115 protein-coding genes and 1 riboswitch (2 of these 116 running past the window's edge) are annotated in these 112,478 nt (G+C 66.7%); of the genes, 41 read left to right on the forward strand and 74 right to left on the reverse strand.

The features are described 5' to 3' along the window. From G6N55_RS15645 to fadD5, 6 genes are all read right to left on the reverse strand, one after another. On the reverse strand, positions 1-709 hold the start of the coding sequence (locus G6N55_RS15645; RefSeq protein WP_085222433.1) for a virulence factor Mce family protein. It extends 881 nt beyond the left edge of the window; 709 of the gene's 1,590 nt are visible here — the first part of the coding sequence; its start codon is at positions 707-709; its stop codon lies off the left edge, out of view. After that, positions 706-1,746 carry a virulence factor Mce family protein gene (locus G6N55_RS15650; RefSeq protein WP_085222432.1) on the reverse strand — a complete coding sequence of 347 codons (1,041 nt, stop codon included), beginning with the start codon at positions 1,744-1,746 and terminating at the stop codon, positions 706-708. Before G6N55_RS15650 ends, G6N55_RS15645 begins: the two co-directional genes overlap by 4 nt. Further along, a complete protein-coding gene (locus tag G6N55_RS15655) occupies positions 1,743-3,044 on the reverse strand; it encodes an MCE family protein (RefSeq protein ID WP_085222431.1) in 1,302 nt (433 codons plus the stop codon). Before G6N55_RS15655 ends, G6N55_RS15650 begins: the two co-directional genes overlap by 4 nt. A gap of 5 nt (positions 3,045-3,049) precedes the next feature. Further along, the gene (locus tag G6N55_RS15660; RefSeq protein WP_085222430.1) at positions 3,050-3,919 is read right to left on the reverse strand and encodes an MlaE family ABC transporter permease; all 870 of its coding nucleotides are present in this window, start codon (positions 3,917-3,919) and stop codon (positions 3,050-3,052) included. A 1-nt stretch (position 3,920) separates the two neighbouring features. Beyond that, positions 3,921-4,739, reverse strand: coding sequence for an MlaE family ABC transporter permease (locus G6N55_RS15665; RefSeq protein WP_372513193.1), 819 nt, complete (start codon positions 4,737-4,739; stop codon positions 3,921-3,923). 209 nt (positions 4,740-4,948) lie between these two features. Then, a complete protein-coding gene (gene fadD5, locus G6N55_RS15670; RefSeq protein WP_085222429.1) occupies positions 4,949-6,607 on the reverse strand; it encodes a fatty-acid--CoA ligase FadD5 in 1,659 nt (552 codons plus the stop codon). A 159-nt stretch (positions 6,608-6,766) separates the two neighbouring features. Between fadD5 and G6N55_RS15675 the strand changes: the two genes are divergently transcribed. After that, entirely contained in the window at positions 6,767-7,462 is a 696-nt protein-coding gene (locus G6N55_RS15675) for a GntR family transcriptional regulator (protein WP_085222428.1), read from the forward strand. Positions 7,463-7,465: 3 nt separating this feature from the next. Here the strand turns inward: G6N55_RS15675 and G6N55_RS15680 are convergent, their stop codons facing one another. The 13 genes from G6N55_RS15680 to G6N55_RS15740 all read right to left on the reverse strand — a co-directional run bounded on the left by G6N55_RS15680 (position 7,466) and on the right by G6N55_RS15740 (position 18,545). After that, on the reverse strand, positions 7,466-7,906 hold the full coding sequence (locus tag G6N55_RS15680; protein ID WP_085222427.1) for an SRPBCC family protein: 441 nt from the start codon (positions 7,904-7,906) through the stop codon (positions 7,466-7,468). A 52-nt stretch (positions 7,907-7,958) separates the two neighbouring features. After that, the gene (locus G6N55_RS15685) at positions 7,959-8,417 is read right to left on the reverse strand and encodes an acyl-CoA thioesterase (protein WP_372517618.1); all 459 of its coding nucleotides are present in this window, start codon (positions 8,415-8,417) and stop codon (positions 7,959-7,961) included. A 42-nt stretch (positions 8,418-8,459) separates the two neighbouring features. Next, complete coding sequence (locus G6N55_RS15690; RefSeq protein WP_085222425.1) at positions 8,460-9,386, reverse strand: alpha/beta hydrolase; 927 nt, start codon at positions 9,384-9,386, stop codon at positions 8,460-8,462. Next, positions 9,383-10,906, reverse strand: coding sequence for a flavin-containing monooxygenase (locus tag G6N55_RS15695; RefSeq protein WP_085222424.1), 1,524 nt, complete (start codon positions 10,904-10,906; stop codon positions 9,383-9,385). Before G6N55_RS15695 ends, G6N55_RS15690 begins: the two co-directional genes overlap by 4 nt. Next, positions 10,888-11,610, reverse strand: a complete 723-nt coding sequence (locus tag G6N55_RS15700) for an SDR family NAD(P)-dependent oxidoreductase (protein ID WP_085222423.1) — start codon at positions 11,608-11,610, stop codon at positions 10,888-10,890. The genes G6N55_RS15695 and G6N55_RS15700 overlap by 19 nt, the downstream gene beginning before the upstream one ends. Continuing rightward, positions 11,607-12,014 (reverse strand): nuclear transport factor 2 family protein, encoded by a 408-nt coding sequence (locus tag G6N55_RS15705; protein ID WP_085222422.1) that lies wholly within the window; start codon positions 12,012-12,014, stop codon positions 11,607-11,609. The genes G6N55_RS15700 and G6N55_RS15705 overlap by 4 nt, the downstream gene beginning before the upstream one ends. Continuing rightward, positions 12,011-12,757 (reverse strand): HpcH/HpaI aldolase family protein, encoded by a 747-nt coding sequence (locus G6N55_RS15710; protein ID WP_085222421.1) that lies wholly within the window; start codon positions 12,755-12,757, stop codon positions 12,011-12,013. The genes G6N55_RS15705 and G6N55_RS15710 overlap by 4 nt, the downstream gene beginning before the upstream one ends. Next, positions 12,754-13,722, reverse strand: a complete 969-nt coding sequence (locus tag G6N55_RS15715) for a zinc-binding dehydrogenase (protein WP_085222420.1) — start codon at positions 13,720-13,722, stop codon at positions 12,754-12,756. The genes G6N55_RS15710 and G6N55_RS15715 overlap by 4 nt, the downstream gene beginning before the upstream one ends. A 1-nt stretch (position 13,723) precedes the next feature. Beyond that, positions 13,724-14,899: a cytochrome P450 gene (locus tag G6N55_RS15720; RefSeq protein ID WP_085222990.1), complete on the reverse strand. Its 1,176-nt coding sequence runs from the start codon at positions 14,897-14,899 to the stop codon at positions 13,724-13,726. Between the two features lie 47 nt (positions 14,900-14,946). Then, positions 14,947-15,651 carry an NIPSNAP family protein gene (locus G6N55_RS15725; RefSeq protein ID WP_085222419.1) on the reverse strand — a complete coding sequence of 235 codons (705 nt, stop codon included), beginning with the start codon at positions 15,649-15,651 and terminating at the stop codon, positions 14,947-14,949. Next, positions 15,651-16,232: a hypothetical protein gene (locus G6N55_RS15730; protein WP_085222418.1), complete on the reverse strand. Its 582-nt coding sequence runs from the start codon at positions 16,230-16,232 to the stop codon at positions 15,651-15,653. Before G6N55_RS15730 ends, G6N55_RS15725 begins: the two co-directional genes overlap by 1 nt. Positions 16,233-16,396: 164 nt before the next feature. Continuing rightward, complete coding sequence (locus tag G6N55_RS15735) at positions 16,397-17,566, reverse strand: CaiB/BaiF CoA transferase family protein (protein WP_085222417.1); 1,170 nt, start codon at positions 17,564-17,566, stop codon at positions 16,397-16,399. A 58-nt stretch (positions 17,567-17,624) separates the two neighbouring features. Beyond that, positions 17,625-18,545, reverse strand: a complete 921-nt coding sequence (locus G6N55_RS15740; protein WP_085222416.1) for an NmrA family NAD(P)-binding protein — start codon at positions 18,543-18,545, stop codon at positions 17,625-17,627. Positions 18,546-18,645: 100 nt separating this feature from the next. Between G6N55_RS15740 and G6N55_RS15745 the strand changes: the two genes are divergently transcribed. Then, positions 18,646-19,131, forward strand: a complete 486-nt coding sequence (locus tag G6N55_RS15745; RefSeq protein WP_085222415.1) for a winged helix-turn-helix transcriptional regulator — start codon at positions 18,646-18,648, stop codon at positions 19,129-19,131. Positions 19,132-19,141: 10 nt separating this feature from the next. Further along, positions 19,142-19,816 (forward strand): DUF427 domain-containing protein, encoded by a 675-nt coding sequence (locus G6N55_RS15750; protein ID WP_085222414.1) that lies wholly within the window; start codon positions 19,142-19,144, stop codon positions 19,814-19,816. On the opposite strand, the gene G6N55_RS15755 is transcribed toward G6N55_RS15750, so the two are convergent. Continuing rightward, positions 19,743-20,594, reverse strand: coding sequence for a hypothetical protein (locus G6N55_RS15755; protein ID WP_139826859.1), 852 nt, complete (start codon positions 20,592-20,594; stop codon positions 19,743-19,745). The two genes, G6N55_RS15750 and G6N55_RS15755, sit on opposite strands and share 74 nt — an antisense overlap. A gap of 57 nt (positions 20,595-20,651) precedes the next feature. On the opposite strand from G6N55_RS15755, the gene G6N55_RS15760 reads away from it, so the two are divergent. Next, positions 20,652-21,314, forward strand: coding sequence for a TetR/AcrR family transcriptional regulator (locus tag G6N55_RS15760; RefSeq protein ID WP_139826858.1), 663 nt, complete (start codon positions 20,652-20,654; stop codon positions 21,312-21,314). A gap of 38 nt (positions 21,315-21,352) precedes the next feature. On the opposite strand, the gene G6N55_RS15765 is transcribed toward G6N55_RS15760, so the two are convergent. Genes G6N55_RS15765 through G6N55_RS15775 form a run of 3 tightly spaced genes read right to left on the reverse strand, consistent with a single transcriptional unit; the run spans position 21,353 to position 24,340 of the window. Next, the gene (locus tag G6N55_RS15765; protein ID WP_085222411.1) at positions 21,353-22,528 is read right to left on the reverse strand and encodes an acyl-CoA dehydrogenase family protein; all 1,176 of its coding nucleotides are present in this window, start codon (positions 22,526-22,528) and stop codon (positions 21,353-21,355) included. After that, a complete protein-coding gene (locus G6N55_RS15770) occupies positions 22,528-23,442 on the reverse strand; it encodes an LLM class F420-dependent oxidoreductase (protein ID WP_085222410.1) in 915 nt (304 codons plus the stop codon). The genes G6N55_RS15765 and G6N55_RS15770 overlap by 1 nt, the downstream gene beginning before the upstream one ends. A gap of 16 nt (positions 23,443-23,458) precedes the next feature. Continuing rightward, complete coding sequence (locus G6N55_RS15775) at positions 23,459-24,340, reverse strand: acyl-CoA thioesterase (protein WP_179968073.1); 882 nt, start codon at positions 24,338-24,340, stop codon at positions 23,459-23,461. Positions 24,341-24,483: 143 nt separating this feature from the next. Between G6N55_RS15775 and G6N55_RS15780 the strand changes: the two genes are divergently transcribed. Genes G6N55_RS15780 through G6N55_RS15795 form a run of 4 tightly spaced genes read left to right on the forward strand, consistent with a single transcriptional unit; the run spans position 24,484 to position 27,284 of the window. Further along, on the forward strand, positions 24,484-24,960 hold the full coding sequence (locus tag G6N55_RS15780) for an SRPBCC family protein (RefSeq protein WP_085222409.1): 477 nt from the start codon (positions 24,484-24,486) through the stop codon (positions 24,958-24,960). A 55-nt stretch (positions 24,961-25,015) separates the two neighbouring features. After that, positions 25,016-25,834, forward strand: coding sequence for an SMP-30/gluconolactonase/LRE family protein (locus G6N55_RS15785; RefSeq protein WP_085222408.1), 819 nt, complete (start codon positions 25,016-25,018; stop codon positions 25,832-25,834). 20 nt (positions 25,835-25,854) lie between these two features. After that, on the forward strand, positions 25,855-26,676 hold the full coding sequence (locus tag G6N55_RS15790) for a thioesterase family protein (protein WP_085222407.1): 822 nt from the start codon (positions 25,855-25,857) through the stop codon (positions 26,674-26,676). 53 nt (positions 26,677-26,729) lie between these two features. Then, positions 26,730-27,284 carry a TetR/AcrR family transcriptional regulator gene (locus tag G6N55_RS15795; protein WP_085222406.1) on the forward strand — a complete coding sequence of 185 codons (555 nt, stop codon included), beginning with the start codon at positions 26,730-26,732 and terminating at the stop codon, positions 27,282-27,284. On the opposite strand, the gene G6N55_RS15800 is transcribed toward G6N55_RS15795, so the two are convergent. Then, positions 27,273-28,613 (reverse strand): FAD-binding oxidoreductase, encoded by a 1,341-nt coding sequence (locus tag G6N55_RS15800; RefSeq protein WP_085222405.1) that lies wholly within the window; start codon positions 28,611-28,613, stop codon positions 27,273-27,275. The genes G6N55_RS15795 and G6N55_RS15800 overlap by 12 nt on opposite strands. A gap of 83 nt (positions 28,614-28,696) precedes the next feature. Here G6N55_RS15800 and G6N55_RS15805 point away from each other — a divergent pair, with 83 nt between their 5' ends. Continuing rightward, entirely contained in the window at positions 28,697-29,350 is a 654-nt protein-coding gene (locus G6N55_RS15805; RefSeq protein ID WP_085222404.1) for a nitroreductase, read from the forward strand. On the opposite strand, the gene G6N55_RS15810 is transcribed toward G6N55_RS15805, so the two are convergent. Continuing rightward, on the reverse strand, positions 29,347-30,087 hold the full coding sequence (locus G6N55_RS15810; protein ID WP_085222403.1) for a glucose 1-dehydrogenase: 741 nt from the start codon (positions 30,085-30,087) through the stop codon (positions 29,347-29,349). The genes G6N55_RS15805 and G6N55_RS15810 overlap by 4 nt on opposite strands. Before the next feature lie 19 nt (positions 30,088-30,106). Further along, a complete protein-coding gene (locus tag G6N55_RS15815; RefSeq protein WP_085222402.1) occupies positions 30,107-31,207 on the reverse strand; it encodes an NAD(P)H-dependent amine dehydrogenase family protein in 1,101 nt (366 codons plus the stop codon). 241 nt (positions 31,208-31,448) lie between these two features. Here G6N55_RS15815 and G6N55_RS15820 point away from each other — a divergent pair, with 241 nt between their 5' ends. The 4 genes from G6N55_RS15820 to G6N55_RS15835 are packed head-to-tail and all read left to right on the forward strand — an operon-like array spanning position 31,449 to position 34,528. Beyond that, a complete protein-coding gene (locus G6N55_RS15820) occupies positions 31,449-32,342 on the forward strand; it encodes an alpha/beta hydrolase (RefSeq protein WP_085222988.1) in 894 nt (297 codons plus the stop codon). A gap of 45 nt (positions 32,343-32,387) precedes the next feature. Then, positions 32,388-32,678, forward strand: coding sequence for a YiaA/YiaB family inner membrane protein (locus G6N55_RS15825; protein ID WP_085222987.1), 291 nt, complete (start codon positions 32,388-32,390; stop codon positions 32,676-32,678). A 48-nt stretch (positions 32,679-32,726) separates the two neighbouring features. Beyond that, positions 32,727-33,869, forward strand: a complete 1,143-nt coding sequence (macS, locus tag G6N55_RS15830) for a MacS family sensor histidine kinase (RefSeq protein ID WP_169718497.1) — start codon at positions 32,727-32,729, stop codon at positions 33,867-33,869. Then, a complete protein-coding gene (locus G6N55_RS15835) occupies positions 33,866-34,528 on the forward strand; it encodes a response regulator (protein WP_085222400.1) in 663 nt (220 codons plus the stop codon). Before macS ends, G6N55_RS15835 begins: the two co-directional genes overlap by 4 nt. Here G6N55_RS15835 and G6N55_RS15840 read toward each other — a convergent pair. From G6N55_RS15840 to G6N55_RS15850, 3 genes are all read right to left on the reverse strand, one after another. After that, on the reverse strand, positions 34,492-34,992 hold the full coding sequence (locus tag G6N55_RS15840; protein WP_085222399.1) for a hypothetical protein: 501 nt from the start codon (positions 34,990-34,992) through the stop codon (positions 34,492-34,494). The two genes, G6N55_RS15835 and G6N55_RS15840, sit on opposite strands and share 37 nt — an antisense overlap. Further along, positions 34,989-36,281, reverse strand: coding sequence for an acyltransferase family protein (locus G6N55_RS15845; protein ID WP_085222398.1), 1,293 nt, complete (start codon positions 36,279-36,281; stop codon positions 34,989-34,991). The genes G6N55_RS15840 and G6N55_RS15845 overlap by 4 nt, the downstream gene beginning before the upstream one ends. Before the next feature lie 78 nt (positions 36,282-36,359). After that, positions 36,360-36,995 carry a TetR/AcrR family transcriptional regulator gene (locus tag G6N55_RS15850; protein WP_085222397.1) on the reverse strand — a complete coding sequence of 212 codons (636 nt, stop codon included), beginning with the start codon at positions 36,993-36,995 and terminating at the stop codon, positions 36,360-36,362. Positions 36,996-37,169: 174 nt separating this feature from the next. On the opposite strand from G6N55_RS15850, the gene G6N55_RS15855 reads away from it, so the two are divergent. Together G6N55_RS15855 and G6N55_RS15860 are read left to right on the forward strand one after the other, a co-directional pair. After that, positions 37,170-37,295 carry a hypothetical protein gene (locus G6N55_RS15855; protein WP_139826857.1) on the forward strand — a complete coding sequence of 42 codons (126 nt, stop codon included), beginning with the start codon at positions 37,170-37,172 and terminating at the stop codon, positions 37,293-37,295. Between the two features lie 207 nt (positions 37,296-37,502). After that, entirely contained in the window at positions 37,503-37,628 is a 126-nt protein-coding gene (locus G6N55_RS15860; RefSeq protein ID WP_139826856.1) for a hypothetical protein, read from the forward strand. Between the two features lie 17 nt (positions 37,629-37,645). Here the strand turns inward: G6N55_RS15860 and G6N55_RS15865 are convergent, their stop codons facing one another. Then, on the reverse strand, positions 37,646-38,875 hold the full coding sequence (locus tag G6N55_RS15865; protein WP_169718496.1) for a cytochrome P450: 1,230 nt from the start codon (positions 38,873-38,875) through the stop codon (positions 37,646-37,648). An 88-nt stretch (positions 38,876-38,963) separates the two neighbouring features. On the opposite strand from G6N55_RS15865, the gene G6N55_RS15870 reads away from it, so the two are divergent. Continuing rightward, positions 38,964-39,563 (forward strand): TetR/AcrR family transcriptional regulator, encoded by a 600-nt coding sequence (locus G6N55_RS15870; protein WP_085222396.1) that lies wholly within the window; start codon positions 38,964-38,966, stop codon positions 39,561-39,563. On the opposite strand, the gene G6N55_RS15875 is transcribed toward G6N55_RS15870, so the two are convergent. The 4 genes from G6N55_RS15875 to G6N55_RS15890 all read right to left on the reverse strand — a co-directional run bounded on the left by G6N55_RS15875 (position 39,560) and on the right by G6N55_RS15890 (position 42,943). Further along, complete coding sequence (locus G6N55_RS15875; RefSeq protein ID WP_085222395.1) at positions 39,560-40,984, reverse strand: NAD(P)(+) transhydrogenase (Re/Si-specific) subunit beta; 1,425 nt, start codon at positions 40,982-40,984, stop codon at positions 39,560-39,562. The genes G6N55_RS15870 and G6N55_RS15875 overlap by 4 nt on opposite strands. Next, positions 40,981-41,307, reverse strand: a complete 327-nt coding sequence (locus G6N55_RS15880) for an NAD(P) transhydrogenase subunit alpha (protein ID WP_085222394.1) — start codon at positions 41,305-41,307, stop codon at positions 40,981-40,983. The genes G6N55_RS15875 and G6N55_RS15880 overlap by 4 nt, the downstream gene beginning before the upstream one ends. Next, positions 41,308-42,399 carry a Re/Si-specific NAD(P)(+) transhydrogenase subunit alpha gene (locus G6N55_RS15885; protein ID WP_085222985.1) on the reverse strand — a complete coding sequence of 364 codons (1,092 nt, stop codon included), beginning with the start codon at positions 42,397-42,399 and terminating at the stop codon, positions 41,308-41,310. 73 nt (positions 42,400-42,472) lie between these two features. After that, entirely contained in the window at positions 42,473-42,943 is a 471-nt protein-coding gene (locus G6N55_RS15890) for a nuclear transport factor 2 family protein (RefSeq protein ID WP_085222393.1), read from the reverse strand. A 178-nt stretch (positions 42,944-43,121) separates the two neighbouring features. Here G6N55_RS15890 and G6N55_RS15895 point away from each other — a divergent pair, with 178 nt between their 5' ends. Together G6N55_RS15895 and G6N55_RS15900 are read left to right on the forward strand one after the other, a co-directional pair. Then, positions 43,122-44,342, forward strand: coding sequence for an acyl-CoA dehydrogenase family protein (locus G6N55_RS15895; protein ID WP_139826892.1), 1,221 nt, complete (start codon positions 43,122-43,124; stop codon positions 44,340-44,342). Continuing rightward, complete coding sequence (locus G6N55_RS15900) at positions 44,335-45,159, forward strand: tyrosine-protein phosphatase (protein WP_085222392.1); 825 nt, start codon at positions 44,335-44,337, stop codon at positions 45,157-45,159. The genes G6N55_RS15895 and G6N55_RS15900 overlap by 8 nt, the downstream gene beginning before the upstream one ends. A gap of 16 nt (positions 45,160-45,175) precedes the next feature. Here the strand turns inward: G6N55_RS15900 and G6N55_RS15905 are convergent, their stop codons facing one another. The 9 genes from G6N55_RS15905 to G6N55_RS15945 all read right to left on the reverse strand — a co-directional run bounded on the left by G6N55_RS15905 (position 45,176) and on the right by G6N55_RS15945 (position 54,874). Beyond that, entirely contained in the window at positions 45,176-46,063 is an 888-nt protein-coding gene (locus G6N55_RS15905; protein ID WP_085222391.1) for a cyclopropane mycolic acid synthase family methyltransferase, read from the reverse strand. Between the two features lie 147 nt (positions 46,064-46,210). Further along, the gene (locus tag G6N55_RS15910; protein WP_085222390.1) at positions 46,211-47,074 is read right to left on the reverse strand and encodes an SDR family oxidoreductase; all 864 of its coding nucleotides are present in this window, start codon (positions 47,072-47,074) and stop codon (positions 46,211-46,213) included. A gap of 53 nt (positions 47,075-47,127) precedes the next feature. Further along, positions 47,128-48,570: an aldehyde dehydrogenase family protein gene (locus G6N55_RS15915; protein WP_085222983.1), complete on the reverse strand. Its 1,443-nt coding sequence runs from the start codon at positions 48,568-48,570 to the stop codon at positions 47,128-47,130. 139 nt (positions 48,571-48,709) lie between these two features. After that, entirely contained in the window at positions 48,710-50,263 is a 1,554-nt protein-coding gene (locus G6N55_RS15920) for an LCP family protein (RefSeq protein ID WP_085222389.1), read from the reverse strand. 84 nt (positions 50,264-50,347) lie between these two features. Continuing rightward, complete coding sequence (locus G6N55_RS15925) at positions 50,348-51,271, reverse strand: SAM-dependent methyltransferase (RefSeq protein WP_085222388.1); 924 nt, start codon at positions 51,269-51,271, stop codon at positions 50,348-50,350. Next, positions 51,271-52,212 (reverse strand): class I SAM-dependent methyltransferase, encoded by a 942-nt coding sequence (locus tag G6N55_RS15930; RefSeq protein ID WP_085222387.1) that lies wholly within the window; start codon positions 52,210-52,212, stop codon positions 51,271-51,273. Before G6N55_RS15930 ends, G6N55_RS15925 begins: the two co-directional genes overlap by 1 nt. Positions 52,213-52,236: 24 nt before the next feature. After that, positions 52,237-53,190: a class I SAM-dependent methyltransferase gene (locus tag G6N55_RS15935; RefSeq protein ID WP_085222386.1), complete on the reverse strand. Its 954-nt coding sequence runs from the start codon at positions 53,188-53,190 to the stop codon at positions 52,237-52,239. A 71-nt stretch (positions 53,191-53,261) separates the two neighbouring features. Beyond that, the gene (locus G6N55_RS15940) at positions 53,262-53,891 is read right to left on the reverse strand and encodes a TetR/AcrR family transcriptional regulator (RefSeq protein WP_085222385.1); all 630 of its coding nucleotides are present in this window, start codon (positions 53,889-53,891) and stop codon (positions 53,262-53,264) included. 2 nt (positions 53,892-53,893) lie between these two features. Continuing rightward, complete coding sequence (locus tag G6N55_RS15945; RefSeq protein ID WP_085222384.1) at positions 53,894-54,874, reverse strand: pirin family protein; 981 nt, start codon at positions 54,872-54,874, stop codon at positions 53,894-53,896. 77 nt (positions 54,875-54,951) lie between these two features. Here G6N55_RS15945 and G6N55_RS15950 point away from each other — a divergent pair, with 77 nt between their 5' ends. Continuing rightward, on the forward strand, positions 54,952-56,397 hold the full coding sequence (locus G6N55_RS15950) for a chloride channel protein (RefSeq protein ID WP_085222383.1): 1,446 nt from the start codon (positions 54,952-54,954) through the stop codon (positions 56,395-56,397). A gap of 4 nt (positions 56,398-56,401) precedes the next feature. On the opposite strand, the gene G6N55_RS15955 is transcribed toward G6N55_RS15950, so the two are convergent. Together G6N55_RS15955 and G6N55_RS15960 are read right to left on the reverse strand one after the other, a co-directional pair. Further along, positions 56,402-56,929, reverse strand: coding sequence for a Dps family protein (locus tag G6N55_RS15955; RefSeq protein ID WP_232078761.1), 528 nt, complete (start codon positions 56,927-56,929; stop codon positions 56,402-56,404). Positions 56,930-57,024: 95 nt separating this feature from the next. Next, the gene (locus G6N55_RS15960) at positions 57,025-57,939 is read right to left on the reverse strand and encodes a DNA-3-methyladenine glycosylase family protein (RefSeq protein WP_179968074.1); all 915 of its coding nucleotides are present in this window, start codon (positions 57,937-57,939) and stop codon (positions 57,025-57,027) included. A gap of 58 nt (positions 57,940-57,997) precedes the next feature. Here G6N55_RS15960 and G6N55_RS15965 point away from each other — a divergent pair, with 58 nt between their 5' ends. After that, the gene (locus tag G6N55_RS15965; RefSeq protein ID WP_085222381.1) at positions 57,998-58,387 is read left to right on the forward strand and encodes a nuclear transport factor 2 family protein; all 390 of its coding nucleotides are present in this window, start codon (positions 57,998-58,000) and stop codon (positions 58,385-58,387) included. Between the two features lies 1 nt (position 58,388). On the opposite strand, the gene G6N55_RS15970 is transcribed toward G6N55_RS15965, so the two are convergent. The 3 genes from G6N55_RS15970 to G6N55_RS15980 form a co-directional block, all read right to left on the reverse strand. Then, a complete protein-coding gene (locus G6N55_RS15970; RefSeq protein WP_085222380.1) occupies positions 58,389-58,769 on the reverse strand; it encodes a DUF427 domain-containing protein in 381 nt (126 codons plus the stop codon). A 125-nt stretch (positions 58,770-58,894) separates the two neighbouring features. Continuing rightward, positions 58,895-59,923, reverse strand: coding sequence for an NAD-dependent epimerase/dehydratase family protein (locus G6N55_RS15975; protein ID WP_085222379.1), 1,029 nt, complete (start codon positions 59,921-59,923; stop codon positions 58,895-58,897). Further along, positions 59,920-60,426 carry a nuclear transport factor 2 family protein gene (locus G6N55_RS15980; protein ID WP_085222378.1) on the reverse strand — a complete coding sequence of 169 codons (507 nt, stop codon included), beginning with the start codon at positions 60,424-60,426 and terminating at the stop codon, positions 59,920-59,922. The genes G6N55_RS15975 and G6N55_RS15980 overlap by 4 nt, the downstream gene beginning before the upstream one ends. 128 nt (positions 60,427-60,554) lie before the next feature. On the opposite strand from G6N55_RS15980, the gene msrA reads away from it, so the two are divergent. Beyond that, entirely contained in the window at positions 60,555-61,070 is a 516-nt protein-coding gene (msrA, locus tag G6N55_RS15985) for a peptide-methionine (S)-S-oxide reductase MsrA (protein WP_085222377.1), read from the forward strand. 126 nt (positions 61,071-61,196) lie between these two features. On the opposite strand, the gene G6N55_RS15990 is transcribed toward msrA, so the two are convergent. Continuing rightward, the gene (locus tag G6N55_RS15990; RefSeq protein ID WP_085222376.1) at positions 61,197-62,522 is read right to left on the reverse strand and encodes a cytochrome P450; all 1,326 of its coding nucleotides are present in this window, start codon (positions 62,520-62,522) and stop codon (positions 61,197-61,199) included. A 127-nt stretch (positions 62,523-62,649) separates the two neighbouring features. Here G6N55_RS15990 and G6N55_RS15995 point away from each other — a divergent pair, with 127 nt between their 5' ends. Together G6N55_RS15995 and G6N55_RS16000 are read left to right on the forward strand one after the other, a co-directional pair. Beyond that, positions 62,650-63,255: a TetR/AcrR family transcriptional regulator gene (locus G6N55_RS15995; protein WP_085222375.1), complete on the forward strand. Its 606-nt coding sequence runs from the start codon at positions 62,650-62,652 to the stop codon at positions 63,253-63,255. A gap of 45 nt (positions 63,256-63,300) precedes the next feature. Beyond that, positions 63,301-63,513, forward strand: coding sequence for a TOBE domain-containing protein (locus tag G6N55_RS16000; protein WP_085222374.1), 213 nt, complete (start codon positions 63,301-63,303; stop codon positions 63,511-63,513). Between the two features lies 1 nt (position 63,514). On the opposite strand, the gene G6N55_RS16005 is transcribed toward G6N55_RS16000, so the two are convergent. Further along, positions 63,515-64,399 carry an alpha/beta fold hydrolase gene (locus tag G6N55_RS16005; RefSeq protein ID WP_085222373.1) on the reverse strand — a complete coding sequence of 295 codons (885 nt, stop codon included), beginning with the start codon at positions 64,397-64,399 and terminating at the stop codon, positions 63,515-63,517. 24 nt (positions 64,400-64,423) lie between these two features. Next, positions 64,424-65,659: a sulfotransferase family protein gene (locus G6N55_RS16010; protein ID WP_085222372.1), complete on the reverse strand. Its 1,236-nt coding sequence runs from the start codon at positions 65,657-65,659 to the stop codon at positions 64,424-64,426. A gap of 28 nt (positions 65,660-65,687) precedes the next feature. Between G6N55_RS16010 and G6N55_RS16015 the strand changes: the two genes are divergently transcribed. Both G6N55_RS16015 and G6N55_RS16020 read left to right on the forward strand, forming a co-directional pair. Next, positions 65,688-66,263 (forward strand): TetR/AcrR family transcriptional regulator, encoded by a 576-nt coding sequence (locus G6N55_RS16015; protein WP_085222371.1) that lies wholly within the window; start codon positions 65,688-65,690, stop codon positions 66,261-66,263. Further along, on the forward strand, positions 66,260-67,363 hold the full coding sequence (locus G6N55_RS16020) for a DUF1214 domain-containing protein (protein WP_085222370.1): 1,104 nt from the start codon (positions 66,260-66,262) through the stop codon (positions 67,361-67,363). The genes G6N55_RS16015 and G6N55_RS16020 overlap by 4 nt, the downstream gene beginning before the upstream one ends. Here G6N55_RS16020 and G6N55_RS16025 read toward each other — a convergent pair. Genes G6N55_RS16025 through G6N55_RS16040 form a run of 4 tightly spaced genes read right to left on the reverse strand, consistent with a single transcriptional unit; the run spans position 67,360 to position 71,209 of the window. Further along, positions 67,360-68,406 (reverse strand): LLM class flavin-dependent oxidoreductase, encoded by a 1,047-nt coding sequence (locus G6N55_RS16025; RefSeq protein WP_085222369.1) that lies wholly within the window; start codon positions 68,404-68,406, stop codon positions 67,360-67,362. The two genes, G6N55_RS16020 and G6N55_RS16025, sit on opposite strands and share 4 nt — an antisense overlap. Beyond that, positions 68,406-68,930, reverse strand: coding sequence for an SRPBCC family protein (locus G6N55_RS16030; RefSeq protein WP_197747360.1), 525 nt, complete (start codon positions 68,928-68,930; stop codon positions 68,406-68,408). Before G6N55_RS16030 ends, G6N55_RS16025 begins: the two co-directional genes overlap by 1 nt. Before the next feature lie 22 nt (positions 68,931-68,952). Next, positions 68,953-70,074 carry a fatty acid desaturase family protein gene (locus G6N55_RS16035; RefSeq protein WP_085222368.1) on the reverse strand — a complete coding sequence of 374 codons (1,122 nt, stop codon included), beginning with the start codon at positions 70,072-70,074 and terminating at the stop codon, positions 68,953-68,955. Positions 70,075-70,102: 28 nt separating this feature from the next. After that, positions 70,103-71,209, reverse strand: coding sequence for a ferredoxin reductase (locus G6N55_RS16040; protein ID WP_085222367.1), 1,107 nt, complete (start codon positions 71,207-71,209; stop codon positions 70,103-70,105). 69 nt (positions 71,210-71,278) lie between these two features. Here G6N55_RS16040 and G6N55_RS16045 point away from each other — a divergent pair, with 69 nt between their 5' ends. Next, positions 71,279-71,953 carry a TetR family transcriptional regulator gene (locus tag G6N55_RS16045; RefSeq protein ID WP_085222366.1) on the forward strand — a complete coding sequence of 225 codons (675 nt, stop codon included), beginning with the start codon at positions 71,279-71,281 and terminating at the stop codon, positions 71,951-71,953. On the opposite strand, the gene G6N55_RS16050 is transcribed toward G6N55_RS16045, so the two are convergent. Next, entirely contained in the window at positions 71,950-72,555 is a 606-nt protein-coding gene (locus tag G6N55_RS16050; protein WP_085222365.1) for a GNAT family N-acetyltransferase, read from the reverse strand. The two genes, G6N55_RS16045 and G6N55_RS16050, sit on opposite strands and share 4 nt — an antisense overlap. A gap of 69 nt (positions 72,556-72,624) precedes the next feature. On the opposite strand from G6N55_RS16050, the gene G6N55_RS16055 reads away from it, so the two are divergent. Next, the gene (locus G6N55_RS16055) at positions 72,625-73,713 is read left to right on the forward strand and encodes a F420-dependent hydroxymycolic acid dehydrogenase (RefSeq protein ID WP_085222364.1); all 1,089 of its coding nucleotides are present in this window, start codon (positions 72,625-72,627) and stop codon (positions 73,711-73,713) included. A gap of 60 nt (positions 73,714-73,773) precedes the next feature. Continuing rightward, positions 73,774-75,108 (forward strand): acyl-CoA dehydrogenase family protein, encoded by a 1,335-nt coding sequence (locus tag G6N55_RS16060; protein ID WP_085222363.1) that lies wholly within the window; start codon positions 73,774-73,776, stop codon positions 75,106-75,108. Positions 75,109-75,209: 101 nt separating this feature from the next. On the opposite strand, the gene G6N55_RS16065 is transcribed toward G6N55_RS16060, so the two are convergent. Continuing rightward, positions 75,210-75,665, reverse strand: a complete 456-nt coding sequence (locus tag G6N55_RS16065) for a MaoC family dehydratase (RefSeq protein ID WP_085222362.1) — start codon at positions 75,663-75,665, stop codon at positions 75,210-75,212. Between the two features lie 35 nt (positions 75,666-75,700). Here G6N55_RS16065 and G6N55_RS16070 point away from each other — a divergent pair, with 35 nt between their 5' ends. From G6N55_RS16070 to ag85C, 5 genes are all read left to right on the forward strand, one after another. Beyond that, positions 75,701-76,198, forward strand: coding sequence for a metallophosphoesterase family protein (locus G6N55_RS16070; protein WP_085222361.1), 498 nt, complete (start codon positions 75,701-75,703; stop codon positions 76,196-76,198). A gap of 58 nt (positions 76,199-76,256) precedes the next feature. Next, entirely contained in the window at positions 76,257-76,712 is a 456-nt protein-coding gene (locus G6N55_RS16075) for a MarR family winged helix-turn-helix transcriptional regulator (RefSeq protein ID WP_085222360.1), read from the forward strand. After that, a complete protein-coding gene (locus tag G6N55_RS16080) occupies positions 76,709-77,548 on the forward strand; it encodes an ATP-binding cassette domain-containing protein (RefSeq protein WP_139826855.1) in 840 nt (279 codons plus the stop codon). The genes G6N55_RS16075 and G6N55_RS16080 overlap by 4 nt, the downstream gene beginning before the upstream one ends. Further along, positions 77,538-78,365 (forward strand): ABC transporter permease, encoded by an 828-nt coding sequence (locus G6N55_RS16085; RefSeq protein ID WP_085222358.1) that lies wholly within the window; start codon positions 77,538-77,540, stop codon positions 78,363-78,365. The genes G6N55_RS16080 and G6N55_RS16085 overlap by 11 nt, the downstream gene beginning before the upstream one ends. 296 nt (positions 78,366-78,661) lie before the next feature. Continuing rightward, positions 78,662-79,657, forward strand: a complete 996-nt coding sequence (gene ag85C / locus G6N55_RS16090) for a diacylglycerol acyltransferase/mycolyltransferase Ag85C (RefSeq protein WP_085222357.1) — start codon at positions 78,662-78,664, stop codon at positions 79,655-79,657. A gap of 70 nt (positions 79,658-79,727) precedes the next feature. Here ag85C and G6N55_RS16095 read toward each other — a convergent pair whose 3' ends face one another. The 4 genes from G6N55_RS16095 to G6N55_RS16110 all read right to left on the reverse strand — a co-directional run bounded on the left by G6N55_RS16095 (position 79,728) and on the right by G6N55_RS16110 (position 84,759). Beyond that, positions 79,728-80,408, reverse strand: a complete 681-nt coding sequence (locus G6N55_RS16095) for a YoaK family protein (protein ID WP_085222356.1) — start codon at positions 80,406-80,408, stop codon at positions 79,728-79,730. A 39-nt stretch (positions 80,409-80,447) separates the two neighbouring features. Continuing rightward, positions 80,448-81,800, reverse strand: coding sequence for a maltokinase N-terminal cap-like domain-containing protein (locus G6N55_RS16100; protein ID WP_085222355.1), 1,353 nt, complete (start codon positions 81,798-81,800; stop codon positions 80,448-80,450). Then, entirely contained in the window at positions 81,797-83,581 is a 1,785-nt protein-coding gene (gene treS / locus G6N55_RS16105) for a maltose alpha-D-glucosyltransferase (protein ID WP_085222981.1), read from the reverse strand. The genes G6N55_RS16100 and treS overlap by 4 nt, the downstream gene beginning before the upstream one ends. A gap of 110 nt (positions 83,582-83,691) precedes the next feature. Beyond that, entirely contained in the window at positions 83,692-84,759 is a 1,068-nt protein-coding gene (locus G6N55_RS16110; protein WP_085222354.1) for a S1C family serine protease, read from the reverse strand. Positions 84,760-84,905: 146 nt separating this feature from the next. Here G6N55_RS16110 and G6N55_RS16115 point away from each other — a divergent pair, with 146 nt between their 5' ends. The 3 genes from G6N55_RS16115 to G6N55_RS16125 all read left to right on the forward strand — a co-directional run bounded on the left by G6N55_RS16115 (position 84,906) and on the right by G6N55_RS16125 (position 88,130). Further along, on the forward strand, positions 84,906-85,322 hold the full coding sequence (locus G6N55_RS16115; RefSeq protein ID WP_085222353.1) for a TIGR03668 family PPOX class F420-dependent oxidoreductase: 417 nt from the start codon (positions 84,906-84,908) through the stop codon (positions 85,320-85,322). A 131-nt stretch (positions 85,323-85,453) separates the two neighbouring features. Then, positions 85,454-87,613, forward strand: a complete 2,160-nt coding sequence (locus G6N55_RS16120) for an elongation factor G-like protein EF-G2 (RefSeq protein ID WP_085222352.1) — start codon at positions 85,454-85,456, stop codon at positions 87,611-87,613. Positions 87,614-87,656: 43 nt separating this feature from the next. After that, complete coding sequence (locus tag G6N55_RS16125) at positions 87,657-88,130, forward strand: DUF2231 domain-containing protein (protein ID WP_085222351.1); 474 nt, start codon at positions 87,657-87,659, stop codon at positions 88,128-88,130. A 25-nt stretch (positions 88,131-88,155) separates the two neighbouring features. On the opposite strand, the gene G6N55_RS16130 is transcribed toward G6N55_RS16125, so the two are convergent. Beyond that, positions 88,156-89,742, reverse strand: a complete 1,587-nt coding sequence (locus G6N55_RS16130; protein WP_085222350.1) for a FadD7 family fatty acid--CoA ligase — start codon at positions 89,740-89,742, stop codon at positions 88,156-88,158. A 229-nt stretch (positions 89,743-89,971) separates the two neighbouring features. Between G6N55_RS16130 and oxc the strand changes: the two genes are divergently transcribed. Continuing rightward, positions 89,972-91,726, forward strand: coding sequence for an oxalyl-CoA decarboxylase (gene oxc, locus G6N55_RS16135; RefSeq protein WP_139826854.1), 1,755 nt, complete (start codon positions 89,972-89,974; stop codon positions 91,724-91,726). Here oxc and G6N55_RS16140 read toward each other — a convergent pair. After that, on the reverse strand, positions 91,710-92,642 hold the full coding sequence (locus G6N55_RS16140) for a LysR family transcriptional regulator (RefSeq protein WP_085222348.1): 933 nt from the start codon (positions 92,640-92,642) through the stop codon (positions 91,710-91,712). The two genes, oxc and G6N55_RS16140, sit on opposite strands and share 17 nt — an antisense overlap. 138 nt (positions 92,643-92,780) lie before the next feature. Further along, positions 92,781-92,915 carry a hypothetical protein gene (locus tag G6N55_RS30155; protein WP_264001667.1) on the reverse strand — a complete coding sequence of 45 codons (135 nt, stop codon included), beginning with the start codon at positions 92,913-92,915 and terminating at the stop codon, positions 92,781-92,783. Between the two features lie 168 nt (positions 92,916-93,083). On the opposite strand from G6N55_RS30155, the gene G6N55_RS16150 reads away from it, so the two are divergent. Both G6N55_RS16150 and car read left to right on the forward strand, forming a co-directional pair. Next, the gene (locus G6N55_RS16150) at positions 93,084-93,839 is read left to right on the forward strand and encodes a L,D-transpeptidase (protein WP_085222347.1); all 756 of its coding nucleotides are present in this window, start codon (positions 93,084-93,086) and stop codon (positions 93,837-93,839) included. A 151-nt stretch (positions 93,840-93,990) separates the two neighbouring features. After that, positions 93,991-97,572, forward strand: a complete 3,582-nt coding sequence (gene car / locus G6N55_RS16155; protein ID WP_085222346.1) for a carboxylic acid reductase — start codon at positions 93,991-93,993, stop codon at positions 97,570-97,572. A gap of 9 nt (positions 97,573-97,581) precedes the next feature. On the opposite strand, the gene G6N55_RS16160 is transcribed toward car, so the two are convergent. Then, positions 97,582-98,172 (reverse strand): hypothetical protein, encoded by a 591-nt coding sequence (locus G6N55_RS16160; protein ID WP_085222345.1) that lies wholly within the window; start codon positions 98,170-98,172, stop codon positions 97,582-97,584. Between the two features lie 133 nt (positions 98,173-98,305). Between G6N55_RS16160 and G6N55_RS16165 the strand changes: the two genes are divergently transcribed. Next, positions 98,306-99,250, forward strand: a complete 945-nt coding sequence (locus tag G6N55_RS16165; RefSeq protein ID WP_085222344.1) for an NADP-dependent oxidoreductase — start codon at positions 98,306-98,308, stop codon at positions 99,248-99,250. Between the two features lie 3 nt (positions 99,251-99,253). Here the strand turns inward: G6N55_RS16165 and G6N55_RS16170 are convergent, their stop codons facing one another. Next, the gene (locus tag G6N55_RS16170) at positions 99,254-100,897 is read right to left on the reverse strand and encodes an NRAMP family divalent metal transporter (RefSeq protein WP_085222343.1); all 1,644 of its coding nucleotides are present in this window, start codon (positions 100,895-100,897) and stop codon (positions 99,254-99,256) included. A 110-nt stretch (positions 100,898-101,007) separates the two neighbouring features. After that, positions 101,008-101,223 carry a hypothetical protein gene (locus G6N55_RS16175; protein WP_139826853.1) on the reverse strand — a complete coding sequence of 72 codons (216 nt, stop codon included), beginning with the start codon at positions 101,221-101,223 and terminating at the stop codon, positions 101,008-101,010. Between the two features lie 275 nt (positions 101,224-101,498). Then, positions 101,499-101,672: riboswitch (M-box (ykoK) riboswitch) on the reverse strand. Positions 101,673-101,808: 136 nt separating this feature from the next. On the opposite strand from G6N55_RS16175, the gene G6N55_RS16180 reads away from it, so the two are divergent. Further along, a complete protein-coding gene (locus tag G6N55_RS16180; protein WP_085222341.1) occupies positions 101,809-102,468 on the forward strand; it encodes a class I SAM-dependent methyltransferase in 660 nt (219 codons plus the stop codon). A 3-nt stretch (positions 102,469-102,471) separates the two neighbouring features. Here G6N55_RS16180 and G6N55_RS16185 read toward each other — a convergent pair whose 3' ends face one another. The 7 genes from G6N55_RS16185 to G6N55_RS16215 all read right to left on the reverse strand — a co-directional run. After that, positions 102,472-104,469 (reverse strand): acyltransferase family protein, encoded by a 1,998-nt coding sequence (locus G6N55_RS16185; protein WP_085222340.1) that lies wholly within the window; start codon positions 104,467-104,469, stop codon positions 102,472-102,474. Positions 104,470-104,704: 235 nt separating this feature from the next. Continuing rightward, positions 104,705-106,132, reverse strand: a complete 1,428-nt coding sequence (locus G6N55_RS16190; protein WP_085222339.1) for an aldehyde dehydrogenase family protein — start codon at positions 106,130-106,132, stop codon at positions 104,705-104,707. 32 nt (positions 106,133-106,164) lie between these two features. Beyond that, positions 106,165-107,877, reverse strand: coding sequence for a thiamine pyrophosphate-binding protein (locus G6N55_RS16195; protein WP_085222338.1), 1,713 nt, complete (start codon positions 107,875-107,877; stop codon positions 106,165-106,167). A gap of 2 nt (positions 107,878-107,879) precedes the next feature. Next, positions 107,880-109,073 carry a CaiB/BaiF CoA transferase family protein gene (locus G6N55_RS16200; RefSeq protein WP_085222980.1) on the reverse strand — a complete coding sequence of 398 codons (1,194 nt, stop codon included), beginning with the start codon at positions 109,071-109,073 and terminating at the stop codon, positions 107,880-107,882. 13 nt (positions 109,074-109,086) lie between these two features. Next, positions 109,087-110,022, reverse strand: coding sequence for an SDR family NAD(P)-dependent oxidoreductase (locus tag G6N55_RS16205; protein WP_085222337.1), 936 nt, complete (start codon positions 110,020-110,022; stop codon positions 109,087-109,089). Next, entirely contained in the window at positions 110,019-111,884 is a 1,866-nt protein-coding gene (locus G6N55_RS16210; RefSeq protein ID WP_085222336.1) for a flavin-containing monooxygenase, read from the reverse strand. The genes G6N55_RS16205 and G6N55_RS16210 overlap by 4 nt, the downstream gene beginning before the upstream one ends. A gap of 5 nt (positions 111,885-111,889) precedes the next feature. Further along, a protein-coding gene (locus G6N55_RS16215; RefSeq protein ID WP_085222335.1) for an aromatic ring-hydroxylating oxygenase subunit alpha crosses the window boundary here: on the reverse strand, positions 111,890-112,478 show its 3' portion. 788 nt of this gene lie beyond the right edge of the window; only the last 589 of its 1,377 coding nucleotides appear in the window; its start codon lies beyond the right edge, outside the window; its stop codon occupies positions 111,890-111,892.

The following is a 112,478-nucleotide window of genomic DNA, read 5'->3' on the forward strand; positions in this document are numbered from 1 at the left end:
CGTTGATGGCCTGCCCGCGCTCGTTGAACGCGGCCAGCAGCGTCTTGGCGTTGACCAGCAGGCGGTCGACCTGTTCGCTGCGGTCGCCCAGCACACTGGCCACCTGGTTCGCCTGAGCAAGCAGATGCTTGACCTCGGCGTCGCGCTTGCCGACCGTGTCGGAGAACTTGGAAACGCCCTCGAGCGCGGCACTCAGGTGCGGGTAGGTCTGGTCGATGGTCTGCGACAGCACATGCAACGACTCTTTGACCTCGTCGATGTTCCAGCCTGACGCGGCCTTGGTGACGTCGAAGAACGCGTCGTAGATCTGATACGGCGTCGTGCTTTGACCGATCGGCAACGAGGCCCCGGGCTTGAGCTGCTGGGCGCCCCGCGCCTCGATCTCCATGACCTTCTTACCGAGGATGGTGTCGGTGCGGATCGCCAGCCGGCTCTCGGTGCCGATGGTGTTGGTGCCGATCGAGAACTTCATCGAGATGTGGTCGCCGTCGATCTTAAGGTCCTCGACCTTGCCGACGTCCATGCCGGCGATGCGCACTTTGTCGCCGACGTTGATCCCGCCGGAGTCGGTGAACTGTCCGTAGTAGGCCGGCCTGGCCATCAGGATCGGGACACTGGTGAAGCTTTGCCCGACGCCGATCACGAGCAGCGTGACCACGATGCCCATCAAGCCGATCCGAAGCCGGTTCGGAGGTTCCAGCGTTCTCATTGCGGCGTGCACCTACCCGTCGGCTGCTGGAAGAGCCGGACCGTGCGGACCGGGCCACCAGCCTGCAGACCATTGATCTTCAACGTGATGTCGCAGGCGTAGAAGTTCACGAAGTCGCCGTAGGACCCGATGGCGCGCCCGATCATGTTCAACGCGGTCGGCACCTTCTTGAGGTAGTCCTGCAGTTGGTCCTGCTGGTCGATCAGCGGCTGCTGGATCCCGTCGAGGTAGTTGATGGACTTGTGCAGCAGCGCGCGATCCTCGCCGAGCAGGTCGGCCACGGTGCCGGCGGCGTTGCTGATGTGCGCGGTCCCGCCGGCCAGCTGGTCGCCGTGGTCCTTGAGCCCGGTGATCAGCACCTCGAGGTTGTTGATGGTCTGGTCGAATTGCTGGCGGTGCCGGACCGTGGTGTCCAGGACGATGTTCAGGTTCTTGATCACCTCGCCGATCGCCTGGTCACGCTCGCCGATCTGGCTCGTCAGCTGGGCGGTGTTGTCGAGGATGTCGTTGATGGTGCCGCCCTGACCCTGGAAAACCGTGACCAGCGCGGTCGCGATGGTGTTGACCTTCTCCGGGTCCAGCGCCCGGAACAGCGGCTTGAAGCCACCGATCAGCGCGTCGAGGTCGAGTGCGGGCGCCGTGCGCGACAGCGGGATGAAACCACCCGGCGGCAGGATCTTGTCGGCGCCTTCGCCGTCGCCGCGCTTGAGCTCCAGGTACCGGTTGCCGATCAGGTCGAGGTAGCGGATCTGCGCCGTCGTCGACTGATAGAGCGGAACCGCACGGTCGACGTTGAACTTCACCCGCACGCGCTTGCCGCCGTCGACCAATCGCACCGAGTCGACCTTGCCGATCTCCACCCCGGAGGCGCGGACGAATTGGCCCTGGCGCAGCCCGCTGATGTTGCTGAACTCCGCCGTGTATCCGTTGGTGCGGTCAAACCGCATCTGACCGAAGACGACGACGATCATCACAGTGAACAGCAGCAGCACCAGTGAGAAGATGCTGAGTCGGACGAGCGTACCGGTGATTTTCATGGGTTGATCGTGTTATCCCCTACCTGACGGCCCCAGACGTACTCAATTGCGTAGGGCGAACCGGTGTCGAGGTGGTTGTACGGCGCAATGCTGTTGCCGGAGTCCATCACCAACTCGGGAGCGGGCCAGAGGTCATGGGTGATGTGCTGCCAGCAACCCGGCGCACCGCCGGGTCCACCGCGGGCGTTCACCCGCGGCAGGTTCTCGGGATAGATGTAGGGGTTCGGCGCTCCACCGACCACCCCGGCCAGGCCGCCGACCAGGCTGGCGATCGTGGCCACCGCCGAGACGGGGTTGGCCAGCAGCCCGAGACCGGACAGGGCCTCGGTGTGGGCGTTCAGCGAGTAGCCGTTGCCGGCCAGGAACGAAGCGGCCTTGGGCTCGATGTCGTGGTAGTTGCGCAGGGTGCAGAAAATCGCCGGGCTGTAGGTGTCGAGCAGCTGCGCCGACGGCAGCAGGTCGGCGGCGCCGCGCGCCAGGTACGGGCCGCCCTTCTCGAAGATCTCCGCGCCGGTGTTGCCGAACCCGGCTGCCGACAGCAGCGCCTGGTCCAGATCCTTCTGCTGCTGGTTGATTGTGCGCGAGGTGACGACCGCGTTGTTGAGGAAGTCGAACAGGTCCGGCGAGGCGTTGGCGTAGGTGTCGCCGAGGCCGGCCAGCTGCTGGATGTCGTGGCGAATCTGCGGCATCTGCGGGTTGACGTCGTCGAGGACGGTGTTGCCGTTGACGATCGACTGCCCGAACTTGTCACCCAGCCCGGCCAGCGATTGCGCGGCCGCGCTCAGCGTCAGGTTCAGCTTGACCGGATCCACCTTCTCCGAGATCGAGGTGATGGTCTGGAACAGCGTGTTGATCTCCGTCGTCACCGACCTCGCGTCGATCACCGACGACGCGCTGAGCCTTTGCGCCGACGGGCTTTGCGGTGTCGTCAGCGACACGTACTTGCCGCCGAACACGGTGGTGGCCTTGATGTCGGCGTTCACGTTGGCCGGGATCAGCGACAGGTATCGGGGATAGACGTCCAGGGTGAACTTGGCCGCCGGTTTCCCGTCGCGGACGACCTCGGAGATGGTGTCCACGCGGCCGATCTCGACCCCGTTGTAAGTGACCTTCGAGCCCGGGTCCATGACCAGCCCGGCCCGCGACGCCAGCATCGTCAACTTGGTCTTGGGGGTGAAGTCGCCGCGGAACTGCCCGTAGACCAAGACGAGAACGAGCGCGCCGATGACCATCATGCCGACACCCGCCAACTTGTAGGGCGGGGTCCGCGAGGCGTTCGTCTTTCCGGGCCGGGTCATGGCCGCTACACCGTTAACGCGAAGTTGGGGTTGACGCCGTACAGCGCCAACGCGGCGGACAACACGACAACCTGCACCGAGACCAGGGAGAAGCGCATCGAGCGACCGACGGCCTCGCCGACGCCAACCGGCCCGCCACCGGCGTTGTAGCCGTAGAAGCAGTGGGTGATCATCACGACCGCGGTGATGATGATGGCCTCCAGGAACGACCAGAACACGTCATCGGGGCGCAGGAACGTCCGGAAGTAGTGGTCGTAGGTGCCGTTGGATTGGCCATAGAGCACCGTCGTAGTGATCTGCGGCGACAGGAAGCACATGATCATCGCCATCGCGTAGATCGGGATGATCACGACCAGCCCGGCCATGAATCGCGTGGTGGCCAGGAACGAGATCGACTTGATGCCCATCACTTCCAGGGCGTCGATCTCTTCGCTGATCCGCATGGCGCCGAGTTCGGCGGTGGCGCCCGCACCGACGGTGGCGGCCATCGCGATGCCGGTGACGACAGGGGCGGCGATGCGCACGTTGATCAGTGCGGCGAAGAAGCCGGTGAACGCCTCGACCCCGATATTGCCCAGCGACGCGAAACCCTGGATGGCGACCAGCGAGCTACCGGAGAGCGTGACGAAACCGACGATGGCGACGGTGCCGCCGACGACGGCCATCGCCCCGGTGCCCATGCCGATTTGGGCGATCAGCCGCAGCGTTTCCTTGCGGTAGTTGCGCAGCGCGTGCGGCACGTGCGCGATGCAGACCATCCCGAACCAGGCCATCCGGCCGAGGTCGTCGAGCCCCCGGCCGGCGGCTCCGCCATAACGGTCCAGGCTTTCGGCTGCCCGCGGAAACCGGGCGCGCAGTACCGCGACGTTGGTCATGTCAGTGTCCCGTTCCGAATCGCACACCGATGGTGGTCAGAATGACGTTGACCGCGTAGAGGGCGACGACGCAGAGCACCACGGTTTCGTTGACGGCGGTGCCCAGGCCCTTGGAGCCGCCGCGCACGGTCAGCCCGCGGTAGCAGCCGACGAGGCCGGCGATCAGGCCGAAGACCGCGGCCTTGACGGTCGCGATGACGACCTCGGGCAGGCCGGTGATCGTGGTCAGGGTGGCCAGGTAGGCACCGCCCGAGACGTTCTGCAGGTAGACCCCGAACAGGTACCCGCCCACCAGGCCGACGGTGATGACCAGGCCGTTGAGCAGCGTGGCGACCAGGGTCGCGGCGATCACCCGGGGCACCACCAGGCGGTGGATCGGGTCGATACCGAGCACCTCCATCGCATCGATTTCCTCGCGGATGGTGCGCGCGCCCAGGTCGGCGCAGATTGCGGTCGATCCGGCACCGGCGACCACCAGCACCGTGGTCAACGGGCCGAGCTGGGTGACCGCACCGATCGCGGCGCCGGCGCCGGACAGGTCGGCGGCACCGAACTGGGCCAGCAGCACGTTGAGCGTGAAGATCAGCAACACGGTCAGCGGGATCGAGACGAAGACGGTCGGCAGGAACGCGACCCGCATGATGAACCAGCACTGCAGGATGAATTCGCGCCACTGGAAGGGCCGGCGGAACAACGCGCGGCCGGTCAGGACACACATCCGGAAGAACCCGCCGATCAGGGTCAGCGGCGTCTCGAGTTGGTCGCGCAGGTAGCCGACCAAATAGGGGCCCCGACCGCCGGTTGACGTCGAAGTCACCACTGCCCCCTCATGCCGGCGCCGCGCGCCCCACGGCGCAGCGAATCGTCTCGCACGCCCCCACCTTGCCCCGGACCCACATGTGTGATCACCGACTCCCTACTGGCAAGTAGTAACGGAGACCACAGGAATGTACCCGATGGCCAAGCAGGTGTGAACCGCATCCGCACAATTAACCCTTCGTCAACAACGGGCAAACGTTACAGTTTCTGTCAGCTTTCCTTTCTCGGCGTGAAATCGCTTGAAGTAGCCTGCTTTTGAACTGTGTCCGCGGACCCGTAGCGAACCCGTAGCTCAGTCTTGAGGACCTTGCCGGCCGGGTTGCGGGGCAGTGCATCGACGATCTCTAGTGCCTTGGGGTGCTTGTAGCGCGCCAGCCGCTCGGTCAGGAACTCGTCCAGGTCGTCGAGCCGCAAGCCATCGCCCGAGACGGCGGCGACCGCGATCGGTACCTCGCCCCATTTCTCGTGGGTACGGCCGATGACCGCGACCTCGACGATGCCGGGATGTCCGGCCAGGACGTTCTCCACTTCGGCGCAATAGATGTTCTCGCCGCCGGAGATGATCATGTCCTTCTTGCGGTCGACCACCCAGACGTAGCCCTCGTCGTCCATCCGGACGAGGTCGCCGCTATGGAACCAGCCGCCCGCGAACGCCTCCGCGGTGGCCTCCGGGTTGTTCCAGTAACCGCTCATCAATGTCGGTGCCCGATAGACGATTTCGCCGACCTCGCCGATCGGCACGTCGTTCATGTTCTCGTCGACCACACGCGCGGCGACCGTCGGGATCACCTTGCCGACCGATCCACGCTTACGGATGGCGTCCTCGCCGAGCAGCATGCAGGTGACCGGAGACATCTCGGTCTGGCCGAACGCGGCCAGAATCTGGGTGCCGGGGAAGGTCGCCGACATCTCCCGCAGCAGCGCGTCCGGAGCGGGGGCGGCTCCCCACGACATGATCCGCAGCCGCAGCTCGCGGGGGCGGGCTTGCTGCTCGGCGCAGACGGCCTGCCATTGGGCCGGAACCAGGAAGATGCCGGTGACCTTTTCGGCCGCCAGCACGTCGAGCAGCTGGCCCGGGTCGAACGCACCGAGGGGATAGATGACCGTGGGCAGGCCCATCAGCAGCCCGCCGAGCAGGTTGCCGACGCCGGCGATGTGGAACAGCGGGACACCGACGAAGCCGACGTCGTTGTTGATGTCGGCGCCGTTGGTGTAGAGCCCGGTCATCGTCTGCCCGGTCAGGTTGGTATGAGTGAGCACCGCGCCCTTGGGACGGCCGGTGGTGCCCGAGGTGTACATGATCAGGGCCGGCGAGTCGTTCGGGACGTCCACCCGCTCGACCGGATCCCCGGGCTCGTCGATCAGGTCTTCGTAGCCGAGCACGTTGCCGTCGCTCGAGCCGCCGGCCACGATGACCGTACGCAGCAGTGGCTGGATGTCGCGGACGCCGGTGGCGACCGGGGCGAGCACCGCTTCGGTGACCATGACCCGCGCCTCGCAGTCCTCGACCAGGAACCCGATCTCGGACGGGGTGAGCCGGAAGTTCAGCGGAACCGCGATACCGCCGAGCATGTTGGTGGCCAGCATCGCCTCGACGAACTCGGGACGGTTCAGCATCAGGATCATGACCCGGTCCCCCGCGCCGACCCCTCGACGGCGCAGGGCTCCCGCCAGCGCACTAACCCGTCGCTGCAGGTCAGACCACGTCAGCGTCCGGCCAGTGAATCGCAGTGCGACGGCCTGCGGCTGCATCAACGCGTGCCGTTCGAGCTGGTTGACCCAGTTCTGCCGGCGGGCCAAATACGGCTGCTCGTTCGGGTGTGACGGCTGCGATGCTTGTGCCTCGTGGCTAGCAAGTTGCGCGGTCAACTAATACCTTCCCTTCACTCGCGCACCGCTTGCGACAGGTTGATATTTGATAAAACATAGTGTTGTGTGGGTCACACTATGGCCTTACCGCCCTGATGACAAGACCCGATACGCCCTGAAAACGCCCTGAAAACGTCCCCGAAAGCCCTGGCTACCGACGTGAACGTACCCGTATCTACGCGACCCCACGGCAGGCGGCGGCAGCTGCGCCGGGCGCAGCTGTCGGACGAGGTAGCGGGCCACCTGCGAGCGGCGATCATGTCGGGGGCGTTGCGCCCGGGGACCTTCATACGCCTCGACGAGACCGCGGCCGAACTCGGGGTCAGTGTGACGCCGGTGCGCGAGGCCCTGCTGAAGCTGCGCGGTGAGGGGATGGTGCAACTGGAGCCGCACCGTGGCCACGTCGTGCTGCCGCTGACCCGCCAGGACATCGACGACATTTTCTGGCTGCAGGCCAGCATCGCCAAGGAACTGGCCGCGGCGGCCACCGATCACATCACCGAGGCCGAGATCGACGAGCTGGAGCGCATCAACAATTCGCTCGTGACGGCCGTCGGCAACAGCGACCCCGAGACCATCGCCGGCATCGAGTTCTCGTTCCACCGCGTCTTCAACCAGGCCAGCGGGCGGATCAAGCTGGCCTGGTTCCTGCTCAACGCAGCGCGGTATATGCCGGTGCTGGTGTACGCGGGCGATCCGCAGTGGGCTGTCGCCGCGGTCGACAATCACCGGCAGCTGATCGCCGCGCTGCGCCGCCGCGATACGGCCGCGGTCATCGAACACACGGTCTGGCAGTTCACCGATGCGGCGGAGCGGCTGACCCAAATGCTCGATGGGGCCGGGATTTTCGGATAGCCCCTAGCCGGCGGCCAGCTGTTCGGCGCGCTTCTTGAGGTTGTCCGCGAGGTGATCGAGCACGTTGTTCAGCATCATCTTCACCATCGGCGCGGGCACCGGCATCGACGGTTCGACGTCGATGTCCACCGTCAACAGGCTCGAGGCGCCCACCTCCACCACGCTGAACAGCTGCTCTTGCTTCTTGAACAGCTCACCCTGCTGCAGCACGGTCTGGATCTGATTCGCGCCCGGGTAGTAGATGGCCTGAATGAAGACTCCCTCGAAGCCTTGATAGGCGGCGTCCAGGCGAATCTGGCTGGGCCGGCCGTCGTCGTAGCGCGCCAGCACCCAGCAGCCCTTGGCCCCGTCGCTCCACTCCGGGTATCGCTCGAAATCCGCGACGATGGCCATGATCGCGGCGGCGTTGGCGTCGACCTCGACGGTTTTGCTCAAAACGGGCATGGGCGAAGCATAGCCGGGTACGCGAAAGCCCCAGCGCGGGGCGCTATCTCGGTTACGCCTCGACGCAGGCCGTCGACAGCAGGGTCCGGATGGGGTCGGGCATCGGGATGGGCTTGCGGCTGACGCGGTCGACGTAGACGTGTACCCAATGCCCGAGCGCGGTGACCGGCCGCGGCTCTTGGCTGTCCTTCGACTCGAACACGCCGAGCCGGTAGGTGACGCTGCTGCGGCCCAGTCGGGTCACGGCCAGGCCCACCTCGAGGCTCTGCGGAAATTGCAGTTCGGAGAAATAGCGGCAGCCCGACTCGGCGACAACGCCCAGCGCCGGCATCGTGGTCGGGTCAAGCCCGGTGCCGACCGTGATCCAGGCGTTGATCGCGGTGTCGAACAATTGGTAATAGACCGCGTTGTTGAGATGGCCGAACATGTCGTTGTCCGCCCACCGGGTGCCCACCGGCCACAGCACCGGGAAGTCGCTGCTGGTGAGCTGCTCTGGTGCCGGCGGAATCATGGCCATGGTGGTATTCCAACATGTTTCGCCCCGGCGTCCCCGCTAGGTGCCGTAGAAGGCGTTCGTCAGGGCGTGGCCCTGCAACCTGAACAGCCGCTCGGAACCCACCCAGTCCGGCAGCAGCGAATCGAAGCCATGGCAGGTGCGTGCGAAGACGTGCAATTCGGTGGAAACCCCGGCGTGCAGGAGCCGCAGCGCGTAGTCGATCGCTTCGTCGCGGAACGGATCGATCTCCGCGCAGGTGATCAACGTCGGTGGTAGATCACGCAATTCGGCGCGCCGTGCCGGCACGGCGTCCGGCGAACCGGGCTGCTCACCCAGGTAGTAGCTCCACATCAGTTCGGCCGCCTCGCCGTCGAAGGCCGGGCTCCTACGAAACTCCGCCTTCGACGCGGTAGCGCGATCGTCGAGCACCGGCTGGTGCAGCATTTGGAACACGACCGCTGGCAACGACCCGTCGGCGCAACGCTGCACCAGGGATGCGGCCAGGGTGGCCCCGGCACTGCTGCCCGCGATGGCCAGCCGGGCCGTATCGACATCCAATTCCGCCGCGCTGCCGACTACCCACTTCAGCACCGTGATCGCGTCGTCGAGCGCGGCCGGGTAGGGATGCTCGGGGGCCAACCGGTAGTCGACCGACACCACCGTGCAACGGCCGCGACGGGCAAGTTCGGCGCATGGCCGGTGGTCGGTGTCGAGGTTGCCCAACGCGAATCCGCCTGCGTGACAATAGACGACCACCGGTGCCGGCGACGGCCCACCGCGATAAATGCGGACCGGAACCGCACCCGCGGCGTGGTCTTCGCTGATCTGCACGCCCGGCAGGTCGGTGAGGTGGGCGGCGTCTCGGCGGCGCTGGTCGAACGGCGCGCGCATCAGCGCGATCGCTTCCGGGGAGAAGGCCGTTCGGGTGGTCGCGACCGCGCGCAGCACGGGGTCAAGCCGTTGCGCGCCATCCAATTCCGTCATTGTTCCTCGGCCGCCCCGTGGTCGCCGGCGAACACGGGTCTGCGTGGGTGGCTGGAGAACATGAAGTCGCCTGCGGTGAACCTGCGCGTCATTTCCCAGAAGCTACGCGCGCTACGTGGCCATTGTGTTACCACGCGCCCGTTCGCGGCACGGAAGTAATTGCTGCACTGGGTCGTCCACACGGTGCCGACCATCCACTGGTCGATCTTGGCGATGAACCGCGCCAAGGCGGACGGCCGCACCGCCACATATGTCTTGCCCCTGCGCCGCATGTACTTCAACGCCCGCACGATGTAGCGCGCCTGGGCTTCCAGCATGAAGATGACACTGTTGGAGCCGACATTCGTGTTGGGCCCGTACAGCATGAAGAAGTTCGGGAATCCGGGAACGGCCATGCCGAGATACGCATGCGCCCCCTCACTCCAGACCTCACGCAGGGTCGTGCCGCCTTCGCCGGAGACATCCAGCTGCCCGAGATAGTCGGCGGCGGCGTAGCCGGTGGCGCAGACCACGACGTCGACGTCGCGTTCGGTGCCGTCCTCGGTGACGAAGGATCGGGCCTTGAGATAGCGGGCCGGACTGGACACCACCTCGACGTTGGGCCGGGTCAGCGCGGGCAGGTAGTCCGAGGAGAACACCAGCCGCTTGCAGCCCATCGGGTGATCGGGAGTCAGCCGCTGCCGCAATTCCTCATCGGCGACCGTCTTTTCCAGCAGGCCGAGGGCAATCGCGGTGAAGTCCTGCGTCTTCTCGCTGCCGTGCTCGATCACCGAGATGTTGGATTCGCTGCGCAGCCACAGCCGGGTGCGGTACAGCTTTTTGGCGAACGGCAGATGGGCGAAGGCCCAGCGTTCCCGTCGGGTGTAGTGCCGATCCGGCTTGGGCAGAATCCATGTCGGCGAGCGCTGCACCGAATACACCTGGCCGGCCACCTTCGCGAGTTCGGGCAGCAGCTGCGACGCCGTCGATCCGGTGCCCAACACGGCCACCCGCGCGCCCGTCAGATCTACCGAATGGTCCCATTGCGACGAGTGCATCACGGTTCCGGTGAACGGCTCCTGCTCGACGAGCTCCGGAAAAAGCGGTCGGGTGAACAGACCGACGGCGGACACCACGACATCGAATCGGTGCTGTTGACCGGTGCTGGTGTTCAGACACCACTGCTGGGCGTCTTCTTCCCAACGCGCCGAGCCGATTTCGGTGCGGAGTTTCAGGTGCGGCCGCAGCCCGTACTTGTCGGCGCAGCGCTCGAAGTAGGCGAGGATCTCGGGCTGGCCGGACCATAGCCGCGACCAATGTGGATTCAAGTCGAAGGAAAACGAATACAGATGCGACTTGACGTCGCAAGCCAGGCCCGGATAAGTGTTGATCCGCCAGGTGCCGCCGACGTCGTCTTCGCGGTCGAAGATGGTGAAGTCGTGAAACCCGGCACGGGACAACAGAATTCCCAGCGCCAAGCCGCCCGGTCCGGCACCGATGATGCCGACCGAGAATGTCTTTTTCATCGAATCTGCAGGCATTGCCCACCATCGACGACGAGTTCCGAACCGGTGATGAACGACGCCGCCTCCGACACCAGGAAGGCCACCGCGTCGGCGATTTCGGTGGGCTGGCCCAGCCGCCCGAACGTCGCCGTCGCGGCCAGCCGGGCCTGCGTGGCGTCATCGAGCATCGAGGTCGCGATCGGCCCGGGGAACACCGCGTTGACCCGGATACCGGACGGGGCCAGCTCGGCCGCCGCGGTCTGGGTCAGACCGCGCAGTGCCCACTTCGACGACCCGTAGGCGCAGTGCGCGGGGAACGGGCGGATCGCTCCGGTGCTGCAGATATTCACGATGGCCGCCTGTTCGGCTTCGCGCAGCTGGCCGAGCGCGGCGCGCATGCCCAGAAATGCGCCCAGACAGTTGACCCGCCAAGCATTTTCGAAGTCCTCTACCGTCTCGTCGCCCAACGCGGCGCGATGCAGCACCCCGGCGTTGTTGACCAGTGCGGTCAGCCGCCCGAACCGCTCCACCGTCTTTTCGACGGCCGCCTCCCACTGCTGTTCGCTGGTCACATCGAGCGCGATCGCGATCACCTCGTCGTCGCCCAATTCGGCGACCACGGCGGCGACGTCCTCGGCGCGCAGATCGCAGGCGGCCACGGAATACCCTTGTTCTCGAAGCTTTTTGGCGATGGCCCAACCCTGGCCGCCCGCGGCACCGGTGACGAGTGCGACGCTCATGATGACGGAACCTCCGGGCTATCGGACAGGCCGTGACTGGTGACGAACTGGCATCGCCGCTGCCGGAAACGCCAGTGGCCGTCGCGTCGGACGAGCTGGTCGTCGTAGAGCGCGGGCCGCAGGTGCAGGTCGCGGGCCCTGACGAACAGGACCTGTGAGCGCGCGGTCGCGGTGCCAGGATCGTCAGGACCGACGTCGATGCGCGACACTCCGGTCAGATGCAGTCCGCACGGCGCATCGCGGAACATCTTGGCGATCGCCTCATGTCCGGCGAAAGTCCGTCCGTAGACCAGGAACTCCCCGTCCGTAGTGAATAACCGCACGCACTCGTCGATATCGCCGGCGTCCAGGGCGAGCGCGTAGCCGGCTATCAGTTCGCGAATCGCGGCTTCGTCGTCGGTCATTGTCCGGTCGCCTCGTGCAGGTGCTCGATCGCCCCGCGCCGCAGCGCGGCCGATTCGGCGGCCAGGGTGATCACCTTGAAGCCGAGGTGCGCCATGGCGTGACCGGTCTTGCCCTCGCTGGCGTGAATCCCGGTGACCAGTCCGGCTTCGGTGGCGACGCCGTGGATGCGCACGATCGCGTCGAGCACTTCCGGATGCCGGGTCGCTCCGACGGGACCGTGACCCAACGAGATCGCGAGATCGGCGGGCCCGACGTAGATTCCGGTCAGGCCCTCGACCGCACAGATGTCGCCGAGATTCGTCAGGGCCGCGGCGGTTTCGATCATCGCGAACACGCTCACCCGGGCCTCGTGCGCGGCAGGGTCCGGCCCCAGGCTGCTACGCAGCGGGCCGAAGCTGCGGACACCCGCCGGCGCGTAACGGGTGGCGGCCACCGCCGCGGCGGCCTGGTCGGCCGATTCGATCATTGCGATGAAGACGGCGTCGGCGCCCGCGTCGAGCACCCGCCCGATCGGAGCCGGGTCGGCATTGGGCAACCGCACCGCGGTCGCGATGGGCACCCGCTCGAGGCGCCGCAGGATGTCGGCGATGTCGGCGTCGTCGAGATAGCCGTGCTGGGCGTCGAATCCGACGTAGTCGTATCCGGCGCGGGCGTATTCCTCCGGTCCGATCAGCGTCGGGCCGGTGATCCAGCCGCCCCAGCTCGGACTGGTCTTGGTCAGCGCCTCACCGAAGATGCTCACTCGGCGATCGCGATCTTCACGCGGTCGGGCACCGGCCGGCACGCCAGGTCGAACGCGCCCTGCGCGTCGTCGACGCCGAAGATGTGCGTGAGATAGGAGCCGAGCAGCTCGGGATGTTCGGCGGCGAAATTGCCGGCGAGCTCGAGAACCCGTCGCCGGTCAAGGGTCACACCGGATTTCAGGGTCAGGTTGTTGCGCAACATGAGACGCATGCTAATCGGGTAGGCCTCGTCGTCGGCGACGCCGAAGTAGAAAACGGTGCCCCCCGGTGCGGTGGCTTCGATCGCGTGTCCCAGGGTGGCCACCTGATGACCGACGGCCTCGATGACGATGTCGGCGCGCTCGGCCGGCGCCAGCTGGCTAACCCAGCGATCGCTGGTCGCGCGCACCACCTCGTCGACACCGAATGTCGTTGCGAGGCTTTGCCGGTCGACGGGGTCGACGCCGGTGACACGCCGGGCGCCGGCCGCCTTGGCGACGTAGGAGAACAGCAGCCCGATCGAACCCTGACCGATGATCGCGACGTGCCGGCCGGCCAGGTCCGGCAGTTGCTCGCAGGCGTAGAGCACACATGCCAGCGGCTGCAGCCCGACTGCCTGCGCGGCGGTCAGGGCCGGGGCGTACGGCGCAAGCCCGTTGCCGTCGCTGATGACTCGCTCCATCAAGCCGTCGAAGCCGGACGCCCAGCCCACCACGCGATCGCCGACCCGGTGTTGCCGATGCCGGCTGGCGATCACCTCGCCGGCCACCTCGTGGATCGGGAAGCCGTCCTTCTCGGCGGCACTTGGGCCGTCGTCGCCGGGCAGTCTGCCCTTGGCGCCCCGGAAGCCGGGCAGGTCGCTGCCGCACACGCCGGCGGCCAAGAACCGCAGCAGCACCTGACCATCGGACAGGTCGTCGGCGGTTTTCTCGGTGATCGATGTGCGTTCGAACTCGTACGGGGCGATGATCCGGTAGGACCACACGTCAGACCTCCACCGGGATCTGGTTCCATCCCCACTGGAAGCTCGACGGCAGGCGGGTGGCGTCCTGGCCCTTGATATCGAAGTCGGGCACCCTGCGCAGCCATTCCTGTACCAGCACAGCCACTTCCAGCCTGGCGAGGTGATAGCCGACGCAGAAGTGCTGGCCCCGGCCGAACACCAGCGAACGCGCGATGGGCCGATCCCAGATGAACTCGTCGGGGTCGGGGTACTCGCGTTCGTCGCGATTGGCCGAGGCGAGCAGCGTGATGACCCGCTGGCCCGGCTCGATGGCCTGGCCGTGAATGGTGAACGGCCGGCGCGCCGTCCGGGCGAACCACTGCGCGGGCGCGCAGTACCGCAGCATCTCCTCCCGGGCCACCGGCACGGTGGCGGCCGGGTCGGCCCGCACCGCGGCGAGCTGATCGGGTCGCCGGCGCAGCTCCCACAGCCCGTGCGCGGCGATCTTGGGCACGGTCTCGGTGCCCCCGATGAAGATGCACAACATCTGCGTGGCGGCTTCGACGTCGGACAGGGCACTGCCGTCGGGCAGCCGGTAACCCAGCAGCCCATCGACCACCGGAAGCGGGCCGCCGGACTGGTCGGCCCGGCGCCGCCGCACCACGGGAATCAGATATTCGAGGTAATTGGGGCGGGCCTGCGCGGTGTCGACTCCCTCACCCGGCGCGGTGAGGCTGCCGGCATTGACGGCGGCCAACACCTGCGGTGCGAGTTCGGTTGATATACCCAGCAAGTCACACACCATCGAGGCCGCCACGATGCCGCCGTAGTCCTGGGTCAGATCGAATGACCCCTGCGGCAGCAATAGGTCGAGGCGCTCGTTGGCCAGCTCTCGGATCCTGGCCTCCAGCCCGGCGACCGACCGCGGCCGCAAGGGCGCCGAGTGTGAACGACGGATCTCACCGTAGAGATCGGTGTCGAACACCGCGTGAAAAGGCAAGGGATGCAACGGCGGATCCTCGACCGGCCCGGTGTTGTGCTTGGCCAGCACCGCCGCCGGGGGCAGGGTTCCTTCCGACGCGACGAAGGTTCCGTCGTTGACCTCGAGAACCTGCCAGATGTCCTCGAACCGGGACAGCGCGAAGGTATCCCACTGCGGCATGTAGTAGACCGGATAGTCGTCACGCAGAGTTCGGTAGTACGGCAACGGATTTGCCATGACATCCGCGTCGAAGGGGTCGTACGCGAAGTCGGTGTTCGCGGCGGTCACTGCAGCGGAGAGGGCGGTAGGGCCTGCAGAATCGAGTCTTCCCAGCCGTCGCGCAATGCGGGCGCCACGCTCATCCAGGTGACGATCTCGGCGGGCGGGCTGTCCTTCCACGAGGGGTAGTGGTTGGCGAAACATTCCCAGCCGCCGTCCAGCGCCCAATAGTGGATGACCTCGTTGAAGCGGAACGTGGTGGTGAACGAACCCAGCCAGCGTTTCCCGGTGCGCTCCGACCACGGGACGTAAAGCCGCTCCAGCTCGCGGATGTAGTCGTCCTGGCGTCCCGGCTTGGTTTGCATGATCTCCTGAATCACCAGCGGCGCGCTGAATTTGGCCTCGCGCAACTGGGCCAGAGTCTTGTTGCTCGGCCCGGGGTACATGATGCGCCCCTCGCCCGAGGCGCCCGTCTCGGACAGAAACGCCGACCACTTGCCGGCCTCGGCCTCATGACTGCCGCCGCGGGCCTGGGCCGCCCCGATCCTCGCGTAGTCGGCGAACCCGTCGATCTCCCAGATGACCGTCACCTGCGGCCAGTGACCGTTGTACGGCGTGGATTCCCACATCGCGAACAGCCGGGCGCCGAGCGCGTCCATCATCGGCTGGTAGGTGTCGGTGAAAACCTCGGTGAAGCGGTCGCTCGAACCGGATCCCAACGAGATCGTCTCGTGCAGGTAGAGCAGGGTGTGGCCGTAGTACTTCTTCATCAGTCGAACCGGACCGGCTCTGAATCGCCGTGCGAATAGCTCGCCTCACACAGCAGCGTCTCGGTCGGTTCCACCAAGGCAGACGGGATCCCGGCTGCTGCAAGGGCATAGCCCTTGAACCTGCGCGCCGCAGCGGACAGCACGTGCTGGGCACGCGTCATTCCGCGGTTGACCCCCAACGGCCACCCGTCGCCCCATAGCGCGACTTCGGTCAGCCGGTCGTCCAGGGACTTGAGCACCTTGTCACGCACGCGCGCGTCCGCGGTGAACGCCTCGACGCTGACGGCCAGCGTGTGACTCGTGGAGCCGATCGCGGTCGGGACGTACTCCGATTCGGCGTCCACCACCGCCACCCCGAGGATGCGCAGCGGGCGGGTGTCGCAGCTGCCCGGCAGCAACACGGTCACCTCCCAGCCGGCCATTACCCGGTCGTAGAGCCACCCGCCGGCCGAGTGCACGACGTCGACGGCGCTTCCCGCAACCACGTCCAGTCGATACCGCAGACACTCGCCGTTGCCGCGGGTGGCTCGCCCACCCCTGACACGCCCGCTCTGGCTGATGTCGAACGTCGGAGTGACCATCAAATCCGTTCCTCACCGCCACACCGCGGAGTGCGTTGGCTCCAAGGCAGCTGCAGCGCTTGTCATGGGCTTCCCAAGGGCTGACGCCGCCTCACACAGCGGTGACGCGGCTCATGGCACAGCGTGACACTTCTGCCGAAATTTGTAAAGCTCCTCGGGAGTGGTCAGGAGCGGCGGCGGGCCTTCAGTTCGGCCAGAATCTCGTCGGTGTGCTGCCCCAGTTCCGGGGCCGGGGAGCGCGGCGCCCACGGTGTTCCGTGGAAATCCGCCGGGGTGGCAACCATCCCGACGCCGGCGTCGCCGTCGGGGACGTCGACGATGCCGCCCGCGGTGTGGAACTGCTCATCGGCCACGACGTCTTCGATCGAGTTGATCGGCGACCAGAAGAAGTCGGGTTCGGCGGCAAAGGCCTGCGCCCATTCGTCGAGCGAGCGGGTTGCGAAGATCTCGTCCAATTCGGCGATCAGCTCCGGGCCGTTGACGAAGCGGGCGGCGGCGTCGCGAAAGCGCGGGTCCTCCAGCCATTCGGGGCGGCCGACGACCCGGCACAGCGGCGGCCAGTGCCGGTCGCCTTCGAGGCCGACGATCCAGAAGCGCCGCCCGTCACCGGCGGCGTAGTTGTTCATGCACGGGTTGCCCATCGTTTCGCGCTGGCCGATCGCGATCGGCTGGCCCGTCAGCAGATAGGTGTTGAGGTCGAAGCTGACGGTGTAGGCGCCCTGGCGGTACAGCGAGGTCGTCACCAGCTGACCGGTCCCGGTGCGCTCGCGGGCCAGCAGCGCCGCGCAGATGGCCGCGGCCAGGGTCATGCCGGCCGAGTGGTCGCCCATGCCGCCGCGCTGGAACGGCGGCGTCTGGCCGGGCCGGGTGAGCAGGTGGGCCACCCCGGCGCGCGACCAGAACGCGGCCACGTCGTAAGCGGCCCGGTCGGCGTCGGGGCCGGTCCGGCCGTAGCCGGTGATCAGGCCGTAGACCAACCGAGGGTAGCGAGCGGACAGCGACTCGAAGTCCAGGCCGAGTCGTTGCAACGCGCCGGGCCGGACGTTGGTCACGAAAACGTCTGCGTCATCCAGCAATTCGAAGGCGGTGTCCCGGCCCTGGTCGGTGGTGAGGTCCAACACGATGCTGCGTTTGGAGCGGTTGTCCAGCTCGAACGGCGGGTTGACCCCGAGGTCGCAGCCCAGCATCCGGCCGAACATGCGGCCCGGGTCGCCGGCCGGCGGCTCGATCTTAATCACGTCCGCGCCCCAGTCGGCCAGGATGCCGCTGGCCGCCGGACCCGCCACCCACACTCCGAGCTCGACGACTTTGAGGCCTTCCACGGGTCCTGGCATGGCTAAGTTCCTACTCCGTGCCGCAACCGGAGCGCGCACATGCCCCCATCGCGGGCGGTCAGCTCGCTTTGAGCTGGCCCCGTCGCACGAAGCGGCCGTCGTGGTCGAACTCGGCGCGGTTGGCGTTGACGTAGTCGGCCACCGTCATCGGCTTGTGCCCCCCGATCACCTCGACCAGGTTGTTCTCGCCGGCGAAGATGCCGTCCTGGTAGTCCTGGGCGACGCTGCTGATGTGCTGCACGAAGAATTCCGGGAAGCCCGCAGCGGTCAACCCGGCCGCAAAGGCCGGGATCGAGACCGGCTCATAGCGGACCGGAAAGCCGACCGTCTCGGCGATTTCGTTCGCGATCCCGTAATGGTCGAGCTCGTGGTCACCGACCAGCGGGTAGACCTGACGGTCGTGCGGCGCGGGGTTCGCCAGGATGGCGGCGATCACTGCGGCCTGGTCCGACCCGGAAATCGGCGCGTGCCGCCCGTCGCCGAAGGGCAGCTGTAGTACGCCTTCGTTGTCATTGCGCTGCCACTGCCATTTCAGCCACTCGGCGAAGAAGGTAGGGCGCAGGTGGGTGGTCTTGAACGCGGCGCGGTCCAGGAGCCGTTCGGCGATCCAATGGTGCTGGGCGGCATTGCTTTTCGCATCCCGGCGAGCGGATATCTGCGACATGTTGACCACCGCGTCAACCCCGGCCTCGCTGGCGGCCTGGGCGAAAATCGCCGTGGCTGCCAGCAGCGTGCCCGGAGCGATCGGATAGCAGAAGTAGGCGGCGTCGACACCGGTCATGGCGGCGCTGACGGAGCGGAAGTCCAGTAGGTCGCCCTCGACGAGCTCGGCGCCGAGAGCGGCCAGCGCGTCGGAGCGGCCGTCGATGCGGTGCACGAAGGCGCGGACCCGGTGGCCGGCTTCGCGCAGAATCTCGACGGTGGGCGCCCCGGTGTTGCCGGTCGGCGCGGTGATCAGAAACAGCTTCTCGTTCGACATCTCGCCCTCCAGGCGGTTTTCCGATCTTACTAACGCTATCGTTATCCAGATCAAAGCACGCTATGCTGACTAACGCAAGCGTTATTCATAGGAGAGTTGGATGGAGTTCGAAAAGCGGCTGGCCGACCGCCGGCTTTGGTCCGTCGGCGAGTCCTGCTCGATGTCCAAGGTGCTCGAGCTGCTCAGCACCAAAACCGCGTTCCAGGTGCTGCGCGAATTGTTCTTCGGCACGGCTCGTTTCGAGGACTTCGTGGAGCGGATCGGGACGTCGGCACCGGCGGTGTCGCGGGCGCTCAAGCAGCTGGAGGCGGCGCAGATCGTCACCCGCGTCCCGTATCAGGAGCCCGGCAGTCGCGCCCGGGACGAATACCGGCTGACCGACGCCGGCGAGGACCTGTTGCCGGTGTTCATGGCGCTGGTGCAGTGGGGCGACACCTATCTGCAGAACGGCCCCGCGCCGCTGTCGTTCGTCGACACCGAGACCGGACAAACCCTCGGGGTCCGGGTGACCGCCGAAACCGACGCGCCCAAGAAACGTTCGTCGGACATCCAGATCTGCGGCATCGGCGCGGGACGCCGGCGCTAATCTGAGCCCCATGAGTCTGGTGGCCGGACGTGGTCCGCTCAGCATCGACCCGGCGGGTCGGTTCTCTCCGCCGCTGCCCGGCACCGTTGTCTACATCGAGCCGCACCCGCGCCGCGTCCAGGCGTTCAAGGACGGGCGCGCGGTGATCGACACCGAGCAGGCGCTGATGGTGCACCGGCCGGGCCGGCCGCTGAGTTATCTGTTCCGCGCCGAAGAGGTCGGCGAGCTGCCCGCCGAACCCGAGCCGCAAGCCCCGGGGTACGTGCAGGTGCCCTGGGATTCCGTCGACACCTGGCTGGAGGAAGGCCGCGAACTCGTTCACTACCCGCCGAATCCGTATCACCGCGTCGACTGCCGCCCCACCACGCGCCGCCTGCGTGTCTCGGCCGCCGGCACCACGCTGGTGGATACCCGCGACACCATGATCGTTTTCGAAACCGCGCTCGAGCCAAGGCTTTACGTCGATCCCGCACAGGTGCGTACCGATCTGCTCCGGCGCTCGGAGACGACGAGCTATTGCAACTACAAGGGTTTCGCGACGTACTGGTCCGCGGGTGACGTCGAGGACGTCGCCTGGAGCTATCCGGATCCGCCGCCGGAAAGCCTGCCCATCAAGGGTTTTCTGAGTTTCGACGGCGCGCGGGTGGAGATGCTGGCTGAGCTGCCACGCGGGTGTCGCGGGTGACGTGCCGGATCAGATAGTAGGACAGCGTCATGATCCACGAGAAGAAGAAGATCATCGGGATGCCGAGGCCGATGATGCCGTTCCAGGCCAGCGGCCCGTCCTTGAAGAAGATGATCAGCCCGGTCGGGAACAGTGCCGCGGCAGTGGAGAAGCAGAGGTAACCCGCCCAGCGCGGGAAGACAACGGGCACGGCCCTATCACGCAGGATCGCGCCGCCCTGGGCGAGCAGGAGCAGGCTGAACACCGGATAGGGCATCACGAAGCAGAACCAGGCGATGTCATAGAGGGCCTGGGTGATGTAAGCGGGGATGTCACCGGCGCGATAGACCATGATGGCGAAGAACATTGGGCTGAGCGCCAGGATCGCCGCGCTCGCGCCGGCGCATACCAGTTGCACATAGGTCAGCGCGGGATGGCGGCCGTCGGTGCGCCTCAGTTCCAGGGCGACGCCCGTTGCAAACGTGGCGAACAGGCCGAATCCGATGATCATGAAGATGACGCCGATCCGGATGCCGATCCGGTGCTCGGCGAGGTTGGCGGCGACCTGTTCGGCGGGCAGGCCCGGGCTGGGGAACGGCAGGAACCGGGCGAAGGCGACGAACCCGATGGCGAACAGGACCGTGCAGGCGATGCCACTCCAGGCGCAGGCCAGCCGCGCTATCCGATTGGCTGTGGGGTCGGTGTCGGGCCGATCACCGGTGGCCGTGGCCCCGGCTAGCTGGTCTGTCGTCATCTCGCGCTCCTCCTTGTCAGCACCGCAAGACCAGCGCAGGCGCACTGATTTGAACATGTTGTTCGACTCATACAATATATTCGACTCGAATATGATGTCTAGATGCCGAATGAGTTGTCCGTACCCGTAGCCCGTCGCATGGCGAACGCGCGGATACGGACGGAGAGCACGCAAGCGCTGGTGGGTCGGCGCCGGCGTGCGGCGTCGGCGCGGGACATCCTCGCGGCGACCCGCCGATTGCTCTCCGGCGGAGAGCCGGTCACACATTTGAGTGTCGGACGGATCCTCACCGAGGCCGGTGTCGCCCGGGCAACGTTCTACGCGTGCTTTCCCGACAAGCGGGCCGTGATCGGTCAGCTGGCTCAGCAGTCGCTGGCCTGGCGCGAAGAGGTCTCGGGCGATGCGCTGCGCGATCCGAATATGACGCGGGAGACGCTGGACGAACTGATGCGCGCGATCGTTCGCCAATGGCGCGCGAATCGCCAAGTGCTGGGGGCGATCATCGAACTGGCCGAGCACGACAGGGGGATGCGCGAGGTGTGGGGCTCTGCCGTCGGGGAGATCGCCACGCAAACGGCAGGATATCTGCGACAACGCTGGGAGGGCAGCCCCGACGCGCCCGCGGACCCGGAGATGCTGGCCGCGGCGATGACCTGGATGTTCGAGCGCTGCTGTCACCAGCTCGTCGTCGACGACACCTCGGCGGAGCGGGTTGCCATGGCACTTTCGGAAATCCTTTGGCGGACAACAACATATAAGGTATAGCAGGTACGCTGGCCGGCCTACCGGGGCCTTGACGCCGCTCAGCCGCCGTAGCTAGGGCGCCCGAGCTTCAGCTCGTGCTGGGCGATCATGTTGCGGAATACCTCCATGGTGCCGCCGTAGATCCCGGCCGGTACGCCGTGCCGGAAGATGAATTCCACGGCGCCGTCGTCCGCGGAACCCGTTGCGTCGGTGGGCAATGCCGACGCGGTGCCCAGCATGTCCATCAGGTCCGGCGAGACGTCGCGCATCGTCTGAATGAGCGCCACGCGTCCGTAGATGCCGGGCGTCGACAGCGCCGCCTCGATGCGGGCCAGGCTGCGCCCGAGCCGGTATTTCGTCGACTCGTCGTCGATCGGGCGGTTCCCGTTGGCATCCGGCGTGGCCAGGATCGCCGCGACTCCGTCGGCCGCCTCGGCCATCAGGTGTCCGTGCTCCGACATCATCGAAACGTTCTGCAGGCCATGGTCTTCGGTCTCGGTTATGCCGTGTTCGGCGTCGAGGGCGAACCGCATCACCGTCCAGCCACCGTTGACCTCACCGATCCGGTAGCGGTCGTCGACCCGCACGTCGCTGTAGTAGACGATGTTGGTGCGGTCGCCGTCCAGGGTGCGGATGCCCTGGATCTCAATGCCCTCCGAATCCAGCGGCACCAGAAACATGGTCAGGCTCTTGTGTTTCGGCGCTTGCGGGTCGGTGTTGGTGAGCAGGAAGACATACTTGGCGTTTTGCGCGTTCGAGGTGAACATCTTGGAGCCGTTGATGATCCACGCATCGCCGTCGCGCACGGCGCGGGTCTTGCAGGTCGCCACGTCGGAGCCGCCCTCGGGCTCGGTGTAGCCCAGGCACAACCGGATCTCACCGGACAGCACGCCCGGCAGCACCGCGTCGACGAGCTCGGCTTTCCCGAATTGGCGCACCAACTTCGCGACGACCGCGGTGGTGCCCCAGTGGAACCACGGCGTGTGGGCCCGGCCGATCTCGAGGTGGAAGATTCGCCGGCGCACCGGAGTGAATCCCCCTTCGGACTCCAGCTTGAAATCCGACGTCAGGTACCCCTCTTCGCCCAGCGCCAAATGCACTGGTTCACTGAAGTTTTCGCCCGTCTCACGATCGCGGCGCAACACCTCGTCGGTGACGTGCTTGGCGATGAACGCCCGGGTCTGATCGAAGAATTCCTGATCCTCGGGCGAAAGGCCGACGCGGGAGAAGTCCATCAGGCCGCGTCGATCACCACGGTACGGAAACGATCGAGGGTTTCGAGCACGTGCGCCATGCTGTCACCGGGCAGGTGGACGCTGGTCCAAGTGACGCCCAGCTTCGCCAGGTTGTCCAGGCCCTCGAGGTAGGCATCGGCGTTGAATTCGTCGGCGGCGGGGCTGCCGCCCTCGGGGTTGGCGAAGGTGATGTCGATCGACGACCAATCCCGGCCCGCCGCATCGCATCGGCGCCGCAGGTCGTCGATGGCCGCCGCAAGCTGCTCGGTAGTGGTGATCGCCGCGGTGCCCGCCGTCTGGGCCAATTGGGGCGGGGCGGGAAAAGGGCACCAGCCGTCGCCGTATTGCGCGACCCGCTGCCGGGCCGTGGTGGTGTTGCCGCCGATCCAGATCGGCGGGCTGCTGGCGGGCCGGGGGTGCGCGGTAATGCCGCGCGCGCTGAAATGCTTTCCCTCGAACGTGATGTCGTCGCCGGTCCAGATCGCCCGGATCACTTGCAGGGATTCCTCGAACAGCTCGGCGCGTTCGTCGTAACTGACACCCAGCGCGGCGAACTCGCGCTTGAGGTAGCCCACGCCGACCGCGAGCGTGAAACGCCCTCCGGACAACAGGTCCAGGGTGGCTCCGGATTTGGCCACCACGAACGGGTTTCGATACGGCAGCACCACGATGTTGGGAATCAGCCGCAACGTCGACGTGGTGGCGGCCGCGAAACCCAGTGTGACAAAAGGATCCAACGCATCGTGGCCGCCGGCCTCCAGCCACCGCTGCGACGGTGCCGGGTGATCGGTCAGGCCGAAACCGTGGATGCCGACCGCTTCGCAGGCCGCGGCGACCTTCCCGATGCCCTCCCCGCTGACCAATTCGGGGTTGTAGGGGTGGCTGTGCATCGGGTGGGTGATCGTGAAGCGCATTGGGGTTCCCCAGCCGTCAGAAGCGAGCGCGCGAATCGATCGCGGTGTCGCTGATGCGCAGCGGCCGGATCAGCGCCTCCTGGGCGAAGGAGGCCAACAGCTCCCCCTCCTCGCTGTGCACGGTGCCGCGCACGTAGGACATGCCCGCGCCGACCTGGGTGCTCTCATGCGTGTAGAGCAGCCACCCGGTCCAGTCGACCGGCTCGTGGAAGGCCACCGAGATGCTCATCGGTGCGGTGGACACGGTCAGGTGCGCCTGGGCGGTGCCGATGCCCTCATGCGCGCGCATCGTGGTGGAGATCCCCAGATGACCGGTGAAGTACGCCAACAGCGCCTTGGCCAGTTCGTCTCGGGTGGGAATCGGGTCGTAGTGCAACCACGCGTAGAGCTCCGGCGGGCCGACCTCGTCGGGGCTGTTGACGTCGACGACGTCGACCAGGCGCAGCTCGCGCCCGACCATCGGCATCGGTGAGTGGTGGGCGTCGGCGGGGGCGGCCACGTCGGGCCGCGGCAGGTGGTGGCGGATGACGTCGTCGGTGGGGACGTCGGCCAGCACCGTGATGCTCAGGCAGCGCCGCCCGTTCTGGTGCACGGCGACGACCGCGGTGGCGGTGGACCGGCCCTCGGACACCACGTCCAGGACGAGCTCGATCGGTGGGCCGACGACCACCGCACGCGAGAACACCGCGTGCGCCGAACGCACCGACTTGTCCGGGAATCGTTTGGCCACGGCCACAATCGCCTGGGCGAGCACCTGGGTGCCTTCCACCACCTGACGTTCGTCGCCGACCGCGATGCCGGTGTCCCCGGTGAACCGGTCGTCCCCGTCGGCCCGCACGTCAAACAGATCCAGCAGGCCCTGCACCGTCCACTCGGTCTGCTCAGATTCCGTGGTCAAGTCCGATCCACCTCTCGCGTTGGCAGCTTCCGGCCCAGCGTGACACTTTGAGTAGGATTTGTAAAGCTTGGCTAACAAGACTCCGGCGGGCACTGCGGGCAGCGCCCGAACAGGCCAATGGAAAGCGCAGAGAGGCAACACAATTGGGCATCGTGACGAGCACCTCAGAGACCGCGTTCACCCAGTCCGCAGAAACCGTGTACGACTTCGTCACCAACCCGCAGAACTGGACTAAGACCTACCCCGGCAGCGCGCACATCGGCAAACTGCCGCCGCTGCCGCTCAAGGTCGGCGACACCTGGGAGGAGGCCGGTCCCGACGGGGACCGGATCTTCACCTGGCAGCTGGCCGTCGCGGTGCGACCCATCCAGTTCGTGTTCACCTCGATCGGGCGCCTGGGCCACGACCGCGACGGCAACGGGGGCCTGGAGGGCCGCATCACGGTGTCCTATCGGTTCAGCACGCCCGGCCAGGGCGTCACGCTCTTTTCCCGCACCATGACCATTGAGGCCCCCAAGCACGCTCCGCTGCCCGATCGGCTCTTCGAGCAGGCCAATCCGGCCCGGATCGACGCGTATCACGAGGCCGTCGCGCGCGAGCTCGCTCCGGCAGCAGATTGACACCAGCGCCGCCGTTGCATGACACTTTTGCGGTGTTTTGTAAAGGCGTGAGCCGATGATCCCCGAGCCGCTGGCCAACGGGTTCTGCTTCGGCGAGGGCCCCCGGTGGTTCGAGGGCCTGCTGTGGTTCTCCGACATGCTGGGCGAAGCGGTCCACACCTCGACCCTGGGTGGGGCGCTGACCACGTTGCCGCTGCCCGGGCACTCGCCGTCGGGCCTGGGTTTTCGCCCCGACGGGTCGCTGCTGATCGCCTCGGCCGACGACCGGCGGGTGCTGCGCTACGACGGAGAAACCGTCGTGGAGGTCGCCGATCTCACTCCCCTGGTGCCCGCCAACCTCGGCGACATGGTGATCGACGACGCGGGCCGCGCCTACATCGGCTCCCAGGCCCGAACCGGCGGCGTCATCGTGCGCCTCGATCCCGACGACAACGCCGTCGTCGTGGCCTCAGACCTCGACTTTCCCAACGGCATGGTCATCACGGCGGACCGCAAGACGCTGATCGTCGCCGAATCGATCGGCCGCCGGCTCACCGCCTTCACCATCGGCGATTCCGGCGCGCTGGGCGACCGCCGGGTCTTCGCCGAGGGCCTGGACGGACCGCCGGACGGCATCGCCCTGGACGCCGAGGGCGGCGTGTGGACGTCGATGACGCTGGCTCACCAATTCGAGCGGATCGTCGAGGGCGGCGCCGTGACCGACCGCATCGACATGGGCGAGCGGGTCGCCATCGCCTGCGCGCTCGGCGGCCCCGAACGTCGCATCCTGTTTCTGCTGTCGAGCACCGACGCCTATCCTCAGCGGCTGGTGGGCACCCGGGGATCGCGGCTCGACGCCGTGCAGGTCGCCACGCCCGGCGCCGGGCTGCCCTGAGACACCCGAGAGGGAGACACGTGACCGACAGCTACTACGAACTGATCGATGACGCCGACGCGGTGGGCGAGAAGTTCCGGGCGACCGACCTGGCCCGCGGCACCTGGTCGGCAGCGATCCAGCATGGCGGACCGGTGTCCGCGCTGCTGGTCCGCGCCCTGGAGCGCTGCGAGCAGCGCGACGACACCCGGCTGTCGCGGGTGGTGATCGACCTGCTGGGCGGGGTGCCGTCGGAAGGCGACATCTGGGTGCGCTCGCAGGTCCAGCGCGGCGGCAAGCAGATCGAGCTGGTCACCGCCGAGATGCTGGCGCCCGGTCCCGACGGCCAGCCTCGCCCCGTCGCCCGTGCCAGTGGCTGGCGGCTGCAGCTGCAGGACACCCGGGCCGTCGCGCACGCGGCGGCGGAACTGCCGCGACCCCGCGCCGACGCCCGCAACCGCAACCTCAAGGCCAAGGAGTGGGACCGCAACTACGTGCACAGCCTGGAGTGGCTGTGGCTGACCGAGCCGCTGACACCGGGCCCCGGCGAATCGTGGATCAAGCCCGAGGTCGACCTCGTCCAGGGCGAGACGATGACGCAGCTGGAGCGGCTGTTCGCGGTGGCCGACTGTGCCAACGGCATCGGCAGCAAGCTCGACATCACCAAATGGACGTTCCTGAACACCGATCTGGCGGTGCACGTGTTTCGTGTTCCCGACGGGGACTGGGTCGGCATTCGGGCGGAGACCAGCTACGGGCCGGACGGCATCGGAACCACCATCGGCACGTTGTACGACGAGCAGGGCGCGGTCGGCGCCATCCAGCAGTCTGTGCTGGTGCGCCGGCGCCCGCCCAAAGCCTGACGGGGGACAGCGCAGATGTGGCTAGTTCGGCAATACTTCGTAAAGTCTCAGATATGACTCAGCCGGCCGCCGCGACGACCGTGACCGACGCGGACACCTCGACGCGTCAGCGGATCCTGTTGGCGACCGCCGAGGTGCTCGGCCGCAACGGCAAAACCAAACTCAGCCTGTCCGAGGTCGCCACCCAGGCCGGGGTATCCCGGCCCACGCTCTACCGCTGGTTCGCCTCCAAAGAGGAGCTGTTGTCTGCGTTCTCGCAGTACGAGCGCCAGCTTTTCGAAAGCGGTTTGGTGCGAGCCACCGCGGGGCTCAAGGGCTACGAAAAGCTGGACGCCGTGCTGCGATTCATTGTCGAGTACCAGCACTCCTACTCGGGTGTGCGCATGGTCGACGTGGAACCCGAGCACACCATCGCCCAGTTCGCGCATGTCATCCCGCAGATGCGCGACGGTCTGCAACGGCATCTGCCCGGTCCCAACGCCGCGGTGAAGGCGGCGACCGTGATCCGGATCGCGATCTCGCACTACATCGTTCGCAGTGACGACGCCGAGCAGTTCCTGGCCCAGCTGCGCCACGCCGTCGGGATCAAACCGGCCTCAGCTGAATAGCACCGCGGCGTTGAGGTATCCGGTCGGGTCCAGCGCGGCCTTGACCGACCGCATGGCCACGATATCGGTTGCATCCCTGGACATTTCGAGGTAGTCACGCTTGCGGCTGCCGACGCCGTGTTCGGAGCTGACGTTGCCGCCACACCGCGCGATCAGGTCCATCATCGGCCCGTACAGCGCCTTCTCCTCCTCGAGCGGCACGCGCAGCACGTTGAGATGCAGGTTGCCCTCCCCGACATGGCCGAACAACAGGGGCACCGCGTCACTGACCCGCTCGCGGATCAATGCGACCGCATCCGCGGCGAACCGGGAGATCGCCGCCAGCGGCAGTGACACGTCGAACTTCAACGGCGGGCCGTACACGCCGAGCACCTCGGCCAGCGATTCGCGGACACGCCAAAGTCGTTGCTGTGCAGCAGCATCCACGCCCACCGCCGGCTCGGCGCACAGCGGTGCGTCGTCGAGCAGATCAGCCAGCCGCTCGGTCTGATCGTGGTCGGCGGCCAGCTCCACCAGCAGCAGCCAGGCCGCCTCGACCGGTGCACCGAACCCGAGGTGCTCGGCGGTCAGGGCGCCCGCGCGGCCGTCGATCAACTCGAGTGCGGCGATCCCATCCACGTCGCGGAACGTCCGCCCGGTGTCGATCAGCGCCTCGAGATCGTCGAAACCGCACACCGCGGTCACCCGATGCGACGGGGTGGGGTGCAGCCGCAGATCCAGCGCGGTGATGACGCCGAGGGTGCCCTCGGCGCCGACGAACAGTGCGGGTAGGTCGTATCCGGTGTTGTCGCTGCGCACCAGGCTGTGCCGGCACATCAGCGACCCGTCGGGCAGCGCCACATCCAGGCCGAGGACTTGTTCGCCCATGTTGCCGTAGCGGACCGTACGCAGCCCGCCCGCATTGGTCGAGGCCATGCCGCCGACCGTCGCGGTGTCGCGCGCGGCGAGGTCCACGCCGAACACCAGTCCCGCCGCGGCCGCGGCGTGCTGCACCGCGGCCAGCGTCGCGCCGGCGCCGACCGCGATACGGCGCTCGACGGTGTCGACATCGCCTAGCGCACAAAGCCTTTCGGTGGACAGCAGCACGTCGTCATGCTCGGGAACGGTACCGGCCACCAGCGAGGTCCGACCGCCCTGCACGGTGACGTGCGCCCCGGCATCGCGGCACAGCCGCAACACCTCGGCGACCTCCTCGGCCGACCCGGGACGGACCAGCGCACTGGCGCGGCCGCGATAGCGGCCGGTGTGGTCGACGCTGCGCCCGGACAGCACGTCGGGGTCGGTCACGACGTGCTTGGATCCGACCGCGTCTTGCAAACCGCGCAGCATGTTCGCGGTTATAGCACCCGCCGACACCGGTCGATCACACCGGCTTGGAAGACTGCGGGGATCACCCGACGCAGGGAGCACCGATGTACGACCTCGAAGACGTGATCAGGCAACGCCGCTCGATCAGGATGTTCCAGCCCGATCGGCCGGTGCCCAGGGATTTGCTCCACGACGCGCTCGACCTGGCGATTCGCGCACCGTCGAACTCGAACGTGCAACCGTGGCACCTCTACTTCGCTACCGGTGCGGCCAGGGGCCGGTTGGTGGCCGCGCTGCTCGAGGCCGCCGAGGCGGGACCGCCGAAAGTACCGCCGCTGCCGGATGCGTTCGCCCACTATCGAAGCGACACCGGCAAGGTGGTCTACGGGTCGATGGGCATCGCTCGCGACGACCGGGCGGGCCGGCGCGCCGCGGTGCTGCGCAACTGGGAGTTCTTTCGGGCGCCGGTGGCCGGCGTCGTGTGCATGCATCACGAGCTGGGCCTGACGGACGCCCTCGGCGTCGGGATGTTCCTGCAGAACCTGATGCTGGTGCTCACCGCGCGCGGGCTGGGCACCTGCGTTCAGGTGGCGATCGCGGGCTACCCCGAAGTCCTGCGCGAGCAACTCGACATCCCGGCCGAGTTGACCATCCTGTGTGGCCTGTCGGTCGGCTACCCCGACCCGGATTTTCCCGCCAACCACATCCGGCTCGGCCGGGATCCGGTCGAGCAGAAGGTTCTGTTCGCCGAGGACTAGAAGTCCTTGTGGTTCACGTCGGTGATCAGCCCGCCGTCCATGATGAACTCGCTGCCGGTGGAGTAGGACGACTCGTCGCTGGCCAGGAACAGCACGAACGTCGCGACCTCGCGCACTTCGCCCGGACGGCCGAGCGGAATGGTCACCATGTCCTCGGGCAGGTGGGCGGTCATCGGGGTGCGGATGAACCCCGGGTGCACGGAGTTGACCCGGATGTTGTGCGGCGCCAGCTCCAACGCCGCCGACTTGGCCAGGCCGCGCACGCCCCACTTGGACGCGACGTAGGGGTGCACCATGGGTGCGCCGCGCAGCCCCTCGATGGACGACACGTTGATGATCGAGCCGCCGCCTGCCTCGATCATCGGGTCGACGGCCACCCGCATACCCAGGAACGTCCCGGTCAGGTTGACGTCGATGACCTTCTGCCACTTGGCCAGATCAAAGCTCCGCAGCGGGCCGAGCGCGACGGTCCCGGCGTTGTTCACCAGCACGTTGAGCTTGCCGAATTCGCCGATCGCGGTCGCGACCGCGGCCTCCCACTGGTCAAGCTGCGTGACGTCGAGGTGTACATAGCGCGCGGAGTCGCCGAGTTCCTCGGCCAGCGCCTTGCCCTGGTCGTCGAGGATGTCGCCGATGACGACCTTGGCACCCTCCTCGACGAGCAGGCGCGCGTCTTCGGCGCCCATCCCGCCGGCGGCGCCACTGATGAGTGCAACTTTGCCGTCTACTCGACCCACGTGCGGGTCTCCTTTCGTTTTAAGTGGTCACCAAAGTGCTTGGTGCGTAAAGACCTTTGCCGGTTACCAGCGGTAAGTCGAGTGTGGTCCGGATGCCCGGCGGGGCCGCGATCACCGCCGGGATGGCGTTGACGACACGGCCCGCGGCGCCGGCGATCGCGGCGTGGTTGTGGTCGCCCTTGCGGCTGCTCGGAATGATGTCGACCGCATACGACGGCTCACCGGTGATCTCGACGCGGTACGAGCCGTCGCCGGAGGCGGGCCGGGGCAAGTCGGGGCGCAGGTCGGGCCGTAACCGGGTGACGTGCTCGATGACGATGGCGGGATGGCCCTTGACCATGCCGCGGATCTCGAACTGCAGCACCGCGACGGTGCCCTTGGCGACGTGTCCGATCGCGATGTCGAAGTCCTCGGGCGCCGGTTCGCGCTGGTAGGACTCGGTGATCGCGTCGACCTCGATACCCAGGCCTGCCGCCAGCTGTCGGATCGCGGTGCCCCAGGCGATGCTGAGGATGCCCGGCTGCAGCAGCATCGGAATTTCGTCCATGGGCCGGGCGAAGCCCATGTAGGTCATCACTTCGATGCCGTCGTAACTGGCGTAGTCGTGGATCTCCATGCAGCGCACCTGCTCGATACGCTGACACGTCCCGGCGAGCGCGAACGGGATCAGGTCGTTGGCGAACCCCGGGTCGACGCCGCTGATGAAGATGCTCGAATTACCTTGCTGGGCAGCGTCTTCAACGCGAGCGATGTATTTGTCGGGCATCACACCCCAGGGGAACTGCAGCAGCCCGGGCGACGACCCGACTACGTTGATGCCTGCGGCCAGGATGCGCATGACGTCGGTCATCGCGTCGGGCAGCCGGGTATCGCCCATCGCGCAGTAGACGACACACTCGGGCTTGGCGGCGATGATCGCGTCCAGGTCGTTGACGGCCTTGATGCCGGTGACGGTCGGGGTGTCCAGGCCGACGCCGCACAGTTCCCCGGCGTCGCGGCCCACCTTCTCCGGGGTGGACACGTTGACGCCGGTCAGTTCGAATTGCGGGTTGGCGATCAGTTCGGCCAGGGCCAGGCCTCCGACGTTTCCGGTACCGACGTGCGCGACGCGGATCGCCATGACATCTCCGTCCCTCGAAGTCCCTGGAACCCAGGCAAACTTTTCTAGACAGTAGTCCATAACTTCCGGGCCGCCTACCGGGCCGGACTTAACCGCGGCGCTCGCGAGCGTAACGCCAGGGCGCAAAATTGAGCGCAATCTCGCCGTGGCGTTACGCTCGCGCCCGAGGGGCCGGAGCCGGGCCGCCGACAGGGCCGGACTTAACTGCGGCCAGGCAGAGGCCAGGCAGAATGGAATGCCGATGACTCAGCGCGAAGATGTCCAATTCAGTTCCGGCGCCGACCGGATCAGCGCCTGGCTCTATCGACCGTCCGACGTGGGCGATGCGCCGCTGGTGGTACTGGCGCATGGCCTGGGTGGGGTGCGCACCATGCGACTCGATGCCTACGCCGAGCGATTCAGCGCGGCCGGCTATGCCTGCCTCGTCTTCGACTACCGCAACTTCGGCGACAGCGAGGGTCAGCCGCGCCAAGTCCTGGACATCGATATGCAGCTGGCCGACTGGGCCGCCGCGGTGGCCTATGCCCGCACCCTGGACGGCATCGATCACGGTCGAATCGTGTTGTGGGGCACATCTTTTGCAGGCGGCCATGTGATCACCACCGCAGCCCGGTTGCCGGGTATCGCCGCGGTCATCGCACAGTGTCCGTTCACCGACGGCATCGCGTCGGCGCGCACGATCTCCCATCCGGTGGCCACCGCGCGCATCGCCGCACGGGCTATTCGCGACGTGATCGGCGCCCGATTGGGACGCCCGCCGGTAATGATCGCGACGGCGGGCAAGCCGGGCGACGTCGCGCTGATGAATACGCCCGACTCCTACGCGGGCTACCTGCGGCTGGTCCCCGACGGCGTCGAGCTGCGCAACGAGATCGCCGCACGCATCACGATGAAGGTCTTCACCTACCGGCCCGGCCTGCTCACCCCGAAAATCGGCTGCCCCATCCTGTTCTGCGTGTGCGAACACGATTCGCTGGCCCCCGCTGACGCGACCCTGCGCCACGCCGCCAAGGCGCCCCGCGGCGAGGTGGGGACCTATCCCGAGGGGCATTTCGCGATCTACGTCGACGACGCTTTCGAGCGAGTGATCGCCGATCAGCTCGCCTTCCTCGACAAGCATCTGAAATCTGAGTAGTCCTACCCTGTCCGGCGATACGGGTCCTTTCGCATGCTGGAACACATGGAAATTCCCAACGGCATGTCCAAGAACACCGCCGCCTTTTTCATCCAGGCCGCCACCGCATTCGGGGTCAGTTTCGTCAGCGCGCTCGGCGGGATCTGCTATCTCCCGCTCGATTCATGGCAGCGGCTGTTCCTCGGCATCACCGTGCTGTTTCTCGTCTCCAGCGCGTTCACCCTGGCGAAGGTGATCCGCGATCAGCAGGAAGCCGCGACCGTGCGGGTGCGTCTGGATGAAGCACGCATGGAGAAGCTGTTCGCCGAACACAACCCGTTTACCACCGCGACCTGATCCTCGGGCGAGCCCGCGTCGGGCCGTCGCCGACTTATGCTGAGCGCGATGACGCGCCCCAATCCGGATCCGACGACGCCGCTATGGCGTGCGGCGCAGGTGTTTCGGCTGCTGAGTTGCCTTTACGCGCTAGGCTTCCAGATCGCCGTCAATCCGGACCTGCGCCGGCCGGCCCTGGGGTGGGTGCTGTTCGCGGTGCTGATCGGCTGGAGCGCGGCCTGCGCGATTGCTTACCTGCGCGGGTTCGGCCGAAAGCCCGCGTGGGTGATCGCCGAGCTCGTGATCGTCGTTGCGCTGATGTGGTCGAACCGGGTCATCACGTTCGAGCATTGGGCGTCGGAAAACCAGACTTGGCCGACGACCTTGTGGGCCAGCAATCCCACCATCTCGGCCGCGATCCAGTTGGGCCCGGTTCGGGGCATGTTGACCGGTCTGGTGGTGATGGCCACCAATTTCGCCGTCAAGAACTATTTCGACCTCAACATGGCGCACAACGCGACGATCATCATCGAGCTGGCGATCGGCATGGCGATCGGCCTGGCCGCCCAAACCGCGCGGCGCGCGCACGCGGACCTGCAACGCGCCGCCCAGCTGTCCGCCGCGGTTCAGGAGCGCGAGCGACTGTCCCGCGAGGTGCACGACGGCGCCATCCAGGTACTGGCCCTGGTCGCCAAGCGTGGCCACGAAATCGGTGGCGCCACGGCAGAATTGGCTGACCTCGCCAGCGAGCAGGAACGGGTGCTGCGGCGCTGGGTCACCTCCGCCGGCATCGACGAGTCCGGGGACCGCACGACGATCGATCTGCGCACGCTGCTGCGCCGCCGCGAATCCGACCGCGTATCGCTGAGCTTGCCGGGCACCGCGGTGGCCCTGCCGCGCGGGGTGGCCGCCGAGCTGGATGCCGCGGTGGGCAACGCCCTGGACAACGTGCGCGCACACGCGGGAGCGGGCGCCCACGCGTTCGTGCTGCTGGAAGATCTCGGCGATTCGGTCACCGTGAGCGTGCGCGACGACGGCGTGGGCATCGCCGACGGCCGGCTGGAGGAAGCCGCGCAGCAGGGACGCTTGGGGGTCTCGAAATCGATTGTGGGACGGCTGGCGTCGCTGGGCGGCAGCGCGCGGCTGCACAGCGGCCCGGGTGAGGGCGTCGAGTGGGAACTGTGCGTGCCGCGCGATGGGGGGACCAAATGACCGACGACACCGCGGCGACGGTGATGGTCGTGGACGACCATCCGATCTGGCGCGACGCCGTTGCCCGCGACCTCGCCGAGGACGGATTCGACGTGGTCGCCACGGCCGGCAGCGTGGCCGCCGCCCGGCGCCGGGCGGCGGTGGTCAAGCCGGACGTGGTGGTGATGGACATGCGCCTGGCCGACGGCGATGGCGCGCAGGCGACGGCGGAGGTGCTGGCGGTCTCACCCGAGACTCGGGTGCTGGTGCTCTCGGCATCCGATGAACGCGACGACGTCCTGGAGGCCGTCAAGGCCGGGGCCACCGGCTACCTGGTCAAGAGCGCCTCGAAAGCCGAGCTGGCCGAGGCCGTGGCCGCCACCGCGGCCGGGCGGGCCGTCTTCACTCCCAGCCTGGCGGGACTGGTGCTGGGTGAATACCGCCGCATTGCCCAGATTAAGGACTCCGGACCGCCCGGCCCCAGCCTGACCGAGCGCGAGACCGAGGTGCTGCGGTATGTGGCAAAGGGACTGTCGGCCAAGCAAATTGCCGAACGGCTGTCGTTGAGCCACCGCACCATCGAAAACCATATCCAGGCGACCTTCCGGAAGCTGCAAGTCGCCAACCGCGTGGAGTTGACCCGCTACGCCATCGAGCACGGGCTGGACGGCGAACCCTGAGCCGGATACGGCTTTGGCAACGAAATAGCCAGTGCCACAGTCGATATCGTGGTGGCCAGGGCGTAGGCGAAGACGGTCCACGCCACCGCATCGGTGGGCAGCCCGGCCATGTCCTTGCCGAACACCAGCGGGGCCGAGACGATACGCGCCGCCAGCAGCAGACCGGCCAGCAATCCCGACACGGCTGCCACCAGGCTGACCCAGATGCCGGCGCGGCGCCGGCACAGCAGCATGACCGCGCCGGCGAACAAACCCATCGCCGCGACGGCTTCGAGCAATCCCACCAGGAGTAAACCCATCCCGGTGGGCGTCACCAGCAGCAGGGGAGACAAAAACCCAAGGCCGCGAACCAGTTTCGTCAACTCGAGGTCACAAGCGACGAAGCCCAGTCCGTTGACCGCGGCGCCGGCGAGGCCGAGCAGTGCGACCGGGATGGTCGCGGGCGACTGCTGCAGGGATTTCACGCCCGATCCCGACCGGCCGCCGCGAGCGCCCGAGCACCCAACAGGGCGGTCACCATCGTCGCGACACAAATCAACCCGTCCTCCTTGAGGCCCCACTTGATCGACGCCAGGGTAGCCACGCCCGCGACGCACAGCAGCAGCCCGGCGGCCAGGCCCCGGCCCACCGAGGTGATGGCCCCAGCGCCGTCCCAGCCGGCCAGCGGGTTGTTCTCCAGTGGCCGCAGCATCAGGAACAGCACCGCCACCATCGCGACCATCAGGAGCAGTTGCATGACGCTGACGGCGAGGTAGTCGGGCTGGCCGGGGTAGCGCGGGTGACCGGTCAGGTCGAACAGCAGGTGCATGCCGAGCAGTGCGGGCATGTGCCACAGGTACAGCGTCATCGCGCCGGAGTTGCCGAGCGCGGTCCACCACCACACGCGTGGCTGCTGCGCCCACCGGGTGATCGCGGGCATCGCGGCGATTGCCAACGCGCTCAGCACGATTGCGTGCCCGGCCTGCAGCAGCGACGGCGGGCTGGTGTTGGAAAGACCGTGATGCCCGGTACCGACCAGGCTGATTTCGTAGGGCCCCCAGCACACCAGGGCGACATTGACCGCGAGCACGCCCGCCGCCGCCGTCAGCGCGGCACGCCCGGGGAGTAGCCCACGGCGGTACGCGACGCCGAACATGGCGGGGATCAGCCAAACCGCCATGTTGAGGTACCCCAACCCCGACGCGGCCGGCCAATGCAGCCGGGTGGCGTCGATGATGGCGATGGCCCCGTAGACGGCAGCCACACCCGCGACGAAACGGGTTCGGGTGGTGATCCGGGCCAGGGCCGGCATCGCGGCCAACACCAGCACGTAGGCGCCCAGGAACCACAGCAGCTGGATGCTGACGCCGGCGACGGGCTGGTAGATATGTTGGGGCAGAACGGGATACAACAGCGTGAGGGCGACCGCCCAGAACCCGAGGTAGTAGAACACCGGCCGGAACAGCCTGGTGCAGCGCTTCATCAGCCAGCCGCCCCAGTTGGTGCCGGGCTGCCAGGACGACAGGCTCGCCGCGGCACCCGCGAAGAAGAACAGCGGCATGATCTGGAAAATCCAGGTGAGGGCCTGGAACACCACCGAGGTGGTCAGCAGGTTGTCCCAGGTCAGCACGTGGTTGCGGATGACGCTGATTGCCATCACCGTGTGACCGGCCACGACGCCGATCAGGGACACGATGCGAATGACGTCCAGGGCGCGGTCGCGATCGGCCGGCGTTTGGGCGGCCAATTCTGTGGGGTTGGGAAGTGTTTGCACCTCAAAAGCATCGCGAGCGGCGAACGCCAGGACCCGCGCAGTTCTACGCGTTGAGCGTGAGTAGTTCTACTCAAACCACTACGGCCCGAGCGGGGCCTCCGTGCGAATCGCCTCGTCACGGATCAGCCCCCGCAGCAGCGCGGTGCTGAACTCCGCGGCGATTTCCTTGGCGCTGCGCCGTCCGCTGGGCCGCAGCCACCGGTAGCTACCCAGCGTCATACCGATGTAGCCCAGCGCCAGCACGTGGGAGTCGCATTGGTAGAACTCGCCGCTGGCGATGCCGCGGTCGATCAGGCCGTGCACGTGGTGGTAGACCTGGGCTTCCTTCTCGCGGACCTCGGCGACCTGTTCCTCGGTGAACCATTCGGTGATGTAGGGCTGCTCCTGGAAATACACCGCCGCCCGCTCGGGATCGTTCGCGATGCCGGTGAGCAGCCGAATCGTGTATTGATAGAGCGCCTCGCGGGCCGTCCAGGAGGGATCGTCGTGCACGGCGGCCAGGGTGCCCTCGGCGGCCTGGCGGTAGATGTCGAACAGGATCAGCGACTTGCTGGCGTAGTAGTGGTAGACCGTCGCCTTGTTCAGGCCGATGACGTCGGCGACGTCATCCATCCGGGTGCCGTGGTAACCGCGGGCGGCGAACAGCTTGGTGGCAACGGCCAGCAACTCCTCGCGGCGCGTCAACCCGTTACGGGTGATGCTGTCGGATGACATCTCTACTCACTATCGTCGCTGCCAACGGGGCGGCATGGGCTGCGCGCCGGGCCCGGTTAAGGCAAGGTACCAATCAACTGGTTGGACAGTTTAGAGGCATGGACGCCTGTCGCACCGGCACGGATGCGACTAGACTCGATTATTCGAACTAGTCGCGAGTACAGAGGTGGGGCGATGGATCCGAGTCCGGACTACGACGGCAGCGACGAAATCGAATTCTTCATGAAGTACCTGACCTGGGGCCTGCGCGGCGTTCAGGACGGAAACGGCTACCCGCCGCCCGCCTACCCGCCCGTCTGAACAGACTTTTTCGCGTCCCGAACAAATTGCGGTGCCGCGCGCCGGCAGGCACCTGCGGGCCGACATCCGATTTCAGATTGTCTTTGTGCTGCACGGTAATTGGGGCCCAGCCGCGCTTGCCCCGATAGCGCTCGCCGCCGTCCGCGACCGGGTGCTGTGGACCGCGGCCCGATGCCGCAGCGCGTCGCCGAAACTAGCGTGGGCACGATGGACCCCAGTCCGGACTACGACGCCAGCGACGAAATCGAATTCTTCATGAAGTACCTGACCTGGGGCTTGCGCGGGGTCGAAAACGGCCAGGGGTACCCGCCGCCCGCCTACCCTCCGGTCTAGGCAAGCCTGCGCGCCGGTCAGCCGCCGTAGGCGACGTCGAGGCGTTTGACCCCGTTGATCCAGCCCGACCGCAGTCGTTGCGGCTCGGCGAGCTTGGTGATGTCGGGTATTTGCTCGGCGAGCTCATCGAAAATCAATTTGATCTCCATGCGGGCCAAATTGGCACCGATGCAGTAATGCGCCCCATTGCCGCCGAAACTCAGGTGCGGGTTGGGGTTGCGCAAGATGTCGAATTGAAACGGGTTGTCGAAGACTTCGTCGTCGAAGTTGGCCGAGCTGTAAAACAGCCCCACGCGCTGGCCTTCCCGGACGGTGACACCGCCCAGTTCGACGTCGGCGAGCGCGGTGCGCTGGAAGCAATGCACGGGGCTGGCCCAGCGAATGATCTCGTCGACCGCGGTGGCCGGCCGTTCGCGCTTGAACAGCTCCCATTGCTCGGGGTTGTCCAGAAACGCGTTCATCCCGTGCGTCATCGCGTTGCGGGTGGTTTCGTTGCCCGCCACGGCCAGCAGGATGACGAAGAAGGCGAACTCGACGTCGCCCAGCGCATCGCCATCGATGTCGGCCTGGATCAGGCGCGTGACGATGTCGTCGGCCGGACAGCGGCGCCGCTCGTCGGCCATGTTGTAGGCGTAGGCCATCAACTCGGCATTGGCGGTGGTGGGGTCGCTGTCGAAGTCGGGATCGTCGGTGTTCATGATCGCGTTGGTCCAGTCGAACAACTTCGCGCGATCCGCCTCCGGCACACCGATCAGATCGGCGATGGCCAGCAGGGGCAGCTTCATCGCGATGTCGTCGACGAAGTCGCCGTCTGCCTTCAGTGCGGCGGTGCGCACGATTTCGGCTGCCGCCGCGGCCAGCTTCTCCTCGAGCCCGCCGATCGCACGCGGGGTGAACAGCCGCGACACCAGCTTGCGCAACCGGGTGTGTTCGGGCGCGTCGTGGTTGATCAGCAACGCCTTGGTGAGCTCGAGCTGATCAGACGTGACCCCTTCGGGCATGCGCATGACCGCGCCCTGCCGGTTGGTCGACCAGAGTTCGTTGTTGCGTGAGATGGCTCCAACGTCCTCGTGACGGCTGATCACCCAGTAGCCGCCGTCGTTGAAGATCGACTCGGGCTGGGCGTTCCACCAGACCGGCGCGGTGCGGCGCAGCTCGGCGAATTGGGTGACCGGAAGGCCCGCCAGCAATACGTCGGGGTCGGTGAAATCGAAATTCTCTCCGAACGGACACGTCGTCATTGTCATGTCGTCTCCTTTGACCGTGACGTCGATCATACATCGAACTAAAAGACGTATGACCTGTCGTTCGGGGTGCGTCGGATATCGTCGCGATGTGCGGACCCGGGGATGGGGCGGCAGCGTGCCGGCCAGCGACGAGGAGGCGGTGGCCCGCATCCTGTCGGCCGCTCGCCAGACCATCGACGAGCGCGGTGACCAGATCACGCTGGCGGACGTCGCACGCACGCTGAACGTGACCCGGCAGACGATCTATCACTACTTCGCCTCGACCGACGAGCTGCTGCAGGCGACCGCGCTCGGCGCGACCGCCGATTTCATGGATCACCTGGCTACGGCGCTGCACGGGCTGACCGATCCGGCCGCCGCGCTGATCGAGGGCATCTGCCTGACCCTGGAGCGCTTGCCGAAAGATCCCTACATCGGCCTGTTGCTGCGGACGTCGCGCACCGCGGCGTTCGCCGAACAGGTCACCGTCACCAACGAGACCGCCCGCGTGCTGGGACGGTCGATTTTGGAGCGGCTCGACGTCGACTGGTCGCCGTTCACCCCTGCCGCAGTCGACGACATCCTGCAGATCGTGTTGCGTACGTTGCAGTCGTTCATCATGTCGCCGCCGGCGGGCGGGGTGGCCGAATTGCGTCGGCTGCTCGCCGTGTGGGTCGGCCCCGTCGTCGCGGCGCTACCGCGGGCTTAGAGGGCTTTGAGCTCCTCGGCGACTGCGGTCACCGACTTCTTGGCGTCGCCGAACAGCATGCTGGTGCCCTCGCCATAGAACAGCGGGTTGTCGATGCCGGCGAACCCGGAGTTCATCGACCGCTTGAGTACGATCACCGATTTGGCCTTGTCCACGTTGAGAATTGGCATGCCGTAGATCGGGCTCGAGGCGTCGTTGCGGGCGGCCGGGTTGGTGACGTCGTTGGCGCCGATGACGATCGCGACGTCGGTGCGCGAGAACTCGTCGTTGATGTCGTCCATGTCCTTCATGGCGTCGTAGTCGACCTCGGCCTCGGCCAGTAGCACGTTCATGTGGCCGGGCATCCGGCCGGCGACGGGGTGGATCGCGTACTTCACCGTCACGCCCTTGTTCTCCAGCAGCGACGCCATGTCCTTGACGGCGTGCTGGGCCTGCGCCACGGCCAGGCCGTAGCCGGGGACCACGATCACCTGGTTGGCGTAGACCATCTGGATCGCGGCGTCGGCGGCCGAGGTCGCCTTCACCGTCTTGTCGCCGCCGCCGTCGCCGCTGGGGGCCACGCCGCCGCCCCCGAAGCCGCCGGCGACGATCGCGGGGATGGAGCGGTTCATCGCCTTGGCCATCAGGTTGGTCAGGATCGAACCGGACGCGCCGACGATCATGCCCGCGACGATCATCGCGGTGTTGTTCAGCGCCAAACCTGCTGCGGCAGCGGACAATCCGGTCATCGCGTTGAGCAGTGAGATGACCACCGGCATGTCGGCCCCACCGATGGGCAGCACCACCATCAGGCCGAGCACACCGGCCGCGGCCAGCAGGCCGATCATCCACCACAGCGATGCCCCGCCGGTGCCGGGATGCGCGTGCAGGCCGACCATGACCGCCGACGCGATCGCCCCGATCAGCAGCAGCAGGTTGATCGGCTGCTGGGCCTTGCCGAATCCGATCGGCTTGCCGTCGATGATCTCCTGCAGCTTGCCGAACGCGATGATCGATCCCCAGAACGAGATCGAGCCGATGATCGCGGCGAACAGCGAGGCCACCACGATGTGCACGGTCGGCGATTCGCCGTGCTGGAAGACCGAAAAGCCCTTGGTGTCAATGAATTCCGCCAGCGCGATCAGCGCAACCGTGCCACCGCCCACGCCGTTGAAGAACGCCACCAGCTGCGGCATGGCGGTCATCTTGGTCATCCGCGCCGGGGGAACACCCAGCGCAACGCCCACCACCAGACCGGCGATGATCAGCACCCACGACTCGGTGTGCCGGATCTTGACCAGCGTCGCCCCCACCGCCAGGGCCATACCCACCGCGGCGATCAGGTTGCCGCGCACCGCGGTCTTGGGACCGGTCAGGCCCATCAGGCCGTAGATGAAGAGCGCGAAAGAAATGATGTAGAGGATCGTGACCAGATAGTTCATTTCGCGGCCGGCTCCTCGCTCTTGGCGGGCGCCGACTTCTTGCCCTTGAACATGCCCAGCATCCGGTCGGTGACGATGAAACCACCGATCACGTTCAGGGTTCCGAACACCACCGCGACGAACAGGATGATCTGCACCGCCAGCGACGGATGCTCGACCTCCCCGAACACCACCAGAGCACCCAGCACCACGATGCCGTGGATCGCGTTGGTGCCCGACATCAGCGGCGTGTGCAGCGTGTTGGGCACCTTGGAGATCACCGCGAACCCGACGAATCCGGACAGCACCAGAATCGCGAGGTTCTCTAACAGCTCGTCGTACATCTAGGAGTCCTCTCCGCGCGTCACACACGATGCCGCGATGATTTCGTCGTCGAAGTCCGGGGCCAGCTTCCCGTCGGTGACCAACAGCTCCAGCAGCGCGGTGATGTTCTTGCTGTACAGCTCGCTGGCGTGCTCGGGCATCGTCGCCGGCAGGTTCAGCGGCGAGGCGATGGTGACGTCGTGGCGGACGACCGTGCGCCCGGGCTCGGTCAGCTCGCAGTTGCCGCCGGTCTCCCCGGCCAGGTCGACCACCACGCTGCCGGGCTTCATCGCTTCCACCGCGGCGGCGGTGACCAGACGCGGCGCGGGCCGGCCCGGCACCAGCGCCGTGGTGATCACGACGTCGAATCCGCTGATGGCCTTCTCCAAGGCCTGCTGCTGCTGTTCGCGTTCCTCGTCGGTCAGCTCGCGGGCATACCCGCCCTCACCGGCCGCATCGATCCCGACGTCGAGCCACTGCGCGCCGACCGAACGCACCTGGTCGGCCACCTCCGGGCGGACGTCGTAACCGGTGGTGCGCCCGCCGAGCCGCTTGGCCGTCGCCAGCGCCTGCAGTCCGGCCACGCCCACCCCGAGCACCAGCACCGTGGCCGGCTTCACCGTGCCCGCCGCCGTGGTCAGCATCGGGAAGAACCGCGTCGACTCCGACGCCGCCAACAGCACCGCCTTGTAGCCGGAGACGTTGCCCTGCGACGACAAGGCGTCCATCGCCTGCGCCCGCGAGATCCGCGGGATGGCCTCCAGCGCGAACGCCTGCACACCGGCCGCCTTGAGCGCGCCGATCGAATTCTCGGCATTGCGCGGCGCCAGGAAACCGATCAGCGTCTGACCGCTGCGCAGCTTGCCCACCTCGTCGGCGGTCGGCGGCGCGACCTTGACCACGACATCGGCGGCCCAAGCGTCCCCGATCGTGGCGCCGGCCTCAATGTAGAGCTCGTCGGGAAGCAACGCCCGCGCCCCCGCACCGGCCTCGACCACGACCGCCACACCGCTGCTTACCAGGGAAGCGACCGCCTTCGGTACCAACGCGACGCGGCGCTCATCGGCCCCGGACTCAGCAACTACTCCGATCGTCGTCTGCGCATCTGTCATGGCGCGTACATCCACTTTCCTTAGCTCAGCTGCCTTATTGCGAACTCCGCTGGATTGAACACCCTAGCGGCCACTACCAAAGCGGTATGTCTTGGCCGTGTTCGGACGCCGGCCGGGGCCCGAAGTAGCGCCTTTCTGATGCGTCGATCCGTATGTCGTTGATGCTGGCCTCGCGGCGCGCCATCAATCCGGACGGCGAGAATTCCCAGAGTTCGTTGCCGTAGCTGCGGTACCACTGGCCGGTGTCGTCGTGGCACTCGTACTGAAACCGCACGGCGATTCGGTTGTCGTGAAAGTCCCACAGCACCTTGCGCAAGGCATAGTCGAGTTCGCGCTGCCACTTGCGGGTGAGGAAAGCCACGATCTCGGCCCGGCCGACGACGTGTTCGCCGCGGTTTCGCCACTGCGAGTCGGGCGTATAGGCGAGGCTGACTTTTTCGGGATCGCAGGTGTTCCAGGCGTCCTCTGCGGCCTGGACCTTCTGCAGCGCTGTCTCGAGGGTGAACGGGGGGAACGGGGGACGGGATTCGGGGGCGTCGCTCATGAGTCCATCGTGCTCTACTCGAGCGCCTGCACTTCGCCGAGACTGAAACCTGGCACACCCGCGGCGGCGTGTCTTCGGCGTGGTTTCAGTGTCGCGTCGGTGGCGTGGAAGCGAAGCGTTTGTCCCGCGAGCGCCACCCTTACCCACGTGTCCTATCGTGGCGGTCATGGACTTCGCGATGTCGGCTAAGGCCTCCGACTACCACAAGCGGTTGTCCGACTTCATGACTGAGTATGTCTTTCCGGCTGAGGCCGCCTACGACAACTACCGCCACGAGGCCGGCCCCGACGACCACACCGTTCCCCCCGTCATCGAGGAACTCAAAACCAAGGCCAAAGCGCAGGGCCTGTGGAACCTGTTCCTGCCGGCCGAGTCCGGGTTGACCAACCTGGAATACGCCCCGCTGGCGGAGCTGACCGGTTGGAGCCTCGAGCTCGCACCCGAGGCGGTCAACTGCGCGGCGCCCGACACCGGGAACATGGAGACCCTGCACCTGTTCGCCACCGAGGAACAGCGCAAGCAGTGGCTGGAACCCCTGCTGGCCGGCGAGATCCGCAGCGCCTTCTCGATGACCGAGCCCGCGGTCGCCAGCAGCGACGCCCGCAACATCCAGACCGCCATCGTGCGCGACGGCGCCGACTACGTCATCAACGGCCGCAAGTGGTGGACCTCCGGCGCGTCGGACCCGCGCTGCAAGATCCTGATCGTGATGGGCCGCACCAACCCCGACGCGGCCAGCCACCAGCAGCAGTCGATGGTCCTGGTGCCGATGGACACCCCGGGCGTCAAGGTGCTCCGCTCGACGCCCGTTTTCGGCTGGCAGGACCAGCATGGGCACTGCGAAATCGTTTATGACAACGTCCGTGTTCCGGTGACCAACCTGCTCGGCGAGGAGGGCGGCGGCTTCGCGATCGCCCAGGCCCGGCTCGGGCCGGGCCGCATCCACCACTGCATGCGCGCGCTCGGCGGGGCCGAACGCGCCCTGGCCCTGATGGTGCACCGCGCCAACAACCGGATCGCGTTCGGCCGCCCGCTGGCCGATCAGGGTCTGGTCCAGCAGGCAATTGCCCAGTCCCGCAACGAAATCGACCAGGCCAGGCTGCTCTGCGAGAAGGCGGCATGGACCATCGACCAGCACGGCAACAAGGCCGCCCATCTGCTGGTCTCGCAGATCAAGGCGGTGGCACCGCGAGTGGCCTGCGACGTCATCGACCGCGCCATCCAGGTACACGGGGCGGCCGGCGTCAGCGACGACACGGTGCTCGCCCGGCTCTACGGCTGGCATCGCGCCATGCGGATCTTCGACGGACCCGACGAGGTGCACATGCGCACGATCGCGCGCTCCGAACTCGGCCGGGAACAATCGACCTTCGCGGCCGCGGTGACCCCACATGACTAATGCCCTGCGAGAACTGTCGGGGGGCTGGAACTTTCGCGATGTCGCCGACGGCACGCCCGCGCTTCGGCCCGGTCGGCTGTTCCGGTCCGGTGAGCTGAGCCGGCTCGACGACGACGGCCGCGCCACGCTGCGTGAGCTGGGCATCACTGATGTCGTCGACCTGCGGGCGAACCGCGAAGTCGCCCGCCGCGGGCCGGGCTTGGTTCCCGACGGCATCGAGATCCATCTGATGCCGTTCCCCGACCTTGGCGATGAGGCGCCGAATGACGACGCGGCGCCGCACGAAACCGCGTTTCGGCGGCTGTTCGAGGGCGACCCAGATCAATCCGACGAGGAAGTCAACCAAGCCGCCATCCGGCACATGACCGGCGAGTACCACGAATTCCCGTCCCGCAACGGGGCGCAACGCGCTGTGCAGCAAGTCTTTTCGTTGCTTGGAGACGGACGCCCGGTGCTCACCCACTGCTTCGCGGGCAAGGACCGCACCGGCTTCGTGATCGCCACGGTGCTGGAATCGATCGGCATCGATCGCGACACCATCGTCGCGGACTACCTGCGCAGCAACGCCGCGGTACCGGTGCTGCGCGACCACATCTACGAGATGATCCAGCAGCGCTCCGACGTCGAACTGACCCCGGAGGTCGTCACGTTCACCAAGGCGCGGCTGGCCGACGGTGTCCTGGGCGTGCGCCCCGAGTACCTGGACGCCGCGCGTCGGGCGATCGACGAGAAGTACGGCTCGCTGGACGCCTACCTGCGCGACGCGGGCGTCACGCAGGCGGATGTGGACCGCCTGCGCACCGAACTGCTCGCCTAACCCGCCAGGGCCTCGATCAGGGCTTGCGCAGGGTGAATTGGTTGAGGTCGGTGTAGCCCTTGCGGAAGAGGTTCGCGCAGCCGGTGAGGTACTTCATGTACGTTTCGTAGACCTCTTCGGACTGAATTTCGATGGCCTCGTCCTTGTGTGCCGAGAGGTTCGCGGCCCAGACATCCAGAGTCTTTGCGTAATGCCGCTGCAGCGATTGGCGACGCTTCAGCTTGAAGCCGGCCTGCGCCGAGAACTGCTTCACCATGTCGATGGTCGGCAGGTACCCGCCGGGGAAGATCACGGTCTTCATGAAGTCGCTGAACTCGACGATCGCCGGGGTCAGCGGCAAGCCCGAGGCGATGATCTCTCGCTCCGAGAGAACGGTGATGGTGTGCAGCAGGAACGTCCCACCGGCCGGCAACAGCTCGTACGCCCGCTCGAAGAAGGCGGTGTAGCGGTCGTAGCCGACATGCTCGAGCGGGCCGATCGCCACGATTCGGTCCACCGGTTCGTGAAAGCGCTCCCAGCCCTCGAGTAGCGCCCGCTTGGAACGCGGGCTGTCCAGCTCGTCGAGCGTCTTTTGTGCGTAGGCGGCCTGGTTCTTGGACAGCGTCAAGCCGACGACGTTGACGTCGTATTTCTCGATGGCCCGCAGCATGGCGGCGCCCCAGCCGCAGCCGAGGTCCAGCAATGTCATGCCCGGCTGCAGGTCCAGCTTGCCAAGCGAGAGGTCGATCTTGGCGATCTGAGCCTCTTCGAGCGTCATGTCGTCGCCGCCCAGCCAGTAGGCGCACGTGTACATCTGGGTGCGGTCGAGGAACAGGCGGAAGAAGTCGTCCGATAAGTCGTAGTGCGCCTGTACGTCCTCGAAATGCGGCGTCAACCCGTCGGCCGTGTCCGTCCCGTCAGACATGTTCGTGATGCCTTTCCCTGGACCCCGCCGGCGTGATGCGCCGGGCAGGACGTCGGGAGGTCCAGTTGCTGTGCAGCTCGGGGTCAACTGTAAGGCGAATCCTGTTGGAACGCCTCGCCGAAGGGCAGCAGGCTACCGGCGTTGTAGTCAGCCCAGCTTGAAGTTGGCCTGCTTGGCGGCGGACAGATCGGTGATCTGATCCCACTGCGCGGCGACGTCGTCGACCGTCGGCGGCTTGTCGAAGGTGATGCCGTCGTTCTGGAATAGCGCGACGCGCTGCACCTTGCCACCACCGACCACGAAAACCGAAGCGCTGTTGGGGTTTTCCTCGGTGCACAGGTAGGACACCACCGGCGCGACGTACTCCGGGGTGAGCTTCTCGAGCACTTCCTTGGGCAGGATGTCCTCGGTCATGCGGGTGGCCGCGATCGGTGCGACGGCGTTGGCGTGGATGTTGTACTTCGCCCCCTCCAGCGCCAGGCTGTTGATCAGGCCGACCAGGCCGAGCTTGGCGGCGCCGTAGTTGGTCTGGCCGAAGTTGCCGAACAGACCACTGGTCGAGGTGGCGACGACCACCCGGCCGTAGCTCTGCTCACGGAAGTGCGGCCACGCGGCGCGGATGACGTTGTAGCCGCCGTAGAGGTGCACCTTGAGAACGGAGTCCCAGTTCTCGAACGACATCTTGTGGAAGGTGCCGTCGCGCAGGATTCCGGCGTTGCTCACCACACCGTGGATCGCACCGAACTCGTCGAGCGCGGTCTTGATGATGTTCTCGGCGCCCTCAGGCTCGGCGACGCTGTCGTAGTTGGCGGCCGCCCGGCCACCGGCGTCCTTGATCTCCTTGACGACCTCGTCGGCCATGTTGTGGCCGGCGCCGGTGCCGTCGCGGGCTCCGCCGAGGTCATTGACGATGACGCTGGCGCCCTCCTTGGCGAGGGTGAGCGCGTACTCGCGCCCCAGTCCTCCGCCGGCTCCGGTGACGACGATGACGCGATCCTGCACTCCGGGCATCAGGTTCCTCTCTGCAATTGACCAACGGTCGCGGGCGACCCCGAGCTAGTGTGTCAAAACAGCTTGCGAGCCATCTTCAGGGCCCGGTCCGTGTACGGCGGGTAGGTGAAGCTGGAGAGGTCGGGGCGAGTCGGTTTGGTCAGCACCGACTTGCGATGGCTGAACTCCTCGAAGCCCCACTTGCCGTGGTAGGCACCCATTCCCGAGGCGCCGACCCCGCCGAACGGCAGCTTGGCCGTCGACACCTGGAACGCCATGTGGTTGACCACGATGCCGCCGGCCGGAACTTCCTGGATCACCTTCTCCCGCACCTCGCGCGACTTGGTGAACAGGTAGGCCGACAACGGCTTGGGCCGCGCATTGACGAAACGTATTGCCTCGTCCAGGGATCCGACGGTGATCACCGGCAGCAGCGGTCCGAAGATCTCGTTGGTCATCAGCGGGCCGTCCACGTCGGGATCGACGACGACGGTCGGTTCGATGCGCAGGGTCGACGAGTCGCAGCCACCGCCGACGGTGGTCTTGCCGCCGGAGGCCTTGAGGTAACCGCTGAGCCGGTCGAACTGGCGCTGATTGGCCACCCGCATGCCGGTCGGGCCCTCCGAGCGGAACTTAGTGATGGCGGCGCCGATCTTGCTGACGAGTTCGTCGCGGATCGTCGCGTCGGCCAACACGTAGTCGGGCGCGACACAGGTCTGCCCACCGTTGAGGACTTTGATCCAGGCGATCCGCTTGGCCGCCACATCCACATCGGCGTCGGCCGCTACGATCACCGGGCTCTTGCCGCCGAGTTCGAGCGTGCACGGGGTCAGGTACGGCGCAGCGCCCTCGTAGACCTTGCGGCCGATCTCGGTTCCACCGGTGAACATCACCCGGTCCAAGCCCTGCGCGATCAGCTCCTGGCTCACCGCGCCGTCGCCTTCGACCACCGCGATCGCGTCGTTGTCGAGGTAGCGCGGGACCAGCTCGGCCATCACGTGCGACGAAGCGGCCGCGATCTCCGAGGGCTTGAGCACTACGGCATTTCCGGCGGCGATCGCACCGACCGCCGGCCCCAGGGTCAGGTAGAACGGGTAATTCCAGGCGCCGATGATCAGCACGGTGCCGTAGGGCTCGTACTGGATCCAGCCGCGGCCGGGAAGCTGTGCCGCCTCGAGGCGCGCGTACTTGCGTCGCGTCCACTTGCGCACCTTCTTGGCGGCGTACTTCGCTTCGCCGACGGTGCCGGCGACGTCGCCGATGAACGCCTCGAACGGGTGGCGGTCCAGGTCTTCGGCGAGCGCGGCGTTGATCGCCGTCTCGTTCTCTTCCATCAATCGCGCCAGCGCCAGCAGCTGACGCTTGCGCCACTCCACGTCACGGGTACGCCCGGTGGCGAAAGTCTGGCGCAGCCGGGCCACCGTCGCGGGGATATCGGCGGGTCGTGCCGCCTGCGACGCCGACGAAGCCCCGTTGGTGGACTCGGACGTCTTGGGTGCAACCGATTCGGTAGTCATCGCTGTCTTCCCCTCTCGCACCTTCCCGGAGCTGCCCACGACTGTGGCCGCAGACACATCCGGGCGATAACCGCGATCCTAACCATCTGGTCGGTTGGGAAGTAAAGGCGCCGCAGATTGCGACAGTGCTGTTGGCCGGTTACTTGACGCAGGGAACGCTTGTTGCCGTCATCTGGCTGAGGTCGGTCGGCGCGGGAGCGCGATCGCCGCTGCCCGTGGCGGCCACGGTGTTCACCTGCCCGGACTGCTGGGTCTCGACGGCGACGCCCGGATGGCCAAGGTAGTCGGCCGCGGGAAACTGCTTTCCCACCGTGAGCCGGACGGTTCCGGGTGCTACGGCGCTGTTGGCGGTCGCCGGGACGTGCAGCTGGTCGGCCAACGCCTGAGCGCCTTGGTCGGCTCCCTGGCCGTATTCGATGAGGCTGTCGTCGGCCGGGGTCGCGGCGGTCGTGGCGCTGCCCCGGGTGTAGCCGCGGGCGGCGAAGGCGTCCTCGATCGCGCCGGCCAGGCCGTCGCGCGCGGTGGCGTTCACAACGTCGAGAATCACCGGCTGCGCTGGCGGCGTGGTCGGTGATGCGGCATCGAGCGCGGCCGGCGCGTCGGAGTAGAAGCGCTCGTGCACGATGCGCCGGATGGTCGGCAGGTCGACGAGGTTGATGTCGGATCCATTCGGATCCTTGCCGAAGCCGGAGATGGGCAAGGTGTAGAGCGACAGTGGCCGGCCGCTGAGTTTCGACGCCCGCGCGGCCAGGTCCATCAGATTCAGCCCGGAGTCGACGGCGACGTTGTCCTGGGCGACCTGGAGTAATTTCCGCAGCCCGCTCAGGCTCGACAGCGCGCCGCCGTTGCGTGCCGCATCGACCAGCGAGACCAGGAAGGCCTGCTGTCGCCGGGTCCGGTCGAAATCGGTGAACGAACCGTCGTCTTCGTCGCGTCGCTGCCGCACGAAGGCCATCGCGTCGGCGGCATCGATGCGCTGAACGCCTTGATGGAAGTCCGCACCCGAATAGCTGTCACGCGTATCGCCGTTGAGGCACACCGTGATCGGCTCGACGGCCTTGGCGATCTGGAAGAACGCGCCGAGCGTCACCTCGACGAAGTGATCGACCGAGATGCCGAGAAAGTCGTTGACGGCGCTGATTTCGGCCTTGCGGCCGGCTTCGCGCGCGGTCTGCTCGCGCGCGGCCAAATTGTTCGCGCCCGCCCCGTCCGAGTTGCCGGAGGCCTGCGCATTCAACGACTGCTGGTAGGCCAGCCCGTAGGCCTGCTTGATCTTGCCCACGCAGACCGACCCCGGACAGCCCGGCAACTCCGCATAGTCGTCGCGGGGAATCGACACCGCGGTGAGCGGCCCGTCGCCCTCCGATATGTGAACGATGATCAGCACATTCGCGTTGTAGCCGCCGGAGCTCTCGTCGCCGGCGTGCAGCGCGTCGTAAACATCCTGTGGTAGCGGCCGGCCGTTCTGGTCCAGTCGGCTGTCCAGACCCATCAGCAGGATGTTCTGATCCCCGCTCAGCGACGTCGATGCGTTGGGGAGCGCGTGGGAGATGATGATTTTGCCCAGGGCCGTGTGATAGCCCGTCCACCCCATACCGGTGAGTGCCATGACGGACGCCGAAGCGACCGCGGCGACGAACCGGCCCTTCCTCAGCGTCCAGCGCCGCGATTGACCGAATCCGCCGCTGCCCATAATGACTGAACATTGTCCCCGACGAGCTGGCGAAATCGCGGTAACCGCAACCGCGGGCCGACTTCCGGATCCGCTACGGAAAGGTCAGCTTTTGGTTGCGGTCACAAAGGTGTTCGCGAAAGGCCGGTCTTCGTTCTGCGGCTCGCGACCCAAGCGGGTGGCCTCCTCGCGGGCGTTGACCGTGCGAACGGCCCAGCCGTGGGCGGCGAACCACTCACCGCAGTCGGGTCGGCCCTCGTCTTCGAACCAGAGGTCGAACGGGTTGAACGAGGTGTCCTGGCCCCGCGCTTCGCGCTTGGCCTTCAGCTCGGCCCACCTTTGTTCGGCTTCCCGGCGCTTGTCCACGTCGACTCCGAAGTTCTCGACGGCCACCCGGCTGCGGGATCCGCTCAACGCGTCGATCGAGGCGAACAGCGCTTCCTGCGCGGCCGCCGGCAGAAACGGCAACAGCCCCTCGGCCAGCCAGGCCGTCGGCCGGCTCGGGTCGTAGCCGGCTTCGCGTAACGCCTTCGGCCAATCGTGGCGCAGGTCGACCGGGACCGGCCGCCGCTCGGCGATGGGCGTCGAGCCGTGGCCGTCGAGCGTCTCCGCCTTGTACTCGAGGACCTTGGGCAGGTCGATTTCGTAGACGGTGGTGCCGTCGGGCCAGTCCAACCGGTACGCGCGCGAATCCAATCCGGCGGCCACAATCACCGCTTGGCGGATGCCGGCGGCGGCCGCGTCGGCGAAGTACGCATCGAAGAAGTGCGTGCGCACCGCCTGGTAATTGATCATCTCCTGGGCGCGAACCGCGCCGTCCGGGTCGTCGTCCTCGGCGCCGGCCCACCACGCCGACACCTGCTCGCGAACGCCCTCGAGTGCGGGCATCGAGACCAGCGGCTCGGCGAACTGGTCGCGGATCAGCGGGTCCGCGCTGGCGGTCTCGGCGGCACGGGCCAGCGCGACCATCACCGCGGTCGCACCGACGCTGGTAGCGATGTCCCAGGAGTCGTCCGCGCTGCGGGGCATTACAAGCGCTCCCCGATCACGAAGTCGGAGAAGGCGTCCTTGTCGTCGTCCAGCTCGACGCTGGCGACCCGGCGGCCCACGCGGTCCATCTCGTCGAGCGAGTTCTGCGACGTGGCGCGCCAGCCGTGCTGGTTGAGCCACTCCGCGACGTCGGCCCGGTTGTCGTCGCGATACATCAGTTCTCCGACGTCGACGGTCTGCTCGATGCCGATCTCGTCGGCCACCTTCTTGAACCGTTCCCGCATCTGCGCACGCCGCTCGTCGGAGTGCGTGGGTGCGGTTTCGGCCGAGACGCGGCTGCCCGCCGGGCTCAGCTCGCCGATCTGGGTGAACAACTTGTCCTGCGCCTCGGCGGGCAGGTACATCAGCAATCCCTCGGCCAGCCAGGCGGTGCGCTGAGCCGGGTCGAAGCCGGCGGCACGCAGCGCGGCCGGCCAGTCTTCACGCAGGTCGATCGCCACCTCGCGACGATCGGCGGACGGGGAGGCGCCGCTTTCGGCCAGCGTGGCGGATTTGTACTCCAGCACCTGGGGCTGGTCGATTTCGTAGACGGTGGTGCCGGCCGGCCAGTCCAGCCGGTAGGCCCGCGAGTCCAGGCCCGACGCGAGGATCACGATCTGGCGGATCCCGGCGGCGACGGCGTCGGCGAAGTAGGCGTCGAAGAAATGCGTCCGCACCGCCTGGTAGGCGCGCATGTGGTGGATACGAGCGGCCGACTCTTCGTCGATGGCCTCGATCTTGGCCACGACTTCCGGGTCCAGCATGGCCTCCCAGATGATCTCGGCTCCGGCGTTGTTCACCAGCAACCGGGCGTACGGGTCGTGGATAAGCGCGTCGGGCTGCTCGCTTTCGATGGCGCGGGCGGCGGCAACCATGACCGCCGTGCTGCCGACGCTCGTCTTGATGTCCCAGGTGTCGTCGTGTGTGCGCAGTGAGCTCATGTGTGCTGTCCGTCTGTTGTTGGGTCAGTGCGATGGTCCGGCGAAACGCGCCCGCAGCAGGGTGCTGCGCACGGCATCGTCGGCCAGGTCTTCGGGAACCGCACGGCCCAGGCGGGCCATCTCCTCGCGGTTGTTCACAACGCTCACGTGCCAGCCGTGGTTGGCCAGCCACTCGGCGGCATCGGTGCGGTCGGGCTCGTGGAAGGTCAGCGCCTGGACGTTGACGTCCAGGCCGAGCCGGTCCCGCATCCGCTGCCAGCGGTTGGTGTTGCTGCTCGCGTTCATGCCGAACACCTCGATGGCGACCTGGCTGCCGGGGACGCTGAGCGCGGTGAACATCTCGAAAAGCCGGTCCTGGGCGTCGCTGGGCAGATACGGCAGCAGGCCCTCGGCCAGCCATGCTGTCGGTTGGGTGCGGTCGAATCCGGCCGCCGTCAGCGCCGCCGGCCAATCGTCGCGCAGATCCACCGCGACCGTGCGCCGGCTGGCGGTGGGGACGTGCGATTCCAGGACCTTGCCCTTGTATTCGAGCACCCGGGGCTGGTCGACCTCGTAGACCGCGGTCTCGGCCGGCCACTCCAGCCGGTAGGCGCGCGAGTCCAGACCGGCGGCCAGAATCACCACCTGCCGGATCCCGTCGGCGGTGGCGCCGGCGAAGTACTCGTCGAAGAAGTGCGTGCGGACGGCCTGGTAGTCGATGCCGAGGCGATGCCCGCGCTGTCCCTGCTCGTCGCCGTCCAGCCAGGCCAGTTCGGGGTCGGTCAGCCGGGCCCATGCCGGGCCCGCGGACGACACCAGCTTCCGGGCGAAATCGTCACGAATCAGCGGGTTGGATCCGGCCGTCTCCGCGGCGCGCGCGGCCGCGACGCCCAAAGCGGTGGCGCCTACGAGCTCGGTGATGGCCCACGAATCCCCCGCGGTTCGTCGCGAGGGTGGTAACGGGGGCTGCAACGAGGCGGAGTCGTCGAGATCAGTCATTTCGGGCCCATGTTACCCGAAAAAGTTAGTTAGCCTATACGCTTTGTGCGCGATCTCACTGCGCCTCAGGCTCACGCCTTGAACAGCGCGCCCTCCAGCAATTGGCCCAGCATGCCGGTGACGGCCTCCATCTCCTGGTAGCTCTGGACATAGCCGGCATAGAACCCGGCGCCGCACAGCACCACCAGAAGCGTCTCGATCAACGCATTCGCATCGATGGAAACGGCGAACTCCCCTTGCTCAATCGCATCGTTGATGACACGTGTCAAAAAGTCACGGCAAATTCGCACCGCGTCGTTTTCAGATTGACTCAATTCGGGATGTCGCTGGGATTCCAGAATCGAGCTGATCAGAAACGCCGACGCCGCCGGATGCTCGGAATTCGTCGCCACCGCCGCCGAGATGAACCCGGTCAGCCTCGCCATCAGGGTGGTCTCGCAATCAGCCCGGGCGATACCGGCGCCGAATAGGAGTTCGGAGGTTTGGCTCAGCACTTCCCGATACAGCACTCGCTTGCTGGAGAAGTAGTGGTTGATGGCCGGCCGGGTGAGGTCAGCGCACACCGCGATGGCCTGGAACGTGGCTCCCTCGTAGCCACGTTCGCTGAACACCAAGCGGGCGGCGCGCAAGATTCTCTTGCGCGTCTCATCAGCCTTTGCCGCGGGTGGACGGCCCGGCCGGCGCCTCGCCGTTGACGGCACCGTTAGAGTGTGCCACCCGTTCGGGTAGGCGCTAGAGCATTTGGCGGAATGTTGCCGAACTTTCCCGCTTGGTAGTCCTCCAGCGCCTGCACCAATTCCGCGCGCGAGTTCATCACAAAAGGCCCGTAGTGGAAAACCGGTTCACGAATCGGTTGTCCGCCGAGGAGAAGTACGTCAATTCCTGGGCTCGATGACGATTTGGCCGAGTCGGCAACAACGGTGATCCGATCGCCGGGCCCGAGCACGGCCAACTGTCCCTCGTTGATCGGATGACCGACCGGGCCGACAGAGCCACTGCCGGACAACACATAAACCAGCGCATTCAAATCGCGTCGCCACGGAATGTTGAGCCGTGCGCCGTTTTGAATTGTGGCGTGCGCGAGCGTGATTGGCGTGTGAGTAACCCCGGGGCCGCCGTGACCATCGATCTCGCCGGCGATGATGCGCAGCAATGCCCCACCGTCGTCGGAGGCCAGCAGCCTGGCGTCGCCGCCTTCGATGGCCTGGTACCTCGGCGTGGCGAACTTGTCCTTCTTCGGCAGATTCACCCACAGCTGGATGCCGTGGAAGAGGCCACCGCTTTCGACCAGCTCGACGGGCGGGGTCTCGATGTGCAGGATGCCCGAACCCGCCGTCATCCACTGCGTCGCGCCGTCGGTGATCAGGCCGCCGCCGCCGTGGGAATCCTGATGGGCGAATTTGCCGTCGATCATGTAGGTGACGGTTTCGAAGCCGCGGTGCGGGTGCCAGTCGGTACCCCTGGGCTCTCCCGGCTCGTAGTCCACCGCGCCCATCTGGTCCATGTGCACAAACGGGTCCAGGGCGGCGGCGCTGACGCCGGCGAATGCCCGGACCACCGGGAATCCCTCGCCCTCGTATCCATGCGGCCCGGTGGTGATTGACCGGACCGGGCGTTCGGTCTCCTGTGGGGTGGCCGCGCCGACCCGGGGCAACGTCAATGTGTCTGCGGTAATGGCAGGCATATCGACCTCCTTCGTTGAGAACTACTCGTATAACCGGACCGGAGTCCGCTTATTCCGCGCTGTCATAGGATGGCTCGGTGGAGCCGACGGAGGACGACCCCCAGCCCGCTGTCGCCCCGGATGCCGCCGCCGGCGGGCGATTCGGGGCGGCCATCAGAAACTCCGACTACCTGCGCAAGTGGTTCCTGCTGGGCATCACGATCGGCGTGATCTCGGGCTTGGGCGCGGTGGCGTTCTATCTGGCCCTGAAGTACACCGGCGAATTCCTGCTCGGGTATCTCGCGGACTACCGCATCCCAACGCCGGTGGGCGAGGGCGGCAGCCACGGGTCGGCCGGCTTCACCCGTCCGTGGGCGATTCCGCTGGTGACGACCGGCGGGGCGCTGCTGTCGGCCCTGCTGGTGGCCAAGCTCGCGCCCGAAGCCACCGGACACGGCACCGACGAGGCCATCGAGGCGGTGCATACCGATCCGCGCGCGATCCGATTCCGGGCGGTGCTGGTGAAGATGGTCGCCAGCGCGCTGACGATCGGCTCAGGCGGTTCGGGTGGCCGCGAGGGCCCGACGGCACAGATCTCGGCCGGCTTCTGCTCGCTGCTGACTCGGCGCCTCGGCCTGTCCGACGAGGACGGCCGGATCGCGGTGGCGCTGGGCATCGGCGCGGGAATCGGCGCGATCTTCGCCGCACCCCTGGGCGGAGCGGTGCTGGCGGCATCGATCACCTACCGCGACGACTTCGACTATCGCTGCCTGCTGCCCGGGTTCATCACCTCGGGAACGGCGTACGCCGTGCTCGGAGCGTTCCTGGGTTTCGACCCGCTGTTCGGCTACATCGACGCCGAGTACCGCTTCGAAAGGGCGTGGCCGCTGCTGTGGTTCGTGGTGATCGGTCTGGTCGCGGCGGCGATCGGCTACCTGTACGCCCGGACCTTTCACACCGCGGTCCGGCTCACCCGCCGGCTGCCGGGCGGGCCAGTGCTCAAGCCCGTGGTGGGCGGACTGCTGGTCGGGCTGCTGGGCCTGCTGATCCCGCAGATCCTGGGCAGCGGCTACGGCTGGGCCCAGCTGGCGGCCGATCGCGGATCGCTGATGGGCATCCCGCTGTGGATCATCCTCGTCCTGCCGCTGGCCAAGATCGTCGCTACGTCGCTGTCGATCGGCACCGGGGGCTCCGGCGGGTTGTTCGGCCCCGGCATCGTGATCGGTGCCTTCCTCGGCGCCGCCATCTGGCGCGTCGGCGAGCTGTCCGGGTTGCCCGGCATACCCGACGGGCCGGGCGTCTTCGTCGTGGTCGGCATGATGGCGTGTTTCGGCAGCGTCGCCCGCGCACCGCTGGCCATCATGATCCTGGTCGCGGAGATGACCGGCTCGTTCTCGGTGGTGCCCGGAGCGATCATCGCGGTGGGGATCGCGTCGTTGCTGATGTCACGCACCAACGTGACCATTTACGAGGCGCAGCGGCTCAATCGAGAGACCGCCGAAGCCGAGCGCGCGCATCGCGCGCATGAAGCCGCGCCCGACTAGCCGCTCACGACTTCTTACGCCGCGCGGTGTCGGCCGCGCTCTTTTCGGTCTTCTTGCCCTCGTGGGTCAACGTGCCGCCGGCGCTCTCGAGATGGGCGCGGACAAACCACTGGAACTTCTCCGACTGCCCGGCCTGACCGATCAGCAAGTCCTGGGTGACCTGGTCGAGTTCGTCTGTCTCATCAATGGCTTGGCGAATGTCCTCGATGACGCCGTTGTAGACGAGATCCAGCGCGGCCAGGTGCGCCTGGACGGTGTCCCGGCCGACCGAATAGTCGTCCCAGGAGCGGTCCCGAATGATGGCGCCCGGGGTTCCCTCGAGCGAAGCACCAAGGGCTGCAATGCGTTCGGCGACGTCGTCGGCGAACGCGCGCACCGCATCCACCTGGGGATCGATCATCTCGTGAACGCCAATAAAGTTGGGGCCCATCACATTCCAGTGAATATGCTTCAGCGTCAGGTGCAGGTCGTTGCAGGTGCTCAGTTGCTTCTGCAGCAGCTCGGCCAGCCGCGCACCCTGCTTGTCGGTCAATCACGGAATGGTGAACCGCGTCATCGATTGCCCTGCCTCTCGTATCCGTCAATTCACGACGGGTACCCGATGACCCGGCTCGAAACACCGGCTGGTCAGAGCGTGCGGATTTGCTGGGTCGGCAGTCGCGCGCCCCGGCGCGGCTCGTAGGCCAGTCCGCTGGCGTAGAGCACGCAGACCACCCGGTGGCGGTGCGGTCGCATCGGCTCCAGCAGTTCGAGCATCGCCTCGTCGTCGACCGGATGGCCCACCAGCGTCCAGCCGATCATCTTCGGGATGTGGTAGTCGCCGATCGAAACGGCGTCGGCATCGCCGAATGCCCGTTGCGCGGTCTCCGCGGCCGTCCACTCCCCGACACCCGGCAGCGACGTGAGCCCCTCGCGCACCTGCGCCGCCGACCGTCCCGACAGCCGTTCCAGCGCGGCCGCCCGGCGCGCACATATCACCACGCTCTGGGCTCGCCGTGGATCGACATTGGCGCGATGGAATTCCCACGACGGGATGGTGCGCCAGACGTCGGCCGACGGCGGCACCCGCATGCCGGCCGGCGCCGGTCCGGGCGCCGGTGTGCCGTACTTGGACACCAGCACCCACCATGAGGAGAACGCGTCGGCGCCGGGCACCCGCTGCTCGATGATGGCCGGGATCAGGGCTTCCAGCACCTGTCCGGTGCGGCCCAGGCGCAGCTGCGGGACGCGCGCCTGCGCCGCGGCAACCGTCGGGTGCGTCGGGACGAAGTCCGAGGCGTCGTCGTCGGCGCCCAGCAATGCGGGCAGTCGCTCCAGAAATTCCTCGGCCCCGCTGCCCCAGGCCTCGCCCTGCGCCGCGTCGGCGGCCACGCGGCTGATGCGTGCCGTGACCGGCCCGCTGGGCAGCAGGCTGGTTCGCCAGATGGTTCCGTCGCCCGGGGTGCGAAAGCAGGGGTCCCGCGGCCCGCGGCGCAGCGGCGCGAGGGTATGCCCGAAGCTGACTGCTCCGGGGAACGTCACCGTGCGCGTGCTCGTCACCAACGACTCCGGATTTCCACTCTGATTGACCGTCCACTACCTGCCAAGACACTATTGCGATGTGATGACGCCGTTCGACGCTCCCAATGCCGAGCTGGCCTGGATGTTTCTCCAGAGTCTGAGCGAAGGCGGCGACCTCGACGAGGGTTTCGAGTTGCTCAGCGACGACTTCAGCTACTGGAGCCTGTTCACCCGCGAGTCCTACGACAGGGAAGCGCTACGGCAAGCGACCGACCGGCGCAAACAATCCGTCGAACTCACCATCGATTTGCTGCGCTGCATCAACGAGGGCGACACCGTGGTGGTGGAGGCCCATGCCACCGGCACCACCTCCAACGGCGAGCAGTACGACACCCCATTCGTCTGCATCTTCGAGACCAACGACGGGCTGATCGTCTCGATGCGCGAATACAGCGATACCCGCGCCCACGCCAAACTGCTGGGCGGGTGACTTACTCGGCGGTGACGCTGATGTCGGCCTTGTTGGGGTAGAACGCGACGTGCCCGGCGATCTCGGCCACCGCGGGGTACGGCTGCTCGTAGGTCCAGATCACATCCTCGACCGTGTCACCAGCCGAGGTGGTCACGGCGTAGTAGCTCGCGTCGCCCTTGAACGGGCAGTAGCTGACGGTCTCGGTACGGGTCAGCCGTTCCTGGGCCACGTCGTCCAGCGGAATGTATTGCACCCCAGGGATAGTGGCTTCCCGCAATTCCAGCGCCGCGGTGGTGTCGGCGACGAGTTCGCCGTTGACGCGAACCTGAACACGTCCCTTGGTCGGGGCGATGGTGATCGGGTGCCCGGCGTTGGGTTCCAGGATTTCTTTGTGGGCCATGGTCGTTCCTCCTCAGACGTAGGAATGCAACACCGTCGAGCGCTCAACACTTCCCGGCATCGACCGGCCCGAATGCGCAGCGGTGGTATTGCGACATATTGCGAAACGCCGGCATGGGACCGAGCCTATTCGGGTTGGTCGGCCGTTCGCGGGGTGCGCATCGCGGCCCAGAACCGGGCGGCCTCGCGGATCGACTCCTCGATCGGGCGCGGCTCCCAGCCGAGCTCCCGCTTCGCCTTGCCGGCGTCCACCGGTGCTTCGGCGCGCATCATCCGCACCGACGCCAGGCTGAGTTGGGCGTCCGTACCGGTGAGCTTGGCTTTCAGCGTGCCCGCCGCGGCCAGGGCGTAGAGTATCGGAACCGAGATCGCGCGTTGCGGCGGCGGGACGCCGGCCTCGTCGGCCGCGATCCGGATCGAATCGTTGAGCGCCATCATCTTCTCGGAGACCAGGTAGCGCTCGCCGATGCGGCCGCGCTCGGCGGCCAGGATCATGGCCCGGGCCGCATCGTCGACACCGACGACTTCGAGCTGGATGCCGTTCATCAGGAACGGCAGCTTGCCGAAGACCGCGCCGGCGATGAAGGCACCGTGCGGCGTGCCGCCCCAGTCCCCGTCGCCGTAGGTGGTGGACACGCACATCGCGATGGCGGGCAGCCCGGCGTCGGCGACGTAACGCATCACCAGGTCTTCGGCCTGGACCCGGGATTGCACGTAGGGGGTCAGCCCGCCCGATGCGATCACGTCGTCTTCGGTCGCCACGTGACCGTGCCGCCGGCCCACGGTGGCGTAGGTGCTGGTGAAGATGAACCTGCGCAGGTTCGGTTGGTTGACGGCGACATCGAGAACGTTGCGCACGCCCTCGACGTTGGTGCGAAACAGCGGCGCCGTGTCACGCAGCCAAGCGCGGGTGTCGACGACGCAGTAGTAGACGTCGTCGACACCGTCCATCGCCTCGCGCACCGTGGCGGTGTCGAAGACATCGCCGTGGAAGCGGGTGACTTCGAGGTCGTCGATGGAGCGGGTGTTCGCGCCCTCGCGCACCATCACCCGCACCTCGAAGTCTTCGGCGGCACCCTTGGCGACGAGCTGGCGGGTGACATGCGAGCCCAGAAAGCCGTTGGCGCCGATGACAAGTTTGGGTTTGCCGCTCACTGAGCGCCTCCGTACTGCTCCAGGAAGCGCGCGGCGTCCTCGTCGAGGGTGCCGAGTTCTGCCGCCTTGCGGCACCACTTCAAGGCGGCCTGCACGAAACGCAGCGGGTTGTAGATGTCTTCTTGCTGACGCCACAGGCCGTCGCCGGCGTAGGTGATGATCGAGATGTTCGTCTCGCCGATCACGGTGCCGTCACCGGGATCGCGCATCGGGTTGTCGAGTTCCATGATGATGCGCCCGGTGGGCTCGTCGATCACCGACCACAGCGAGGGAAACGCGACCATGTGGCTGCCCGGAAAACTGCCCATCGTCCGGCTGATCCACTCGCGGACCTCGTCGCGGCCGTGCATGGTGCCCGCGGCGTGTTCGATGTACAGCACGTCGGGCGTGTAGTGCTGGACCCAGGCGTCCCAGTCGTGTGATTGCGCTGCCGCATCGACGGTCGCCTCGAATTTCGCGAAAGCATCGACGAGTTCGCTACGGGAGAATTGCGGGCTGTTCACGCCAAAACTAGAACACGTTCTACCGCGGTTTGTCGAGGCCTTCGCCTCGCGGGTGTACCCGGTGGCGAACATCAGGATAATCGGAAGCAGGTTGCGACCATTCGGTCCGAGCGAAACGAGGCGATCACATGACCAACACGCAAAAGGCGATCCTTGCGGGCGGCTGCTTCTGGGGCGTGCAGGACCTGATCCGCAAGCAGCCGGGCGTGATCTCGAGCCGGGTCGGTTACAGCGGCGGCGACGTTCCCAACGCGACGTACCGCAACCACGGCACGCACGCCGAGGCCGTCGAGATCGTCTTCGACCCGACGGTGACGGACTACCGCACGTTGCTCGAGTTCTTCTTCCAGATCCACGACCCGACCACCAAGGACCGGCAGGGCAACGACCGCGGCAAGAGCTACCGGTCGGCGATCTTCTACGTCGACGACGAGCAGAAGCAAATCGCGCTGGACACCATCGCGGACGTCGAGGCCTCGGGACTATGGCCCGGGAAGGTCGTGACCGAGGTCAGTCCGGCCGGGGACTTCTGGGAGGCCGAGCCGGAACACCAGGACTACCTGGAGCGCTTCCCGAGCGGATACACCTGCCACTTCATCCGCCCCGGCTGGAAGCTGCCGCGGCGCGCTTCTGCCAGCCAGTAGCCCTCAGCGCCGCCGAGCCTGCGCTGAGGGCTAGCTTTTCGGTCGATTTCAGGGCCTGAACGCAGTCTCGATGCCGCCACCGCAGACTCGAGTGCGCCGCGGCGCGCTTCTGCCAGCCAGTAGCCCTCAGCGCCGCCGCACCACAACCCGCCCGCCGCCCTTGGGGGTGAACGCGACCCCGCGGCAATGCCAAGGCTCGTCGGGGGCATTCGTGGTCTCAATAGTGAAGTGGCGCAACACCGTTCGCAGCACCACATCCATCTCCATGTTGGCGAATGCCGCGCCCACACACCGGCGGGTACCCCCGCCGAACGGGATCCAGGACAGTGCCGACGGTTTCGACTCGATGAAGCGCTGCGGGTCGAAACGCGCTGGATCGGCGAACACGTCGGGATTGTCGTGGATCTGTGCGATGCCGACGATGATCGAATAACCGCGTGGAATCACCCACTCGCCCAGCCGATAAGTCTCCGGGTACACGTGACGGCCGGCGAAATCGATTACCGTCCTTGCCCGTTGGACCTCCAGGATCGTTGCCTGGCGCAACTCGCCGCCCGTCCCGTCGGCCTCCCCGACGAGCTGGGCCAGTAGCTGCGGGTGGCGGCTGATGCGCTCGAATGCCCATGCCAGCGTCGACGCGGTGGTCTCGTGCCCGGCGGCCAGTAGCGCGAGGAGCTCGTCGCCAATGTCCTTGTGCGACATGGTCGAACCATCTTCATAAGTGCTGCGCAGCAGCAGCGCGAGCACGTCGGCCCGGTCGGTGAAGTTCGGGTCCGCCTGCTCGGCCGCGATCAGCTTCTCGATGACGTTGTCGTACTGGCGCCGCCACTCGTCGAGGCGGTGCCAGGGGCTGAACCGGCCGTAGTCCCGCTTGGGTTTAGGCAGCGCCGCCAGGCGTGAGCCCAGGGTGACCCACGGCGGGATGAGCCGGCGCAGTTCGTCGAGCTCGGCGCCGTCGGCGCCGAACACCGCACGCAGGATTGCATTCAGCGTGATTCGCATCATCGGCGCCAGCGTCGGGAACGACTGGCCCTGCGGCCAGTCGGCGGTCTCGCGCAGTGTCTCCTCCTCGATGATGCTCTCGTAGTTCTTCATGCTCTTGCCGTGGAACGGCGGCGCGAGCAACCGTCGGCGGCGGCGGTGGTCGTCGCCCTCGAGCCCGAACACCGATCCGTACCCGAACAGCCTGCTCAGATTGGGCTGGATATTGCCGAGCTCGTCTGGGCTGGTGGTGAAGATCTGCTTGGCCAGCTGCGGGTCGCTGACCATGACGACGCGCCCCCACATCGGCAGCTTCAGTGCGAATACGTTGCCATAGCGGCGCGAGAGTCGCCGCATCATCGAGCGCCGCGACGTCGCAAATCCCAAGCCCTGCACCAACTTCGGAAGCCGAACGGCCGGGGGCAAGCTGACCGTGGCGGCCGGCGGTGCGGCGGTGACTACTTCGCTCATGACCTCGCTGCTCCCATCATCCGCCCCGGTGAGGGTTGGTACCGCGGTGTACCAGCGACCTTTCGGTGTACGGTACTCTGTGGTACCGAACCTGACAAGGGTGTAAACACCGAAAGGGCCACCGACCATGACGTCCGCGACGACGGTGATAGACGCGGTTGTCGACGATCCTTTTCGGCTCCGGCTGCTCGACGGCCTCGCCACCTCGATCGGCGAGCGTGGCTATCGCGCCAGCACCGTCGCCGACGTCGTGCGCCACGCGCGCACGTCCAAGCGCACCTTCTACGACCAGTTCGCCAGCAAGGAAGAGTGCTTCCTCGAGCTATTGGCCACCGACATCGAAAAGCTCGGCGAGAGCATCGCCGCCGCGGTCGATCCCGAGACGGACTGGCACCTGCAGATCCGCCAGGCGGTCGAGGCCTACGTCGCGTATATCGAAGCGCGGCCGGCTATTACGTTGAGCTGGATTCGCGAGCTCCCCTCGTTGGGAGCCGCCGGTCGCCCGGTCCAGCGCCGCGGCATCCAGCTGCTGTCCGACCTGCTGATCGACCTCAGCGACAGCCCCGGGTTTCAGCGTGCCGACCTGCCGCCCCTGACCCCGCCGCTGGCCGTGATCTTGCTGGGCGGGCTGCGCGAATTGACCGCGCTCGCCGTTGAAGACGGAAAGCCCGTGCGCGAGATCGTCGAACCTGCCGTCGACGCGAGCATCGCACTGCTCGGGCCTCGCCACTAGACGCCGGGTTAGGCTCATCGCACCCCTAGACACGTAAGGACTGCGATGCGGCTATCCACTCGAAACCAGCTCAAAGGGACCATTACCGAGGTTGACCTCGGGACCGTGATGGCGGTCGTGAAGATCAAGCTCGATGGCGGCGATCAAATCGTCACGTCGTCGGTCACCAAGGACGCGGCAGTCGATCTCGGCCTGGCGGTCGGTCAGCCCGCGACGGTGTTCATCAAGTCCACCGAAGTCACCATCGGGGTCGAGTAACTCAAAGTTTCAGGAACGCGCGCAACCGATCCAGCACCAAGTCCGGTCGCTGCGCGACGATCCAGTGGCCGACGCCGTCGACCAGCTCGACCTCGAAATCGCTTATGCGGTCCTCGTATCCCTCCAATAGCCGCGGCGTGACCACCGGGTCGTCGGTACCGCTGAGCCAGCGCACCGGTACCTCGACGCGAAGATCGTTGTATTCGCCGCGCATCCAGGTGCGCATCTCCGTGGTCTGGAAGCTGCGATACCACCGCGAACCGGCTTCGGCGTGCCCGGGCTGATTCATGCACTCGCTGTACAACCGGATGCTCTCGTCGGGCAGCGAGAATCCGCCGCCGACCCACGAACCCAGCATTCGCAGAAACCGCGAGTTCGGATCGCTGATCACCCGGGGCCCGATCACCGGCAACAGCATCGGAATCTGATACCAGAACCGCCAGAGGTCACGGACGGCCGCCAGATTGAGCTTCACCCAGGGCGCGACGGTGTTCACTCCGAAGAATCCGGTCACCTTCTCCGGATGGCGCAGCATCATGATGAACGCGGCGGGTCCGCCCCAGTCGTGCGCGACGAGCTTCACCTTGTCGACACCCAGCTTGTCCAGCACGCCGGCGAGATCCTCGGCCAGCTCGGCCTTCAGGTAGCGCGACCTGGGCGCCGAACTCCAGCCCGCACCCCGCAGGTCGGGACACAACACCCGGTAACCATCGGCGGCCAGCGGGCCGATCAGCTCGTGCCACTCCCACCAGTTCTCGGGGAAGCCGTGTACCAGCATGACGGCCGGACCGTCGGCCGGACCGGCATCGGCGACGTGGATTGTCACACCGTCGCCGAGTTCTACGTACCGATGCTGGACGCCGTCCAACGCGGGCATGGTAACCATGCTTGAAAAGCTAGCGCACCGAGCCTATTTCAGGAACCGTTCGATGTAGGGAGCGAACCGTTCGCGCAGCGCGCTCTCCTGCAGCCCGAACATTTCGAACGAGGTTTCCACGCTTCCCAGCCGGCCGCGCTGGTGGCCGGCCAGATAGTCGGCGATCGGCTGACGCGCTTCGGCGGTGAACGGTTCGCCGGCCAGGGCGTAAACCCGTTCGGCGACGGCGAGTTCGTCGGCCATGAAGTCGTCGAATCGGATGTCGAGCGAGCGTTCCGGGCCGATCGTGTCGCGGTCGCGGACGAGCGCGGTGAGCATCTGGTCGAGGCGGTCGACCCAGGAGTTGGCGATCAGTTCGACCGGCACCGGTGAGCGGTGCATGCGGGCGGAGTAGGTGATCATCGCGATCATCGACAGCGCGACCGGTACCGGATCGCGGTGGGTGAACACGACGATGCTGTCGCCGAAGACGCGGTCCAGCACCGGCACCTGCTCGAGGTGCTGGGGCGACTTGAGCAGCCAGCGCTCGCCCCCGCGCAGGAACTGCATGGCCTTGAGTTGGGTGGCGAGGTATTGATAGTGCGGCGTCTGGTCGTGCGCCCGGTAGTAGTCACGCCAGCGGGGCACCTCGGCCAGTGTCTCGAACAGCATCGTCGATATGTCGTTGGCCAGCAGCTGGATCTCTTCGTGCACGTGATCGGTGGTCATCTCGTGCATCAGCGGGAAATACGGCATCACCATGTTGACCACGCCGACGGCGACGTCCATCCGCGTCCGGCGCGGATCCGGTTCGGCGCCAACCTCATTCGGTAAGGGAAATGGCTCGTTGCTTTCCCAGTACGGCATGGTGCGGAAGGTGGGCGGCGCGGCCAGCAGGTTGTGCAGGTGCGTGGTGCCGGTACGGGGCAGCCCGGCGATGACGATCGGCGAGCGCAGTTCGATGTCGTTGATCTCGGGGTGGCGGCGCAGCAGGTCGGTCAGCAGCAGCCGGTTCTTGAGCAGCTGCAGCAGTTGCCCGTAGAAGTTCACCCGTCCGGCGTCGTGCAGCCCGTCGATCTCGCGCAGTGCGGTGAGGTAGACGTCGAGGCGCTCCCGGTAGTCGTCGGGCCCGAAATCGTGCAGGCCGGTGTCGGCGCTGGCCTGCGCGTGCAGCGCGTCGGCGTCCAACCGGCACTGCGCGGCCATCATGGCCATCATGTCGAGGATCTGCCGGCCCTCGGCGCTGAATTGGGGCTGGGCAAGGTCAGTTAGGCGAACGGCGTCGGTCACGGCGACTTATGTTACTCTGAGTTTCGTAATGGTTGTAGACTTTGGCCGACCTCGTGACCCGCGCATCGACGGCGCGGTGCTGCGCGCCACCGTCGAACTGCTCGCCGAGACGGGCTATCCCGGCCTGTTGGTCTCGGCGATCGCCGAGCGAGCCGGCACCAGCAAGCCCGCGATCTACCGCCGTTGGCCCAGCAAGGCGCACCTGGTGCACGAGGCGGTGTTCCCGATCGGTGCCGCGACGGACCTTCCCGACACCGGATCGCTGCCGGAGGATCTGCGCGAAATGGTGCGCCGCGCAATGGTTTTCCTGACGACGCCGGCCGCCAAAGCGGCGCTGCCGGGGTTGGTCGGCGAGATGGCGGCGGACCCGACGCTGCATTCGGCGCTGTTGGAGCGCTTCGCCGGCATCATCGGCGGCGGGCTCGCCGAACTGTTGGAAAGTGCCGCAGCGCGCGGTGAGGTTCGTGCGGACGTGACCGCGGCCGAATTGGCCGAAGCGATGGCCGGCATCACGCTGATCGGCCTGCTCACCCGCCCCGCCGAACTCGACGGCACCTGGGTCGATCGCACCACCACGTTGCTCCTGAAAGGAATCACCGCATGACGCACGAATCGACCGCCGCGTGGAAAGAGTTGCTGGCCACCATCGGCGACCTCGACCGCAACTTTCTGGAGGGGGACCGGGCGGTCTCCGACGACCGCCACATTGCCGACGGCTACCGCATGCTGGCGACGACCCTGGGCGTCGCCTTCGACACGTACCTGTTCCCCGAACCGGGTCGCCCGCAGTTCGTCGCGGTCAACACGCCATTCCGACGCGACCGCCGATGGGGCGGTGACAACACCGACGCGTATTACTTCATCTGCCCGGTCGACCCGCAGCGTCGCTACCGCATCAGCGGCAATAAGGGTGACAGCGTGTACTTTTCGGTGACCGCCTACAACGAACCATCCCCGGGCGCATGGTCGGACCGGATCGTCGCGATCGTGCGCGACACCGATCTGGACATCGATGCCGACGGCAACTTCTCCTTCGAGTTCCCGCCGACGGCTGACGCCGCCGTGCTGATGACCCGCGATTACCAGGCCAACCCGCTGACCGGGCGCCCGGTGGCGTGGAACATCGAGGCGCTCGACGATCCGGAGCCGATCCGCCATGGCGACGCCGAAACAGCGGCCAGACTGCGCGCGGCCGCCGCCTGGATGCGCACCATGGGTGCCATCGTGCCCCTCCCGGTCGGGACGCGGGTCGACGACCAACACGGGCTGGGCCACGAAACTGTCCACTCCGCAAACGAATTCGCAGCCCCCTATCAAGTGCCCGACGCCAACTTCGGCTGGTCGGCGCGCGACGCGTGCTACGCCTACGGCAGTTTCGTGCTCGACGACGACGAGGCGCTGGTCATCACGCACCGGCCGCCGTCGTGCCGGTTCTGGAACCTGGTGGTGTGGAACCAGTTCATGGCCACTTACGGCGACGAGGACGCCCGCTCTTCGCTCAACAACCACACCGCCGAACTCAACAGCGACGGCACCGTCACGATCGTCTTGTCCGGCACTCCGACGGCGCACCCGAATTCGCTTACGACGCTAGGCTATCCGCAGGGCAACCTCGCGTTCCGCTGGTTCCTATCCGACGGTGTGCCGGTACGCCCTGAGGTACAGCTCGTCAAGGCCATCGACGCACCGACCGCGGTGCACTAGGTCTGCCGGACCAGCTCGATCGCGCGGCCCAGCGTTTCCAGCTTGGCATCGAGCGTCTCGCCGGCGGGATAGAGCCGCACGGTGTTGACGCCGGCGTCGCGCCAGACCGCAAGGCGCGCACGGACCATCGGCTCGGTGCCGATCAGCGTGGTGCCCAGCACCATATCGTCGGTCACCAGCCGGGCGGCACCGTCGCGGTCACCGTCCTGCCAGCGCTCGCGCACGGCGGCGGCGACGTCGGCCCAGCCCTGCCGGCTGTAGGCCTGGTTGTAGAAGTTCGTGCTCGACGACCCCATCCCGCCGAGGCTGAACGCGAGCTCCTTCTTGCGGCCGGCAACCATGCCGTTCAGTTCGTCCTCATCGGCCGCGAACGCGACCTCGGCGCCCTGACAGATGTCGATGTCCGCGCGGGTACGCCCGCCGGCCGCCAGGCCCTCGTCGAGGTGGGCGAAGTACGCCCCGGCCGCGCCCTCCGGGACGAAGCTGGTGCCCAGCCAGCCGTCGGCGATCTCCCCGGTCAGCCGCAGCATCGCCGGGGACAGCGTGGCCAGGTAGATCGGAATGGCGTGCTGAGGTGCGTTCGACACCCGCATCGGCACCGCCTCGCCGGGGCGGGGAATCTGAAATTCCTTGCCGGAATGGGAGATCTTGCCGCCGGCGAACACCTGCCGCACGATGTCTACGGTTTCCCTGATCCGGGTCAGCGGCCGGTTGAACGAGACACCGTGCAGGCCCTCGATCACCTGGGGACCCGAGGCGCCCAGACCCAGCAAGAACCGCCCGTTGGACAGGTTGGACACCGTGATCGCGGTCTGAGCGACCAGCACCGGCGACCGGGTGCCGACCTGCAGGATTCCGGAGCCGAGCAGCATCTTCTCGGTACGGGCGGCGAGGTAGCCCAGCGCCGACGGCGCATCCGCGCCCCACGCCTCGGCGACCCAGCACACGTCGAGTCCCAGCTTTTCGGCTTCGACGGCCAGCGTCACCACCTGGGCGACTTCGTCGCTGCCGCCGGACAACTCGACCGTCGTCGCGGTGCGCATCAACGGACCCCCCGTTCGGCCAGCCTCTTGATTGCGGCCAGCGTCGTGCTGATCGCCGTCTCGAATTCGCGCATCCGGACGAACACGATCTTTTCTTCCTTGTCCGGCATCGAATCGATCGCCACCGACAGCCCCGAGCGTCCCGGTCCCATCTGCATCCAGTAGCTCAGGTTGGTGCCGCCGTCGCGGGGTGCCAGCCGGAACCGCCAGATCGACGACGGGTGTTCGACATCGCCGACCGCCCAGGCGAATTCCTTTGGCGGCTCGCAGGCGACGATGTGCGAGGTGGTGCTCCATTCGCCGAACGCGTCGTGCTGGCTGTGTCCGACGAAGCTGGCACCGACCTCGGGCCCCTCGGCACCGCCAGCCCACTCGACGGACTGCAACTCGTTGCTGAACGTCGGCATCAGTTTGATATCCGAGATCAGGTTCCAGACCCGGGAGGGATCGGCGTCGATCCACGTCGAGACTTCCACCGTCGGCTTATCCGCATAACGTGCACCGGTCCACTCCACGCAGCCCATTGTCCCCCACCCGGGGCGGGACTCAGGCGGCGACGAGCTCGCGGTCGGCCGGCTTGCCGGCCTTGATCTTCGGCAGCAAAGACGTCAGCTTGCCCGGTTCCGGGAAGGTCAGCTTGACGATCTTGCGCACGACGGTGCCGAACTGCTGCGGCAGCGGGCCCTTGTTGTAGGGGATCCCGTAGCGCTCGCAGATCTCCTGCACCTCGGGCGCGATCGTCGAATACCGGCGGGCCGGCATGTCGGGGAACAGATGGTGCTCGATCTGGTGTGACAGGTTGCCGGACAGCAGGTGGAAGATCTTGCCTCCGGTCAGGTTGGCCGAACCGAGCACCTGGCGGAAGTACCACTGGCCACGCGACTCGTCCTGGGTCTCCTCGATCGTGAATTCCTGTGTGCCGTCCGGGAAGTGGCCGCAGAAGATGATCATGTACGACCACACGTTGCGCATCAGGTTTGCGGTCAGGTTGCCCGCGAAGACGAACGGCGCGAACGGGCCGGCCAGCAACGGGAAGGCGACGTAGTCCTTGAGTGTCTGGCGCTTCGTCTTCTTCCAGATCTCCTTCAGGGTGCCCAGCTTGTCGCGGACCCGGATCTCGCCGGCGCGGATCTTCTCGGTCTCCAGTTCGTGCAGCGCAACGCCGTATTGGAACAGCACCATCAGCAGGAAGGCATACAGCGGGTTGCCGATGAAATACGGCGTCCATTTCTGGTCTTCGCTCATCCGGATGATGCCATAGCCGATGTCGCGGTCCATCCCGACGATGTTGGTGTGGGTGTGGTGCATGTAGTTGTGCGAGTGCCGCCACTGATCGGCCGGGCACGCGGTGTCCCATTCGAACGAGCGCCCGGAGATCGTCGGGTCACGCATCCAGTCGTACTGACCGTGCATGATGTTGTGGCCGATCTCCATGTTGTCCAGGATTTTCGCGACACCCAGCATCGCGGTGCCCAGCAGCCAGGCCGGCGGCAGGAACAGCAGAACGCGTCCGCCGACTTCCAGCGCCCGCTGGGTCTTGATGACGCGGCGGATGTAGTCGGCGTCTTCTTCGCCGAGGTCTGCCATCACGCGGTCTCTGATGGCGTCGAGTTCACGGCCGAACGCGTCGGCCTGCTCGGGGGTAAGAGTGATCTTGTTGTGCGACATAGCCCCTCCTTCAAGGGTTGGTGGGCTGTTAGAGCGAGAGATCGACGTCGCCCACGGGGACGGAGACGCAGATCTGGATGTTTTCGTCCGGGGCGGTCGAGACCGCGCCGGTGGTCAAGCTGCGCACGGTGCCGGAGACCTTCCGGCGCGTGCAGGTGTGGCAGATGCCCATCCGGCATCCGTTCTCCGGCGTCAGGCCGGCCGATTCGGCCTGCTCGAGCAGCGAGCGTCCGTCGTCGACGACGTCAACGCCGCTGTCCGCGAACGTGATTCGGCCGCCCGATGGGTTCGCCGGAGCCGTGATCACCGGCGGCACGAAGCTCTCGGTGTAGACGTTGTCGCAGTGTTCGCGGACTGCCTCGACCAAAGCACTTGGGCCGCAGACGAATACCGCATCCGGTGCGGGCATCGCCGCGGCCAGGTGCTGCGGTCCGAAGCGGCCGGCCAGCTCACCCGTACCCGAACGGGTGTAGCCGTGCAGCACCTTCACCCCGGTCATCGTGCTCAGCTCGTCGCGGTAGCAGGCCTCGGCTTCGGTGCGGGCGTAGTGGACGAACGCGATTTCGGCCCCCTGGTTTTGCAAGTGCCCCTCTGCAACCAGGGTGCGCAGCATCGACATGACGGGCGTGATGCCGCTGCCGCCGGAGACGAGGAGAATCCGCCGGGGCCGTTGGGTCGGCAGGACGAAGTCGCCGCCGACCCCGGACAACCCGACCACCATGCCTTGGCGGGCCTGCTCGTACAGATAGTTCGAGACCAGGCCGTCTGCGTGGCGGCCGACGGTCAGCTCCAGGGTCGAGCTGCCTTCGACGTTGGCCGGTGAGTAGCAGCGGGTGTGCCGGCGGCCGTCGATGTCGAGCGCGACGTTGACGTACTGACCGGCCCTGAAGGTGTGGGTGGACGTGAAGCTCTCGTTCGGAGCGAGGGTGAGTGTGACGCTGCGCGGCGTGGTGCGGCGCACGTCGACGACCTTGGCGCGGGCTTCGCCCTGGGTCCAGGTTGGGTCTACCAGCTCGGTGTAGCGGTCCACGCCGTGCGGTCCGGTGAGCAGGTCAACCAGGTCGGAACCGAGGACGCGGTCCCGGAAAGTCTTGGCGAAGCTCCGACGCGGGGTCTGACTTCTTTGAGTGAACATGTGTACACCGTCCTCTTGGACGCTGCAGCTAGTCAAGGATTTCCGCAGCTCTGTGGTAGGCTTCACATAGTGAACGGTCGTACTCCTAGCTCACGGCCGCACCGTTCTAGCCGCGAGCGCTCCCGCGAAAGCCCCTCCCGTGAAGAGCGCAAAGAGGCGACTCGGCGCGCCATCATCGCCGCTGCTCTCAAGCTGCTGCAGGACCGCAGCTTTTCCGCCCTGAGCCTGCGTGAGGTGACCCGCGAGGTCGGGATCGTCCCGGCGGCGTTCTATCGGCACTTCGAGTCGATGGAGGCGCTCGGGCTGGTGCTCATCGACGAGTCATTCCGCAGCTTGCGCGACACCTTGCGCGATGCGCGGGCCGGCAGGCTCGACCCGAACCGGGTGATCGAGTCGTCCGTCGAAATCCTGATCGGCAGCGTCGCGGACCGACGCGAGCACTGGCGGCTGATCGGCCGCGAACGCAACAGCGGGCTGAGCGTGCTGCGCTACGCGATCCGCACCGAGATCCGGCTGATCACCTCCGAGCTGGCGACCGACCTGGCCCGCTTCCCGGGACTCAATGCGTGGAGCACCGAGGACCTCAACGTGCTGGCGACCCTGTTCGTCAACTCGATGATCGTGATCGCCGAGGCGATCGAAGACGCCCAGACCGCCGAGGCGCTCGAAGACATCCGGCGTACCGCCGTCAAACAGCTGCGGATGATCGCCATCGGTATCGCCGGCTGGCGCAGCACTCCTTAACGCGGGGCCCGCCACATCGCCCACAGCGGTGGGCCGCCGTTGGGCAGGGGCATCTCCTGGATGACCTCGAATCCGAACCGCAGGTAGTAGGGCACGTTTTCGGGCTTGCTCGACTCGAGATAGGCCGGGCAGTGCTCGGCATCGCAGCGATCCAGCCTCGACCGCATCAACGCCTGGCCATAGCCCTGTCCGCGGACCGTCGGGTCGCTGCCGATTGCCGCCAGATACCAGTGCGGCTCCTCGGGATGCTCGCGCTTCATCAATTCCTGGATGTCGCGCGCCATCCCGGTACGCAGGCCGAACACCCGCAGAAAGGCCGGCGTCATCGCGAACTGTGCCCACCGCGATTCCTGCCAGTGGTTCGGCGGATCCCACAAGGCTGCCGCGCCGATGACGCCTCCGTCGTGGGCCACCTCGACACCGCCGAGAGGCAGATGATGGTGCCGGGTCATGGCCGAGAACATCCGCGTCAGGTGCGTGGTCCGGGTCATGCTGTTGGGAAATATCCAGGCCATCACCGGGTCGTCGAAGAAGGCGCGGCTCAGGGTGGCCGACAACTCGCGGAGGTCGGCTTTGCGCGCCGGACGTGCCTGGGAGGCCATTACGTCAGGCTAGTGGCTACCATGCGGGATGAACACGAAACGGCTGCAGTTGGGGGGTACCCCGAGGCGATGACCGGACTTTCACGGCGGACATTCGGGCAGATCGCGACCGGCGTGGGCGTGCTCGGGGCCGGTGCGTTGGCCGGGGGGTGCAGCCGCGAGCATCACGGCGCGCCCGCTAATCCGCCGCCACCGGCCAAGGGTGTGGGAATCACCTTGTCGCACGAGCAATTTCGCACCGACCAGCTGGTGCTGCAAGCCCAGGCGGCCGAAAAGGCGGGCTTTCAATACGTCTGGGCCAGCGACCACATCCAGCCGTGGCAGGACAACGAGGGTCACTCGATGTTCCCGTGGCTGACGCTGGCACTGGTCGGCAGCCGCACCAGCCGCATCTCCTTCGGCGCCGGCGTCACCTGTCCGACCTACCGCTACCACCCGGCAACGGTGGCGCAGGCCTTTGCCTCGCTGGCGCTGCTGAGTCCGGGCCGGGTGTTCCTGGGGCTCGGGACCGGCGAGCGGCTCAACGAGCAGGCCACCACCAACATGTGGGGCAAATACCCCGAGCGTCACGACCGGTTGGTCGAGGCGATCGAACTGATTCGCCAGTTGTGGACCGGCCAGCGAATCTCGTTCGCGGGCCGCTATTTTCAGACCAACTCGCTGAAGCTCTACGACATACCCCCGAATCCGCCGCCGATCTTCGTCGCCGCCAGCGGACCCAAAAGTGCAAGGCTGGCAGGGCAATACGGCGACGGCTGGATCACACAGGCCCGCGATCTGACCAATGCCAAACTGCTTTCCGCGCTCACCGACGGCGCCCACGCCGCCGGGCGCGATCCGGCGACGCTGGGTAAGCGTGCCGAACTGTTCGCCGTCGTCGGCGATAACGAGGAGGCCGCCGCCACGGCGGCCTTGTGGCGCTTCACCGCCGGGGCCGCCGATCAACCCAACCCGGTCGAAATTCAGCGTGCCGCCGAGGCGAACCCGATCGAGAAGGTGCTGGCCAACTGGACGGTCGGCACCGATCCCGCCACGCACGTCACCGCCGTGCAATGGGTTCTCGACGGCGGCGCCATCCCGTTTCTGCACTTTCCGCAGGGCGACCCGATTGCCGCCATCAACTTCTATCGCGACTACGTCCTGCCCAAGCTGCACTAAGCGTCGGCGCCGTGGCGGCCGATTCCGGGCCCCACCTACGATGAGGTGACTCATTCAACGATGCCGGTGCGACGATGCACCGGGGAATGGTTGGCCACGGTGTGGGACTTCGAAACAGATCCGGAATACCAGGCGAAGCTGGACTGGGTCGAAAAGTTCATGATCGAAGAGCTGGAACCGCTCGATCTGGTCGCCCTCGATCCGTACGACAAGCAGAACACCGAGATGATGACCATCCTGCGGCCGTTGCAGCAGCAGGTGAAAGACCAAGGCCTGTGGGCCGCACATCTGGGGCCCGAACTCGGCGGCCAGGGCTACGGCCAGGTCAAGCTGGCGCTGCTCAACGAAATCCTGGGGCGGTCGCGCTGGGCGCCTTCGGTGTTCGGCTGTCAGGCACCGGACTCCGGCAACGCCGAGATCCTCGCGCTGTTCGGCACCGACGAGCAGAAGTCGCGCTACCTGCAGCCGCTGCTGGATGGCGAGATCACGTCGTGCTACTCGATGACCGAGCCGCAGGGCGGTTCGGATCCGGGGATGTTCGTGACGAGCGCGACCCGCGACGGCGACGACTGGGTCATCAACGGGGAGAAGTGGTTTTCCAGCAACGCCAAGCACGCGTCGTTCTTCATCGTGATGGCGGTGACCAAGCCCGACGCGCGCACCTACGACAAGATGTCGCTGTTCATCGTCCCGGGCGAGACCCCGGGCATCGAGATCATTCGCAACGTCGCGGTGGGCGGCGAGTCGGGCAAGCACGGCTCGCACGGGTACGTCCGCTACAACGACGTGCGGGTGCCGGCCGACCATGTGCTGGGCGGTGAAGGCTCGGCATTCATGATCGCGCAGACCCGCCTCGGTGGTGGCCGCATTCACCACGCGATGCGCACGATTGCGCTGGCGCGCAAGGCCTTTGACATGATGTGCGAGCGTGCGGTGTCGCGTCAGACCAGGCACGGCAAACTGGCCGACTTCCAGATGACCCAGGAGAAGATCGCCGACAGCTGGATCCAGATCGAGCAGTTCCGGCTACTGGTGCTGCGCACCGCGTGGCTGATCGACAAGCACCACGACTACCAGAAGGTGCGCCGCGACATCGCGGCCGTGAAGGTCGCGATGCCCCAGGTGCTGCACGACGTCGCCCAGCGGGCGCTGCACCTGCACGGCGCACTCGGGGTCTCCGACGAGATGCCGTTTGTGAAAATGCTCGTCGCCGCCGAGTCGCTGGGCATCGCCGACGGCGCTACCGAGCTGCACAAGATGACGGTGGCCCGCCGCACGCTGCGTGAATACACGCCGGTGACAACGCCTTTCCCGTCGCAGCACATACCGACCCGGCGCGCCGAAGCGCAGGCCCGGCTAGCGGAACGACTGGAGCACTCGATCGCCGAGTTCTGACGGCGTCTGCGCCCGACCCCCGCGACACTTAAACCATTGCGACGACACGCCGAAAAGATCACAACGGTTTAAGTCTCGCGCAACGGCCAGAGCCGCGAGCGTCAGGAAATGTAGCGGATGATGCTTTCGGCGACGCAGGCCGGCTTCGGCGATCCGTCCACCTCGATGGTGGTCGACATCGTCCCCTGCACGGTGCCGTTGCCCAGGTCTTCGACGCCGACCAGCGTAGTCGTCGCGCGAACCTTGGAGCCGACCGGTACGGGCGACGGGAAGCGAACCTTGTTGAGCCCGTAGTTGATTGCCAGCTTGATGCCCTTGACGGTGTACATCTCGTGTTGCAGCCGGGGCAGCAGCGACAGGGTCATGAAGCCATGTGCGATGGTCTTGCCGAAGGGACCGTCCTTCGCCCGTTCCGGGTCGACGTGGATCCACTGGTGGTCACCGGTCGCGTCGGCGAAGAGGTTGACCTCTTCCTGAGTGATGGTCACCCAGTCGCTTTGCCCGATGGTCTCGCCCGTGGCGGCGGCGAGGTCGGCGACTGACTCGAAGGTACGCATGCTTTCTCCTCTGCTCGCGGGTAAGCATAGAACTCGTGAGGCTGCTGTTGATCGCCGATACCCATGTCCCCAAGCGCGCCCGCGATCTGCCCGCGAAGGTGTGGGACGAAGTCGCCCGGGCCGACGTCGTCATCCACGCCGGGGACTGGATCGCGGTCGAATTGCTCGACCAGCTGGAATCGCGGGCGGCGCGGCTGGTCGCCTGCTGGGGCAACAACGACGGGCCGCAATTGCGGGCGCGCCTGCCGGAGCGGGCGGACGTCACGTTGGCGGGTGTGCACTTCACGGTCGTGCACGAAACCGGCGCCTCGTCCGGCCGCGAGGCTCGCATGTCGCGGCTCTATCCGGACAGCGACGTGCTGGTGTTCGGGCACAGCCACATCCCGTGGGACACCACGACCACGACCGGGCTGCGCCTGCTCAACCCGGGCTCGCCGACGGATCGCCGCCGCCAGCCGTTCTGCAGCTACATGACGACCAGCGTCGATGCCGGCACAGTGACCGACGTCATGCTGCACCACCTCGAGAAGTAGCCCAGCTAAAGGCCCTACACAGCCTGCACACATATATAGGTCGTAAACAGAGCTATATATGCAAGGACTGAAGGCACACACCGACCTGGTCGCCGACGTGTTCGGCGTCGTCGGCCGATTCCGCCGCCAGCTGCGCAGGTCCGCCGGTCGGGGACTCGACTCCGCGCGGTTCACCGAATCGCAGTCGGAACTACTGTGGCTGGTCGGCCGCCGGCCGGGGATCTCGGTCCGCGCGGCGGCAGGCGAACTCGGGCTGGTGCCCAACACCGCGTCGACGATGGTCTCCAAGCTGGTGGCCAACGGCTCGCTGATCCGGACCGTCGACGAAACCGACCGTCGCGCCTGCCAATTACGACTCGCCGAGCCCACCCAGCAGATCGTCGACGCATCGCGTGCCGCCCGGCGTGCGGTGTTGTCCGAAGTGCTGAACGGACTCGACGAAGACCAAATCGATTCTCTGACAAAGGGGTTGGAGATTCTCGACGTGGTGGCCCGCAGATTACAGGAGAGATGACTATGACGAGATTACCGATGGCGATCGACTGCCGGCACCTGACCTTCCACTATGGCCAGTTCACCGCCGTGGACGACCTGACACTCGAGGTACGGCCCGGCGAGACGATGGGCCTGCTCGGACCCAACGGCGCGGGCAAGACGACGCTGGTGCGAATGCTGACCACGCTGACCCCCGTGCAGCACGGCGAACTGCGCATCTTCGGGCTGGACTCCCGGCGCCGGACCGTCGACATCCGCAGCAATATCGGCTATGTGCCGCAACAGCTTTCAATCGAACCCGCGCTGACCGGCCGGCAGAATGTGGAATGGTTCGCCCGGCTCTACGGCGTGCCGCGCGCCGAGCGCGCCGACCGGGTCGCGCAGGCACTACAGGCCATGCAGCTACTCGACGTGGCCGACCGGCTGGCGGGGACCTACTCCGGCGGCATGGTGCGCCGCCTGGAAGTGGCGCAGGCGCTGGTCAATCGCCCGTCCCTGCTGGTGCTCGACGAGCCGACCGTGGGACTGGACCCGATCGCGCGCGACGGCGTGTGGACTCAGGTGCAGAGCATGCAGGCCCAGTTCGGCATGACCGTGCTGCTGACCACGCACTACATGGAGGAGGCCGACGCGTTGTGCGACCGCGTCGCGCTGATGCATCGCGGCGTGCTGCGCGCGGTGGGCACGCCCACCGAGCTGAAGTCGAAGGTGTCGCCCGGCGCCACGCTCGAGGACGTGTTCCGCCACTACGCGTCCTCGGATCTGCGCGGCGAAGAACCCGAGTCGCCCGAGGTATCCCAGTCCGAATTCCGCGAAATCCGTACCAGCAGAAAGGTTGCCAGCCGTGCCAGTTGACCACACCTGCGAAACCCCGGCAGCCACGCTGGTGCGCGCACCGCGCGGCTGGCAGCGGGTCGGCGCGACGTTGGGCCGCATCGGCGCGTTCGCGATCGTCGAACTGCAGAAGCTGCAGCATGACCGCACCGAACTCGTCGCCCGAATGGTGCAGCCGGCCCTGTGGCTGCTGATCTTCGGTACGACATTTTCCAAGTTGCACGTCATCAACACCGGATCGGTGTCCTATCTGGCCTTCCTGGCTCCGGGCATCATCGCGCAGTCGGCGCTGTTCATCTCGATTTTCTATGGCATACAGATCATTTGGGATCGTGACGCCGGCGTGCTGGCCAAACTGATGGTGACGCCGGCGCCGGCGTCGGCGCTGATCACCGGCAAGGCCTTCGCGGCCGGGGTGCGCTCGGTAGCCCAGGTCGTCGGCGTGCTGGCGCTGGCTTACCTGATGCGCGTCGGACTGACCGTCAACCCGCTGCGCATCCTGGCGGCCATGGCCACCGTGATGCTCGGTGCGGCGTTCTTCGCCTGCCTGTCGATGACGCTGGCCGGGCTGGTCCGCAATCGCGATCGCCTGATGGGTATCGGGCAGGCCATCACGATGCCGTTGTTCTTCGCGTCGAACGCGCTGTACCCGGTCGACGTGATGCCCTCGTGGCTGCGGGTGCTGAGCACCGTCAACCCGCTGAGCTACGAGGTCGACGCGCTGCGGGCGCTGTTTATCGGCACCCCGATGAACCCGCTGGACCTCGTCGTGTTGATCGTGGCGGCGGTGCTTGGAATCGCCACCGCTTCAACACTTCTGCGGCGACTGGTCGCCTAGGCCTGCTGCGTCGGCGCCACCCACCGCGACATCGACGTCAGCGCGACGACACGCCGTAAATGTCCGCGCTGGCGTCGATTTCGCGTGATCGCACGCGGTCGTCAACCACCGCGCGCGAACCGAGAGCCGATCGTGACCGCAATGTGACGATTTCTCGCCGACGCTCAATCGTTAGCTAACCGCGATCTGCCGCCCCGGCCGCGACAGGCTATTCGAATCCCACGTCTGTGTTTCACTGCCCGAGAACAGATTCCACCGCGTCTTGCGGCAGATGAAAGTTGGGATGGGTAAGAGCTATGGCATTAGTTGAGAAGTTGCGTGGCGCAGCGACAATCCTGCCGCGCCGGCTCGCTATCGCGGTTGTAGGCGCTGCCCTGTTGTCCGGTCTGGTCGCCGTCGTCGGCGGCTCGGCGACTGCGGGGGCGTTCTCGAAGCCGGGTCTTCCAGTGGAGACCCTGCAGATTCCATCACCGTCGATGGGTCGCAACATCAAGGTCCAATTCCAGGGCGGCGGACCGCACGCGGTCTACCTGCTCGACGGTCTGCGGGCGCAGGACGACTTCAACGGCTGGGACATCAACACCCCGGCGTTCGAGGAGTTCTACCAGTCCGGGATATCCGTGGTCATGCCCGTCGGCGGCCAGTCCAGCTTCTACAGCAACTGGTACCAGCCGTCGGCAAGTAACGGCCAGACCTACACCTACAAGTGGGAGACCTTCCTGACCCAGGAGATGCCGCTGTGGCTGCAGGCCAACAAGCAGGTGGACCCCCTCGGCAACGCCGCGGTGGGGCTGTCGATGTCGGGTGGCTCCGCAATGATCCTCGCCGCGTACTACCCGCAGCAGTTCCCTTACGCCGCTTCGCTTTCCGGCTTCCTTAACCCGTCCGATGGCTGGTGGCCGACGCTGATCGGCTTGGCGATGAGCGACTCGGGCGGCTACAGCGCCAGCAACATGTGGGGCCCGTCGACCGACCCGGCGTGGAAGCGCAACGACCCGATGGTGCAGATTCCGCGGCTGGTCGCCAACAACACCCGCCTCTGGGTGTACTGCGGTAACGGCACACCGAGCGACCTGGGCGGCGACAACATGCCGGCGAAGTTCCTCGAGGGCCTCACGCTGCGCACCAACGAGCAGTTCCAGAACAACTACGTGGCAGCGGGTGGACGCAACGGTGTGTTCAACTTCCCCGCCAACGGAACGCACTCGTGGCCCTATTGGAACCAGCAGCTGATGGCGATGAAGCCGGACATGCTGCAGGTGCTCAACACCGGCGCCGCTCCCGCGGCCTGACACCCAGAACGAGCATCGGCAGCAGCGCACCGGTCAGGCGTTGCTGCCGATGCTTTTTGGTGTGCCCGGACTAGTCGAGGACGGTGCGCCGGTCCAAGTGCAGATACGTGATCGCCGTGGTCACCGCGCACCCGCCGGAAGCAACGACGAGCATCCAGCTGCCGTTGACAACCAGGCTGATGCAGCCACCGATCGTCGCCCCGAGCATGAAACTGGCGAGCAGCAGAAAGTAGCCCAGCCAGTCCGCCGCCGTGCCGCCGGCGATGTGCCGCTCGATGCCCTGGCCCATCTTGACCAGCGTGCCGGTGACATAGCTCAACGGCACCGACACCTCGCCGTCCTTGACGAACGACGTGTTCAACGCGCCGACGCCGAAGACCACCAGCATGATCGGCGCGAAGTCGAGCATGTTCTCGTGCCACCCCTCGTCGAGCACGTCGACCGTGGTGGCGGTGATCAGGCTGAAGGTGGTCAGCACGGTCGGGCCGTGCGGGTGCGCCGACCAGAATCGGCGGCGGCACGCCGAGGCGACCACCACTCCGGTGAGGAAGGACAGCATCAACACCCCGGCCGATATCGACAGCAGCACGTCATGCCGGAAGTACCCCAGCACCGCACGCTGGGCATTGCCGGTCATGAAGGTGACGAAGTACCCCTCGGAGTGGGTAAACGCGGTTGCCCCAAGGACACCGGCCAGCCCGGCCAGCACCCACGACAATCGGGCTTCGCTGTCGAAAATGTCACTTGCCACTCGGACATGCTTTCAGACGCCCCCGGCGGGCGCAGAGACTCACTCGACCGCGATGAGCCGGGCGATGGACCGCAGCGGGATCGGCAACCACCCCGGCCGGTGCCGCGCCTCATAGCCGGCCTCGTACACGGCCTTGTCGAGTTCGTATGCGGCCAACAGCAACGGCGAATCCCGCGGATCGGTTTCCGACGCGGCCGCGTAACCGTCGCAGAAGGCGGTGCGGTTGCGCTCCACCCACTCCCGGGCACGCGCGGCCAGCTGCTTGTCGCCCTCGTGGTCCACCAGCGGCCCGTAGGCGGCGTACTCGAATGACCGCAGCACGCCGGCCACGTCGCGCAGCGGCGAATCCGGGGCCCGTCGCTCGTGCAGCGGCTGGCCGGGTTCGCCTTCGAAGTCGATCAGCAGCCAGCTCTCCGGGGTGCGCAGCACCTGCCCCAGGTGCAGGTCACCGTGCACGCGCTGCACGGTGATCGTCTCGCCGGCCAGCTCCCCGAAGCGCTTTTCGATCGTTGCCGCGTGTTCCTCCAGCTCGGGAACCAGCGCCGCGGTCGACGCCAGCCGGGCCAGCACGTTGTCCACCGGGAAGGTGGACTGCGCGGTGCCGAGAGTTTCGGCCAGGGTGGCGTGTACCGACGCGACGGCCTCCCCGAGCCGGTAGGACTCACCGGCGAAGTCGCCGCCGACCTCGTGGGCGTAGAGGTCACCCTCGGCGAACAGGTCGCGAACGCTGGCCGTGGCCATGGCCCAGCCTTCGGCGGCGTTGGACTCGAACTCGGTGACCATGCCCAGCGGCCACGCCGTGTCTTCGGTGCCGTCGGTTCCGGCGATCTCGTAGGTGCCGAACAGCCGGGCCACGTTGGGGTTGCCGGCGCGGCCGAGCACCCGGTTGAGCTCGATGTCCGGGTTGATGCCGCTGCTGACCCGGCGGAACACCTTGAAGATGGTGGATCGGTCGAAGATCACGCTGGTGTTGGACTGCTCGGCGTCGGCCACCCGCGGCCACGCGTCCAGCGGCAGCGTGACGTCCGGCTCCTTGCGGAACACCACCTCGGTGCCGCCCGAATCGCGGACGGCGGACGTGTCGATCAGCGACAGCAGAAACCGCGGAGCCTCGGTTTCGTACAGTGCGTCGTAGCCGGTCCGGTCGTCGGCCGAACCGATGGTGGCCACGGTGTTGTATTCGGTGACCGGCTCGGCGTCCCAGCCGACCAGCACCTGATAACGCTCCGACGGCCCGCTGGTGTAGGTGGCGTCGACGAGCACCAGCTCGAGGTCGTCGCGCAGCGGAACGATGACCGCGGGTTCGGCGCTGGACAGCTCGCGATTGCGCCCGGCATACCAGCGCTGCTGTGGCAACCATTCGAGCCAAGGCAGCTTCGCTGACTTGTTCATGAGTTCTCCTCCGATGCGCACAGCTGGAACCAGTAGAACCCATGTCCCGGCAGTGTCAGCAAATAGGGCAGGTGTCCGATTCGGGGGAACTCCACTTGTCCCGTGAGCTCGATCGGCGTGTAGCCGCTCCAATGTTGCAGGTTCAGCTCGAGCGGCTGGGGGAACCGCGAGAGGTTGTTGACGCAGAGCACGATGTCGCCATCGTCGGGTGCTTGGCGCAGAAACGCCAGCACCGACGGGTTCGACCCGCCGAGTTCCTCGAACGTGCCGATCGCGAAGGCGTCGTGGCGGCGGCGCACCGCCAGCATCGTGCGGGTGAAGTTGAGCAGCGACGTCGAGGTGTCGCGCTGGGCCTCGACGTTGACGGCCTGATAGCCGTAGACCGAGTCCTGACTCGGCGGCAAATAGAGCCGGCCCGGGTTGGCCTTGGAGAAGCCGGCATTACGGTCCGGGGTCCACTGCATCGGCGTGCGCACGCCGTCGCGGTCACCCAGCCAGATCACGTCGCCCATGCCGATCTCGTCGCCGTAGTAGAGCACCGGCGATCCGGGCAGTGACAGCAGCAGCCCGGTGAACAGCTCGATCTGGTTGCGGTCGTTGTCCAGCAGCGGTGCCAGCCGGCGGCGGATTCCGACGTTGGCCTTCATCCGCGGGTCCTTGGCGTACTCGGAGTACATGTAGTCGCGCTCTTCGTCGCTGACCATCTCGAGCGTCAGCTCGTCGTGGTTGCGCAGGAAGATCCCCCACTGCGCCATGTCCGGAATTTCCGGCGTCTGCCCCAGAATCTCCGAGATCGGGAACCGCGACTCGCGCCGCACCGCCATGAAGATGCGCGGCATCAGCGGGAAGTGGAACGCCATGTGACACTCGTCGCCGCCCGTGCTGGCATCGCCGAAATATTCGACGACATCGGCCGGCCACTGGTTGGCCTCGGCCAGCAGCACCCGCCCCGGAAACTCGTCGTCGACGACCTTGCGGACGCGTTTGAGGAAGGCGTGCGTCTCGGGCAGGTTCTCGCAGTTGGTGCCCTCGCGCTCGAAGAGGTATGGCACCGCGTCCAACCGGAACCCGTCGATCCCGAGATCGAGCCAGAAGCGCAGCACGTCGATCATCGCCTCTTGCACGGCCGGGTTGTCGTAGTTCAGGTCCGGCTGGTGGGAGAAGAACCGGTGCCAGTAGAACTGCTTGCGCACCGGGTCGAAAGTCCAATTCGACTCCTCGGTGTCGATGAAGATGATCCGCGCATCCGCGTACTTCTCGCTGGTGTCGCTCCACACGTAGAAGTCGCCGTACGGGCCGTCGGGGTCGTGCCGTGACTCCTGAAACCACGGATGCGAATCCGAGGTGTGGTTCATCACAAGGTCGGTGATCACCCGGATGCCGCGCTCGTGCGCCGCGTTGAGCAAATCGACGAAGTCATCGACGTCGCCGAATTCGGGCAGCACCTTGTAGAAGTCGCGAATGTCATAACCACCGTCGCGCAGCGGCGAGTCGTAGAAGGGCGGCAGCCAAATGCAGTCGATCCCGAGCCACTGCAGGTAGTCCAGGCGCTGCAGCAGCCCACGCAGGTCACCGGACCCGTCCGCGTCGCCGTCCAGGAATGCCCGGACCAGCACCTCATAGAAGACCGCGTGTTTGAACCAGGTCGGATCGGCCGGCAGCGAGGCGGCGATCTCGAAGTCCTCCGCGTTGGGGTGCTCGACTACACCCCCTTCGACGTGACTGCCTTCCGCGGGATCGTGCTCGGAACCCTTTTGCGAGGCGTCATTTGCGTCGTTCATCAATTCCACGATGCCACGTGTACCCGAGGCGGGCAGGTCGAAATCACGCCGCTAATCTGCCGGCCCGGCAACCGAATTGGCTGCCGGCCAGGCGGTATGCGCGTCCGGAATCAGGCCGGAGGCCCGTCGCCCAGTGTCACGGGTGCGCTGCGCGCGCCGCCCCCGGAGTTCCAGTGCAGCGTGATGACGTCACCGGGGTGGTGCGGGACCAGCACGTCCGTCATCGCGGTGGGACCGTTGATCGGCACGTTGTCGACCGCAGTGATCACGTCGCCGGGTGCGATGCCACTGCCCGCGGCGGGACCGCCGTCGACCAGGCGCTGGACCCGCGCGCCGTTGCCGCCGTTCTCGGCGACGCCCATGCCGATGAAGGCCGTCGGGCCGATGTGCACCGTGTTGGAGCCGGCGCCGGAGCGGATCTGTCCCGCCACCCCCATCGCGTGACCGATCGGAATGGCAAAGCCCTGGCCGCCCGACATCTTGTAGCTGTCGGTGGCGGCGGTGTCCACGCCGACGACCTGCCCGGCGTTGTTGACCAGCGGCCCGCCCGAGTCGCCGGGCTTGATCGCGGTGTCGGCCTGGATCAACCCGCCCAGCGTCTCGTCGGCGCCGGTCAGGGTGTCGGTGGCCGAGACGGTCTGGTTGAGGGCGACGACCTTGCCGGGCACCACGCTGGGAGCGCCACCCTGGCCGTGCGTGTTGCCGAGCGCGACGACCGGCTCGCCGACGGCCACGCCGCCACCGATGGCGGCCGACGGCAGCCCGCCGGCACCCCGGAGCTGCAGCACCGCGATATCGGCGCTGCGCGAGTAGCCGATCACGTCGACGGCGTAGGTCTGACCATTGCCGACGTCGAACGCGCTGATGTCGGTGGCGGCCGAGATCACGTGGTTGTTGGTCAGCACCACACCGCCGGGATCGATGACGATGCCGGTTCCGGCCCCGATCGCGTTGTTGTAGCCGAACCGGGTGCTGATGTTGACGACCTGCGGTCCGACTTGGGCAGCGATCGCGGCGGGATCCAGTGGGAACATCGGGGCGTCGCGGAACCGGTCGCTCGCCAGCGTCGACGGCGATGCAGCTGCCGGGACCGTGGTCAGGCCCAGGCCCAGTCCGATCACGGCCAGCACACTGACCAGCCATGACCGCCGAACTGAGCGGGGGTGCCCTTTGCTCATCCCGTACCTCCCTGCACCGGGTGCGAACCAGAAGCGGCCCAGCCTCTACGTCTGGACCGCACAATTTGTGTACCTCACCGTAATGCAGGTAGCTAGTTGAGGGCGCACGGAACGCTGATCGGCCATTGCGCCCCTAAGCTGGGACGGTGGGCGAATTCGACCCCAGGGTCCGGTTCGAACAGTCCCCGGTGGCGCGGCTGGCCACCAGCTCGGCGGACGGAAAACCGCACCTGGTGCCGGTGGTTTTCGCGGTCGACCCCGACTCCCCGGACATGGTCTACACCGCGATCGACGCGAAGCCGAAAACCTCGCAGCGGCTGCGCCGGCTGGCGAACATCGCCGGCAACGCCGCGGTCAGCCTGCTCGTCGACCACTACGCCGACGATTGGACGCAGTTGTGGTGGGTCCGGGCCGACGGGGCGGCCACCATTCATTCCGACGGCGCGGTAATGCACACCGGCTATCGGCTGCTGCGAGCGAAATATCCTCAGTACCAATCGGTTTCGCTGAACGGCCCGGTCATCGCGATAGCGGTGCACCGCTGGTCGGGCTGGCACGCCTGAGCGGACCCCGCGCAGCGGGCAATTGTGCTGGTCCGTGGCCTTGTGTTGGGCGGCAGTTGGGAGAAAGGTTGCCTCATACGTTCTGTGAGCTAGGACACACCCTGCCCGGCCGAACGAAGTGGAGGAAGGTCATGGCGGACAAGGCGAACGCGTCGGCGGGCACGGGGGCAGCTCCCACCGCGAACTGTCCTGGCGACGTGCGCAACATCGTCCTGGTGGGCGCCTCGGGCGGCGGCAAGACCACCCTGGTCGAGGCCCTGCTTGTCGCGGGCGGCGTGCTGACCAGGGCGGGATCGGTGACCGACGGCAGCACCATCTGCGACTACGACGACGCCGAGATCCGCCAACAGCGTTCCGTCGGCGTCGCGGTGGCCTCCCTGTCGCACGGCGGAATCAAGATCAACCTGGTGGATACGCCCGGATACGCCGACTTCGTCGGCGAGCTGCGCGCCGGACTGCGGGCCGCGGATTGCGCGCTGTTCGTGATCGCGGCCAACGAGGGCGTCGACGAACCGACCAAGTCGCTCTGGGCGGAATGCAGCCAGGTCGGCATGCCCCGCGCCGTGGTGATCACCAAACTCGACCATGCCCGCGCGAACTATATGGAGGCGCTGCGAGCCGCGCAAAACGCGTTCGGCGACAAGGTTTTACCGCTCTACCTACCGACCGGTTCGCCATCCTGCGAAGGCCTGATCGGCTTGCTCTCGCAGCAGCGGTACCAATATTCCGGTGGCACCCGCACCGTCGAGCCGCCGGATCCCTCGGATGCCGACCGAATCGAGGAAGCGCGCGGCACGCTGATCGAGGGAATCATCGTGGAATCCGAGGACGAGTCCCTGATGGACCGGTATCTCGACGGTGAGGTGATCGACGAGGCGGTGCTCATCGACGACCTGGAGCGCGCCGTCGCCCGCGGGTCGTTCTTTCCGGTGATCCCGGTCTGCAGCAGCACCGGCGTCGGCACCCTCGAGCTGCTCGAGGTCGCCACCCGCGGCTTCCCGTCCCCGATGGAACACCGGATGCCCGAGGTCTTCACGCCGCACGGCGCTCCGCACGCCGAGCTGGCGTGCGACGCCAAAGCGCCGTTGTTGGCAGAGGTGGTGAAGACGACGTCGGACCCGTACGTCGGCAGGGTGAGCCTGGTCCGGGTGTTCTCCGGGACCATCAGGCCCGACACGACCGTGCATGTGTCGGGCCATTTTTCGTCCTTCTTCGGGGAGTCCAACGGCAGCAGCCATACCCATCCCGATCACGACGAGGACGAACGCATCGGGGTGCTGTCCTTTCCGCTGGGCAAGCAGCAACGACCCGCACCCGAGGTGGTGGCCGGCGACATCTGCGCGATCGGCAAACTGAGCCGGGCCGAAACCGGGGACACCCTCTCCGACAAGGCCGAGCCCCTGGTGCTGAAACCGTGGGCCATGCCGGAACCACTGCTGCCGATTGCCATTGCGGCGCATGCCAAGACCGACGAGGACAAACTGTCGGTCGGGTTGGGCCGGTTGGCGGCCGAGGACCCCACGCTGCGCATCGAGCAGAACCAGGAGACGCACCAGATCGTGCTGTGGTGCATGGGTGAGGCCCACGCCGGCGTCGTCCTCGAAGCGCTGGCCAACCGGTACGGCGTCACCGTCGACACGGTGGAACTGCGTGTTCCGCTGCGAGAGACCTTCAGCGGCAAGGCAAAAGGCCACGGTCGCCACGTCAAGCAGTCCGGTGGGCACGGCCAGTACGCGGTGTGCGACATCGACGTGGAGCCGCTGCCGGAAGGTTCCGGATTCGAGTTCGTCGACAAGGTGGTCGGCGGAGCGGTGCCGCGGCAATTCATCCCGAGCGTGGAGAAGGGTGTCCGCGCGCAGATGGAAAAGGGTGTGCACGCCGGGTATCCCGTGGTCGACATCCGGGTCACCCTGCTCGACGGCAAGGCCCACAGCGTGGACTCGTCGGACTTCGCGTTCCAGATGGCGGGTTCCCTGGCGCTGCGGGAAGCCGCCGCCGCGACGAAGGTGACCCTGCTCGAGCCGATCGACGAGATCTCCGTGCTGGTGCCCGACGATTTCGTGGGTGCGGTGATGGGCGACTTGTCGGGCCGGCGCGGGCGGGTGCTGGGCACCGATACCGCGGGCCAGGACCGCACGGTGGTGCGGGCCGAGGTGCCTCAGGTCGAGCTGACCCGGTACGCGATCGACTTGCGTTCGCTGGCGCATGGCGCCGCGTCCTTCACCCGGTCGTTCGCCCGCTATGAACCGATGCCGGAGTCGGCCGCGACCAGGCTGGCGGCTACTGTGTGAAAGCACCTGATAAACAGCCAGATTGGGAGCTCCGGATTCGAGTATGTCGACGTTCAATGGACTGCCTGCCCATATCCTGCTCAATCATTTCGTCGTTGTCCTAGGTCCGCTGGCGGCGGTTCTGGCGATCCTGTGTGTGGTGTGGCCCGCGGCGCGACGCCGGCTGATCTGGCTGGTTCTGCTGCTGGCGGTGGGCACCCTGGTCTTGACCCCGTTGACCACCACCGCGGGCGTCTGGTTATCGGCTCGCGTCGGCGCGCCGTCGCCGGTGCTCACCAACCACGAGCAACTCGGCTCCACGCTGATCTACATCGTGGCGGCACTGGCGGCGACGGTCACGGCGTTGGCCGTCCTGCACGTTCGTGAGGCGCGCGGGGTGGACATGAAGCTCACCCTGCACGCCGTCGTCGGGGTGCTGGTGGTCATCGCGGCCGTGGCCACCCTGGTGCAGATCTATCGGGTCGGCGATTCGGGCGCGCGCGCCGCGTGGGGAAACGTGACGTCGTCGGGCCAGTGAGGTTGCCGCACAGTCTTTCTCGGCGTCAGGCTCCGCCGAACTGTTGGGCCACGGCGCGGCGGTCCAGTGAACCCTTGGCGGTGTGCGGCAATTCGCTGGCCACAAGGAAGGTGGCGGGCACCTCGTAAGGCGCCAGCCGATCCCGGCAGAACTCGGTGAGCTCCTCGGGGCTCGGCGGAGTCGATCCCCGTGCGACCACCACCGCGGCCACCGTCTCGCCGTACATTTTGTCCGGCAGCCCGAGCACGGCCACCTCCAAGACGTCGGGATGGCCGGCCAGTACACCCTCGACGCGTTCCGGTGAAATCTTCTCGCCGCCGCGGTTGATGAGCTCCTTGATCCGCCCGCGGATGCGCAGATCACCCGCGCTGGACAGCGACCCGAGATCGCCGGTGCGCAGCCAGCCGTCGGTGAAGTTGGCGGCGGTGATCGCCGGGTCGCCGAGGTAGCCGCGCACCACGGTCGGGCCACGCAGCCAGACCTCGCCGACGGTTTCGGCGGGAAGGGATCGGCCGTCGGGCCCGACGATCCGAATCTGCGGACTGGTCGACCGGCCCACCAGACCCGTTGTCTCAGCCGGATTTTCGCTTTGGTCGATGCCAGTGGTGGCGATCTGATGGGTGCCTTCGGTCATCCCGAACGCACACACCACGGTTGCGCCGAAGGTGTCTTGCAGGGCCGCAGCCGTTTCCGTGGTGAGTGGGGCGCTGCAGCTGCGGATGAAATGCAGCCCGGCCCGTCCGCCTTCGGGCCGCTGCGTCTTGGCGCGCTCCAACAGGATCTGATGAATGGTCGGAACCGCGGTGTACCACGTGGCCCCCACGGCGTTGATGTCGTCCCAGAAGGTGTGCGCCGAGAACTTCCCACGCGCGGGCAACAGCACGGTCCCCCCGGACGCCAGCGTCGACAGCAGCGTGGCGACCAGACCGTGGCCGTGGTAGAGCGGCATCACCGCAACCGTCGCGTCCGCCGGGCCCAGCTGATAGCCGGCGATGATCGCCCGCACCGAACTGGCGATGTTGGTGTGCGTCCAGGGGACCATCTTCGGCATACCCGTGGTCCCGCCGGTGAACATGATCATCGCGTCGTCGTCCCGCAGGCCCTCGGGCGCCGTCACGTCCGGATTCGGCGGCGCCGGCGCATCCAGCTCGACCGACGAAGGGGCGCCGTCTCGCCCGACCACCACCCTGATCGTCCACCACACCAACCCCGGCTGCTGCTCATCACCGGGGCCCTCGCCGTCGACGAGCACCACACCCGCGCCCGCGACCTCGCTGCGGGCGCGCTGGTCGCCGACGGGCAACGCCGGGTCCAGCGGCACCGCGATCAGCCCGGCGCGCGACGCCGCCAACAAGCTGACGACGAACTCGGCGTTGCTGCCGGACCGCAGCGCGATCCGGTCCCCCGGCCGCAAACCGCCGTCCTTCAGCTGCTTGGCCAGGCCGTCGACCAGCCGGACCAGCTCGCCGTAGCTGACGGTCCTGCGATCGGGGGTGGCGACCAGTGCCGTGGCCTCCGGCTGGCGGATGGCCGCCGCCGCCACCAAATCGGCGATGCTCGTGGATTCGTCGGTCAACTCCGCCTCCGGGATGATCAATTCAGACGTCGCCATGGTCCTTGCTTTCTCGCATGTGTAACAGCACCTGATTGCACGATGCAGAGAAACCGCCCTGTTCGTCCAATACTGTTCAGCTCACGATCGATAATCGGTGGCTATCGACCTGCCTACCAGCAGTCGATAACCACCGTGAATCGCTGCATAGTGGCTCGGTCTTGGACAGCGGCGGGGAACCCGGACCACAGTGATGGACGACAGGCATAGATACACGAGGAGTCGGGACATGACCACACTTTCGACATCATCCACCGCCGCGCCGGACGGGTCGGAAGACGCACCCCTGACCGACGGCTTCCACCTCGTCGTCGACGCACTCAAGGCGAACGACATCGACACCATCTACGGGATCGTCGGCATCCCGATCACCGACCTCGCCCGTGTCGCCCAGGCCCGCGGGATGCGCTACATCGGTTTCCGGCAGGAGACTTCCGCCGGCAATGCCGCCGCGGCCGCCGGGTTTCTCACCCGCCGCCCCGGGGTGTGCCTGACGACATCGGGGCCCGGGTTTCTCAACGGCCTGCCCGCATTGGCCAACGCCACCACGAACTGCTTCCCGATGATCCAGATCTCGGGTTCGAGCAATCGAGCGCTGGTCGACTTGCAGCGCGGCGACTATCAGGACCTGGATCAGCTCAATGCCGCAAGGCCTTTCGTAAAGGCGTCCTACCGGGTCGACCGGGTCGAGGACATCGGGCTCGCGATCGCTCGAGCGATCCGCACCGCCGTGTCCGGGCGGCCGGGCGGTGTCTACCTCGATATCCCGGGCGCCGTGCTGGGCCAGGCGATGGATGCCGCCCAGGGGGCCGAAAGCGTCTGGCGGGTCATCGATCCCGCGCCTCGACAGCTGCCGGCGCCGGAAGCGGTCGATCGTGCCCTCGACGTGCTCGCGCGGGCCCGCCGGCCGCTGATCGTCCTCGGTAAGGGTGCCGCATACGCACAGGCCGACGCCGTGATCCGGGATTTCATCGAATCCACCGGAATTCCGTTCCTGCCGATGTCGATGGCCAAGGGGCTGCTGCCGGATTCGCATCGCCAGTCCGCGGCGGCGGCACGGTCGGTGGCCATCGCCCGTGCCGACGCCGTGCTGCTGGTGGGTGCCCGACTGAATTGGCTTCTCGGCCATGGCGAATCGCCGCAATGGGCGGCCGACGCCAAGTTTGTGCAAGTCGACATCGCGGCGTCGGAATTCGACAGCAACCAGCCGATCGTGGCGCCGCTGGCCGGCGACATCGGGTCGGTGATGTTTGCCTTGCGCGACGGCCTGGCCGCCCGTCCGATCACGGTGCCGACGGAATGGACCGACGAGCTGGCCGAGCGCCGAGCACGCAACGACGCCAAGATGACCGAGCGTCGCGCCGAAAATCCGCACCCGATGCGGTTTTACAACGCACTGGGTGCGATTCGTTCGGTGCTGCAAGCTAATCCGGACGTCTACGTGGTCAACGAGGGCGCCAATGCGCTCGACTTGGCCCGCAACGTGATCGACATGGAGCTGCCGCGGCACCGCCTCGACACCGGAACCTGGGGGGTGATGGGCATCGGCATGGGTTACGCGATCGCCGCCGCGGTCGAGACCGGCCGGCCCGTCGTCGCGATCGAGGGAGACAGCGCATTCGGCTTCAGCGGCATGGAAATCGAGACGATCTGCCGCTACCGGCTACCGGTGACGGTCGTCATCCTCAACAACGGCGGCGTCTATCGAGGCGACGAAAAGCCGGCCGGGGACAGTCCCGCCCCCACCGTGCTCAATGCCGGTGCGCGCCATGAGCTGCTCGCAGAAGCGTTCGGCGGCAAGGGATATCACGTTACCACCCCAGCGGAGCTGCGGGCGGCCCTGGCCCATGCGCTCGCGTCGAACGGCCCGTCGCTGATCGACTGTGAACTCGATCCGTCGGCCGGGGTGGAGAGCGGACACCTGGCGAGCCTGAACCCGACGAGCGCGGCCAATCGGAAGCCGGCGGTCAGCGCCGGCGGGTAACCCCCAGCAGCTGGGCATCGAAGAACTCGTCCAGCGCAAGCTCTTCCGCGGATGCGACGAGCGCCCGGGCAACCGGCGATCCGGGCCCGGAGGCGTTGGTGGCCAACGCGATATCGGCTTTCACGGCCGGATCGACCATCTCGACCGCACGAATCTCTGCACCGATCTGCGAGGTCCACAGCCAGGTGTGCGGGACGATGCATGCCCAATTGCCGGAGGATACCTGCGCGAGCAGCGAAGCCACAGAATCGGTTTCGACCTGCGGGGTGACGGTGATGCCGTGGCCGGCGAAGGCCTCGTCGATGATCTGACGGTCCCGCATATCGGCGGTGAGCAATGCCAGCGGCAGCTGCGCGGCATCCGGCCACGCCAACGTCGATGCGGCCGAAGGCAACATGTCCGCCGGCGACACCAGCACGTAGCGCTCCGCGTAGAGCGGCACCAGGTCCACGTCGTGGGCGTCGTCGTGCGCCGCGTGCACGATGGCGGCGTCCAACTCGAATTCACGCAAGCGCCGATACAGTTCGGTGGCGGCCAACCGGGAATTGATCTGCACCTTGACCAACGGATGCGCCGAGCAGAAGGCCGAAAGCACCAGGGACGCCGTTGTCGACGCGGTGGGCACGGTACCCAGCCGGAGCGTGCCGGTGATCCCCGACCGCACGGCATGCACCTCGGCCTTGAACGCATCGTGCTCGGCCAGAATCCGCTTGGCCCACACGACCAGTCGCTCCCCTTCGGGGGTGAGGCCTTCGAAGCTGTGCCCGCGGTTGATCAACGTGACGTTGAGTTCACGTTCCAGCTTGGCGATCGCGGCGGACAGCGCGGGTTGCGACACGTAGCACTTCTCGGCAGCCCGGGCGAAATGGCGTTCCTGGGCGACCGCGACGAAGTACTCCAGCTGACGAAAGAGCACCTCACCTCCTCGGTCTGGGCACCGATTCCGCTGAGGTTAACATTCCTGATTCCGGCAGGCCGCCGCGTTGAGCTGGTCCGCCGACCGTCGACTTGTTGGGCGCAAACATCCGGTTTTGGCACGACAAGTCGACGCTGGTCAACGAATAGTGTTCTCGTTCAACGGCATCGGCGCATCGCCGCCTGACAAGTCCAGGAAGTCGCGTTGCACGTCGATCAGCACCAACGCCGCCGAACCCGCGCGCGGCTGGATGTAGTGATCCGCTGACGCCATGCCCGCTCCCTCGCCGGACGCCGCCGGCGACGAGATCGAACTCAACCGGTGATCGGATCGTTACCGTGGAGACCGGGCAGGAGTGTCATTGTTTGCTAGAAGCCGTAATGGTCAGACTGCCAGTAGAATATCGTCGTGTTGATCGCACCATCTCGGAGGGTTGACGCCATGCGTCGTGGGGTTCGTTATCTATTTGTTATGGTCGCGATCACGGGCTTGGGCGTGATGGGATCCGGCATCCAAGCGGTGGCCTCGGTCCCGGTGCCCGAGCCAACCCCGGTCGTCGCCGCGATTTTGCCGGCCGATGGCGCGCTGGTGGGAGTTGCGCACCCGGTCGTCGTGAAATTCAGCGCGCCGGTGATCGACCGTGCCGCCGTCGAGCGGTCCATCCACGTGGCCTCGCCGAGCAACATCGCCGGACACTTCGAGTGGCCCGAGAACAATGTCGTGCAATGGGTTCCGAACCAGTACTGGCCCGCCCACAGCCACGTTTCGGTGGGCGTCCAAGAGCTGACAACGGGCTTCGACACCGGCGACGCATTCCTGGGTGTCGCGAGCATCTCCGGGCACACCTTCACCGTCAGCAGGGACGGGGAAATTCTGCGCACGATGCCCGCCTCGATGGGTAAGCCCGCCCGCCCGACGCCGGTCGGCAACTTCACCGCCCTCGAGAAGCAACGCAGCGTGGTCATGGACTCGCGGACCATCGGCATCCCGCTGAGCGCCCCCGACGGATACAAGATCACCGCTCAGTACGCGGTCCGGGTCACCTGGAGCGGGGTCTACGTGCACTCGGCACCCTGGTCGGTCGATTCACAGGGCCACGCCAACGTCAGTCACGGATGCATCAATCTGAGCCCGGACAACGCCGCGTGGTACTTCAACAACGTCAACGTCGGCGACCCCATCCAGGTCGTCGCGTAGCAATCCCGGGTATCGGGGCACCAGCAAATCTGTGCCGCCGCGCTGGCTGCGGCCCTGGACAAGGCTGTGGCCACAGTCACAGTGATCCGGTGGAAGACTCGTAGCGGGCGGGTCGTTGGCGCTAACAGATCGTCCGAACGAGAGGCTGGGCATGAGTACTGATGCGAAGCACGAGAACGGGACAGGTACGAGTGCTCAGATCACGCCGCGAGAACGAGTAACCGAGCGGATCCTGCGGGTGGAGGCGACCGATGAGCAATATCGGAACGCCAAGCCCCATCTCGCGCTCCAGGCAGCGGCCCGCCAGCCCGGCCTTCGACTGCCGCAGATCCTGGAGATGTTCGTCGAGGGCTACGGCGACCGGCCCGCACTCGGGTGGCGGGCCCGCGAGTTGACGACCGACCCCGCCACCGGCCGCACCACCTCCCAGCTGCTGCACCGATTCGACACCATCAGCTACCGCGATCTGTGGGCCAACGTCCGCGCCGTCGCGACGGCGTGGCGACGCGACGAGGTCAACCCGCTGACGCCGGGCGACGTGGTCGCCACCCTCGGCTTCGCGAGCCCCGAGTACTTGACGCTGGATCTGGTCACCGGTTACCTCGGCCTGGTTGCGGTGCCCCTGCAACACAACGCAACCGCCTCTCGGTTGCAGCCCATCGTTGCCGAAATCGAACCCCAGGTGCTGGCCACCGGCGCGGGGTATCTGGACCTCGCCGTGGAGACGGTGCTGGGCAGCACGTCGTTGCGGCGCCTGGTGGTCTTCGACTACCGACCGGAGATTGACGACCAGCGGGAGAACCTGGAGCGCGCGCGGGCGAAGCTCGCCGACGCCGGCATGGCGGTGACCATCGAGACCTTCGACGAATTGGTCGAGCGTGGCCGTGCCCTGCCACCGGTGCCGATCTACACCGGCGAAACCGACGAGCGCCTGGCCCTGATCATGTACACCTCGGGCAGCACCGGGCTGCCCAAGGGTGCGATGTACACCGAGCGCATGGTCTTGAAGCTGTGGACCAACGAGCTCAACCCGGCGTTCGCCGACGTGCCGGTGATCAACGTCAACTTCATGCCGCTCAACCACGTGGGCGGACGGATACCGCTCGCCTCGTCGTTCCAGGCCGGCGGCACCAGTTACTTTGTGCCGGAGAGTGATCTGTCGACGTTGTTCGATGACTGGAATCTGGTGCGCCCCACCGAAATGGGCATGGTGCCGCGGGTGGTCGAAATGCTGTACCAGCGCTACCAAAGCGCGGTGGAGCGACTGATCGGGCAGGGCGCCGAGCCCGAGGACGCCGACACTCAGGCGAAAGCCGAACTGCGCGAACAGCTTCTGGGCGGACGCGTGATCACCAGCTTCTCCACCACCGCTCCGCTGGCCGCCGAGATGAAAGACTTCATCGAGTCGTGCCTGGACGTGCATGTGCTCGACGGCTACGGCCTGACCGAGGTGGGGATGGTGTTCAAGGACGGTGTGGTGACGCGGCCGCCGATCCTCGACTACAAGCTGGTCGACGTGCCCGAGCTGGGTTACTTTCACACCGACAGGCCCCATCCGCGCGGCGAGCTGCTGGTGAAGTCGCTGACGGCGTTCAGCGGATATTTCAAGCGACCCGATGTGACGGCGAATGCGTTCGACCCGGACGGGTACTACCGCACCGGTGACGTGATGGCCGAGGTCGGACCGGATCACCTCGTCTACGTCGACCGGCGCAACAACGTATTGAAGCTGGCCCAAGGCGAATTCGTCGCGGTGGCACAGCTGGAGGCCGTCTTCAGCGGCGCCGCCCTGGTGCACCAGGCGTTCGTCTACGGCAACAGCGAACGGCCCTACCTGTTGGCCGTCGTGGTCCCGACCATCGAAGCGCGGGAGCGGTTCGCCGGTGATCCCGACGGCCTCAAGGCCGCGCTGAGCGAATCCCTGCGCCGCACCGCCAAAGTCGCCGAGTTGCAATCCTACGAAGTCCCGGTGGACTTTCTGGTCGAATCCGAGCCGTTCAGCGAGGACAACGGTCTGCTGTCGGGGGTCGGAAAGCTGCTGCGACCCAAGCTCAAGGAGCACTACGGCGCCCGGCTCGAAGACCTCTATGCCGAGCTCGCCGCCACCCGGACGGCCGAGTTGCGCGCGCTGCGCGAAGGCGCGGCGGACCGGCCGGTGATCGACACCCTGACGCGCGCCGCCGAGGCATTGCTCGGCCTGGCCGGCGGTCCGCCGCAGCCGGATGCCCAATTCCTGGACCTGGGCGGCGACTCGTTGTCCGCGCTGACCTTCTCGAACCTGCTGCAGGACATCTTCGACGTGGAAGTACCGGTGGGCCAGATCATCAACCCGGCCTCCGATCTGCGTCAACTCGCGGAATACGTGGAATCCGAACGTGAATCGGGCTCCAAGCGGCCCACGTTCTCTACCGTGCACGGCCGCGGCGCAACGGAAGCCCGCGCGTCCGAGCTCACCCTCGACAAGTTCATCGACGCCGCGACCCTGGCCGAGGCCCCGACGCTGCCGCACGCCACCGGCACACCGCACACGGTGTTGCTGACCGGAGCCAACGGCTACCTCGGCCGCTTCCTGACGCTGGAATGGCTTGAGCGGCTTGCCGAACGAGGCGGAAAACTGATCACCATCATCCGCGGCGCGGACGCCGAGGCCGCCGGCAAGCGGCTGGAGACCGTTTTCGACAGCGGGGATCCGCAACTGCTGAAGAGGTATCGTGCGCTGGCCGCCGACCATCTCGAGGTCGTCGTCGGCGATATCGCCCAGCCGAAACTTGGTATGGATCAAGCAACTTGGGAGCGCTTAGCGCGCGACGTCGACATGATCGTGCACCCGGCTGCGCTGGTCAACCATGTCCTGCCGTACGACCAGCTGTTCGGCCCCAACGTGGTGGGCACCGCGGAATTGATTCGCCTGGCGATCACGACGCGGATCAAACCGGTCACCTACATGTCGACGGTCGCGGTGGCCTTTTCGGTCGATCCCGCCACGTTCGCCGAGGACGGCGACATCCGCACCGTCAGCGCGGTGCGGCCCGTCGATGACAGCTATGCCAACGGCTACGCGAACAGCAAGTGGGGCGGCGAGGTGTTGCTGCGCGAGGCACACGACCTGTGCGGTTTGCCGGCGGCGGTGTTCCGGTCCGACATGATCCTTGCGCACAGCCAGTACGCCGGACAGCTCAATGTCCCGGATGCGTTCACCCGGTTGATATTCAGCTTGCTGGTGACCGGCATCGCGCCGACGTCGTTCTACCAAACCGATGCGCAGGGCAACCGGGCGGTAGCTCACTACGACGGTCTGCCGGCCGACTTCGTGGCGGAGGCGGTCACCACGCTGGGCGAGCAGATAGCAACGGCCGCTGAGGATTCCGGCCGATACCGGTCCTTCGACGTGATGAACCCGCATGACGACGGCATCTCGCTGGACGTCTTCGTGGACTGGTTGATCGGCGCCGGCCATGACATCCGGCGCATCGACGACCATGACGCATGGTTCGGGCGTTTCGAAACGGCGCTGCGCGCACTACCCGACAAGCAGCGTCAGCATTCGGTACTTCCCTTGCTCGACGTCTACCGGAAGCCCGAGGCGCCGCTGCGGGGCGCGCCCGCGCCGACGGATGTGTTCCGCGGCTCGGTACAGGCAGCCAAAATCGGTGCGGACAAAGACATCCCGCATTTGTCGGAGCGGCTGATCGAGAAGTACGTCTCAGATCTGCGGCTGCTCGGGCTGGTGTAGCCCGAAACGCTAACCGTGCAAACCGTTCTTGACCGCGGCGTCCTGCTTGCGGCCGACGTCGATCGCGATCTCCGGGTCGATCGGGTCGTTGGGTGCGCTGTCGAACTCCAGGTTGACCAGCGCCCTGCCCTCGGTGAACAACAGTACGGCGATGGCCTGCGAATTATCCTGCGTGGTGCCCGAGATCATCGCGCCGTTGGAGCCGACGTCGACGGGCTGCCAGGCGCCGGTGACCTTCTTGGCGTAGTTCGTTTTGGTGTTCTCCAGGGCGGCCGCCGCCGTCGCGGGATCGGCGACGATCAAGATGGTGTCCCCGATGCGCCGGCTGTTGTCGGCATTGACGAACAGTTGCGCGACGCCGGTGGTGTTGTTGGAATTCAGCACCGGCGGTTCCGGCGCGGTGAAGTCACCGCCGACATCGCCGGGCTGAATCAGCAGCGCGCTGTAATCCGGGGGCGGCCCGGTCGGGGTGCTCACCACCGCGCCACTCTTGGACGACGGAGCCGAAGTCTTGCCGCTGTTGCCGCAACCGGTGATCGCGATGCCGACCGCAATGGTGGCGGCCGCCCAACCGGTGGCGGTCATCCGAGCACGTCCCATGGGCATCCTTTCCAGCGAGAACAGGGCCAGCGCATATGAACATACGCGCACGCACCAATCGACAGGCGCCGGTTCGCACCTATCCTCGGGTCCGGGGCCACAAAGTTTCGATTCGCGCGATAAGGAGATCGAGATGACGGCTGCAGTGGCACGCGCGGTACGGTTCGACCGCTACGGGGACCGTGACGTGCTGTACGTGGCAGATATCGACATGCCGGCGCCCGGCGAGGGCGAGGTGGTCGTCGAGGTTCGCGCCGCCGGAATCAACCCGGGCGAGGCCGGGATCCGCTCCGGGGCGATGCATGAGATGTTCCCCGCCACGTTTCCCTGCGGGGAAGGCAGCGACCTCGCCGGTGTCGTGACGGCCACCGGTCCCGGGGTCACCGAGTTCGCGATCGGCGACGAGGTTCTGGGGTTCAGCTTCCGGCGATCAAGCCATGCCACCCACACCGCCGTTCCGGTGGACCAGTTGGTCCGCAAACCGCCCCAATTGAGTTGGGAAGCAGCGGGTTCGCTCTACGTCGTCGGCGCGACCGCATACGCCGCCGTCCGCGCCGTCGCGCCGCAGCCGGGCGAAACCGTCGCCGTTTCGGCGGCGGCCGGAGGTGTCGGCAGTCTCGTCGTCCAGCTGTTGGTACTGCGCGAGGCGCGAGTGCTGGGCATCGCCGGCGAGGGCAACGCCGAATGGCTGCGGGCACACGGCGTCATCCCGATCACCTACGGAGCGGGGTTGGCCGAGCGGCTGCGCGAGGCCGCGCCGGACGGAGTCGACGCGTTCATCGACCTGTTCGGCCCGGACTACGTGCAGCTCGCCGTGGATCTCGGGGTCGCACCGCAGCGCATCGACACGATCATCTCCTTTCAGAAAGCCGGCGAAGTCGGCGCCAAAACCGAAGGCAGCACTGACGCGTCCACCCCGGAAGTGCTGACCGAGATCGCCGACCTGATCGTCAGCGGCGCCGTCGATTTCGATATCGCCGCGACCTTTCCGCTGGAGCGGGTGGCCGATGCCTTCGAGGAACTCGAACGCCGGCACACGCACGGCAAGATCGTGCTGCTGCCCAACGGTTCGCGCTGACCGTCAGCCGACGCCGAGCTCGACGATCTTCATCACCACAAAGACGGCGGCCAGCACCAGGTAGCCGCGCAGGATCAACAGGCCGGTCCGGTGGATCGGTGAAAGAGCCGGGCGGTCAAGAGAACTCAGGTTCGGAGTCTGCCAAGTCTGCTGCTCCTGCCTGCGCAGCGCCCGGCTTTCGGCACGGCCAACCGGCGAGCCGAGTTTGGCCGCGCGAGTGTCGCTGTACCACTGGTCGCCGATGATCGCCACGGCGCCGCAAAGTACGCCGACCGCCGCACCTGCCACGAGCCCACCCTCGAGGCTCGCCGTGGACAGGGCCGGGAAGAACGTGGTCGCCGTCAAAGCCAGCGACAGCAGCACCAGCGCCCACACGATCGCCCAGGCAATGACGTTCTGCCGCAACGTGTTCACCCACGGCCCCAGTATCGCCCGGTCATTACAGAGCAACACCAGGAACACCGTCGCTGACGGCAACAAGATGCCGGCCAGCGCCTGCACGCCCTGGGTGACCAGCCCGAGGATGTGATCGGGACTGAACGCCACCGCGGCCGACGCCACGAGCAAGAGCGCGTAGCCGCCGTAGAACCACGGCGCCTCGCTGATCTTCCAGTGCAGTGAGTGCCGCTTGCCCATCGCGTCGCCGATGGCATAGGTGGTGGCCAGCCCAATTGCGTTGGCCCCGATCAGCGAACCGTCCAGCAGGATGATCGCGAACAGCACGCCCACCGGGTGGCGCAGGCCGCTGGCGACCGCACCGGCATCGGTGAAGCTGCCGGTGCTGCCGGTGAGGCCGAAGGCGGTCACCGCCATCAGCGCCGTCGCCCCGACAATGACCACGACGATCCCGATGATCAAATCGGCCCGCGCGTAAGGAATCCAGCGCGCGGTGATGCGCTTGTCGACGACGTTGGACTGCTGGAAGAACAACTGCCACGGCGCGACAGTGGTCCCCACGATCGCGATGATCAACAGCAGGACGGTGGAGTTGAGTCCTCCCGGAAACTGTGGAACCAGCCCGCCGACAGCTACTTTCGTGCTCGGATGCACCAGCAGGACCATCGGGATCATCACCACGTTCACCGCGATCAGCAGGAACATCAGCCCTTCCCAGCGCCGGAACGAGCCCCCTGCCACCACTGCGAACAGCAGTACGGCGGCGGCGGGGATCGCAATGATCTTCGGGCAGCCCAGGAATCCCAACGCGAGTGCGACACCGATGAATTCGGTGACGATCGTAAGGGCGTTCAGAACCACCAGATCACCGACGCTGAATGCACCCCAGAACTTTCCGAAACGCTCGAAGATCAGGCGTGCGTGCCCGACTCGGGCGACCGCACCCAAGCGCAGCACCATCTCCTGGTTGACGTACAGCACCGGAATCAGCAAGGCCAGCGTCCACAACAGGTTCATCCCGTAGTCCTGACCGGCTTGGGCGTACGTCGCGACGCCGCCGGCGTCGTTGTCGCCCACCATGACAATCAATCCGGGACCGGTGATGACCATCAGCGTGCGCAACCGCCGCCACCAGCCGCGCAACGCGCCGTCGTCGTCACGGCCGATGCGGCCGAACGCTCCGATGATGTCGCCGGTGTGCGCGGAATCCAGCACTGGCCAGTCACCCTGCCGGGTGGAAATCAAAGTCATGGGATTCTCGCTGTCTGAATAGTTCGGGCTATACGGGTTGGGTGTTCAACGTGCCCCAGCGGCGGGCCCTGGATCCCCCGCCCGCCGCTGGGGACCGCTGGCGGAACGAATCACCGGTGGTTGCCCACACTGTCCGATGACTCTCCGCCCGGCGCGGCCGAGAGCACGGCGATCGGCGTCAGCGACACATACAGGTTCGCCCGCTCTTCGGGCGTCGGGATGTGCATGGCGCACAACCTGTTTGTCAGCAGCCGACCCGCACGCAGCATCGACCGTCCGCGCAACTTTCCACGACTGCGAATACGCTGCACAACAACAAAAGTCATGATCTTCCCCTGTCGGAAGTCCGACCGGTTCATCGACACGCTAAATGCAACCCGGCATCGGCCGTACCCGTCGACCGTGAATACGGTTGTGGGACGGCACAGATTGAGCTGCGTCAGCAGATAGAAATGCCGGAACCGGTGCGGTTCAAGATGGATTTCGGATGGGAACTATCGCCGGGACTCATCTCGCCCTCACCTCCTCACGGCCATGACACACGCGGGTGTCGTCACATCACACGCGGGAGAGGTACGAATGCCGGGCGATGAGCCCGTCGGCCGCACCCCTCTCGTCGGAGCTTCGGCACTGCACGGCGTATCTGGACCATGTCCAGAAGCCACTTGGGCTCAACCCTTGTGTCCGGGAAGAGCTGTCCTGACCCGGGGCGTCTCTCGACGTTCGGGGTCAGTGGCCTGTGTCCGTGCAGACGCCTCACCTACCGAGGTGCTTGCCTGTCCATGCTGGCACTGCCACCCACTGCTCGTCAAACTCCCTAGCGATCTCTTTACGCGGGGCGTGGCCCGCGTCACATTGACTGATCGCCGGTCATCGCCCGGGTAAAACCGCCGAGGCATACCCTCGAGGGCATGGCCACAACCCTGCAAGACCCTCGCGTCGAGAGCGTGCTCGACCGGATGTACACCGAGACGAAGAACCAGATGGCGTTGCTGCGTGAGCGTCATGGTCAGTTCGACAAGCCGATGACCACCGCGGAGCGCACCGAGGCGATGAGCGAGTTCTACATCCCGGTGACGCCGGAGGCCGGCCGGCTGCTCTACGCGCTGGTGCGAGCAACCCGTCCCACGACGGTTGTCGAGTTCGGAATGTCGTTCGGTATCTCGGCCATTCATCTCGCGGCGGCGGTCCGCGACAACGGCGTCGGGCGGGTGGTGACCACGGAGCTCAGCGCGAGCAAGATTGCGGCCGCGAAGAAGACGTTCGCCGAGACCGGCCTGGACGACGTGATCACGATTCTTGAAGGCGATGCGCTGACCACGCTCGAGGGTAAGGACGGACCGGTCGAATTCGTCTTGCTAGACGGCTGGAAGGACCTGTACCTTCCGGTGATCAAGCTGCTCGAACCCCGGCTCACCACAGGCGCTTTGGTGATCGCCGACAACGCCAGCGCGCCCGACATGGCGCCGTATCTCCAACTCGTGCGCGATCCGGCCAACGGCTACACCAGCTTCAATTTCCTGGTCCGGGAAAGCGACAGCATGGAAGTCAGCTGCCGCACCGACGAGTAGTCCCTAGCGCAGCGACTCTTCGAGCCACGGCGTCAGCCACTTGACCCCCTCCGGGGTCAAGTGGACGCCGTCACTGCGCACCTTGATGCCGTCGACCTTGGCGGTGTAAACGCCGTCGGGGCAAAGCTTTTTGTTCAGATCCAGGATCTGGACTCCTGGGTGCTGAGCAACGGTCTTGCGCAGCATGGCATTCCATTGGTTGACCCGGTCCGGCTGGTCCTCCGGGTACAAGCGGCCGTCCGGCTTCTCACCGCCCCGGCTGTACGGCGCGGTGGCCACGATCACGCGAACTCCGCTGGCGCTCACGATGTTCAGTGCGCGCTCCAGCTCGGCGTTGAGATACGCGTCGAACGTCGGATCGCCGATGTGGGTCCACTGACCTTCGTTGACCCGGTCCACCGTCTCCCAGCGCCCGATGATCAGCAGCGCGACGTCCGGCTGGTCCTGATTGATCTGCGTTGCCCACCTGCCGGGCCAGGTGTCGCATTCGGCACGCTGATCCAGGGTTTGGCCGATGTAGCGGTACGGGGTGCCGCGCACCAGGCTGCACCCGATGACGGTGTGGTCGAGGAACGCGAATCCGGGCGTCGGCGGAAGAAAGTGCATCCAGGTCCACCCGATCGAGTCACCGAATACCGAAACGGTGAACGGCCGGTTGGGGTTTCGCGGCCCGACCGGGCGACTCCCACCCGGCGTGGCCGAGGACACCGCGGCGACCGACGAAACGTCCGGCGGCAGGCCGGGCTCGCGTAGACGTGGGCCGACCGGAATCAGCAGCAAGGTGATCGCGGCGGCGCTGGCGACGGTGGCGGCGGCCAGCGGCAGCAACGCCACCAGGGCCGGCCGCCAGCGTCGGACGGGTTGTTCGATCAGCCAGTAGGAGGCGCCGGCCACCGCCAACGTGAGCCCGCACCGCGCGGCGAACAGCGGCAATCCCGACCATCCGGTGCGTTCGCCGTTGAGCGCCAGAAAGATTGGCCAGTGCCACAGGTAGACGCCGTAGGAGACGGTGCCCAGCCACACCAGCGGGGGTGCGGCCAGGATGCGGGCGACCAACCCGCGCTGCTCCAGTGCCACCGGGGCCACCACGAGGACGGCCGCAATCGCGACCCCGATCAGCAAGCCGTGCCGGAAATCGCCGACGTTGCCCGTCGCGAAGTGAGCCGCGGCCGCCAGCCCCGCCACGCCGGCCATCGGCAGCACGCGGGCGACACGGCGCCCCCAGCGACTGCGGATCATGCACCAGCCTCGGTTCAGCGACGGCCAATCCCTTACCAGCAGGGCCGCTGCCGCAGAGCCGACCAGCAAGGCCTGCGCGCGCGTATCGGTGCCGAAGTAGATGCGGTCGCGCGTGGTGTCAGAGACGAAGACGATGGCGGCCGCCGCGGAGGCCAGCGCGCCCAGGGTGGCGATCACGAAGATGGCGAACCGCACCCCACCGACGGTGGCCCGCATGAAGTAGCGCTTGGCCCGCGCGGCCAGCAGCAGGGTGACCACGATCAGCAGGACCGGCCAGACGAAGTAGTACTGTTCCTCAACGCCGAGCGACCAGGCGTGCTGCAGCGGCGACGGCGGCGCCCCCTGCGTGAAGTAGTCGGTCTTCTGCGCGACGAAACGCCAGTTCGCCACCCAGAGGAACGCGGCGATCGCATCGTCGCGTAACCCGGTAAGGGCCTGGGCGGGAAGCAGTTCGCGGGCCGCGCCCACGGCGAGCACCATCAGCACCAGCGCGGGCAGCAGCCGGCGGGCACGACGAATCCAGAATCCGGTCAGATCGATGCGTCCGGTGCGCCCGAGCTCGTCCAGCAACAGCGAGGTGATCAGGAATCCGCTGAGCACGAAGAAGACGTCGACGCCGAGGAACCCGCCGCTGATGCCGGGGATGCCGCCGTGGTCGGCGAGCACCAGGGCCACGGCTATCGCGCGCAGTCCATCGAGTGCGGGAATGCCGCTGCGTCGCTCGGGTTTATCCCAGATCGCCAGCCGGCCGACCCGACGCACCGGGGCAACCCATCGATTCTGCCGAGCAGAAGACGCCGGTGCGGAGTACGTCCCGTCCGGCTCAGTGGTCGCTTTTAGCGCGCCTTGACCACTCTGATGTCCGACGCGGTAGTTGCTGCCGATACGTCGTCGCCCCTCCTCTTGATCTCAGCAAGCTTAGAGGCGACGCCGTCGGATGCGGTGGAGACACGCGCCGGTTTTCCGCTGTCGTGCGTACGGATTTCGACCTAAATTGTTAGGCCTTGTCAGGGGCGTAGCCGAGGGTGCTTTTGACTTCCAGATACTCGTGGAAGCCGAACTCGCTCCACTCCCGGCCGTTGCCGCTGCGCTTGTAGCCACCGAATGGTGCGTTCATGTCGAACGCGTGGTTGATCGTCACCCAGCCGGCGCGAATCTTGCGGGCAACCTCACGTGCCTTGTCGAGGTCGGCTCCGGAGACGAATCCGGCCAGGCCGTATTCGGTGTCATTGGCGATCTCGACCGCGTGGTCGAGGTCGTCGTAGCCGAGGATGCACAGCACCGGCCCGAAGATCTCCTCGCGCGCGATCGTCATGTCGTTGGTGACATGCGCGAAGACCGTCGGCTTGACGTAGTAGCCCTTGTCCAGCCCCGCCGGCCGGCCCGGGCCTCCGGTAACCACGGTCGCGCCCTCGTCGATGCCCTGCTGGATCAGCCGCTGGACCTTGTCGAATTGTGTCTTCGACGCCACCGGCCCGATCGCCCGCTTGTCGCCGGTGCCCACCCCGACCTGCTCGGCAGCCTCTTTCGCGATGGTAATGGCCTCCGCCATCCGGGAATTGGGCACCAGCATGCGCGTCGGCGCGTTACAGCTCTGCCCCGAGTTCGGCATCATGTTGGCCACGCCGGCGCTGACGGCCTCGGCAAAGCCGGCGTCGTCGAGCACGATGTTGGGGCTCTTGCCGCCGAGCTCTTGAGTCACCCGCTTGACGGTCGGGGCGGCGAGCTTGGCCACCTCGATGCCGGCGCGGGTGGAGCCGGTGAACGACACCATGTCGATGTCGGGGTGGCTGGCCAGGGCCACGCCCACGCCCGCGCCGTCGCCATTGACCAGGTTGAACACCCCGGCAGGCACGCCCGCGGCGTCCAGAATCTCGGCGAAGATGTAGGGCGAATAGGGGGCCACCTCAGAGGGTTTCAGGACCACGGTGCAGCCGGTGGCCAACGCCGGGTAGACCTTGACCGCGACCTGGTTGATCGGCCAGTTCCAGGGAGTGATCAGGCCGCAGACGCCGATGGGCTCCTTGGCGATCAGCGTTGCCCCTTTGTGTTCCTCGAACGCAAAGTTCTTCAGGGCGTCGATGGCGGTGTTCAGGTGCCCGATCCCGAGAAAGACCTGCGGCCCCGCGGCCAGCGAGGGCGGCGCGCCGATTTCCTCGGTGACGGCCTGAGCGAGATCGTCCGCGCGCTTCTGGTATTCGGCGAGGATCGCCTGCAACAGGTCCAGGCGCTGTTCGCGGGTGCTCTGCGACCAGCCGGCGAAGGCCCGCCGCGCCGCTTTGACCGCCACGTCGACATCGTCCGCCGACCCCAGCGAGATCTTGCCGGAAACCTGCTCGGTTGCCGGGTTCTCCACGTCGAAAGCGTTGGGCCGCAACGGGTCGACCCACTGTCCGTCTATGTAGAACTTCAGGTATTCGCGCATCGGATCGAACCCTTTCTTACTGAGTGTGGGCCTTACTGCGTGCCTTCGGCGTACCAGGTCCGGAATCGGTCGTACTTCGGCATCTCCTCGGAGTTGGCCTTCGGGTCGATGCACACGTGCACTACGCCGACTTTGCCACTGGCGTAGGCGCGAGCGATCGCCGGGCCGATCTCGGATTCCTTCTCGACGTACTCGCCGTGGCAACCGAACCCCTCGGCAACCTTGTCCATCCGGACATCCTTGCTCCAGTGCACGCCGGGCTGCGGCGACGGCTGGGAGAAAGTTCGCTTGTAGACGCCCACCTCAAGGCCCCACTGGTGGTCGACACCGACCACGCACACCAGCGGAAGGTTCTGCCGCGCAGCGGTTTCCAACTCGGCGATATGGAAGAGGAACGCCGAATCGCTGGTCAGCAGCATGACCGGACGTTTGCCGCCCTCGGCGATCGAGGCGCCGACGGCGTACGGCAGACCCGTGCCGAGGTGGCCGAAGTTCTGGTTCCAGATCACGTCGCGCGGCTTGGACTGCGAGTAGGTCCACTGGAAAATCACGGTCGCGCCGCCGTCGCGCACGAGAATGCCGTCCTCGAGTTCGTTGAACGCCTTGGTGGCCTCGACGACGTAGCGCGCCGGGTGGATCGGCGAACGTCCGGACGGTGCCGATTCCGCCATATCCGCAAGCTCTTTCGTGTCCTTTTCGATCAGGACCTGCAGCGCCCGTGCGGGCTTGCGCGGGGCATCCTTGAGCGCGTCGACCAGCTGCGGCACCACACCGCGCAGGTCGCCGACCAGCGCCACGTCGACGGGGCGGTTGACACCGATGGCGGTCGGGTCCTGCTCGACCAGCACCCACTTGCGATTCGCGTTGTTGCCGGCCCAATGCTGGGTCCGGCCGTAGTGCATCGGCTCACCGAGCTCGGTACCCAGCGCGACGCACAGGTCGGATTCCTCGACCGCCTCGTTGGCGGCCGGGGAGAACAGGTAGGGGAACGTCCGGTCCTGCAATCCCGGGATGAACGACGTGCCGCCGGAGGTCTGGATCACCGGGCAGGCCATCAGCTCGGCCAGCTCCTTGACTTCCTGTTGAGTACGGGAGGTGTGCACGCCGTGGCCGACGAGCAGGATCGGGCTCTTGGCCTCGCGGATCAGCTTCACGGCCTCGGCCACCTCACGGGTTCCGGCGCCCTGGTTGACCAGCCGGTAGTTCGAGGGGCTCGGCGCAGCGGCGACATCGAGCTCCTCGAGGATCACGTGCGACGGGAACTCAACATACGACGGGCCTGGAGTGCCCGACATCGCGCGGCGGATCGCTTCGTGAATGATCTCGTCGGTCTGGTCGGCGTACTCGATCGAGCTGCTGTACTTCACCGACGCGGCGAAAAGCGGTTCCTGCTGCACGAATTGGATGCGGCCGCGTCGCACCCTGCGCTCGGTGACGCGGGCCCGCTGGCCGCCGAGGAAGATCACCGGCGAGTTCTCCACCAGCGCGCACTGGATGGCTCCGGCGATGTTGGCCATGCCGGGGCCTAGCGTGCCGATGCACAGGCCGGGCTTACCCGTCATTCGCGACGCCGCCTCGGCCATGAATCCCGCGCTCAGCTCGTGGTGAGGCGCGACCACCGACCAGCCGCGAGCGTCGGCCTCGGAGAACATGTGCACGAAGTTCGGGTCCGGAATACCGAACAGCGTGTTCACCCCCTCGGCCTCGAACAGGTCGAGAATGCGCTTGTAAACGGGCACGGTCACGGTCAAAGTTCCTTTCCGTCGCGAGCGGTCGCAAAATCGTGCTCTGGCTGGCTATTTGGTGTGATTTTGTGACTGCTCGCACCGATTTCGGCGAGCACTTCCGCGGTGTGGGCGCCCAGCTCTGGCGCCGGCCCGGCAACGCGGCCCGGGGTCTGCGAGAACCAGGTGGGGACGCCCGGGAAGCGCACCGGTCCGTGCGGGGTGTCCACCGTCTCGAACATGCCGACGGCGGCCAGATGCGGATCGTCGAACAGCGCACCGGGCGTATTCAGCGGCGCGGCCGGTATTTCGAGTTCGCGCAACAGCGTCAACCACTCCGCGGTGGAACGTTCTTTCATCGTCTCGGCCACCAGCCCGTAGACGGTGTCGATCTCGCGGGCGCGTCGTTCCAGCGTCGAATACTGCTCGCTGGCCCACGGCGGCCGCACGGTCTCCATGAACGCGTTCCAGTGTTTGTCGTTGTAAATCAGCGCGGCGATGTGGCCGTCGCTGGTGCGGTACGGGCGCCGGTTGGGCGCCACGGTGCGCGGATACACCGCCGGCCCCAGCGGTGGGTCGAACATGGCGCCGTTGGCATGTTCGACGAGCATGAACGAGGCCATCGTTTCGAACATGGCGACCTCGACTTCTTGGCCCTGCCCGGTGCGCTCGCGGTGGAACAACGCCATCATCGTCGCGTACAGCGCCGTCAGGCCGGCGACCTTGTCGGCCATGATGGTGCCGACGTAATCGGCCTCACCGGTCAATTGCTGTTGCACCGCCGGCAGGCCGCATTCGGCCTGGATCGTGTCGTCGTAGGCGGGCCGGTCGCGATCGGGTCCACGCCGCCCGTAGCCGTAGCAATTGGTGTAGACGATCGCGGGATTGATCGCGGCGACGTCGTCGTAGCCGAAGCCTAGCTTGGCGATTGCCTTGGCGCGCATCGAGTGGATGAAGACGTCGGCGGTCTCGACGAGCGCGCGTAGTGCACGCGTTCCGGAGTCGGTTTGCAGGTCCAGCACGACGCTGCGCTTGCCCCGGTTGACGTTGACGAACACCCCGCTCATGCCGGGCGCCGGCCCCACCGAGATGTACCGGGTGTTATCCCCTTGCGGTGGTTCGACTTTGACCACATCGGCGCCCATGTCGGCCATGATCTGCGTGCAGTACGGTCCCATCACCATCGCGGTGAGGTCGAGCACGCGCAGCCCGGTCAGTGGGCCGGTCGGGCTAGCCATGGAGCGCTCCTTGATCGTTTGAGCGCGCAGCCAGCTCGAAGCTGTAGCGGATGTGCTGGTTGTGTCCATCAGGGACGACCGGAAAGATAAGCGGCGCTTCGACGTAGCGGATCGCATCCAGGTGGCTGCCGACGTCCTCGATCGTCCACGACGGCCGGCACACGCCGGGGCTCTCCGCGATGACGGCGCGGGCCACGCGACCTGCCAGCGCTATGAACAGTTCGCCGGTTACCGAGCACGACTCGTGCGCAAGCCAACCCACCACCGGCGCAACGAGTTCCGCGCCCATCGGCGGGTAGGCCGAGGTGTCGATGCCTTCGGCCATACGCGTGACCGCGGCCGGCACGATCACGTTGCACCGCACACCCTCGGCGGCGCCTTCGAGTGCGGCGACGTTGGACAGCCCGATCACACCGGCCTTGGCGGCGGCATAGTTGGCCACGTCGTGGTTTCCGTAGAGGCCACCGATCGACGACGTCAGCACGATGCGGCCGTAGCCCGCCGCGCACATGCGCGGAAACGCCGGCCGGACCACGTGGAACGCGCCGCGCAAATGCACGTCGAGTACGGCGTCGAAGTCCTCGTAGCTCATCTCCTTCAGCGAGGCGCGACGGACGTTGCCGGCATTGTGCACCAGGACGTCGAGGCGGCCGTAGGTGTCGAGCGCGGTCGCGACGATCGTCTCGCCGCCATCGGCGGTCGCAACCGACGCGCTACATGCGGCGGCTTCCCCTCCGGCCGCGGTGATCTCGGCGACCACCTGCTCGGCGGGACCGGCGTCGGCCCCGGCGCCGTCGAGGCTGCCGCCGGCATCGTTGACGACCACCTTCGCTCCGCGTGAGGCCAGCAGGTGCGCGTAAGCACGGCCCAAGCCCCGTCCTGCGCCTGTGACCACCGCGACCCGGCCGTCGAACCGCAACTCACTCACGAAAGCTCTAGGCCTTCCAGGTCACCCCTGGCGCGCCACTCGGCGATCAGGTCACCGAAGGCGTAAAAGCCCGGCGAGTAGAAATCACCAAGGAACGCACCATTGTCTTTGGCGCCACCCTGACCCTCGTTGTTGTAATAGCCAGGGGTGCAGGACATCTCGAAGGCCGAGTTGTCGATCGCGAGTTCTGCGACCGTTTTGACCCAGCCGTCCTGGCCCTCCTGACTGGGTTCGACGGTCCTCGCGCCGCGTTTCTGCGCCTCGGCGATGATGTAGGCGATGTGCTCGGCCTGTTGCTCGAACATCGCGGTGGTGTTGGCCGAGACGCCGCCCTGGATGAAGCCGGTGAAGAACTGGTTGGGGAATCCGCGGGTGGTCATGCCGTGCAGGGTCTGGTATCTGTCGTGCCAGTAGTCGAACAGCGACAGCCCGTCTCGGCCCTCGATGACGTCGACCGCGAAGCGCCGACTGATCTCCGTGGAGATCTCGAACCCGCTGGCGAAGACGACGCAATCGACCTCGTACTCAATGCCGTTGGCGACGATGCCCTTTTTCGTCAGGCGTTCCACTCCCTTGGATTCCGACACGTCCACCAACGTCACGTTGGGCAGGTTGAACGCCGGCAGGTACGTCTCGCTCGAACACGGCCGCTTGCACATGAAGCGGTAGTACGGCTTGAGCGCCTCGGCGGTGTCGGGGTCGTCGACCAGGGCGGCCACCCGGCGGCGCAGCCGCTCCATGATCTTGTAGTCCTCTTCCTCCCGGATCGCCATGATCTCCTCGATCCCCAGCGAGGCGGGATCCGGGCTGGCGGCAATCCGGGCGGTCATGTTGCGGCCCAATTCGGTCCAGAAGTCGCACACCAGATCTGGTTCGCCGAAGACCACCCCCACAAACGGTGACCAGTTGTGGAAGTTGCGCTTGCGCTCCTCCTGCCAACCGGGCTGCAGGGCCGCCGCCCAGGCCGGGTCGGTGGGCGTGTTGGCGCGCATGTCGACCGACGACGGGGTGCGCTGGAACACGAAGAGCTGCTTGGCATCCCGGCCGAGATGCGGCACCAGCTGGACGCCGGTAGCCCCGGTGCCGACGAGTGCGACCCGCTTGTCGGCCAGCTTATGCAGGCCGCCGGTGGCGTCGCCGCCGGTGTAGTCGTAGTCCCAGCGTGCGGAATGGAACGCGTGGCCGCCGCTGTCCAGGTACTCCTTGATGCCGGGGATACCGGGCAGTTTCGGCTTGTTGTACGAGCCCTGCGCCATCACCACGAACCGTGCGCGGATGTCGTCGCCGCGGTTGGTGGTCAGTCGCCAGCGCTTGCTCTTCTCGTCCCAGCGCATGGTCTCGACCTGCGTTGAGAAGATCGCGCCGTCGTAGAGGTCGAAGTGTTTGCCCATGGCCTGGCAGTGCGCGAAGATCTCGGCCCCGTCGGCGAATTTCTTGCTCGGCAGGAAGTCGAGTTCCTCGAGCATCGGGATGTAGCAGTAGGCGTCGTTGTCGCACTGAATGCCCGGGAAGCGGTTCCAGTACCACACTCCGCCGAAGTCCCCGGCCATGTCGATGACCCGAACATCCTGCACGCCAGCCTTTTTCAGGTAGGCGCCCGACAACAACCCGGCGAACCCGCCGCCGAGGACGACCACCTCGATGTCCTCGGCGATCGGGGCGCGGTCGGCCACCGGGGTGTACGGGTCCACCTCGTAGAGATCCGCCAGTTCACCGTCGAGTTCGAGGTACTGCGCCCCGCCCTCCTTGCGCAGGCGCTTCTCGCGCTCCTGGGCGTAGCGGGCCCGCATCGCGTCGATGTCGACGTCCTGCGGTACGCCGGTGGGCCCGCAGGTCTGCGACCGCCTGTCAAACTGGGTCATCTATCTCAAAGCTCCTGCGGTTCGCCGGTGCCCATGTACCTCGACAATTGGTAGTGCAGATTGACCGTGCTGCGTTCCCGGTAGGGGTTGGGCTTGGTGCCCGGGAAGCCGAGGGACTTCATCCCCTGCTGCACGGCGGCCATGTTGGAGAAGTCTTGGGGCAGCACCGAGCGCCATCTGGGGTCACCGACCGGCGTGTACTCCCACTCCGTCCGCGGCTCTTGGCCTTTCGGGTACAGCTCGAAAGCCGACACCTCGAAAATGCACTTGTCGGGGTTGTAGCTGGGGTGCGGGCGCGCGCCGTAGCACAGCGCGCTGGTCAGGCCCTGCCCGATCTGGAAGTTCGGGAAGATCTGCCACGCGGTACCGGCCTGGCCCAGGATGTCAGCGGGGATCGTCGGCCAGATCACCCCGCGGGCCTCGTCGTCGCGACGCGCCGATGCCAGCCAATGCTCGAGAACCTTGTCGGCCGGTGTCCCCTCGGGCAACTCGTCCACCAGCCGCTTGGCGGCGTTCACCAGCGTCTGGGTGGTGGTCGCGTTGGTCTCCTCCATCGTGTAGACCTGCATCTCCGCGGTCGACACCCGCGGGTCC

The sequence above is a fragment of the Mycobacterium florentinum genome (assembly GCF_010730355.1).
In the GTDB taxonomy this organism is placed as follows: Bacteria; Actinomycetota; Actinomycetes; order Mycobacteriales; family Mycobacteriaceae; genus Mycobacterium; species Mycobacterium florentinum.

Bases quoted from the DNA above. Each gene is read 5' to 3' on its own strand.
- G6N55_RS15860 (WP_139826856.1), top strand. From the start codon at position 37,503: ATGGACCCCAGTCCGGACTACGACGCCAGCGACGAAATCGAATTCTTC.
- G6N55_RS15750 (WP_085222414.1), top strand. From the start codon at position 19,142: ATGAGTCTGGTGGCCGGACGTGGTCCGCTCAGCATCGACCCGGCGGGT.
- G6N55_RS15990 (WP_085222376.1), bottom strand. From the start codon at position 62,522: ATGAGCGAAGTAGTCACCGCCGCACCGCCGGCCGCCACGGTCAGCTTG.
- G6N55_RS15880 (WP_085222394.1), bottom strand. From the start codon at position 41,307: ATGTACGACGAGCTGTTAGAGAACCTCGCGATTCTGGTGCTGTCCGGA.
- G6N55_RS16150 (WP_085222347.1), top strand. From the start codon at position 93,084: ATGCGTCGTGGGGTTCGTTATCTATTTGTTATGGTCGCGATCACGGGC.
- G6N55_RS15855 (WP_139826857.1), top strand. From the start codon at position 37,170: ATGGATCCGAGTCCGGACTACGACGGCAGCGACGAAATCGAATTCTTC.
- G6N55_RS15995 (WP_085222375.1), top strand. From the start codon at position 62,650: ATGACGTCCGCGACGACGGTGATAGACGCGGTTGTCGACGATCCTTTT.
- G6N55_RS15920 (WP_085222389.1), bottom strand. From the start codon at position 50,263: ATGGGCAGCGGCGGATTCGGTCAATCGCGGCGCTGGACGCTGAGGAAG.
- G6N55_RS16005 (WP_085222373.1), bottom strand. From the start codon at position 64,399: ATGGTTACCATGCCCGCGTTGGACGGCGTCCAGCATCGGTACGTAGAA.
- G6N55_RS15925 (WP_085222388.1), bottom strand. From the start codon at position 51,271: ATGCCCCGCAGCGCGGACGACTCCTGGGACATCGCTACCAGCGTCGGT.
- G6N55_RS16080 (WP_139826855.1), top strand. From the start codon at position 76,709: ATGACTATGACGAGATTACCGATGGCGATCGACTGCCGGCACCTGACC.
- G6N55_RS15850 (WP_085222397.1), bottom strand. From the start codon at position 36,995: ATGTCATCCGACAGCATCACCCGTAACGGGTTGACGCGCCGCGAGGAG.
- G6N55_RS15660 (WP_085222430.1), bottom strand. From the start codon at position 3,919: ATGACCAACGTCGCGGTACTGCGCGCCCGGTTTCCGCGGGCAGCCGAA.
- G6N55_RS15765 (WP_085222411.1), bottom strand. From the start codon at position 22,528: ATGGACTTCTCCCGCGTCGGCCTTTCGCCCGAGGATCAGGAATTCTTC.
- G6N55_RS15970 (WP_085222380.1), bottom strand. From the start codon at position 58,769: ATGGCCCACAAAGAAATCCTGGAACCCAACGCCGGGCACCCGATCACC.
- G6N55_RS16160 (WP_085222345.1), bottom strand. From the start codon at position 98,172: ATGGGACGTGCTCGGATGACCGCCACCGGTTGGGCGGCCGCCACCATT.
- G6N55_RS15770 (WP_085222410.1), bottom strand. From the start codon at position 23,442: ATGCGCTTCACGATCACCCACCCGATGCACAGCCACCCCTACAACCCC.
- G6N55_RS15820 (WP_085222988.1), top strand. From the start codon at position 31,449: ATGACTCAGCGCGAAGATGTCCAATTCAGTTCCGGCGCCGACCGGATC.
- G6N55_RS15905 (WP_085222391.1), bottom strand. From the start codon at position 46,063: ATGTCTGACGGGACGGACACGGCCGACGGGTTGACGCCGCATTTCGAG.
- G6N55_RS15705 (WP_085222422.1), bottom strand. From the start codon at position 12,014: ATGACCGACGACGAAGCCGCGATTCGCGAACTGATAGCCGGCTACGCG.
- G6N55_RS15655 (WP_085222431.1), bottom strand. From the start codon at position 3,044: ATGACCCGGCCCGGAAAGACGAACGCCTCGCGGACCCCGCCCTACAAG.
- G6N55_RS30155 (WP_264001667.1), bottom strand. From the start codon at position 92,915: ATGGCGTCAGCGGATCACTACATCCAGCCGCGCGCGGGTTCGGCGGCG.
- G6N55_RS16025 (WP_085222369.1), bottom strand. From the start codon at position 68,406: ATGCGCACCGCGACGACGGTCGAGTTGTCCGGCGGCAGCGACGAAGTC.
- G6N55_RS16125 (WP_085222351.1), top strand. From the start codon at position 87,657: ATGTCGACGTTCAATGGACTGCCTGCCCATATCCTGCTCAATCATTTC.
- G6N55_RS16175 (WP_139826853.1), bottom strand. From the start codon at position 101,223: ATGACTTTTGTTGTTGTGCAGCGTATTCGCAGTCGTGGAAAGTTGCGC.
- G6N55_RS15875 (WP_085222395.1), bottom strand. From the start codon at position 40,984: ATGAACTATCTGGTCACGATCCTCTACATCATTTCTTTCGCGCTCTTC.
- G6N55_RS15650 (WP_085222432.1), bottom strand. From the start codon at position 1,746: ATGAAAATCACCGGTACGCTCGTCCGACTCAGCATCTTCTCACTGGTG.
- G6N55_RS16050 (WP_085222365.1), bottom strand. From the start codon at position 72,555: ATGGCCTCCCAGGCACGTCCGGCGCGCAAAGCCGACCTCCGCGAGTTG.
- G6N55_RS16190 (WP_085222339.1), bottom strand. From the start codon at position 106,132: ATGCGCGAATACCTGAAGTTCTACATAGACGGACAGTGGGTCGACCCG.
- ag85C (WP_085222357.1), top strand. From the start codon at position 78,662: ATGGCATTAGTTGAGAAGTTGCGTGGCGCAGCGACAATCCTGCCGCGC.
- G6N55_RS15740 (WP_085222416.1), bottom strand. From the start codon at position 18,545: ATGTCGAACGAGAAGCTGTTTCTGATCACCGCGCCGACCGGCAACACC.
- G6N55_RS16030 (WP_197747360.1), bottom strand. From the start codon at position 68,930: ATGGGCTGCGTGGAGTGGACCGGTGCACGTTATGCGGATAAGCCGACG.
- G6N55_RS15915 (WP_085222983.1), bottom strand. From the start codon at position 48,570: ATGACTACCGAATCGGTTGCACCCAAGACGTCCGAGTCCACCAACGGG.
- G6N55_RS16110 (WP_085222354.1), bottom strand. From the start codon at position 84,759: ATGAGCAAAGGGCACCCCCGCTCAGTTCGGCGGTCATGGCTGGTCAGT.
- G6N55_RS16060 (WP_085222363.1), top strand. From the start codon at position 73,774: ATGCCGGTGCGACGATGCACCGGGGAATGGTTGGCCACGGTGTGGGAC.
- G6N55_RS15910 (WP_085222390.1), bottom strand. From the start codon at position 47,074: ATGCCCGGAGTGCAGGATCGCGTCATCGTCGTCACCGGAGCCGGCGGA.
- oxc (WP_139826854.1), top strand. From the start codon at position 89,972: ATGACCACACTTTCGACATCATCCACCGCCGCGCCGGACGGGTCGGAA.
- macS (WP_169718497.1), top strand. From the start codon at position 32,727: ATGACGCGCCCCAATCCGGATCCGACGACGCCGCTATGGCGTGCGGCG.
- G6N55_RS16065 (WP_085222362.1), bottom strand. From the start codon at position 75,665: ATGCGTACCTTCGAGTCAGTCGCCGACCTCGCCGCCGCCACGGGCGAG.
- msrA (WP_085222377.1), top strand. From the start codon at position 60,555: ATGACCAACACGCAAAAGGCGATCCTTGCGGGCGGCTGCTTCTGGGGC.
- G6N55_RS15730 (WP_085222418.1), bottom strand. From the start codon at position 16,232: ATGGTCACTCCGACGTTCGACATCAGCCAGAGCGGGCGTGTCAGGGGT.
- G6N55_RS16130 (WP_085222350.1), bottom strand. From the start codon at position 89,742: ATGGCGACGTCTGAATTGATCATCCCGGAGGCGGAGTTGACCGACGAA.
- G6N55_RS16100 (WP_085222355.1), bottom strand. From the start codon at position 81,800: ATGAACAAGTCAGCGAAGCTGCCTTGGCTCGAATGGTTGCCACAGCAG.
- G6N55_RS15795 (WP_085222406.1), top strand. From the start codon at position 26,730: ATGACTCAGCCGGCCGCCGCGACGACCGTGACCGACGCGGACACCTCG.
- G6N55_RS15700 (WP_085222423.1), bottom strand. From the start codon at position 11,610: ATGAGCGTCGCACTCGTCACCGGTGCCGCGGGCGGCCAGGGTTGGGCC.
- G6N55_RS15885 (WP_085222985.1), bottom strand. From the start codon at position 42,399: ATGACAGATGCGCAGACGACGATCGGAGTAGTTGCTGAGTCCGGGGCC.
- G6N55_RS15865 (WP_169718496.1), bottom strand. From the start codon at position 38,875: ATGACAATGACGACGTGTCCGTTCGGAGAGAATTTCGATTTCACCGAC.
- G6N55_RS16000 (WP_085222374.1), top strand. From the start codon at position 63,301: ATGCGGCTATCCACTCGAAACCAGCTCAAAGGGACCATTACCGAGGTT.
- G6N55_RS16035 (WP_085222368.1), bottom strand. From the start codon at position 70,074: ATGTCGCACAACAAGATCACTCTTACCCCCGAGCAGGCCGACGCGTTC.
- G6N55_RS16165 (WP_085222344.1), top strand. From the start codon at position 98,306: ATGACGGCTGCAGTGGCACGCGCGGTACGGTTCGACCGCTACGGGGAC.
- G6N55_RS15895 (WP_139826892.1), top strand. From the start codon at position 43,122: ATGTCGGCTAAGGCCTCCGACTACCACAAGCGGTTGTCCGACTTCATG.
- G6N55_RS16020 (WP_085222370.1), top strand. From the start codon at position 66,260: ATGACGCACGAATCGACCGCCGCGTGGAAAGAGTTGCTGGCCACCATC.
- G6N55_RS15835 (WP_085222400.1), top strand. From the start codon at position 33,866: ATGACCGACGACACCGCGGCGACGGTGATGGTCGTGGACGACCATCCG.
- G6N55_RS15680 (WP_085222427.1), bottom strand. From the start codon at position 7,906: ATGCCCGTTTTGAGCAAAACCGTCGAGGTCGACGCCAACGCCGCCGCG.
- treS (WP_085222981.1), bottom strand. From the start codon at position 83,581: ATGAACGACGCAAATGACGCCTCGCAAAAGGGTTCCGAGCACGATCCC.
- G6N55_RS15825 (WP_085222987.1), top strand. From the start codon at position 32,388: ATGGAAATTCCCAACGGCATGTCCAAGAACACCGCCGCCTTTTTCATC.
- G6N55_RS15930 (WP_085222387.1), bottom strand. From the start codon at position 52,212: ATGAGCTCACTGCGCACACACGACGACACCTGGGACATCAAGACGAGC.
- car (WP_085222346.1), top strand. From the start codon at position 93,991: ATGAGTACTGATGCGAAGCACGAGAACGGGACAGGTACGAGTGCTCAG.
- G6N55_RS15785 (WP_085222408.1), top strand. From the start codon at position 25,016: ATGATCCCCGAGCCGCTGGCCAACGGGTTCTGCTTCGGCGAGGGCCCC.
- G6N55_RS15720 (WP_085222990.1), bottom strand. From the start codon at position 14,899: ATGGCAAATCCGTTGCCGTACTACCGAACTCTGCGTGACGACTATCCG.
- G6N55_RS15805 (WP_085222404.1), top strand. From the start codon at position 28,697: ATGTACGACCTCGAAGACGTGATCAGGCAACGCCGCTCGATCAGGATG.
- G6N55_RS15725 (WP_085222419.1), bottom strand. From the start codon at position 15,651: ATGAAGAAGTACTACGGCCACACCCTGCTCTACCTGCACGAGACGATC.
- G6N55_RS15890 (WP_085222393.1), bottom strand. From the start codon at position 42,943: ATGAGCGACGCCCCCGAATCCCGTCCCCCGTTCCCCCCGTTCACCCTC.
- G6N55_RS15945 (WP_085222384.1), bottom strand. From the start codon at position 54,874: ATGCCTGCCATTACCGCAGACACATTGACGTTGCCCCGGGTCGGCGCG.
- G6N55_RS15800 (WP_085222405.1), bottom strand. From the start codon at position 28,613: ATGCTGCGCGGTTTGCAAGACGCGGTCGGATCCAAGCACGTCGTGACC.
- G6N55_RS16015 (WP_085222371.1), top strand. From the start codon at position 65,688: ATGGTTGTAGACTTTGGCCGACCTCGTGACCCGCGCATCGACGGCGCG.
- G6N55_RS16075 (WP_085222360.1), top strand. From the start codon at position 76,257: ATGCAAGGACTGAAGGCACACACCGACCTGGTCGCCGACGTGTTCGGC.
- G6N55_RS16210 (WP_085222336.1), bottom strand. From the start codon at position 111,884: ATGACCCAGTTTGACAGGCGGTCGCAGACCTGCGGGCCCACCGGCGTA.
- G6N55_RS15760 (WP_139826858.1), top strand. From the start codon at position 20,652: ATGCCGAATGAGTTGTCCGTACCCGTAGCCCGTCGCATGGCGAACGCG.
- G6N55_RS15690 (WP_085222425.1), bottom strand. From the start codon at position 9,386: ATGACGGAATTGGATGGCGCGCAACGGCTTGACCCCGTGCTGCGCGCG.
- G6N55_RS15695 (WP_085222424.1), bottom strand. From the start codon at position 10,906: ATGCCTGCAGATTCGATGAAAAAGACATTCTCGGTCGGCATCATCGGT.
- G6N55_RS15745 (WP_085222415.1), top strand. From the start codon at position 18,646: ATGGAGTTCGAAAAGCGGCTGGCCGACCGCCGGCTTTGGTCCGTCGGC.
- G6N55_RS15935 (WP_085222386.1), bottom strand. From the start codon at position 53,190: ATGACTGATCTCGACGACTCCGCCTCGTTGCAGCCCCCGTTACCACCC.
- G6N55_RS16120 (WP_085222352.1), top strand. From the start codon at position 85,454: ATGGCGGACAAGGCGAACGCGTCGGCGGGCACGGGGGCAGCTCCCACC.
- G6N55_RS15685 (WP_372517618.1), bottom strand. From the start codon at position 8,417: ATGATTCCGCCGGCACCAGAGCAGCTCACCAGCAGCGACTTCCCGGTG.
- G6N55_RS15900 (WP_085222392.1), top strand. From the start codon at position 44,335: ATGACTAATGCCCTGCGAGAACTGTCGGGGGGCTGGAACTTTCGCGAT.
- G6N55_RS15735 (WP_085222417.1), bottom strand. From the start codon at position 17,566: ATGCCAGGACCCGTGGAAGGCCTCAAAGTCGTCGAGCTCGGAGTGTGG.
- G6N55_RS15815 (WP_085222402.1), bottom strand. From the start codon at position 31,207: ATGGCGATCCGCGTCGCGCACGTCGGTACCGGAAACGTCGGAGGCCTG.
- G6N55_RS16180 (WP_085222341.1), top strand. From the start codon at position 101,809: ATGGCCACAACCCTGCAAGACCCTCGCGTCGAGAGCGTGCTCGACCGG.
- G6N55_RS16055 (WP_085222364.1), top strand. From the start codon at position 72,625: ATGACCGGACTTTCACGGCGGACATTCGGGCAGATCGCGACCGGCGTG.
- G6N55_RS16040 (WP_085222367.1), bottom strand. From the start codon at position 71,209: ATGTTCACTCAAAGAAGTCAGACCCCGCGTCGGAGCTTCGCCAAGACT.
- G6N55_RS16170 (WP_085222343.1), bottom strand. From the start codon at position 100,897: ATGACTTTGATTTCCACCCGGCAGGGTGACTGGCCAGTGCTGGATTCC.